The organism is Haladaptatus sp. AB643 (assembly GCF_024136975.1).
GTDB lineage: Archaea > Halobacteriota > Halobacteria > Halobacteriales > Haladaptataceae > Haladaptatus.
On record NZ_JAMYJW010000003.1, the window covers coordinates 56,231 to 166,372 of the forward strand.

Consider the following 110,142-nt stretch of genomic DNA (forward strand, 5'->3'; position numbering starts at 1 on the left):
CTCGGGGCCGTTCACCCTTCGGTTCCCTCCTCCGGCGGCATTCGTTCGTACGAGAGGTGTTTTACCGCCGTTCGGATTTCCTCCTTCGTGAGGTCCAATTCGTTGTACACGAACGACCTGAGCGCGATGTACGCACCGATACCGGAAACGGCGACGCCGATGAGGAAGCCGAACAGGAGGGCGGGGAGTCCAGTAACCATATCCTCACTTTCGATAGCCCCACGAAATAGCCATCGAATGAACTGTTCCGAATTCCGGACGATCGCTCAGCTTCGCAGATAGTGGAACACGTACGTCTGTGCGTACCCGGCGTACTCGCCGAACTGTTCCCGAATCGCGCGTGACGTGGCTTTGTACGATCCCTGTTCGCAGTGTGGGTAATGATCCTCGATGGCGCTCTGAATCCACGTATCGAGCGGGACGGCCTCCAGGTAGTCGAGCGCGAACAGGAGCACGCAGTCGGCGACTTTGTCGCCGACGCCGACGAAGGCTTGCATGGCGTCGCGGGCGTCCTCGTAGGATTTCCCGCGAACGTCGTCCGGCGAGGCCTCGCCGGACGACAGCAACTCGGCGGACTTCTTGACGTACGGCGCACGGTAGCCCAGATTCAGGTCCCGAAGCTCCCCCTCCGACGCTTCGGCCAACGCGTCCGGCGTCGGGAACTCGTAGTACGTCTTTTCGTCGAACTCGATGGGGGTTCCGAATTCGCGGGCCAGCGCGGTCTGCATGCCGTAGATTCGGCTCACGCGCATCTGTGCCGAGCAGATGAAGGAGACGAGACACGGGAAAAAGGGATCGCGGACGATCCGCATGCCACGATACTCGTCGTAGGCCGATTCGACCAGCGAGTCCGCGGGTGTGGCGTCGATTATCGCGTCCAAGTCGTCGTCGAGGCGCAAAAGCGAGAACAGGTGAGGTTCGGCGTCGGTCGTCGCCTCCCACTCCAGCAGTCCGTCCCGTTGCCGGGCGCGGATGACGTTCCCGTCGAGGACGGTGTAGTACCACGCCGACCCGCCGTAGGCGTGGGTCGTCTCGTACATCCGTCCGTCCTCGCGCCGCCAGAGGTAACTCTGGCCGCTCTCGACGGTCGATTGGAGGTCGAACCCACCTGGTAACTCTTCGACGGGTATCGAACCGGTTTCCATCGCCCGGGAATGGGTATCGGGGACAAGCAACTCTTTCGATTCACCACGTCGCGGCCAGCACCCGCCGCCAGTTCCCGTGGGCGACCTTCGAAACGTCGTCCTCGCCGAACCCGCGTTCCCGGAGTTCCGCGAACACGGCGGGAAGACCGGTCACGTCGCCCACGTCGTCGGGTATCGGTGCGCCGTCGAAGTCGGATCCTAACACCACGTGGTCGATACCTGCGCGGTCGGCGACGTATTCGATATGGTCCACGAGGTCGGACAGGGTCGCATCGGCGTCCGGATTGGGGTCGTTGGCCAAAATCGGTTCGAGAAAGCCGATTCCGACGACGCCGTCGGAGTCGGCCACGGCGTCTATCTGCTCGTCCGTCAGGTTTCGGGAGTGCGGACAGAGGCTGTACGCGCCGGTGTGCGAGGCGACGAGCGGCGCGCCGCTCGTCTCGGCGACGTCCCAGAATCCCCGTTCGGTCAGGTGTGCACAGTCGATCACAATGCCGCGCCGTTCGCACGCTCGGACGAAGTCTCTCCCGGCGTCGGTCAGTCCGTCGCCGGTGTCCGGACTCCCGGGATAGCGCGAGACGACACCCTGACCGAAGGCGTTCGGACGGCTCCACACCGGTCCGATGGAGCGCACGCCCGCGGCGTACAGGAAGTCGAGGTTGGTGAGGTCGGGAGCGACCCCGGCAGCGCCTTCGATATGTGGGACCGCGCCGAGTTCACCCGATTCGAGGCAGGCGTCGAAGTCGTCGAGCGAGTCCACGACGCGGAAGCCGTCGACGTTGGCGGCGAGCCTGTGGAGCAGTTCGAGGTATCGGTACGTCGCGGACCGCGCATCGTCGTGGTCGAGTTCGTCGGGGAGAGGGAACTCGTAGCCCTCGTCGGTCCGTCGAACCTCGTGTTCGTCGTCGCTCAGGACGAAGGTGGCGAAGAATCCGACGCCGAGTCTCGCCTCGCGGGCACGCGGGAGGTCGATATGCGTGCCCTCGATTCCATCCGCGAACGCCGATACGGGGTCGTCGGTCGAACCCAACCGGAGAAGCGTATCGTTGTGGCCGTCCACGACCGGCATGTGAGTCATTGCCCATGATGTGTCGGAAACGGACATAAGTGCTGTCGTGACCTGTCACGATACCCCAAAAGGGCGAAAATTCATACTGCTGGCCCTGTAATTACCGTTGGGATTATGAACTGTAGAGTTGTCGTCGAAGCCGCAATCCCGGTCTACGACGTGCAGACGCCGGACGAGGCGGTGCGCATCGCCATCTCCAAGACCGGCGAGATGCTCAATCCCGACCTAAACTACGTCGAAATAAACATGGGTTCGCGGACATCGCCATCCGGGGAGGAACTCCCACCGGCGTTCATCGCCGCCGACGAGGCACTCGTCGCGCTGGAGTTGGAGATGACGGTGTTCAACGTCGAGCGAGAGGAACACGCATCGCGTATCGCCCGGAAAGAAATCGGCCAACGGTTGGAAAACATTCCGCTCACCGTCCTCGACGTCGAGGTCATCGAGGACGAGGAAAGCGATTCGGACGAGACGGACGAAACCGACACCAACGCCGACGATTCGGACGACGATGACGGGAGCGATACGGACGACGTGTTGCCCGAATTCGAGGATCTCATCGACTGATCGGTCACCGGGAACGGCTTCAACGCGGAGGGCTTGCCGCAGTAGGAGTGAGTTGTAGGTCATTTGAATAGCTTCTCGCGTCGTGATACGGTCTTTCGTCTCAAACTGCTCTGCCTCCGGACGGCGGTCACAAACCCTAACCGGAGGGACGACCAACGGAGGGATATGACGAAGTACACCACCGTTTCCATTCCGAAGGATCTCGCCGATCGCGTGGAGGAGACGATCGAGGGAACGAGTTTTTCGAACACGAGCGATCTCGTCCGGTTTCTGCTCCGGAGTATCGTCATTCAGCACCAACGGCAGGGAAAGCTCACGGAGTCGGAATTCAGCGAGATAACCGACCAACTGCGTGAGTTGGGATATCTAGAGTAGTTCCGCCGGCGGTTCGGCATCGAGGACAACCAGTTCCTGTTTTCGCCCGGAACGGTCGAACGCGGCGACCGTTTCCTGTGTCCACGGTGGGACGGCAACGACGACGACTTCCCGTAGGTCGTCCGTCTGTGTGACTTCGAGTGGGCCTTGCGGGTGTGAGATGAACTGGCCCTGTGTCTGTCGTGGCGGTATCGAGAGGTCCATCCCGAAGACCGCGGTCACGGATTTTCCCGTATCCGGCGGATAGAAGTGAGTGAATACGGGTGTTTCCGGTTCGAGTTCGTCCGCGCCGTCCAGGTCCTCCGCAGGGGTAACAGCTAGCGGAACGGTCAGTTTCTTCGGTTCGGCGTCCGCCGCCAGTTCGAGAAGCGCGTCGTTCAGTCCACGAGTGATGTAGACCACACGCACCTCTTCGTGTCGTATTTAGATAATACCGTCGCCCGGTACCCCTCTCAGGGATCCCACAACGAGTTGCTGTGCATCTCGTTCACGTACTCGGACGATAATATTCACCCAACATCCTCACAGATTGTTTTCAATAATTTATGGGAAAATTTAATATATCTCTGGAGAAAGGGTATTTTCATGGTAAAAGACGATCTTACCACGTATCTGGCGGAAAGACCACGAATGATCGGCGTCCTATTCGCGATGATGTTGCTACTCACGCAAGCAGGAAACACGGCAGCATCCACGTACGCTGTCGGTCCGATCGGTCCGTAAAACGACTCAAATCGATTCTACGTCGACCGAGTAACTCAACGTGAACTGTCCATTGACATGAACGGGGACGTTTTCGATGCGGAGGTTCTCCTCGAGTTCGCTCTTCGTAAGCGTACTGGAGGGTAGCGTACCCGATGCGAGATACATCCGATTTCGTTCCGAGAGACGCGGCGTAACTATACCACCGATACCACCGCGGTTGGTGATATACGTGACTGGGGTTAGCTCGAACGAGTCGCCGTTGGATTCGATTACGAGAACCACTGCAACGTTACTTTCCGTCTGAACGACGTTGATAGTTCCATCTCCGACGATGGTGTACTGGCCACCGATGATACTCTGATCTCGGGCGATATTCAGCGCCGCCGACAGCTGGAACCCCGAGTTCAACAACTGCGCCATTGCCTTTCCGATACGAACCGCCCCGCTGTTTATCACGTCGCTCATCGTGACGACACCACCGATGGCACCCGCTTCGATGAGCGCCATCCCTTGTTCGTACGACTGGCAGGCGTTGAGCAGAAACGCTTCCACACCGACGGAATCGAGTTCCATGGCGTCGAGCATCCCATCGATACATTTGAACCCGTTCTCGTCGATGTGACCGATGTAGTGGAGGAACTGTGCCTCGGATTCGAGGACGGTACGGAGTTCCTCCGTGGTCAACTCGTACCGAACGGTCACGTCGAACGGTAGGTCCCGTCCCGACCCGTACACCTCGTCCGCGAGGTCCCGCTCTTCGCTCATCTCGATATCGTTACAGACGACCGTGATATCGATATCCCCGTCCTTAGCCGAGCGTTCGAGCCGATTTTGAAACGCAGTCACCGTCGCCTTGCTCGCGCCGAGCGGTGCATCGTCGCCGACCCACACTTCTTCGAGCGAGTCCGACGGTTCGGGTTCGATGAACGAACGCGGGTTGGCAGCCGATTCGGACAGACTTCTCGTCTTCCCGCGAACGAACTGCTCGACTGCGGGTACCTGTATCGAGGATGCGGACACCTCCTTCGCATGTGGCGTCCGTATGACCGCGAGGTCGTTGACGAGGAACGGGAGCATCTCGACGTTATCCGATATCGGCGATACGTGGGTCGTCAACTGCCAGTCCGGAACGAACTCCGCTACTAAACTGTACGGAACCGAGAGATACGCCTCCAAACGCTTTGCCGACGGAGTATCGTACAGCGTTTCGAAGTCCAAATCGACCATCGATTCGACTTCTTGACGTTCGTATAAATCGATCGGATACAACCCCTCGGTACGGGTGATACAGTCGAAGAGGAACGTCTGTTTCAGTATCCGTTCTACCTCCTTTTCGAAGCCGAGGGGCGTGTCGAGCGGCCGTTCGAATTCGTCCGTGACGATTCGTGGCGTGTTTCCAGGTACGAGCTTCGCCCCGAGATAGTATGCAAGTGGCGCGACAGGGAAAATCGAACCGTACTCGGGCGGAACCTCGATGGTGATGCCCGTCTCCGGCGGTTTCAACCCGTCCGGAACGTGGAGTTCCTCGCCGAGTTCGACCACCGGAGGATGGCCCCGGAGGGTTGGAAACGACCGTTCGGGACTGGTCGTCTTCAGCGCCGCCCCGAACGTCGAAATCGCTGCCATCATGTCTTCCGGGTCCGTCGTTGTCGTCACCGTTCCCGCCGGACGTCGGTGAAGCGACCGCCCACCGATGATCACGTCCACTACCGAGTCGAAATCGATAGTCACGTCCTCGAACGAAGCGCTGATACTGACCGTCCCTTCGACGTGCAAGTATAGTTTGATCGGCGGGCAGAGTTCGATGGTGTACGTCCCGCTCGGGAGTTCCTCGTGTTGAATCCCTTCGATACTCGTCAACATCTCACCGGACGCATCGCGAACGTAGACCGCTGTCGGGATTGGAAGGCGGAGTCCGGAAGTCCGAACGCGAACTGCGCAGTCGACCGGAAAACAAAACGAGTCGGTGTCGACCGCAACGGGGTGAACCGCATCGAACGTATGGAGGGAAAACGTGCGCCGCTCGATTGGGTCCTGTATTACGATTCCGTCTGCGTGGGAATCGAACGAGATCGTCACCGGATTACCTCCGTCTCTGGAGGGGTTTGATTCCGGCTCTCGAGGCACATACGTCGTAGATATCAATCGAATGTTAAAAAACTATCGGCAGTTTGTAATTCTTACGGTATCACATCGATACGAACCCACGAACGGTCTCCACCAGCAAGGAGGGATACCGACGACGGGACCCGTCCAGCGCATCGGCGAGCGTTACCGGCGCGTCGTCGAAGACGCCGGGACCGTGTCCAACGAGGATACGTTTCGGTGTCAACCCTCGTAGTTCGTCCGGCGGGAAGAGTCGGATCATCGGGTGGACTCCCAACTGCTCGTGGCCGGTTCGGAAGTAGTCCGCAGTGCCGACGGATTCGGGGACGACGAGTGTCCCACCCGTTTCGTCGTACAGTGCGGCCTCCTGCCACGCCGGATTGTCGAACAGCTTCAGCACCCGTAGTCCCGTATCGGCGAGCGTCGTTCCGAACCGACGGACAGGAACTCCGCTGACGCTCCGGCGAACCCACGTGGGTAAGTACAGCGGCACGTCGTGTCTCCGGGCGACAGCCTCGGCATCACGCATGTGGCGGTCGAGGAGGACGACCACACCGGCGACCGTGCCGAACTCCGCGAACAACTCGTCTATCGACGGGGCATCGACCGGGTCGATAACCCACACATCACCGTCGATGGACAGCGCGTGACTCGCCCGCTCCATCGTTTCGTCCGGATGTGCCAGCCAACCGACGCCACCGTCCCATCGGTCGATCTCTCGATACGTGTTCGACGGATCTGTCTCTTTCAAAGGCATACCCCGAATACCGTCGGAGAACGCATAAATCGACGGGGGAACAGTTCGTGTGCGGACGGTCCGTCGGCGGCGGACGTGATCGGGAATTGACTGGTTGGTACTCGAAGTGGAATCTCGACTGGTAGGGACGGACGATTCGGGCGAAAATGGGGGACCGGGTGTGTCACGTCGAACCCGTCGATACAGGTGTTCGAATTCGGGATCCTGACGGCCACTACGTGACAGTGTCGTCGAGCGACTCGATGTAGTCGGCGACCGGTTCGGCGTCGTTCCAGACGTGCTCGAACAGCCTCGTTCCTCGCCGATGTGCCCGTTCGGAGTCGACGATGAGTTCCGCCCCCGCGTCGTAGGACCCATCGAGCAGCGGAAGTGAGAGCAACAGGCTGTCGTCAGTCACCGTCAAGGCGAACGAGACGTTCGCCACTCGGACCTCCAACTCGTCGTTCATCGGGATCGACGGTTCTTCGAGGAGGGAGTTGAGGACGTTCGTCCCCAGAATCAGTCGCGATTTTCCGTTGTGGTCGAGGCCATCGAGGAGGGCGTCCGAAAATCGTTCGTTGAAGATGGGTGCGATGACCAACGCGGATGTCGTGGTTTCGAGTCGGCGTTCGATCTCCCGCACTGCTCGTGACGGGTGGGTGTCGGTCGCTCGGACGACGGTAGCGTCGACGAGGTCGGCGATACGAAACACGTCGGTGGAGGGGAGCGCGGCGGTGTCGTGTCGCTGCCAGTAGTCGGCGTCGATCGCGAGTGCTTGTTCAGTTTCCCGTTGTTCACGGACGAGGTCACAGACGACCGACCCGGTTCCCGTCGGTGCCCAGCGCTTCGCCCGGGTGGAGTAGATCAATCCACGATTTTCCAACTCCGTGAGCGCGTTGTACACGGCGGATTCGCTCGCGAGATTCCGATTCAGCAGTGCCTGTGTCGTCTCGTCGCCATCGACGATGGCCTGTAACACTGCTGTCCGTGCCCCGGAGCGAAGCACGTACTTGATGAGGGACTGGTGTTGTTCCATGGCGGCAGGTGTCAGTACATCGGAGCGATTCTTTTCACTATCGCTCTCAACTGGGTAGATATCAGATTCCAGATGAATAGGCATTTTCTACGAGTAGCTCAAATTTGTGGTCTCTAGAATGGAATTTTTATATACTGTCACTGTATTTTTACCGCTTGGGCCACCCTGTGGTCCTCGTTGACGCAATCCGGGCAGTGGTTTTCTACTGTCTACCTCCATCGGCGCGGGCGTTTCTCAGAGTTCGCTCGTATCGATTTCGATGTCGGGCGGTGAGATGATGAGAAACTTCCGGAAATGCACCAAATTCCCGCCGCCTTTTTTCACGGCCGGTGCGAGATCGGCCGCCAACTCGGTCAAGTCGCCGTCGATGGCGAGGACGAGCGTGTGTCCCCGCTCTATCGCCTCGACTCGTTCCCCGACGGAGGTCGTTCCGTCGAGGACGCCGAGGATGACACGGGCATCCTCGTCGAAGTCGATATCCTGTTCGGCCGCCTGAAGGTCCAAATCGAACCCGGAATCGTTCATGGCGGTATCTCTCATCGCCCCGAGAAAAATCCTTGCCTTGGTGTGTCAATCAGTTTTCGTACTCTCGCTTGAACCCGCGGAACTCCGTCCGATGGGCCTCCTCGTCGGCGAGGATGGTGACTCCGAGGTCCTCGGTAACGGGGTCGTCCGCGTCCGTCGCTGCCGATATGACCGACCGATAGGTCTCGATGGCGTCCTCTTCGGCTTCGAGAACTCCTTCGATGACCGAGAGCACGTCGGTGCTGTCCTCCGGCGGTTGCAGTCCTTCCTGTCGCGCCTCGAAGTCGTAGGATGCGGGCGGCCGCTCGTCCAACTGCTTGAGTCGCTGTCCGATCCGCTCTGCGTGACCCAACTCCTCCTGAATGTCTTCTTCGAGGCTCTCACGCACCTCTTCGGCGCTCACTCCTTCGAGGACGATGGAGTTCGTGAGGTAGTTCATCACGGTTTCGATTTCGTCGCTGTACGCCTTTTTGAGTAGGTCCGTTACTTCCTCGCTCGTCATCGCCCGATGATACGACATGAACCCTCCTTACGATTGTGGCGGTTCGTCCGGACTCGTTCGGAACCGTCCGCTACCGTCCGGCAATCGTTGCCTCGCGCACAACGGTTATATGTCTGTGTCACACATACACATGCTAACGATGGAACAGCAAGTCAATGTCTCGCACACCGTTGCGAGCGACGCTGTTGTCGGCCCGATTCTCATCGTAGGGGTCTGATTCCCCTGCCTACTCACACCAGAAAACGACCGAATCGACACGAAACTGAGCCGACAGTGCATCGTGGCAAGCTAAACCACCGCATAGAGACGACGTGACCAACGCACACAAACAATGACAGACGACAACCAACACCGAGAACCGACGACGGATGGCGGACGATCGAATCGAGAGAAACGAACGATGGCGGAAATCAGCCACACACCGCCGTACGAAGCACCAGATGCAAGCCGCGTGTTCGAGCGCGGTGGCGAACTGCTGACCGAACCGACGGCCGACGCGGACTGACGGGATTTCACCCGTCGATCGTTTCTCCGTATCCTCTCACCATCGAGCGACTGCTCCGAGCGATAACTCCGAGCGACGCTGACGCTTGCCATTTCCGTCTCATCCGAAAAAGAACTGCAAACGGTTTTTCCTCCCTCGCTTCCGGAAACCGACCCCACTTTCGACCGTACCCCCCAGTACGGTTCCGAGACGAACTGTCGGTTCGACTCAGCGGATCGGCTCTCGACCGCCGACGAGTTTCGAGGTGTCCACGAACTCAGCGCGCGCGCCGCCCTTCTTCACTTCAGTCGCCGTCATACATTCGAGACAGCCGAAGACCTCGTTCTCGTTGTTGCCAAACACGCGTGCGAAATCGCGTGTCACGAAGGAACCGCAGCTTCGGCATCGGTTTTCGGCGACTGTGTCACTGCCACTTGCAATCTGGCTGTTTGTCGTTGTCATGCTAAGCCTCGTCGGTACGACTAACATCAGTGTGGGTACTTTGTTATCCGGTGGCTGTCGGGGAGAAACCAACCACTATCGAATGGAAAGACAACTCTACGATTCCGGTAACGACCCCTTACTCGACGGATAAGACGGTTTCCAGTCGGAATTGGGAGAATGACACCGTCCCCAAAATCTCTCCCGGCCTATGCTTTAATGAACGTCGGGGCGGTATGGGACACTGATGCCCAAGATAACACTCGATGAGGAGACCGTCTCACGGCTCGACAGCCTGCGTGTCGAAGACGAATCCTACGACGAAATCATCACCGAACTCGTCAACATCTACGAGGCAGAGGAACTGACGCTCTTCCACGGCGGCGACTATTCGAGCGACTAGTCGCTCCGCACCTCGGAACGAGTCAACACCGTCTCTCCAGCGCGCACGCGTTGTCCCTTTCTTACTTCGATGTCCGTCACGTCGACCGATGGTGGCAGGAGTACGTCGGCCCGACTGCCGAACGCGATGTGACCCAACCGTTCCCCGCGTTCCAGTTCGTCGCCCGATTCGACGTACGGATGAATCCGCCGCGCGAACGCGCCCGCGATGAGCGTCACGTCGTAGGACGGAAACCCGATGTGGACCTTTTCGTTGTTGTCCGAATCCTTGCTGAACGCCGGACGGTGTTTCCCGGGTTCGTGTTCAACCGACTCGACGCGCCCGCCGACCGGTGCGCGGTTGACGTGAACGTCCGTGACGTTCATGAACACGCCGACGCGAACGCGGTCTCCCTCCTCCCGAATCACGGAGACGTGCCCGTCCGCGGGCGAGAGGATTCCCTCCACTGGTGGGTTCCGCTCCGGGTCGCGGAAGAAGTGCAGGATTGCACCTCCCGTCGCCAGCGCGAGCAGCGTCCCAACGGGTGAGAGGAATCCCAGTGGTCCGGCCAACAACAGCGGCGGCGCGGCGTATCGCCACGCGTCCGGAACGATCTTCATCGGTTCGACTCCCCGAGCCGTAAACCGTCCATCAGTCCTGAACCGCGGTCCTGACGCGCGCCCACTTACCCTTCGATTCGAGGCGGTCCTGGAGTTCGTCGGCGTACTGCTGTGCCAACGCCTCGGCCGCCGCGAGTCGGTCCTGGTCGACGCCGGAGTCGTCGCCGCTCAACCCGAGCGCGCTTTTGACGGAGCTAAACACGCCTTTTCCCTCCTTTTTCGAGGACTTGCCCGACATCGAGTTCATCTGCGACTGGATGTTGTCCATCTCGGGCATCACCTGCTCGACCTTGCTCGTGTCCGCCACGAGTTTCGCCCGCTCGTCGTCCTCGGGATGTTCGATCTCGAACTCCACGGCCGTCATCACCAGTCCCCACTCCTGCCGTGAAAACTGGGAGTTCGTCACTTCCTCCATGAACTCCCTATCGACAGCCATCCTGTCCCCCACGATCATGTCCGTCCACCGTTGTCCGCTCATACCCCACATTGATGTGGCACGAGACTTGGTGTTTTCGTCTACACTTGCGGAAAACAAGCGGTGAAGCTGCAACCGTGGTGTCGAAAATCCCGCAGTAGGTGGTTCCTACGGCGGGCGAAAGAGGGTGTAATCACTCCTTTCCGTGGAGAATATCGCCGGAATCAAAAACCGCGGGAAGGGGATGATAGCGGTCAGTCGTACGGGTAGCGCGTCTGGTTGCCACAGTCGCAGGTAACCACGACGTGGCCGCCCTGTAGTCTGACGCGCGCGTTCTTTCCGGGGCGGAGGTAGGCGTCGCAGGCATCGCAGGTGAATCGCTTGAACTGTCGGGGGAGGGACAACCGCTGGCGTTCGGCGATTCGTCTGGCGAGGCGGACGTATTCGCGCGCTCGGTCGTCGTTACACTCTGCGGTGGCGTCCCGTGCGAGTACTGTGAGACGCTCTATTCGCTCTTGAGCTACTGTCATTCGGAATGGGGGGGTGGGGGGTTTCCGGGGCGAGACAGGACAAGGATAGAAATCGTTCCTGTATTGCCCCATGCGAGTCATGCTCGTACGGGAACAAATACTTTGCGGTCGGTCAATGACTCCTTTCCGAAAGGAGTAATGGGTCACTGTGCCATCTCCTCCGCAGTGCGCGTACTCAACTACCTCGAACTCGAATCCGAGTTAGCCCGTAGCGGCATCGGAACCTCCACAAAGCAGCAACGCAAGGCGCTCGCGGGGACGAGCGTGGATGTCGTCACGTCGCCGTGGAACGGAAAAACGCCCCTCCATGCACTCCCATCGGGGGCGGTAGGGAGTGGTTTCTTCACCGATTTCGACCTCGCTCACTGCAACGTCATCGGCCCGGGGTCGATCGCCGTCGCGCGCCACGCCAAGCGCAACGACATCCCGCTCGTCCTTCACGCGCACGTCACGAGCGAGGACTTCGCCGAGAGCTTTCGCGGATCGAGCATCGCCGCGCGCCCCCTCGGTCGCTATCTGAAGTGGTTCTATTCGCAGGCCGACCTCGTGCTCTGTCCGAGCGAATACACGAAATCAGTCCTCGAACGCTATCCCGTCGATGCGCCGATTCAGCCGATTTCGAACGGTGTTGACGCCGAATCGCTGGAGGGATTCCAGTCGTTCCGCGACGAGTACCGCGCGCGCTACGATCTGGACGGGATGGTGGTCTTCGCGCTCGGCAACGTCTTCGAGCGCAAGGGTCTCACGACATTCTGCCGAGTGGCACAGCAGACGGCGTTCGACTTCGTGTGGTTCGGAACCGTGGACGACGGCCCGCACGCCAGTTCGACGGTCAAGCGCTGGACCGAAAACCCGCCGGACAACGTCACGTTCTCGGGGTGGGTGGAGGACAAACGCGGGGCGTTCGCGGCGGGCGACGTGTTCTGCTTCCCGGCGAAGGTCGAAAATCAGGGAATCGTCGTCCTCGAAGCGATGGCCTGTGGCAAGGCCGTCGTCCTTCGGGACATCCCCGTCTTCGACGAGTTCTTCACGCACGGTGTGGATTGCCTGAAATGCGAGACGGAGACGGAGTTCCGCCGCGCGCTCGAACTGCTCCACCGCGACCCGGAACTACGGGACCGTCTCGGGGAGAACGCCCGTGAAACCGCGGCCGAGCACAGTTTGGAGCGGGTCGGCGAGGAACTTGTCGAGACGTATTCAAAACTGGTCTGAAGTCACAAGTCCTTAACACCCCGTCCTCCAATTCTCGACTAATGAGCCGATGGGTCGCCGCCTTCACGGACACATATCTACCGACCATCAACGGCGTCACCTACACGATACGGACGTGGCGCGACTTCTGGGAGAAGAACGGCGGTCGAATGGACGTCGTGTATCCCCAATCCGACGGCTACACGCCGGAGCAAGGCGAACACCCCATCGGAAGCCTGCCGTTCCCGTTTTACGAAGGGTATCGACTCGGAACACCCCGCATCCCGAAGGCCGTCCTCGACGCCGAAATCGTTCACGCGCACACGCCCTTCGCCATCGGCGTCGGCGGCCTTCGGCTCGCCCGAAAACACGACCGACCATTCGTGACTTCGTATCACACACCGACCGGCGAGTACGCGGATTACCTCGTCCCGAACGACTCCGTCGCGGATTACGTCGAACGGGCCGCAGGGGCGTACGAACGGTGGTTCTTCGGGCGCTCCGATGCGGTACTCACACCGAGCGAGGCGACCAAGCGACACGTCGTCGAGACGGTCGGCGTCGATGCGCCGGTTCACGTCGTCCCGAACGGCGTGGACATCGAGCGGTTTCACCCGGTCGAAACCGGTGCGTTCGTCCGGAAGTACGATCTCGACGTCGACACGCCGATCATCGGCTACACCGGCCGCCACGGCTACGAAAAGCGCCTCTCGGAAGTCATCGCGGCGGCCGACGGGATGGACATCACCCTCGTCTTCGGTGGCGACGGTCCCGCCCGAAAGTCGCTCGAAAAGCAGGCGGCCGACTGTGACGCGGACGTTCGGTTCCTCGGCTTTCTCGAACGCGACGAAATGGCGGCGTTTTACACCGCCCTCGACGTGTTCGCGTTTCCGAGTCCGGTCGAAACGCAGGGGTTGGTCGCGCTCGAAGCGAACGCCTGTGGAACACCTGTCGTCGGTGCGGATGCGGGCGCGCTGTCGAACACCGTCGTCGCGGGAGAAACAGGGTATCACTTCGAGAGCGGCGACATCGAGGGAATCCGTACCGCGATTCGTCGCGCGCTGGCGGAACACGACGAACTTCGGGAAACGTGTCTCGCCCGGAGAAATCAAGTCAGCGTCGAACGGGCGGTCGAGCAGTTGGCGGCCGTGTACGAGAACGTCCGTTAGAGTTCGACGCGCTCGACGATGTGGTCGCTTCCTTCGCGGACGTTCAAGGCGACGATACGGATGTCGTCTTCGAGTCCGGAGCCGTGAAGCTTCGCCTTGAGTAGGTTATCGACCTGATACACACCCGCGGCGTTCAGCATCTCGATTTCCACGAGGACGGGGACGGTGTCCCCCTGCCGGAGCGTGACCTTCTTGATGGCTTGACTGGAGACGGTGTTGATACCGCGTCCACCTTTCTCGTACGGGATGCGCGAGCGACCGTGTTCCATATCGAGCGCGTCCGAAACGCGGATGACGCCCGCTTCGGTCGTGAGCGGGTCTTCTTCCGTGTGGTGACAGAGGATTGCGTGGAGGATTTCGCCCTTCATCCGCACCGTGTTTTCGACGTCGTAGAAGTTCGGCAGAACCCGGTCGAGGAGGTCGGCCGCGAGCGGAATCGAGTAGTAGGAGTGATCGTCGCGGTGGACGATGTGACCGATGTCGTGGAGCGTCGACGCGAAGGCGATGATGACGCTCTCGTCGGACTCGTCCAATCCCTCGTCGGCCGCGCCGTTGAACTCGACGTTGCCGCGTTTCAGGAGGTCATAGAGGAGGAGCGCACGATTGCGAACGATCTCGATGTGTTTTCGGCCGTGGTCGTTGTATCCCTTGCGCGTAACCGCGTTGACGTTTTGGGCGTCGAGATACGCTTGAATCTCCTCGTCGTTCGCGATGAATTCGAGCACCTCGTTCAACTTCTCGTCGGGGAAGGCGTGTTCGGCATCCGGGTCGTAGGCATGCCGCCCGTCGTCGATTTCACTTTCGGCTGGTTCCGTATCCATGCCGACCCTATTCTCGTTCTGGAGGGAAAAGCTCTCGGGGAGCGTTTCGGATTATTTTTCACACGCCCACAATACCACCCCGTCAGCGTTCCGTCAGCGATTTTCGTCCATCCACGTGGAGCATCCGACCCTCTCGGCTACGTCTGCGGTCCGACTGCCAATGGCTAAGTACACCGTCAGGGCGGATTACTGGCAGGCATCCGATGTCATCGTTCTGTGAAATGACGACGGGAGAGAAACGACGAGCGGGATGTATTCGAGCAACGAAGGCGATTCGTGGCGTCGTGGTCTCGACCCTGAGAAGAGCAAAAAGCCTATAGTTGGCAATGGGTAAGAAACTGGTAGAGGATGTTCGAAATGATACCACTATTCGGGCCGATTCCCGGCGGAGCAGAACTCGTCGTGATTCTGCTCATCGCGGTTCTCCTGTTCGGTGCAAACAAGATTCCGGAACTCGCACGCTCCACGGGAGAGGCGATGGGTGAGTTCAAGAAAGGTCGTGAAGAAGTCGAGCAGGAACTCCAAGACATGCAGAACACCGGCACGTCCAGTCCTGCACAGGAAGTCGAGAGCGAACCCGTTTCCCCCACGGAAACCGAGACGGAGATGGAGACGGAGACGGAAACCAGCACCAACACGAAAACCGAAACCGACTCGTAGACGTTTTTCTTCGAAATTATATGAGGGCGTGTGGCCTAGCGGATAGGGCGAGAGGTTCCTAACCTCTCGACCGCGGGTTCGAATCCCGCCACGCCCGTTGACTACGCTTCGCTCCGTCAACGGGCGTGGCTTACTCCCCCTCGCTCGATCCTCGTTCGCGGGAGCCCCGCCACGCCCGTTCTCCGGCGAGCGCTAGCGAGCCGTGAAAACGGGCGAGGGATTCGAATCCTACGAGCCACGGCCCGGAACGGCGCGACTACGAGGCGCGAAGCGCCTCGATGCGAACGGCAACGCCGTGAGCAAAGCGCCGCACGCCCGGAATGTCTCGTTTCACTCGCTCCCGCCACGCCCGGACTGCCTTTTCGACGCACGCTCCCGCGGCGTCCGTATCGCGAACGAAGTGAGCAAATCGGCACCGAACCATACGGATCGTGTGTAATCTTCGTAAAATCTCGAAGTCATGATGAAAGATTTATTGCTCGGCAACGGTGAGCGAGAAATGCGGCGTCTTCCGATGCCGCTCAAACAGCCAAGTCAGGCAAGACCGAGCCGTCATGGACCGGTTCTCTTCTTACCGTTCGTGACGGTCTCGGTTCTCTCTCCCTTCCGAAGGACGGTCAGAACGATGAAATCGAGGACGTACTCCGGGTTGTGATCCCCGACCGACGGGTCTCGCGGACGACCGAACGTTATGTGGTTTCGTGGTGAAGGTTCCTCGATGGGTCTCCTCGACGCGGTCAGACGACTCTTCACGATAGCGGGCGACGAGTATCGGTGTGGCTACTGCGGTCGCACGTTCCGGTATTCGACGGCGCTGGCGGACCTTCCCGATCTGAACTGCCCGTACTGCGGTTCGACCGATATCGAGCGAGTGGGGGAGTCGAACGGCGGTTGACCCGGAGGATGATCGGTCGTCTAGTCGTTCGATTTCGATGCGAATCGCACCAAACCTTGATAGCTTCGGTGGCCGAACTTCCTCTACCGTGTTCGAGTCAGACGAAGCGTTCGTCGCCGCCCTCCAATCGAAACTCGGGTCGGCACTGTTGGTGGTCGCCGATGCGCGACCCGACGGGTACGAACTCCTGTTCACCCGTGCCGACATCGATGGGCGATTTCGACCCGACGATTTCGAGCGACTTCACGACGAGTCGCTACTCCGAACCGAAGCGCGCGAGGACGCCGAAAACGTGTTCCGCACCGGCGCGCTGGATTTCGCCCTCTACACGTTCGACGAAGCGGTCGTCGTCCACTTCCCGGACGAGGACGGGGCGCTGTTCGTCGCGCTCAGCGACAGCGACGTCCCGTTGCTCCCGACGATCGAACTGTGTGCGGAGTGGGTCGGGACGAGCGCGTAGCGGATTCTCCGGAATTCGCCGCCCGACGAATGTGTCAGATGGAACTATTTTACGCAGAAGATTGATCAGTCGAGACACGAATTCACGGTCATGGTCCTCGAAACCAGTTGGACGGTGTACGACAAATTCGCCGGACTCCTCGCGCTGACGCTGATGTCCGGATACTATCTGGCACCGGTGCAAGGATCGATCGCGATGGCGGTGAACCTCGTTCTCAGCCCGCTTGCGACGCTCTTGCCCGTCTCGGTCCTCCTGTTCGGGGTGGCCGGGACGACCGGTCTGTACTCGACGACGCTCCGACTCCTCTTGGGAGACTCCGAGAGGATGGAGCGACTACAGGAACGCATCGAGACCCTCCAGAAACGAACCTCGTCCTCGACCGAGGAGGATGGAGATGGAACCGATTCGATTGCCGACGAGCAGACGGAACTGCTGCGGAGTTGGCTTGCGATGCTGAAACTCCAGTTCCGCCCGCTGGCGTGGAGCATGCTCCTCACGGTGCCGGTGTTCCTCTGGATTCGGTGGGCGATGGCGAACCCGGCGTCGGCGACGGTTCCGCTCGCGCTCTCGCTCCCGGTCGTTGGCCATATCGCGCTGACCGCGACGCTCATCGGGCCGGTCAAGGTGTGGCTCGTGTGGTACATCGGCGGATCGATCTCGACCAGTTTCGTCTCGCGCCGCGTGTTGTCGCGCGTTCTCGCCTAGAATCGGTCGAACGCTCACCGAACCGTCACGGCGGCGTGATGACCGCTCGGCCCTCTATTTCTCCGTGTTCGAGTTTTTCCGCGACGGTGTTGATGTCGTCGAGATCGTAGCGGGAGGTCCGGAGGGTGACGTCGCCGCGTTCGACTAGCGTGACGAGTTCTTGGAGTTCGGTGTAGCGGCCGACGAGCGTGCCGCGGTAGGAGAACTCGCCGTTCACGAGCGATTGGGAGGGCTCGTGGATGTGGCCGCCGTAGCCGACGATGTGATGATCGCCGCCGGGGGCGACGATATCCGGGGCATACGCGGTCGTTTCGTCCCGCCCGACGAAGTCGATGACCTGCTCGGCACCCGCGCCGTCGGTGATGTCCTCGATGACCGTCGCCACGTCCTCGGTCGTCGGATCGACCGTGTGGTGTGCGCCGAGGCTGTCGGCCAGATCTCGGGCTTCCGATTTCACGTCGAGCGCCGTGATTTCGGCGGCACTCATCGCGTCGAGACACTGGAGGCCGATGTGTCCGAGTCCGCCGACCCCGATGACGACGGCGTGGTCGCCGGGGTTCAACACTCGGGTCGCTTTCTTGACCGCGTGGTAGGCCGTGATTCCGGCGTCGGCGTGGGGAGCGATTTCCACGGGGTCGACGCCGTCGGGGAGCGGGATGACCGAGCGCTCGCTGGTGAGCAAATATTCGGCGAACCCGCCGTCCGTCGTTAGTCCGGGGAACTGGACGTTTTCACAGTACATGTCCTCGCCGAGACGGCACTGGCGGCACTGTCCGCAGGTCATCACGGGGTGGCAGATGACCGTATCACCGACGCTCACCGTTTTCACCTCGTCGCCGACTTCGACGATTTCTCCAGCATTCTCGTGGCCGAGGGTCATCGGAAGGGTCTGTTCGACGTAGTCCGTCCACAACCCCTCGATGATGTGGTTGTCCGTCTGGCACCATCCGGCCCCCTGTACTTCGACGACGACGTGGTCCGACTGTTCGGGTTCCGGCCTGTCGATTTCATCGATGCTGAGGCCGTTTTCCATGTCGTCGGTGTACGCGTGCAGGCGTGCGGCTTCCATGACGTCTAAACCACTCCTGCTTCAGTCATAAATATTCGTGAACGAGTCACCGGGCATATGATTTGGGACACACATATTGCATGATTGTAAGTGAAGATTATGTGGGTTCGGCCCATTACTTAGATGGACATGTACAGAGGAACTGGGGACGGTCGATGGGAGAACGAGGAGGACGTATTCGTCATCGACTCGCACATCCACTTTTGGGATGCGAGCGAGGAGAACATCATCCACGAAGGAGGCGAGCAGTTCATCCGGTGTTTTTACGATTATCACACGGGATTCACGCCCGCCGAGCGCGAGTGGACGCTGGAGGAGTACCGAAAGTATCCGCAGGAGCGAATGCTCGAAGACCTGTTCGGTAACGGTGCCGTGGACATGGGAATCTTCCAACCCACGCATCTGGAGGAGTTCTACGAGGAGGGGTTCAACACGGTGGACACCAACGCGGATTTCGCCGCCGAGAACCCGGAGCGCTTCATCGTCAACGGGCGGTTCGACCCCCGGGAGGGAGAGGAAGGGCTACGCGAACTCGAACGCCAGAAGGAGGAGTACGACATCCAGGGCGTCAAACTCTACACCGCCGAGTGGCTGGACGATTCGAAGGGATGGCGTCTCGACAGCGAGGAAGCCTTCGAGTACCTCGAAAAGTGTGCCGAGTTGGGAATCGAGAACATCCATCCACACAAGGGGCCGACCATTCGGCCGCTGAACAAGGACGCCTTCGACGTGAAGGACGTGGACGACGCCGCGACTTCGTTCACCGAACTCAACTTCGTCGTGGAGCACGTCGGGCTTCCCCGACTGGACGACTTCTGCTGGTTGGCCGCCCAAGAGCCGAACGTGTACGGCGGACTCGCGGTGGCCGCCCCGATGGCGCAGAACCGCCCGCGTAAGTTCGGGGAAATCATGGGCGAACTGCTCTACTGGCTCGGCGAGGACCGCCTGCTGTTCGGGAGCGACTACGCGCTATGGAACCCCGATTGGCTGGTCGAGACCGTGATGAACGCCGAACTCACCGACGACCAGAAGGACGAGTACGGCATCGAACTCACGCCGGAGGTCATGCGGAAGATAATGGGCGAGAACGCCGCTCGACTGTACGACATCGACATCGAGGAGAAGAAAAAACGGTTCCGCGACGACGGCATCACCGACGAGTTCGGCTTGCAAACGCATTACGAGGAGGGCGGAGCAACCGCCGACGACTGATCATGTCGGGGGACAGCTTGGACATCGGAAACGACGAAACAACCGTATCGGAGAACCCCGGCGACGTGCCGACGTGCGCGGCGATTCTGTCGGCGCTCGACGGCGTGACCGACCCCGAACTCGACCGTTCGATCGTCGAACTCGAATACATCGACGACATCGAAATCGACGCCGAGGAGGACGGTGCACACGTCGACGTGTCGTTCACCCTCCCGACGGCGTGGTGTTCGCCGGCGTTCGCGTGGATGATGGCGCTCGACGGTCGGGAAGCGGTCGAGGGGCTTTCGGGCGTCGCTCGCTGTTCGATGCGACTCCGTGAGCACATGCACGCCCGGGAGGTCACCGTGGGCGTCAACAACGGCCACTCCTTCGATGCGACGTTTCCCGACGCCGACGGTGGCATCGCGGAGGTACGCTCGACGCTCGATGCTAAAGCGCGACTCGCGCGTCAGTACGACGCAGTCGAAACGCTGTTGGCGGCGGGCGTGACCCACGAACAAATCGCGCTGCTGACCCGCGACGACTGCCGGTTCTTCGACGAGTACGTGGCCGTCGGGGTTCGTGACGGTGCGGTCGAAGTCGTCGTGGACGTTGAACCGCTCCGGCGGTATCTCGACAAAGCGATTCAAACCGGACGTGTCGCCGAAGATGATCGGCTCTTTCGAACGCCGGAGGGGGACGATATTGACCCGGACGAGGCCGAACTCGTCCATCGGCGGGCACGTCTCGCGCACGTCAACATGAGCGGACAGGGTGGCGTCTGCGATGCGCTCCACGAGTCCCGTCGGGCCGAACTCGCTCGACAGTAGGGGACGAACGAGGTGGATGCCGTCGTCCTTCGAAACCGTGTTTACTACTGTTGTCATCGGCATTTGGATCACCCCGGATATGGATAGCGAAGAATACTGTTTTAATTTCTAAAACCACCACAAAGCATTTATATTATTGTGCTAAGGAGTACCATGTGGCGAGGTAGTCCCGAATCCCCCTGACGGACGGTCCTGGTCTGGCGCCATCACTCCAGCCCATATCCCCGCCCCGCCACCCTCTCCTATCGTGACGCTCGTATCGTAGCGAATCGTATCCGTATCGCTCCGTACCGGTCGTTTATGAAAAGATTACTGCTGTGTTTCGTGCGTCTCGTGCGTCGCTAGTCGGGTTTGCCGTGGGTGGCCACTCCGCTCGGCTTCGAGGTCCAGCAGGCGTCGTTTCGTCGTGACTCCGTCGGCCGCCGAGTAGCCTTTCAACGCGCCGTCGCTCCCGACGACGCGATGGCAGGGGACGACCAGCGGGACTGGGTTCCGAGCACACGCCTGTCCGATGGCGATGGGCGTCGTATCGAGCGCCGCGGCGAGGTCGCCGTACGTTCGCGTCTCGCCGTACGGGATGGCGTCCATCGCGGCCATCACCGCTCCGGCCATTCCCTCCGGAACCGTGACCTGAAGGTCGAAGGTCGTGCGGTCACCGGACTCATATTCGGCGACTTGTTTTCGAATCTCGTCGCTCGATTCGGCGATTCGGCCGTCATCGATTTCGATGGTCGTTTCGAAGATATCTACGTTCATGAATCGGGTCATAGCCGTTCGAAACCGGCTTTTTCTCCGTGCGCTACGAACGCCTTCCGACGGTATAACCGATCACCACGGACTGAAACTGATCGTCGGGACGAACCTGTTAACGATTCTTCTTGTAGTGACCAAAACAATCCGCCCATGAATAATTACAATAGCTAGAATAAATAATTAAATATTGTTGGATGGTGGTAATTGGTGTCATCGGTGGACTACCGGAACCTCCCACTCGCGGTGGTTGGAGGAGGTAGCGACCGATGCCGTGAGAACTATGGATTCCGATAACGCATCCGATTTGACGGACGGTAAACCGACGGACGACAAACCAACTGGCGACCGCTTTCACCGTCGAAAGTTCCTGAGCGCGGCGGCGGTCACGCTCGGTGGCGGCGCGTTCGCCACTTCGACCGCGAGCGCGGGGCCGGGAATGATTCACACCGAATCGTTCGACAACAACGACTGGACGCTCAGTTGGCGCGACGAGTTCGATTCCATCGATACCAGTATCTGGAACTTCGAGACCGGCAACAACAACGGCTGGGGTAACAACGAACTCGAATACTATCGGGCCAACAACGCGTGGACCGAGAACGGCCACCTCGTCATCGAGGCCCGCGAGGAGCAGTACGGTGGCTGTGACTACACCTCGGCCAGGATGACCACCCAAGGGAAGTACAACAAGCAGTACGGCCGCGTGGACGTACGCGCCAAACTCCCCTACGGTCAAGGCATCTGGCCCGCCATCTGGATGCTCGGCTCCGACATCGGCTCGGTCGGCTGGCCGGACTGCGGCGAAATCGACATCATGGAACTCATCGGCTCCGACCCCGACACCGTCCACGGAACCGTCCACGGTCCCGACTCCGGCGGTGCTGGCGTCGGCGGTTCCTACAGCCAGAGCAACTGGTTCTCGGACGCCTACCACACGTTCACGTTGACGTGGTACCCCGACGCGATCAAGTTCTTCGTGGACGGCCAGCAATTCTTCGTGACCACGCTGTACGACGCACAGAACGCCGGTCGCGAGTGGGTGTTCGACGACGGCCCGTTCTTCTTCCTGCTCAACGTCGCCGTCGGTGGCAACTGGCCCGGTGCACCCGACGCCAGCACGCAGTTCCCTCAGCGCATGGAAGTGGACTACATCCGCGTCTACGATTGGGTCTGAACGGCGGAACCGAACGGCTCACCGACTCGAATTTTTTGGCGACTTTCACCGTCCCGAACCGAATGATAATTCGATAAAATCGCAAGACAGAGGCGAGGTTTGCGGCGGGAAAACCGCAACTAACTACTACCCGCTTCGATCAGTGGTACCCATGGACAAGTTGGTCCGTGACGCCGGTTTTTTCGCGTTGGTCGTGACGCCGTTTGCACTGCTTGCGAGCGCGTTTCTCTCCCCCGCCGATATTCCCGTGGATGTCACCACCCTCGAAGGCGGCATCGTACTCGTGGGCGGGGTTACCACCGTCGTCAGACGTGATCGTGGATTCGGGAACGCCAATCTCCCCCTGTTCTCCCGGTCGGACGTCGCCGACTGGGCCGCCGTCCTCGTGGCGAGCGTCGCCACCTACCTCCTCAGCGTTCAGGTCGGATTCGGACCGGTCGTCGCGTCCGCCCTCGTCGGACTGTTCGTCGGCGTCGGGAAACCGGAAGTCGCTGTCCCGGCCTACTGCGGGTCGTTCGTCGGGATGGCGTCGCCAGCGCTGTTCCCGTCCGTCAACTACCTCCTCGTCGCCGGAGCGGTTGCGGGCCTCGCGTACGTCGCGACGACGGAGGTGTTCCACGGTTTCGGCGGGAAACTCGGCACGCTCGCCCTGTTCGGCTGTGCCACCACGGCCACGTTCACGGACGCCAGCTACGCCGCCGCGACGCTTCCACAGTGGTCGAACGCCGTGGTCGTCGTCCCGGTGGCGATACTGGCCGCCATCGCCACGGTGGTGCTGAGCGTCCGCCTCGAACTCGGCGCGGTAGTAGGCTCCGCACTGGTCGGCCTCGTCGCGGGCGTGGCGTTCCCCCTCGCTTTTCCGGCCATGGGTTCGACGCTCGCCACCGTCGCGTTCTGTGCATCCTTCGTCGGCATGTCCACCACGGACCGACTGGGACACGAGGGGCACGTCGCGCTGGCTGGCACGCTCTGCGGAATCGTCTTCGTCGCCGTCGCGCCCTCGTTCACCGGGGCTGGCGGCAAGTTGGGCACCGTCGCGTTCGTCTCCTGTCTGGCCGTGTTCGGTGCTGTCGAACTGGTCGATTCGATGGGCGGGTCCGTGGTGGCGTGGTCGCGGTAGTTGGAGGTAGGAGTTGAATTGGGGTTGGTGGATTATCTTACGGTAGTGCAGCAGTTTTCGCCGGGCTTGAAACCCTGATGAACTCCTTTCTGAGAGGGAGTAATCTCTAACCTAATAGTGGTGAACTCGCACGTATCAGAGACCATACCTTGCGGTCTGGAACTCTGAATATGACGGGAAATTGGCAGTGACTCGCCGGGAGTCCCGCGAGCCGGGCGGGACCGAAGGTCCCGCTGGAAGCCGGCGCGAAGCGCCGGCGACAATGCGAGGGGAACTACGGCGAGTCCATTGACTGAGCGAGTGAAACGAGCGGAAGGAAATGGACTCGCCGGGATTTGAACCCGGGGCCTCTCCCATGCCAAGGGAGTGATCTACCACTGATCTACGAGCCCGCGTCTGCATTCACTACTTCCGTACGACCATTGATAAACCTCTCGAAATCAATGCCACCCCGCGGCGGTGTGACACACCACTCGCTACGACGAGACGCGTTTGATACCTTTGTGATTACAGTTGCTAGGAAGCGGACCGCCTCGAAAGCCTCCCGCCCGCTCCGCACAGGAACGTTTGATTCCATGGTGATTTCAGTAACCGAGCCGCATGAATACCGCACCCGCTCCGCCACCGCACCGCAGGCCACACCCTCACCAGCCGATTCCTCCGGGAGAGCTTCGCTCGCCGTGCTCTCGTTCACTTTGTCGCCGGCGCTTTGCGCCCGCTTCCAGCGGGACCGAAGGTCCCGCCCGGTTCACGAGAACTCCGGTCGCTCGCGCTCCCTCCGTCATCCCTCGCACGATTCTGCTACAGCCCTTCGGCCGAACCGCTGGTTCACGGTTTCACCGGACTCCGTCCGGTTGACCGCCAAGCAACGCTTGGCAATTTCGCCGGACTTCGTCCGGCTGACTGCCGAGCGTTGCTCGGCAATTACACCGTTCACCCCGAGGTTTCTCCGAAACCTCGCTGGCCTCAGGGCTGTGACAGCGCGCGCCACCCGGAAGGACAGGCTGGGCAATACGAACCAACCGCACGGCGCGCGATTGGCGCACGGTAGTGCGCCCGCGCGAGGGACGAGCGACCAACGGGAGCGAGGAGGCTGGGGAGGGTTGTGGCGTGGTGTATGGGTGGATTGAAAGGGGCCGCCCGCTCGCGCACCGCGTGGTCGTCTCCATGAGCAACTATTCTGGCCGAATGGTGTCCCCGTGAGCGACGAAGGAGCGAACGGGGACTTGGAAGAGTTCGCTCTTCCAGCGCGGAGAGGCCAGAATATCTCGTGGAGCGACCGCGAGCGGGCGGGGGCTTTCGAGGTGATCTTCTCAGTAGCTGCTCTCTCGATGAAGTCAGAAACAACTCGTAGCGAGCGGGCGAGGGCGTTCTGGGCCTTCGTCTCAGTAGCTGCTCTCGCAGCACCCCCAAATTCACACTTCACTCGTCACACCAAACACAGTACTCGAATAGAAACCCTTTAACCCATAAAAACGAAAACGACCCGTAGGGAACGGCACAGCCGCAAATCCGACGCGTCGTGAGATTTCACGGCTTGGGATTGCGGACGTGCAACGTGCTTTCGCCGACTACGGCGGAAGTCACGACTGGCGGTACCCATCGCCAGCACTCTCGCGGCTCGTGCAGTTCCTATCCTCAACTATGGCACGAATGCACACGCGACGCCGTGGGTCGTCCGGTTCGGACCGACCTGTGGCAGACGAACCACCGGAGTGGAGCGACGTAGATGCCGACGACGTGGAAGACCGCGTCGTCGAACTCGCGGAAGACGGTTTCAGCCCGAGTCAGATCGGGGGGAAACTCCGCGACGAGGGTGTGACCGGCACGCCCGTCCCGAACGTGAAGCTCGTCACGGGCAAGAAAGTGACCGAGATTCTCGAAGAGAACGACGCAGGTAGCGACCTGCCGGAAGACCTCGAAAACCTGATGGAGCGCGCCGTGCGACTGCGCGAGCACGTCGACGAGAACCCACAGGACAAACAGAACAAGCGCGCACTGCAGAACACCGAGTCGAAGGTTCGCCGCCTCGTCAACTACTACCGCGGCGACAAGCTCGACGAGGACTTCACGTACACCTACGACTACGCAGTGGAACTCCTCGAATAGATGTCCACGTCCGGCCGAACCGCAGGCGAGGACGCCCTCTCCGCGAGCGACATCGCCGCGACACTCCGCGACGCCGACTTCGTTCGGATCGTCGCGCACGCGGACGGTGACGCGCTCGCGGCAGGCGGTCTCCTCGCACGTGCCTGCGCGACTGCCGGTATCCCGTTCCAGGTGAGTGCAACCTCGTTCCCCTCCCATCGCGCCGACGCCGGTGACGACGAACTCGTCGTGACGGTCGGCGCACCGGGCGGGGACGTCACACTCCCCGAACACACACGACCGACGAGCGTCGTCGCGTTCGACGTCGCGACCGAACTCGGCGGGTCGCCCGACCCGGTGCTGGCACTCGCCGGTGCCGTGGCCGCTGGCGCCTCGCCCGGCGCGGGAGACACCGCACGGTTGCTCGAAACGGCGGACCTCACGCGACGGCCCGGCGTTTCGACGCCGACCGAAGACATCGCGGACGGGGTGGCCCATTCGACGCTCCTGCACGCCGGATTTTCCGGCGACGCCGGGGCGGTGCAAGCCGAACTCGCCGAACTCGACCTCCCAGTCGAACTGGACGACGACGCCAATCGAAAAATCGCCTCGCTCGTCGCGCTCTCGGTCGCCGGACCGGAGGGCGCGACGCCGCGAGTGGGCGAGACCGTCCAGCGGGCGCTTCGCCCGTACGAACTCGGCGACGACCACCCGTTCGCGACGCTCGGCGGCTACGCCGACGTTCTCGACGCGGTTGCCCAGGAGCAGCCCGGAACCGGCATCGCGCTGGCATTGGGCCACGACGCCCGTGCGCCCGCGCTCGACGCGTGGCGCACGCACTCGAAGGCGGCCCACGCGGTGGTCCGGAACGCGACGACGGGTCGGTACGACGGCCTGTTCGTCGCCCGAACGGACGACGCACCGGTCGTGACGGCGGCGCGACTGCTCGGCGATTTCAGATCGCCGGAACCGATCGCGCTGGTCGTCACTGACGATGAAGCCGCCGCGGTTGCAGTCGGTGACCGCGGTATCGACGATTCGGATTCGGGTCCCCAATCGAATTCGGCTGGGGGTTCGGATTCGAATCCGGACCTCGTCGACCTCGGGAACGCCATGCGAACGGTTGGCTCCCGGCTCGACGGCGACGGAACGGGAAGCAGACGGCGCGGCTATGCGCGGTTCGACGCGGACGCGAAGGAGTTCCTTTCGGCGTTCCGGGAGGTAGTATGAGACGAGCGACGATCCACACGGAACTGGAGGACGCCGAGCACATCGCGGCGGCGGTCGTCCCCGACAACACGCCCGAAATCGAAACGAGCGTGGAGGACGGAACGATTACGACGACCATCGAACGCGAGACGACCGGCGGTCTCCAGACGACCATCGACGATTACGTCGTGAACCTCTCGGTGGCAGCACAGGTAGTACAAACGGCAAACCAACACACTAACACCAACTATGAGTGAACGATCAGTCTCGAAGAAATCACAGGAAAAGCGGTGGTACACCGTTCTCGCTCCCGAGCAGTTCGACCGAGAGGAGCTTGGAACGACCCCCGCAGACGAACCGGACAAGGTGCTCGGCCGCACCATCGAAACGACGCTTGGCGAACTGACGAACAACGCCAGCGAAAACAACACGAAGTTGACCTTCAAGATCAACGACGTGGGTAGCGACTCCGCGTACACGGAGTTCGTCCGACACGAACTCACCCGCGACTACCTGCGTAGCCTCGTGCGACGCGGTGCCTCGAAGGTCGAGGCATACATCACGGTGCTGACCTCGGACGACTACCGCGTCCAGATCCAGCCAGTCGCGTTCACGACGAAGAAGGCGGACCACAGCCAGGAGAAGGCCATCCGCCGCACGATGATCGACATCGTGCAGGAGACCGCACAGGAGCACACCTTCCAGGACCTCCTCGACGGCGTCGTCGAAGGTCGTCTGTCCAGCGCGATTTACGGCGAGGCGAAGACGATTTACCCGCTCCGCCGCGTCGAAATCCAGAAGGCGACGCTGGAAGCCCACCCCGAGGAGGTTGCCGAGGAAGAGGAAACCTCCGTGGACGTGGACGAAGAAGAAGCCGAAGTCTAAGGACGACGGTTCGATTTTCGTTTTTTGAGAATACGGCGAGACGGGACGGAGTTACTTCTCTTTCACGACGATAGTGCCGACCATCCCCCTCGACTCGTGGGGGATACAGAGGTAGGGATACTTTCCGGGAACCTCGAACGTGTGTTCGTACGTCCGTCCTTGAAGAATTCCGCCTTTGCCGTTGTTCCACCCGTCGCGGGCGGCCTGCTCGGAATCGAACCCGCCGGAGGCGAAGTACTCGGCATCGTCCGGAATGAGGTTTTCGTAGGCGGTGACGGTGTGCTGGCGCATCCCCGTGTTCTTCCAGACGACGGTGTCCCCGACCGTCGCCGTGAACTTCTCCGGATGGAAGTCCATCGAACTCGTTCCGATGTCGAAGTCACCGCCCATCGACCGCGATTCGGAACCCATGTTCAGGACGCTCGAACACCCTGCCAAGGTGACTGATGTCGCGCCGACGACCCCGGCTAAAAACGCTCGGCGGTTCATACAGTGGGTTCGGATTGCCCGGCGTATATGTCTCTCGAAACGTCGCTCATCGTCGTCATACTATCAATCGAGGAACATTCCGCCCGAATCAGCCTTTCAGCAGCGTTCTTCGCAAATCCGGTCGATGATTCGTCCGGTGGAGAGCAGTTCATCGTCGTCGTCGCCGGGTTCGAGCGGCGACGCACGCCGAACCACGCAGTCGATTCCTCGCCGATCGAGTTCCGCCTCGATGGCCGCATCGTCGTGATGCTGGTCGTATCCCAACACGATGATGTCGGGGTCGAGTTCCTCGATGGGGGCGAAGATGTCCTCGGGGTGACCGACGAGCGCATCGTCCACGACGCCGAGCGCGTCGATCATGTCCCGCCGCTGTCGGTTGGACAGGATCGGTCGTTGTTTGTGTGTTACGTTCTCCCGGCGTGCGATGATGACCGATAGTCTGTCGCCCATCCCTGCGGCGTCGCGGAGGTAGTGAACGTGGCCGGGGTGTAGAATGTCGAAGGTTCCTTGTGCGAGTACGTGTGTCACTGGTCTCTCAACTCCTCGTCGATGTCCGCCTGCGTAAAGTCGAAGAACGATTCCGCCTCCGGAAGTTCGACGTCGAGCACGTCGAGTTTCTGGGGGTTCCCCTCCCGGTCGAACGCTTGCCAGTCGTTTCGCTCGTACGGTGCGCCGATGATGATGTGAACGGTACCTTTCTGAAACGTCCCCAGATCGGTATCGCTCGGGCGGAGCACGCCGTTCGGGTGTGAGTGTACCGATCCGACCGCCCTGATGTCGTTCGGGATGGTGCTCGTCTTCACCGTCGCGCTGACGCTGTTCGATTCGGTGCCGGGCATGACGAGTACGTCAGTGATGACCAGTCCGTCGCGATCGAGACCGAGGTTTCTCGCCTCCTCGCCACGGAGATAGCCCATGTACTCGTTCGGATAGGCATCGCGGGACGCTTCGAGTGCGAACGTCAGCGCGCCCTCCGCGATACCGAGAATTTCGTTCGACCGGAACAGCCGCATACGCTACACTCCGAGCGCCCGCGTTCTAAGCGTTACGAAGGACCGGAGGCCGGACGGTCACGGGCGATCTTCCGAAGGGAAGCCAGTTGCAAAGCGTTAAAAATAGTGCGGCCGAAGAGACGCACAAGATGAATCCCGCTGATACTGACCCCGGTGATGGACCGGGTAATCCCGTCGTTTACGAACTCGCGGCGGATTGCACCCTCTCTGATATTTCCGAGGGCGAACGATACCACGCCGTCGTCAACGGCGTCGTCGATTATGGTGTGTTCGTCGACCTTTCGGACTCTGTCTCGGGTCTCGTTCACGAATCGAACCTCTCTACCGACTACGATGTCGATGACAGTCTCGTCGTCGAACTCCTCGAAGTACGTGAGAACGGCGACTTGAGTTTCACGCCGGTCGACGTCGACATCGACGACGCCGAAACCGTCGCCGTCGCTCACGAATACGAAGTCGCCGAAACGGGGACCCTCGCCGACCAAGTCGGCGATACCGTTCACCTCGAAGGCGAAGTCGTCCAGATCAAACAGACCGGCGGTCCGACCATCTTCCACGTCAGCGACCCCACGGGCGTCGTCCCGTGTGCCGCCTTCGAGGAAGCGGGCGTCCGCGCACATCCCGAAATCGAAATCGAGGACATCGTTCACCTCGTCGGCGTCGTCGAAGAACGCGAAGGCTCCCTCCAAGTCGAAGTCACGTCGCTCACCGCATTGGAAGGCGACGAAGAGGCCGTCGTCAGCGACCGGATCGAGACGGCCCTGGACGAGCGCGCGGAACCCCACGAGACCGAACCCCTCATCGAGTGGCCCGCCCTCGAACAGTTGTTCCCCGACCTCCGGGAGATCGCAAAACAGCTCCGCCGCACGGTGCTCGAAAGCCGCCCGATTCGAGTCCGTCACCACGCCGACGGCGACGGCATGTGTGCCAGCCTCCCGGTCGAACTCGCGCTGAAGCGGTTCATCGAGGAGACCCACCAAGCGCCCGAGGCCAAGCGCCACCTCTTCAAGCGCCTGCCGAGCAAGGCACCGTTCTACGAGATGGAGGACGTGACCCGTGACCTGAACTTCGCGCTCGAAGACCAAGCACGACACGGCCAGAAACTCCCCCTCTTGCTCATGCTCGACAACGGGAGTACCGAGGAGGACGTTCCAGCCTACGCGAACCTCGCCCACTACGACATCCCGATTCTCGTGGTCGACCACCACCACCCCGACCCGGAAGCGGTGGACCCCTACATCGACGGCCACGTCAACCCGTACCTCTACGACGAGGATTACCGCATCACGACGGGAATGATGTGCGTCGAACTCGCGCGGATGATTTCGCCGGACATTACGGACGAACTCCGTCACGTTCCCGCCGTCGCCGGAATCTCGGACCGCTCCAAGGCGGACGCGATGACGGACTACGTCGAACTGGCCGAATCGGAGGGCTACTCCGAGGAGTTCCTTACCGACATGGGCGAGGCGCTCGATTACGGCGCGTTCTGGCTGAAGTACGACCCCGGACGCAACCTCATCAACGACGTTCTGAACGTCGATTGTGACGACGAGGAGCGCCACCGCGAACTCGTCACGTTCCTCTCCGAGCGCGCCGAGGCCGACACCGAAAAACAACTCGACGCCGCGATGCCCCACGTCAAACACGAACGGTTGGCGAGCGAGGCACACCTGTACCGCGTGGACGTCGAAAACCACGCGTACCGATTCACCTACCCGCCACCGGGGAAGACGACCGGCGAAATCCACGACCGCAAGGTGAAGGAGACGGGCGAACCCGTCATCACCATCGGCTACGGACCGGATTTCGCCGTCCTCCGCAGTGACGGCGTCCGACTCGACATCCCCGAGATGGTGACGGAACTTAACGAGGAAGTCGTCGGCGGTGGCGTCAGCGGTGGCGGCCACCTCGTCGTCGGGAGCATCAAGTTCGTCAAGGGAATGCGAGAGCAGGTGCTCGACGCGCTCGTCGAGAAGATGGCCGACGCGGAACTCGACGAGGAACTCCAGAGCACGACGGTCGGACACCAGCAGGACGACTGAAACCGAACTGAGACCACCTCGGTTCTACGACTCGAACCGAATCTCCCGTTTTGCGATCCAAACCGCGCCAGCGATGGCTATCGCCACGAACGCGGCGAGACCGACCGGGAATCGATTTTTCTTTGCTCCCCAATCGGCTTCGAAGGCGCGGCTGTAATATCTCCCAGCGGCACTTCCGTGAAGCACAACCGCGACTTCCCGGTTTTCACGTGCCGAGTGATTGTTCCAGTTGAGACTCCCGACGACGACGTGTCGCCGGTCGACGATGACGCCCTTCGCGTGAATCTTCTCGTAGCCGTGTGGCGACGCGAGTTCGGCTTCGAGCGGCAGTCCTTCGGCGTCGGCCCGCTCGTTCAACCAGCGTACGACCCGCTGGTTGTCGTCGTGGACGTACCACGCGTTGCTGAGGAGCACTCGGACCGTCACACCCCGTCGCGCCGCGGCGAGCGTTGCCCGGATGAACGGCTGATGGATACTCCCGATGGTCATCTGTTGGACATCGATGGAATCGTTCGCGGAGCGAAGCAACGAGAGAACACCGCTTTCCGCGTCGTCCGGCGCGGTGAGCACGCTCACGGCGTCGATGGGGACACGCTTCGCCGGAAATTTCGTCGGGTAGCTCTCGTTCGCCGCCGTCGTCGGATTGAACGACCGCCCCTCCCTGAACGACTGCCACGGTGTCGTGTCGTACCACGACGTATCGGCGTCGAATATCGCTTCGAGATTTTCGACGGCCTCCCCACCGACGATCGCTCCCCACCCACGGCTGGAGTGCCCGCCGACACCGGCGGGTTTCCAGTTCTCGGTCATCACGATTGCCTCGTCGTCGGCGATGGCGTACTTCGCGTGGTGGAAGTCATAGCGCCCCCGTTCTCCGCCGATGACATCGACGGTGACGCCGTGGTTGGTGAGTCTATCGAGCACCGCCGCTTCCCGAGTGGAAATGCCGCCCACGGGGGCATCGTCCACGAGAACGTGAACATTCACGCCTCGATTCGCTGCCGCAATGAGGAGGTCCGTGATTCGTGGTGAAGTGAACGAGTAACCCGCGAGGAGGAGCCGTCGTTTGGCCGAACGGAGCGTTTCGACGGGAACGTTCGGGTCGTCCGGAAGCACGAACACGCGAGCGGTCGTGGCGTCGGAGCGGGTAACCGTGAAGTTCGTCGCGCCCAACGGTCGCCACGACTGCGTGGTCGGCCGCCAGCACTCCGACTCCGGCGCATCGACGTAGGTGACCGAATCGACGTCCGTTTCCGAACCGCCGCCGGTCGTTCGCCCGAGCGTCACCGTCTCGCCCGAATTCGCGAGGGAGAGGTTTTCGAGCGGGAGGATGCGAAAAGACGTGAGATTCTCGGTGCGATTCGGCGCGGTGGAGAACGCGACCGTTCCCGAAACGGTTCGGTTCGATAAGGTGGACGTCGATTGCTCGTCCGACAGCGTCCACGTCGAGAGGGTCGTCTTTCGTGGGAAGGTAACGACGACGAACTCCCCGGCGTCGTCCATCGCCACCGGGTTTGGGTACACGGCGACGATGTGCGGCGAGGCTGATGAGTGGGTCGTCGTTCCGGATGGGGTCGAAGCTCCGGAGGAGGTTCTTGTTCCGGATGGAGTCGTCGTACCGGTTGCCGTTGCGCTCGTGCCGGTTGCCGTTGCGCTCGTGCCGGTTGCCGTTGCGCTCGTGCCGGTTGCCGTGGTGGTCGTCGCGACACCCGTTGCTGAAGCTGGCAGGAGAGCAAGCACCAGGAGGACGGCGAGCGCGACTCTGGCGAACACGGGGAGGAGTGGTTTCGTCCTCTGATATAAACGCTCGGAACGGTGGATTTTTGTCCACCACCTTCGCCTTGTCTATATGATGGACGTTCCGATTATACTCGAATTGGCGGGCTATGCTCTCGGTGCTCTAGGTGCCGTTCTCGTCTTCTTCGAGTTCTTCCAGATTCCGGACTACATAGAGTACGACCCGGATTACAACGATTACACCATCGACATGTCGCCGATGGAAGTGAGACAGTACACGTGGGTCGGCCGCGTCGGCGCGTTCTGTATCGCACTCGCGTTCGCGCTCGAATTCTTTGCGACGTTCCTCGCTCAGTGAACTGGGTGAACGATTTCGCGGCAGTCTGGGCATTCGGCGAAGCGCTCCGAGCCCTCTTCGGTGTCGTATTCGATGAGAAGATAACCTCTAGTGATGTCGCTTCCGCAGTTCGGACACATCCCGAGTGGCGCGGATTCGGTCGCCATTTTGACCTCTCGGGAAGAGAAGGGACATCGATGGTCTTTGTTATTGACCGATTACTCGGGAGTAAGCAGTGCTTACCGGCAGACTACAGCGCCTTCTCGGCTTCGCTCTGGACGATGTACGCCCGATCGTCTGAGTACTCCCGGACCGCGTCGAGCGCCGTTTCCGTGCCGATTTGGTTCAGCGCCCACGCGGCACTGGCACGAACCGAATCGGACTCGTCGTCCGCCAGCGTCTCCGAGAGCGGTTTGATCGCACGTGTATCGCCGATGAGACCAAGTGAACGAGCGGCGTAGCTTCGAACTTCCTCGTCCTCGACCACGAGTTGGTCCGCGACCTCCTGCGTGACTTCGTCGCTGCCGATTTCGCCGAGCGCCTTGATGACGGTCTTCGCCATTCCGGGGTCGGCATCGACGTAGTCGATGATCGAATCGATGGCTTCCTCGCTGCCGATCTTCCCGAGAATACGGATGGCGTCCTTGTCACGACGACCGGCACGCTGGAGCATGGGATCGACGGCTTCCTCGTTGCCCATCCGTTCGAGCGCTTCGAGGCAGTGTCGTTCCATGTAGTTCGACTGCAAGGAATCGAGCGCGAGGAGCACCATGTCGACGCGGTCGCGTTTCTCCCAGATTTTGAGCGCGTGCCACTCCGGCGGGTAGTCCTTGCGGTAGTTGAGAACGTCGTAGTAGCCTTCACGCCTGAGTTGTTCACGGGTGCTCAGGTCGCTCCATTCCTCGGCGTCGTCGATGCCCGACTGCAGTTCGTCGGTCGCATCGAGAAGCGTATCGATGGTTTCCGCGTCCTCGTCCGGATCGAGTTCCACCTCCTCGACGGCGCTCGCCGTGTCTCCGAGCACTTCCGCGAGGTCGTCCGAATTACGGGTGAGGGTGACGCTGAAATCCGTTCCGATCGCCTCCTGTACCGTATCGACGAACGACTCGACGACCTCCACGAGTTCCGCGCTCCCGTCGACCGTCCAGCGGGTGTCCTCGACGGTCGAGATAGCGTCCTCGACGTCGCTGATGACGTCCTCGGCGTACGGACCGCGTTGGTCTTCGAGTTCGTCACGAAGGTCCGAGAGGAACATCTCCAGTTCCTCGCGCGGGTCCTCCACGTCCTCGTCTTCGTCTTCGTCTTCCTCTTCGTCCGGTTCGGGGAGGTCCGCCGCTTCGAGTTCCTCCTCGATGTCGTCCAGTTCGTCTTCGACAACGTCGAGGTCGGCTTCCGTCTCGGCGTCCTCCAGATCCGCTTCCGCACTTTCGAGCCGGTTTTCGATGGATTCCGCCGTCTCCTCTGGCGTTTCCTCGGCTTCGGATTCCTCTTCGGCCTCGTCTTCCTCTTCGGCTTCAGATTCCTCTACGGTCTCCTCGTCTTCCTCTTCGGCTTCAGATTCCTCTACGGTCTCCTCGGATTCTTCTTCAGCCTCGGATTCCTCTTCGGCCTCGTCTTCCTCTACGGTCTCCTCGGATTCCTCTTCGGCCTCGTCTTCCTCTACGGTCTCCTCGGATTCTTCTTCAGCCTCAGATTCCTCTACGGCTTCGGACTCCCGTTGCTCCTCGGCTTGAATTTCGTCCTCGGATTCCGCATCCTGCGTTTCCTCGGCACCATCGTCGCTCATGCGTCCACCCCCGGCTGTGCCGTTTTACTCATATGCGAAAAATTCGGCCCGTAGCCATCAAGAGCGTTTCCCTTCTGTCGTCTTCGCAGGCGTCGGTTTTCCTTCCGTCTCCCGCCAGTAGAACCCCGGTGAGAGAATGAGATACGCCAGTGCAAGCGACAGCAGCGCATACGGGAAGGTCCGGCCTTTGAAGTTGGGAATGAGGACCGCGAGCGAGTGGACGACGCCCATGATGAGCGCATCACGCGCCAGTAGGTCGGGATACGTGATCGTCGAGACCATCAACCCGGAGAGGACGAAGGTGAGCGCGACGAGGATTGTGGGGTCGGTGAACCCTGCGAGGACGCCAGCCACGAGGATGACGGACGCGAGCGTCGTCGGAATCCCCTCCGTCACGTCGTCGTCGGTGTCGTAGGCCGTGTACAACCCGAGTCTGACGATCGCCATGGCGACGAACAGCGCCCCGGCGAGCATCGCGACTCCCACGCGAAACGTGTCGAATCCCCACGTCTCGCGCACGACGGCGACGACCAACACTGCAGGGGCGACCGAGAACGACGCGACGTCGGCCAACGAATCCAGATACGGCCCGGCCGCCGAACTCCCATAGCGGCGGGCGAGCACGCCGTCCAACCCGTCCGCCACCGCCCCCAGTAGGACGAGGCGCGCCGCCAGTCGCGGGTTCGTGGCCGCGAGCGAAATCGCCAGAAAGCCGAGCGCGGCGTTCGAAACCGTCACCGCGTCGGCGAGCGAAAGACGACCCACGAACCGAGGCTTCATACTCGGCGGGTAGTGCGAGCGTGAGTGATACCTCTTTTGAAATCACCCCGGACTGTCGAACGATAGAACGGTCGAAAATAAATGACGAACCGCGCTTACCACTCGACCAATTCCCGAATTCGGTCGAACGCGGCACGCTCGCGCTCGCCGCCACAGGTCCGCGTGACCTCCTCGAAATACTCCAACCGACCCCGGAGTTCCGCTGTATCGTAGCCGTCCACGTCCAACCGGGAGGCCGCCACGGTCGCCTCCACGACGGCCGCGAAACCCCGATTCGTCACCGGAACCCGCCGTTCCCGAATTTCAGATTCGACGGGCATCAGTTCCCACTCCTCCCAGTGGGTTCCGTCGGTCTCCCCGGAATCGACCTGTTCCACCTCGATTTCGACCCGCGCATCCGCGGAGTCGAGCACCGGTTCCGCTTCCTCCCGGATCGACAGCGCGGCCTCCACGAAGTCCACGGGGTCGCGGGTGAACTGGATGACGCCGCCGCCCTGTCGGTGGAAGTTCCGCCGGGTTCTGGTGTTACCCCACGTGCGAGCGGTTACAGGGTTGGTGGAATGAAGGCCGAGAACCGCCACGTTCCACAGGTCGTTCGGCCCGAGCGTCGTGACGACGGACTCGGTCACGCCGCGAAGTTCGACCGGCCAACTCGTCCTCGTCCCGGTCACGGCGAAACGCCCCGCTCCAGCGCGACGAACAGGCCGCCAGCGACGATATCCGCGGTCGTTCCGGGGTTGATCCCGTCGTCCACCAGTGATTCGGCGAACGCCGTCACGAGTTCCGGGTTGCCCTCGCGCGCTTCTTGTAGGGCCTCCTGTGCCCGAACGAGCACGCTTTCGGCCGTTTTCTTGCCGTGTCGTTTCGCCACGAAGGTGTCCGGTTCGTGGGCCAGTTGTTCGAGATACACCTGCGCCGCGCGGGCCGAAATCCCGCCGTCGAGTTCCTCGATGCGTTCGGCCACGGTGAAGGTTCGCTCGAAGCCGTGTGTCCACTCGTGGGCGATTCCGTCCTCGTCCGCGCCGAGTTCCATCACGTCGTACAGCGTGAGTCCGGCTTCTTCCAGTGCGGGAATCGCGTCGCTTCCCCGTCGAACGTCGAACTCGTCGGTCCCTTCCGGCGGGTCCGAAACCGCCACATCGACGTGTTCGAACGCGCGGTAGAACCCCGCCGCATCCTCAACGGTCGTCGCTTCGACGACCTCCGTGACGCCCTCCGGCGAGCGTTCGTCGGCCTTCACCAACGGAACCAGCAACAACAGCGCACCGAACTGGGTGTTGCCACCCTCCTGCTGGCTCATCCCGGCGACGGCTTCTTCGAAGGCTTCACCGACCGGTGCATCCGCCTCGGCCGCTCGGAGTCCCGCGCCGGAACCGACCGCTCCGGCGAGGAAATGCTCGAACCGTAGATCGGGGAAATCGCGCTCCCTGTCCACGTTGCCGGGTTTCGGCGTTCCGGCGACTTCCAGCAACAGCGCGAGTTGCGCGTGTTCCGCTGGCGTCATGCCAGCACCTCCGTGAACCACGCATCCGTCGCACGGCGAACGCGGGAGAGCACTTCGGGGCGGTCACTCGGCCGTCCGACGCTGACCGCGTCGGCGCCGTACTCCAGATACTCCTCGACCGTCGCCTCGTCGCGGACGCCGTTGTTCGCCACGAGGAAACAGTCCGTGGCCTCGGCCACCACCTGCACCATCCGCTCGGAGTCCATCGCGTCCAGGTGGACGATGTCCGCGCCCGCGTCCACCGCTTTGCGAGCGACCTCGGGAAGGTTCACGCCGGGCACCTCGGCTCTGACTTTGACGCTCACCGCGGCACCCGTTTCGGCCGCGACGCGAACCTGCTCGGCGAGGCGGTCCGGGTCCCGAAGGAGCGATTGTCCGGCACCGGCCGCACACATCTCCTCCTGTCGGCAGTGTGCGTTGAGCTCCAGTATCGCGCCGTGGCGGTGGCAGACGTCACCCATCGCTCGAATCGGAGGGAGCGTCGCGGAACGGACGTTGATTCCGGGGCGAATCGGGGAATCGGAAAGCGCGGCGAGTTGCCCGTCCACGAACGCGACGGGGTCGTCCGGCAGGAATTCGGTTCGTTCGCGCGCGACCAATTTCCGGGCGGCCGCTCGCGTTTCCTCGTCCAGCGCGATTCCACCCAAAAATGCCGCCCCTGCGTGATCGGCGGCGTTTCGCGCCCATTCGGCGTCTGCTTCCCCGCTGAGGCTGGCGAGCGCGACCCGCGGTTCGAACGGTTCGACCATCACGCCACCTCCAACGCGTCCTGCACGGCACGAACGACGCGGTGCGCGTCCGATTCGTCGTCCATCTTCGTGTCGGTTCGGATCGTCGGACGGCCGAGTTCCGTTCGGTCCTCGTCGTCCAGCACGAACGCGTCGGCGAAGGGATACGCCTCCGCCACGCCCGCCGTGCTCGGTTGATAGCCGACCGCGTCCATCAGTTTCCCCGCTGGCCCGGAGAAAACCCGGTCCTCCACGAACGGCGACACCGCGACCACGGTGGTCGATTCGAGCGCCTCGCGGAACGCGTCCATCGCGAGCATCGGTCCGATGCTCGTCACGGGGTTCGACGGGCCGATGACGACCGGTCCGTCGGTCATCGCGGAGAGGGCGGCGGGCGATGGCTCCGCGTCTTCCGCACCCCTGAACTCGACATCCGTGACGTCGGGTTCGCCGCCATGTGCGACCCAGAACTCCTGAAAGTGCATCTCGCCCTCGGGCGTGTGAATGATGCTCGCGACCGGGTCGTCGCTCATCGGGACGACGTCGAGCGGGGAGTCGAACGCGTCCGCCAAAGTTCGCGTCGTCTCGGTGAGCGTGTTGCCTTCGTCCAGCAGTCCCGTCCGAGTGACGTGCACTGCCCTATCGTGATCGCCGAGGAGCATGAACTCTGCGACGCCGGAAAAGCGCCGCCAGCGGGCGATTTTCCGCCCGTCTGTCTGGCGTTCGTTGGGGAGGTACCGCGGGCCGGTGGAGAGGTCGGCCGATTCGGCGAGACGATGGAGTTCGTCGTGTGTCTCGGTCGTGTCGTCGGCGATTCCCCACCACGTCTCGCGGTTCAGCACGCCCCCTTGCTGGAACAACACCGTGTCGATGTCGGGACAGACGAGGAGGCCACCGAGTTCGACGTCGTCACCGGTGTTACCGATAACCGTCGTCTCGGCGGGCGAAAAGACCCCTTCCGCGCCCTCCAACAGTTTGGGGGTGCCCGTCCCCCCTGAGAGAAACGTGACCATGGTTCGTTTCCTGCGAGAGAGGACATAAAGCCTCGTCCTTCAGTTTTTATACCGTGACGGGACAACGTTCCGACAATGAAGACCATCAAGGACAGCGTCCACGACCATATCCAAGTCGTCGGCGTTGCGAACGAGTTGCTCGACACGCATGCTGTCCAGCGACTTCGACACATCACGCAACTCGGAACCGCCCGTCTCGTCTACCCCTCCGCGAATCACACCCGATTCGAACACAGCCTCGGCGTCTATCATCTGGCCTGCGAAGCGCTCGAAAACCTCGGCATCGAGGGGAGACAAGCGGAGCGCGTTCGCGCGGCCGCGCTCCTCCACGACGTTGGGCACTCCCCCTTCAGCCACACCATCGAGGAGCTAATCCACCGTCGCACGGGGAAATATCACGACGACGTTCTCGACCTGCTCACGGACTCGACGGTCGGCGACATCCTCCGCGACCACGACTTGGATCCGACCACCATCGCGGGACTCATCGCGGGCGAAGGGGAACTAGGGCAACTCGTCTCCGGCGAACTCGACGTGGACCGGATGGACTACCTCGTCCGGGACGCCCATCACACCGGCGTCCCCTACGGCACCATCGACCACGAGCGACTGACACACGAGTTGACGTTCGCGGACGGGAGGCTCGTGCTCGCCGAGGGGAACGTCCAAACGGCGGAGAGCCTGCTCGTCGCCCGTGCGCTGATGAACCCGACGGTGTACAACCACCACGTCACACGAATCAGCAAGTCGATGCTCCAGCGGGCGAGCGAGCGCCTGCTCGATTCGCCGGACATCGACGCCGAGCAACTACGACGCATGGACGACCATGATCTGATCGTCGCGCTTCGAATGAACCCGGAAACCGTCGAACTCGCTCGACGTCTCACTGACCGTGACCTCTACAAACGTGCCGTCTGGGCGGAGATGGGGGACGTTCCCGACGAAATCATCGATGCCGACCACGAGACGATTCGTCGGTACGAGAACGAAATCGCCGAGAGTGCGGGCGTCGATTCCGAGCACGTTACCCTCGACGTGCCGAGTCGACCGGCGATGACCGAATCGTCGTCGCGCGTCGTCGTCAACAACGAAGTCCGGCCGCTCGCTCGGCAATCCACGCTGGTTCGGGCGCTGCAGCAGGTCCAGCGCGACCAGTGGCGCCTCGGCGTGTACACGCCGGCGGACGAGACGGAGGCTGCCGGACACGCGGCGGAGCGAATCCTCGGCTTGGAAACCGACGGTGCGCTCGTCAGCGACGTTAGAACCGGCGTTCGGACGACGCTGACGGACTTCGAGGAGAAATAGGTAGCGGTGGAATAGGGAAAGTAGGAAGGTGAGGAAGGGTAGATGGAGTAAGGGAAATAATTCCGACGACGGGGCGTTTAAGGTCGGCTACTGACAACCGCCACGTATGCTCGTGGAGGGAACCATCCTTTCCGGTCCGAACTTCGACCCCATCGAGGGTCGCGTGGTCGTCGAGGATGGGACGATTACCGCTATCGAAGAGGAGTCCGTCTCGTCGTCGAAAGTCGTCTGTCCGGCGTTCGTCAACGCACACACCCACATCGGCGATTCCATCGCCAAGGAGGCCGGGGCCGGACTCTCGTTGGAAGAACTCGTCGCGCCGCCGGACGGGCTCAAACACCGGCTCCTTCGGGAAACGTCCCGCGCCGAAAAGGTCGATGCGATGCGGCGGTCGCTCCAGTTCATGCAATCGACGGGGACCGCGTCGTTCCTCGAATTCCGCGAGGGCGGCGTCGAGGGCGTGTTCGCCCTCCGCGAAGCGGCCGAGGGCCTCGACATCGACCCGTTCATTCTCGGCCGGGAGACGGTCGATGCGATGGAAGCCGCGGACGGGTTCGGAGCGAGCGGCGCGAACGACGCCGATTTCGGCCGTGAGCGCACCGCGACCGACCGGGCGGGGAAGACCTTCGGCATTCACGCGGGCGAGGCCGATTCGAGCGACCTCAATCCAGCGCTCGACCTCTCGCCGGACTTCCTCGTTCACGTCGTCCACCCCGAACCGATCCATCTCGACCGAATCGAACACAGCGAGGTTCCAATCGCCGTCTGCCCGCGTTCGAACCTCGTCACGGGCGTCGGCTTGCCGCCGATGAAGGAACTGCTCGACCGGACGACGGTCGCACTCGGGACGGACAACGTGATGTTGAATAGCCCGTCGATGTTCCGCGAGATGGAGTTCACGGTGAAACTGACGGACATCTCTCCCCGTGAAGTGCTCCGGATGGCCACCCAAAACGGGGCACGAATCGCGGGCCTGAACTGTGGTCTCCTCGAACCGGGGAGGGATGCGAAGCTACTGGTTCTCGACGGCGACTCAGACAACCTCTGTGGAAACAAGGACGTAGTTCGATCGGTCGTCCGACGGGCGGGGGCGAGCGACGTGATCGACGTTCTGTTGTGATTCCCCGGAATCCCTTTCGATTCGAAGGTGATCGCCACCAAATGAGTTAAGACAACACGGGCCGTGACACTCGGTAACACATCCATGTACGACCGAATTCTCGTGCCGACCGATGGTTCGGAGGAAATGCGATGCGTCCTCGCGCACGCCGCTGAACTAGCCGAGGCGCATGGTGCGGAACTCCACGCGGTGTACGTCGTCAACTCCTCGACGTACGCCAGCCTGCCGATGGAAACGTCCTGGGAAGGCGTCTCGGGAATGCTGGAGGAAGAGGGCGAGTCGGCACTCGAAGACGCCCGCCGTATCGTGGGGGAGTACGACGTCTCGCTCACGACACATCTGCTCGAAGGGCCACCGAACAAGGAAATCGTCCGCTACGCCGAACTGGACGATTTCGATCTCATCGTGATGGGAACCCACGGTCGTGGTGGCATCGACCGCCTCCTCCTCGGAAGCGTCGCCGAGCGAGTCGTCCGTGCTTCGACCGTGCCCGTGCTCACGGTTCGCGTCGGACAGGAGGTCGACTCACCGGACGTGAGTGCGACAGGGAAAGTCCACACCAGCGGCTGAGTTCTCGACTCGGCGGAATAGCGCGACGAAAACGGGTTTTACTCGGTCTGTCGGTAGAACGTCTTACCAGATATCAGCATCAGCTCACACGTTTCGTCCCCATCGGACGATGGCGACACCCACGAACAGGGCGATGACGCCGACGACCGTCCACTGCACTGATCCGCCGGTGATCGGCTCACAGTCTGCCACGCACAGAATGGGATCGATTTGGACGATTCCGAGGCCTTGAACGATCCACAACAACCCGAGAAGCGCCACGATGCCGCCGAGGACAATCAATACGGTCGATTTCGCGTTCATGGTTTGGTACTACTCCCGTCCGGACCGTGCGTTTCGGCTGTTTCAACAGTCATGCTCGGCATACGCTGGTGGTATGGAGGTTCCACCGGTGCATGCGAATAGCGCCACACATCTGAGGCACGTTTAAATACGCATGCGGCATACTCCGACGCGCCATCGTCCGTGACCGACATAGCCGGCCCCGTCTCTGTACTGTGCGGCCGAGACCGGTCGTTCCGGACACTACGAACACGACGGCCGGTTGACAGATGAAATATATTACGTTCGTCATTCCTCGAATCGACGATGAACGCTGTTCGAGCGGCGAGTACGCCGACCTAACGGTGAACGGTGACGCGATTCACTACATCAACCTCTTGGATGACGGAACCGGCGTCGGACTGTACCAACTCGGTGGGGACCTCGAACGGGGAACCGAGATACTAGAGGCCGACTCGGACGTGCTATCGGTCGAGCGGTCCGCGGCGTCGGAGGGGCACGTCTACCTCCATTTTCGAGCGAATACCCTCATGACCGACCTCCTCGGTATATTCCGCCGACACGAGATCGTCGTGGACTGGCCGATGGAGTACAACGAGCAAGGCGGGCTTCGAATAACCATGCTCGGGACGGACGAGAAGATCCGAGAGGCGGTCGCGGAAATCCCCGACGGGATTTCGATCTCGCTCGAAGGGATCGGCGAGTATCGACCTGATATGCGCCGACTCGCGTCGCTGCTGACGGACCGCCAGCGAGAACTGTTGAAGCTAGCTATCGACGCGGGGTATTACGAAATACCGCGGCGTGCGACCCTCGACGACCTTGCGGAACGAGCGGGTATCTCGGCGGGGACGGTCGGTGAACACCTCCGGAAAATCGAATCGAAGGTCATCACGGAACTCGATTGATATCGACACCGTTCGACGACCGACTGATCTCCTCAGTTCACCGGCCGAAGGTGTTCACAGTCGCCCGCGTGAATCCGCACCGTTCCCTCCTCGGTCTCGACCACCAGCGCCCCCGGCATGACGATATCGACCGCAGTACCGACCACGTCGCCGTCAGGCGTTTCGACCCGTACTCGCTGTCCGAGCGTCGCCGACAGTTCGCGCCACGCCGGAAGGATGGAGTCGGTGTCGCTCCGAAGCGCGTCGAACTCCTCCAGCAGTCGCTGGACGAACAACCGTCGATTCACCGCGCCGACCTCCGCTTGGACGCTCGTCGCACCGTCCGGTAGGTCGTCCGCCGCGACGTTGACGTTGATGCCGATACCGGCGATGACCCACGAGACGCGGTTCGCCTCGCCCTCCATCTCGGTGAGGATACCCGAGAGTTTGTTGTACTCGTTCGCACGGCAAGAGCTTCGCTCTTGCTTGCTCCCGTTCGCTACGCTCACGGGAACTCCTTCGTCACTCACGAGGACATCGTCAGAACTTCGTTCTGACTGGCGCTCGTTCACTCGTTCCTCGCTCACGAGCACGTCGTTCGGCCACTTGATTTCCGCCGGGACGCCCGCCTCCCGTGCCGCCCGCGTCACGGCCACGGCAGCCGCGAGCGTCAACAGCGGGGCGTGCGCTGGCGGCATCGTGGGACGGAGGACGAGACTCATCCAGACGCCGCCCGAGGGGCCGACCCATGTCCGTTTCAAGCGGCCGCGGCCGCCCACCTGCTCGTCGGCCAGCACGACCACGTCCTCCGCCCCGTCCCCGGCCAGTTCCCGTGCCCGGTCGTTCGTGCTCCCGATGGAGTCGTGATATTCGACGGAAAACGGTGCCTCCAGTCCGTACTCGACCGCCGGTCCGAATTCAGGGACCTCCCCGAGCAGATAGCCATCCGCAGTGCTCTCGACCTCGAATCCGTCGGTACGAAGCGCCTCGACGTGTTTCCACACCGCGTTCCGCGAGATGTCGAGGGCGTCGGCGAGTTCCGGCCCGGAGACCGGGCCGTCAGCGAGCGCGTCCAAGACGACCCGACGTGTCTCGTTCATGGTTTCGAGTACGGGAAGTCCCGACAAGAGTCGTTTCGTTTGGCCGCGGCAAAAGGGAAAATCGTTCGTGGTTCGAATACGAACAGCACGATCATGCACCGGACGTTCATCGAGTTGTTGGAACAGAACGCGGAACACGCCGAAGAGTTCGACTCCCGTTTCGACGACGTACAGGATTCACAGCATCCCGACGTCGTCACCGTCTGCTGTTCGGATTCTCGCGTCCTACAGGACCACATCTGGGGCAACGACGAACCGGGACGGATCTTCACCTGCGGCAACATCGGCAACCGCGTCATTCAGCGAACGGACTCGGGCGAAGTCGTCTCGGGCGACGTGCTCTACCCCGTCGAACACACGGGAACCGACACCGTCGTCGTCATGGGGCACACCGGTTGTGGGGCCGTCACGGCGACGTACGACGCGCTGACGGGCGAGGTGTCCGAGCCCGCTGGCATCGAACACTGTCTCTCGTTGCTGAAACCGAAGTTGGAGGCGGGCGTCGAGTCGCTCCCGGACGACGTGAGTCGAGCGGGGGCGATCAACCGACTCGTGGAGTACAACGTCGACCGGCAGGTCGAATCCCTCATCGAGAGCGACGACATCGACGAGGATGTCGATATCATCGGCGTCGTGTACGACTTCCAGGACGTGTACTCGGAGCGGCGCGGCCAAGTCCACGTCATCAACGTGAACGGTGAGACGAGCGTCGAGACGCTGAAAGACGATCACCCTGACATTGACGCACGGATCGAACGGCTCTGGGAGTACTGAGTAGCCGAGCGAGTTCAACGCGGTCGGTTTCGCGCCGCTTACTCTGTCCCGTTCGCCTCATCGGCGAGCCACGCGGATTTGCAGATCTCATCGCAGAAGATGTAGAGATGGACACCATCTTCTGTCGGCACTGTGTGCGTCGGGTAGCGCACGTTGGCTCGAATCGGGGTTCCACAGTACGCACATTCGGATAGCGATACCGACTCGTCCATCCTTCACGTGGTCAGTCGAACGATGATTTCCCCGCTACTGGAGACGGTTATCGGATACCCTTCGTAGGTAAACGAGACCTCGATATCGTTCCCTCGTGCGGTCGTCAGTACCGTGAGCAGCGATTCCGCGTCGATAACGTCGTAGAGCGGAGTTATCGAGTACGGTTCCTGCCCACTCACCGCAGCGACTATCCCCACGATACTGAGGAGTATCGATTCCTCATCGTCAGTAGCGTAGCGAACGCGGAGCGTTCCGGTGATTGGGTCGTACCCGTCGTACTCTTTTATGTCGCCATGCTCGAATGCTTGCCGACCTAATTCCTCGGTTGTCGTATCGAAGGTGTCCATCCATGTAAACTGAGAGCGATTCGGTGATAAGACTCGGCTCTTACTAGTTCGACTCCCCTATGCCGTCGTCGTGAGCCTCGAACAGGTGATACAATACCGTGTCCTGTGCGTGGCGGAGGTGGTAGTTGAAGGTCTGGCGGGTGATGTCCATCCGTTCCGCGATCTCATCTCCTTCGCTCTGCCGAGGGACCTTGAAATACCCCGCGTAGTACGCGATTTGGAGGGCCGTCCATTGGCGTTCGGTGAGGTCATCCTTCACGAGCGTCTTGAACAGCCGAGGCGTGTACACCAGCTTTTGTGACGCCAATTCGAAATCCCGAGCGGCGACATCACGAATCGCGTCCAGGACGGCCGCCACATCGACCGTCGCCGGGAACTGTACCAAGTTCCTGATTTTACCGTCTTCGAGCGCGGTCGTTACCGACTCACCATCGAACTCGTCGTAGGTCGAAACCAGCGACGATGCGGCACCACGAACCTCGACGCGATAGCTATCGCCCTCCTTCTTGAGGAGGCGAACGTCCTCGTTCGTGGGAAAGAGTTCCGGGAGAGTCATCACCGTCTCGCCGGAGATTCCAGTGACCGTCCAGTACTGGACGTGCGAGCCGTCGGGAAGCCGTACGAACCCGTCGATTCGGAGGTCCATGTCCTCGTGGCCGAGTTCGAGAAACGGGCGAGCCAACTGCTCGGAAACGAATTCGAGTTCGAGAACTTCGTCGGCGGTCAACTCGGGAGGGAATTCATCCTCCGAATCGTCCACGGAGCGATCCGTCTCCGGTGGTGGCACATCGCTGGCCGTCGGTCGTATGGCGGGTCGCCACCACGCACGGGCTTGTGCGCCGATCGTCTTCGTCTCGAGTTCCCCCTCGTCGGCGAGACGGCGAAGTTTATCGTACGCCGTGCGCCGGGCACAGCCCACCGCCTCGGCAACCTCGCTCGTCGCAAGCGGTTCGGACGGATCGTCTAGTCTCTCGAAAACCCCGAGGATTTCGTCCCCACCGATGTCGTTCGCGGTCCCCATTAACTGAGATACGGGTTCGATGTAAAGGGAGCTTTCGGCGCTATCCACTTTCCGAGTCGTCGATGTCGAATGGCGTCGTCGCGTCGAACGTGAGGCCGTCACGGGGAAGTCCCGATGCCGGACCTCCTACGACGTGTAGTTTTCCCGAATCCGGATAGACGACGATGTCCGGTTCGTCCATCGTCGAGAAGAAGAGGCATTTGAGGGGTTCGCTCGACGTGTTCTCGACGGCGTGGCATCCGAACTCCCCGACCGGAAAGGAAACGTAGTCCCCCGATTCGATCCCGGTCTCCCCGGCAGGCGTTCGGAGCGTTCCGGTCCCATCCATCACGAACAGCGCCTCCTCGTTCGCCGTGTGGTAGTGATACTGGGCCGGTTGGCCACCGGGCGGAATCTCCTCGTACGTACAGCCAAGCCGCGTTCCACCCGCTTCCTCGGCGATGCGTTTCCAGCCACCGCCGTCCCCGTCGGTCCCCGTCCAATCGAGTCCGTTCACGTTGACGATTCGGTGACCGTCGTTATCTGTAACCATACCACGCTGACGCCGGGAAACGACAAAAGAACAGCTATGACCGTTTCTGCTCGCTTTATTTCGATGTTCGCCGTGTCCCGACCCGTGCCACCATTACATTCAGAAGCCGTCGGGAGGCTGGTCGAATGGGCGGGACCGCCGGAAGACGACGTACTACATTTCTTCGCACGTCGGGTGACCTCCGCGACGTTTCGGTTCGACCGGTCGTCACACGATGGAATCCGTACTGACTTCGCTCTCCACGCGAAACACCCCTCAAACCGATCCAAACCATGTCCACAACCCTGTTTCCGACCCTCATCGAGAGCGAACGGTTGCGATACGAACCGTTACACGAGTCGACCGAACCCCTCGACATCTACGAGTATCACCGTTCCGGCGAGATGGACGCCGTGATGCGCCCCCTCGGCGAGCGACCGCACGCGACGCCCAAGGAGACGATGGACGAAGTAACCGAAGCGGCGGAAGCGTGGGAGTCCGGCGAGCGAGCGACCTACGCCATCACGACGAAATCCGACGACGAATTCGTCGGCGTCGCCGAACTGTGGCTCGAATGGGAGAAGCGTTCGACCTCGTTCGGGATGTGGGTTCGTGAGCCGTTTTGGGGACGTGGCTACTCGGGCGAGCGGGCCGGTGCGATGTCGTACGTCGCGTTCGACCGACTCGACCTCGAACTCGTGAGTGTCGGCCACGACCCCGAAAACGAGCAGTCGAAACGCGCCATCGAGAAGTACGTCGATTCCTACGGCGGGCAGTACGATGCGGTCCTTCGGAACTGGTACCCTCCAGACGACTCCGGCGAACCAGTGGACCTCCAGACCTACAGCATCTCACAGGAACAGTGGCGCGAGAACGTCACGGAAGCGGAGCTATCGACGATTCGAATCGTTCGGTGATATTCACGCGTGACGCTTTTTGAGCCGTGGTAACGGTCGAAATCGCCTACGAAGAAACGCGCCGGGCGAGCGCCAGTTTGGCCCCGAAACCGACGAGCACGCTCCCGCTCGCCGTGCGAAGTATTCGTCGGAGGAGGTCGCGCTCGGTAACGACCCGGCGCGCTCGCGCGGAGAACACCGCAAGCAGTGCCTGATAGCAGAAGCCGAGCGTGGCGAACAGCACCCCGAAGAGGAAAATCTGGGGAGCGGCGGAACTCCCCGTCCGAACGAACTGCGGGAGGAACGCGAGGAAGAACAGCGCCACTTTCGGGTTCGAGACGTTGATGAACAGCGCGTTTCGGAAGGATTCGCCCGGCGTGTATCCCGTTCCCTCCGGCGTGATTTCGAACTCCTCTTCGCCGCGGAACGTCTGCACGCCGAGGTAGACGAGGTACACCGCGCCGACGAGTTTGACGGCGGTGAACGCCACCGCGGACGTTCGCAGGATTGCCGACAGACCGAGGACGGCCGCCGTCGTGTGGACGATGCTTCCAGTCGAAGAGCCGAGTGCGGCGGTGACACCGGTCGTCCGTCCGTCGCTGACGCTCCGGGTCAGCGTGTAGAGGCTGTCCGGGCCGGGGGCGACGATGAGAACGAGCGCGGCGGGGATGAAGGCGAGGATAGTCTGTACTGCGACCATGAACCAATCGTCGTGGGCGGTTACGATAAAATTACGAGACGGTATCCTCGCTTCACGTTTTCCCGTTCGATCCCGCGGCCCATCGGGATCGATCTCAAACTGCCCTTATCCCGACCGTGATCGGCTCTGCCGGTTGTAACGTCAGGGCCGCGGCGAGCCACGTTCATCGTGAAAACGCGCGTTCGTCACAGGACGCTCCAGAGAGCGAGCACGCCGAACCCGACGATGATGACCCCTGCCAATCGGTTCACCCGACGCATGATCGAGCGGGTGAATCGTGCGCGGAATACGCTCACGCCGGTACTGAGGACGAACCACCAGAGTGCCGACCCGAGGAAGACGCCGCCGACCAATACTGCGGCGTGGGTGTAGTTTCCGGACATTCCGACACCCAATCCCGTGAAGATGCCGACGAAGGCGATGATCGTCACAGGATTGGTGATCGTCAACAGGAACGTCGAACCGTAATCCCCGGCGAGGCCATGCACATCCGTGGTTGATACCGCCGTCTCCGCTGGCTCGGCCCGAAACGACTGGACGCCGAGATACAGGAGGAGGATACCGCCGCCGATGCGGATACCCACCCGGTAGTCGAGCAGGAGCGACGACACGGCCGTAATCCCGAACCCCGCAATCGCCCCGTACACGGCGTCCGCCGACGCCGCTCCGAGGCCGCTCACGAAGCCCGAACGTCGGCCCTTAGAAAGCGTTCGCTGGATGCACAACACTCCGATCGGGCCGACGGGGGCCGCGATCGAAAACCCGAGAACGATACCGCGAACCAGCACCTCGATTGTGGCTGTCGTTAATAGAGATCACCTCTCGTCAGTTCAAACGTAGCAGTCGTAGATGTACCTTGTGAGTCTGTGACTCATGATAACTATCGACATACTCGCCCACGTTCAGGTTTCGGATTGGTGTTACGGGTATCGTTTACAGTGCCACACTTTTGAGACGGGACGAACTACGGAGCTCCAACGAACCGATGTCGACGGGCCAAATAGAGGCTCGCAATCGGCACGTTCAGCAGCGGAACCAAGACGAACAAGTAGAGGAGGGTTGGCGTCCACTCCGACTGCTCGCTCACGTACGCTCGGTCGTAATAGAGTGCGAACGGGGCGAACAGGGAGAGCGCGTAACTCACGACGAGTAACACAGATGCCGTCTCACCGAGATACCCTGAAACCTGTAGTCCGACGTGCTGTGCGAAGGCAGTGTTCAGGAGCGTTACCGAGAGCCAAAGGAGGAACGAGATGGGTATTGCCAATATTGGAACCCACCAACTCCCGGGGAACAGCACTCTGCGGCTTTGTTTTGTGGCCATGTACTTTCGTCCATGGCAGGGATGCACGCAATCAGTAATAGCTCTTCGTAGCGAGTTCCGAACTGTCCGCTGTGTTAGCTACTACCGATTCTCCCGCTGTTCGACCTTGTTCAGTTCGATGAGTAACCGGAAAATCGCCTTCACCAGATTCGAATCCACTTCGAACTTCTCGGCGTTCTCGCCCGCTCGGTCCATCACGCGCTGTTCCTGTGCCTCGTCGGTCGTCGGGATGTCCTCGACGGACTTCACCTCCGCGACCGTATCGGCGACGTAGGTTCGTCGGGCGATGAGTTCCACCAGTTCGCGGTCGATGGATTCGATCTCTTCGCGCAGTTCGTCCAGGCTCATATCGTTCGGGTTCCGCCCGTCTGTGTTGTCGTTAGCCATGTCGTTCCCTCCAATGAATTCCACCTTTCCCGCACGTCCTCTAAAACCTCCCGCCCGCCGACGGCGACGAAACTCGGTCCCGTCCCCGAAAGCGAGACGCCGTCCACGTCCGGCATGGCGTCCACCATGGGGTCCGCGGAGAAACCGAGTGCGCCACAGAAGGCGAAGCCGTTCACCGTCATCGCCCGGCCGTACTCGCCGTCGAGGGCGAGGTCGGCGACGAGGTCGGCCATCGGCGCGACCTGCCGACAGCGGGAGACGTCGGCATCGGCGGAAAAGGACTGCTCCGGCGGCGTCCACACCAACACGTCCCAGTCCACCTCGTCGCGGGCGAGCAGTTCGTCTTCGGTGTTGTCCGTGACGGTGACGCCGCCGAGCATGCTCGCGCTGGCGTCGTCGAACGCGCCGGTCACGGTGACGCCGACGTCACGGGCCGCTTGCACGCCGATTCGGCAGGCGTCCTCCCGTCGCATCTCGACGTCGAGTGCGGACAGGGTCGCCAACACCGTCGCGTTCGCCGCGGCGCTCGAACTCTTCAGGCCGGAGGCCATCGGGACGTCGCTCTCGGTTCGCACCGTCGCGCCGAATTCCGAATCTTCCGTTTCGAGGACGAGTTCGACACAGCGTTCGATGAGTCGAGCGTCCGCGTCCGGATCCTCCGCTATCTCCCCGCGAATCTCGCCGGAGTCGTCCAGTTCGACGGTGGCGGTGGTTTCGGTGTCGATGGCGAACGCCGACCCGACTCCGGTGGCGAGGGCGTTGAGTATCGTCCCGGCGGCGGGTGCTTTCGCGCGGCCGTGCATGGTCGGCTTTCGCAGGTGGCCGTCTTCAGGGTGGCGGTGGGGGCAACGTTTTGATTGATCCGGAACGCGGGTCTTTTCCCCCTCTCCGACCAACCGTTGGACATGAGTGTCCGCAACGACGTTTCCCCCGACACGCTCGGTATCGAACTCACCGAGGACGGTATCGTCGTCGAATACAAGGACGGGCGTGAGACCTTCTACCACGGCGTTCCGAGGAAGGTGGACGGAACGCTCCGAACCCAACCGGGTAAGCTGGTGCAGGTGCTCGTCACCGATCCGACGGAGACGGAGGGCGTCATGACCTACGTCAACGATCGGGATACGCACGATGACATCCTCGAAGAGACCGGCGTCGGCCGAGTCATCCTGGAACCCGGAGAGGAGGCGGAACTGTTCCCCGGGGTGGCGGTCCACTCGGACGGCTACGCCGTCGAAGTCGAGGCCAGCCCGGAGATCGCGCGAGGCCGCGTGTTCCTCTTCGAGGAAGATGCGATGGGCGAACGGTCGTTCGAGTTCGTGGAAGAGGACGACTGATGCCGCTCGCGAAGCGCTGGCAAGCACTCGACAGGGGAACGGTCGCGGGCACGCCGGAACGCTGGGCGATGTACGAACTGGGGAACGACGGTGAAATCGTGGAGATCGGCGTCGGCGTCCTGCGCGACGAACTGAAGACGGCGTTGACCTACAGCGACGCGACACAGGTTCGTTGGGAGACGTGCCAGTCGCGGGCGCAAGCCGAGGAGTTGGCCGCCGAACATCGGGAACGAGCGGAATTAGACTGATTCGGCGGTTTGCCGAAGCGGAGCGGTTTTTCCGGTCAGTTGATGGGTGAAGAGCTGTGTTGTTCCTCGGCGTCCTTCCACTCGCCCAGTCCCTCCGGGTCCAAGTGGATGTGAACGTCGCCGACGTCGTCGCGCGAGACGAGGTCGTTTCTGAGTTCGGTTTCGATGTCGTGGGCTTCGATGAACGTGTGGTCGGCCGCGACTTCGGCGTGGAATTCGACCTCGTAGACGGTTCCGGCGTGGTACGCGGTGAAATCGTGAAGACCGTGAACGTCGTCGTGGGAGAGGATTTCGTCCCGGATGTCGTCGCGAACCGGCTTCGGTGCGGCGGTGTCCACGAGGTAATTGACGTTCTCCCGCGAGATTTCGACGCCTTGGTGGATGACGAGCAGGCTCACCAGTCCCCCGGCCAGCGGGTCGAGGACGGGAAACCCACCAGCCATTCCCGCCACGCCGATGACTGCCGCACCCGTGGTGTAGAGGTCGTTCTTGCTGTCGGCGGCGAGCGCGGCGAGACCGGCGGACTCGACGTTGCGATTGACCCGTTTCGTGTACCAGTAACAGAACGCGCGGTCACAAAAGGCGAAGGCGAGACCGGCAACGAGGGCGATGCTGTAGGTAGATTCAGGTGCCGAAAGGATGGTTTGACCGGCGTCGTAGAGCAGTTTCAATCCGAGGAGGACGAGCGTGCCGCCGACGAACAGGGCGGTCAGCGGTTCGACCCGGTCGTGGCCATGGGGATGGTTCGTGTCCGGACCCTCGAACGAGAGGCGACCCCAAACGAGCACCACCGCGCTGGCCAGCAAATCGGCCACCGAGTGGGCGGCGTCGGCGACGAGCGCGAGACTCCCGAAGGTGAGTCCGACGCCACCTTCCACCACGATTTTGAGGACGTTCGTCAGGACGTTGGCCCACGACGCTTTGAGAAACTCCTTCCGGTGGTCACCCATTCGTTCTTCCGTGGGGGTCGCGAGGTTAAGAATATATGGATTAGGGCTGACAAATAACTGTTTTAGATTGAGTCTAAATCACATGCCCACACGAGACATGGACGTCGAACCCCCACTACAGTCGACGTGCCATCACCACGATACCGAGGACGATGAGGGCGATTCCCCAGTAGAGCGAGTCGAAGGGGAGGACCTTCAACAGGAGCGTGACGACGCCGGAGGTGAACAGCGACCAACCGATGGTAGTGTTGTATCCCATAGAAGCTACACGGTCACGAATCGTTTCAAGCTATCGGCAGTGAGAAAATCAGGCCGGACGAACCCCTCTTCCTTTCACTGGATATAAGTGGGGTCTTCCGCATCGCAGTTCTCCTCGTGTTGTTCGGCGTCGCTCTGGTCGTCGAACATCAGTCCGCACTGCTCGCACTGGTACCATGTCGTGTCGTCTCGCTCGGTTCGAGCAACCATAATTGTACACTCGGTAGCATCGGACAAAGGGGTTTCTGCGGGAAACCCTGAAGACGGTCCGGTGACGAGTAGGGAATATGACGAAAAAACCGACGGTTGCGCTCACCGTCAGGGGCGCGGAAAAGCGCGACGGCGGACGGGGTATCGCCCGAATCGCCGACGCGGCGCGACAGAAACTCGGCGTGCTGAGCGGCGATACGGTCACGGTCGAAGGCGACGGGGCGACCGTGGTGAAGGTCTGGCCCGCTTCGAGTACGGTGCCGGAGAACACCATCCAGATCGACGCCGAGACGCGGACGAACGCGGGGGTCAGAATCGGTGACGAAGTGTCGGTGTCTCCGATTTCGGTCTCGGACGCGGATTCCATCACCGTCGTTCCGAAGGCCAACTTCTCGATGGACGACGTGGACACGCTGGAGCGAGCGGTGAAACAGGAACTGCTCGACCGCCCCGTTCAGTCCGGTGAGCAGGCGCGAATCGAACGACTCGGCGACGCCGGACTGTTCGTCGTATCGCGGACGAACCCCGGCGGAACCGTCCGCGTGACGAACGACACGGACGTGAAGGTCTCACTCTCGAAACTGACCGAATCCGTCTCGACTCCCCCGTCTAATTCCAACGATTCGACGGACGTGACCGGTGCGGCTTACGAGGACATCGGCGGACTGGACGAGGAACTCCGTCGCGTCCGCGAGATGGTCGAACTGCCGTTGTCGAACCCGGAACTGTTCCGCCGGTTGGGCATCGACCCGCCGAAAGGCGTCTTACTCTACGGGCCGCCGGGAACCGGAAAGACGCTCATCGCCAAGGCCGTCGCCAACGAGGTCAACGCCCACTTCGTCTCCATCTCCGGGCCGGAAGTGATGAGCAAGTACAAGGGTGAGAGCGAGGAGCGACTCCGCGAGATATTCACCGAAGCCAGCGAGAACGCACCCTCGATAATCTTCTTCGACGAGGTGGACAGCCTCGGCGGGAAACGCGACGAGGAGAGCGATATGGAAAATCGGTTGGTCGCCCAGATGCTCTCGCTGATGGACGGGTTGGAATCCCGCGGCGAAGTCGTCGTCATCGGCGCGACGAACCGCGTGGACGCCATCGACCCCGCGCTCCGCCGTGGCGGCCGCTTCGACCGCGAGATCGAGATCGGCGCGCCGGACGAAGGCGGCCGACGGGAAATCCTTGAAGTCCACACCCGCGGCATGCCGTTGGCCGACGACGTGGCCGTCGAACGACTCGCCGCGACGACACACGGGTTCGTCGGTGCCGACCTCCACACGCTCGTTACGGAAGCGGCCATGGCGGCGCTTCGCCGGGCACGTGACGACGGTGCGGACGACGACGCACTGCTCTCGGTCGAGGTGACCCGCGGCGACTTCAACACCGCGCTCGCGAGCGTCGAACCGTCGGCGATGCGCGAGTTCGTCGCCGAAGCACCCGAAATCTCGTTCGAGGACGTTGGCGGACTGAACGAGGCCAAGCGGACGCTCATCGAGGCCGTCGAGTGGCCGCTCTCGTACTCCAACCTGTTCGAGGCGACGAGGACGGAACCGCCGAGCGGCGTCCTGCTCTACGGGCCGCCGGGAACCGGGAAGACGCTTCTCGCCCGTGCACTCGCGGGCGAGAGCGACGTGAACTTCGTCTCCGTCGCCGGGCCGGAACTGCTCGACAGGTACGTCGGCGAGAGCGAGAAATCGGTTCGCGAGGTGTTCGACAGGGCGAGACAGGCATCCCCGGCGATCGTGTTCTTCGACGAGATCGACGCGCTCGCGAGCCAGCGCGACGACTCACACGAGGTCACCGAACGCGTCGTCTCCCAACTCCTGACCGAACTGGACGGGTTGACCGAAAACCCGAACCTCGTCGTCCTCGCGGCGACGAACCGCCGCGAGGCCATCGACCCCGCGCTGTTGCGTCCCGGGCGACTCGAATCCCACATCGAGATTCCGGGGCCGGACGAGGAGGCCCGGCGCAAAATCCTATCGGTGCACGCGGGGGACAAACCGCTCGCGGACGACATCGACCTCGATGCACTCGCGACGGAGTTGGACGGGTTCACCGGTGCGGACATCGAAGCGCTCGTCCGGGGTGCCTCGATGCGGGCCATCCGCGAGGCTGCGGACGAGTGGACGCCCGAAGAGGCGAACGAACGGGCGGACGAAATCGTCATCGAACGGAAACACTTCGACATGGCCCGCGAGTTCGTTCAACCGACGCTCAAGTAGCAGTTCTGACGGGGGTTTTCGGGTGGACCGATCGTTCGCCAGGGATTTGTGAACGACCGAAAACTACAACCGCCACAGTTACGGCTGTAACGAGGAATTTTCGGGGTTCCCTCTCCAGTGCCGTTGTAAATTCGCCCCGTATCCGCCGTCCGAAACGCTGCCCGTTCGGACGGTCGATGCTGGATGTGTCCCTGCCTGTGTAGCCATCACCCTTACCCGACACCGTGACGGAGGACCGTGTGCCATGCGCGCACTCATCATCACCGGAAACGGCGTCGAGGACAGCGAGTTCAGCTATCCGTACTACCGATTGCAGGAGGAGGGGATGAACGTGGACGTGGCGACCCCGGACGGTGGGTCCTTCGAGAGCAAGCACGGGCAGGAGTTCGAAGCCGCGGACATCTCCATCAACGATGTCCGGTCCGACCGCTACGACCTGCTCGTCCTCCCCGGCGGGCGCGCACCCGAGAACATCCGACTCGAAGCGTCGGGGGTGGGAGACATCATCCGCGGGTTCGACGACGAGAGCAAACCCATCGCGTCAATCTGCCACGGTGCACAACTGCTCATCACCGCCGACGTCCTCGGCGGCCGCGAAGCGACCGGCTACTGGTCGATCCGTGACGACATCGAAAACGCGGGCGCGGCGTTCGTGGACGAGGAAGTCGTCGTGGACGGCAATCTCGTCTGCTCGCGAAACCCCGGCGACCTCCCGGCGTTCATGCGGGAGACGCTCGCGAACATCGACAAACTGACCGACGCGCCCGCGTGAAGTCGAACCACGAGCACGTCACACCAGCATGAGCACATCACGCGTCACACGACCGATTCGTCAACTTGACCCGCTCGGTCGGTTCCGGGCCGTCGAGGTTGGTCGGTTGGCGGACGTAGTACACCGAGACGTTGACGAGGTTATCCTTGTGGTTTCGGTTCCAGCGCTGGCAGACGTAATCGGCGAATGCGGGACGGAGCGATTCGTAGCCGGGCAGTTGGAGGTCGAGGAGATACACCAGCCATCGATGGCTGGGAAAACCCATACTCCTGCCCGAGGGGCGACTCCAGCGGACGGCTGACCGGTGGAACGCATCGACGTGGGTTCCGGATTCGAGCGTTCCGGGAACCACGTACCAACCGTCCGTTTGCCGCGGTTCGGGAGCGAACATACTCCATCGGTGTTCGGCCGGATTCACGACGTCGTTCACTTGGTCCGGCGTCTGGACGTAGCCGAGCGTCGCGGCGTTCCAGACGAGCACGAACAGCAGGAGACCGGCCACGACGAGCGGGACGATTCGGCGTCCCGATTTCGAAATCGCGGACGGGACTCGAACGAGCGAAAATTCGGGGAACAACTGCCGACACCGATTTTCGAGGCGAGCCATTCGGCGTGAGTTTACCATCGGTTCGGTGAACTCCGCGGCCGTATCCCAGACGACGCTCGGAAGGAAAAGGAGCAGGGCCGTGATAGAAATCAACGGGAACAGGCCGAGACGCATCGTCAGAAACATCCCGAAGTGCATCACGATGAACATCGATGCGAACACCGCGCGTGACCAACCGGTGAGGAGAATCAACAGCACCGACGCCACGACGATTACGAGCCACAGTCTGTCGAAGGCGTCGAGGGCCGTCGGATAGCTCGAGAGAAACTCCCCGAACCGCGTCAGGACGTTGTGGAGGCTGAACACGTACCGGACCGCAACGCCGCGCATCCATAGGTCGCCACGGAGCTTGAACAGCGCGTTGACGGTGTAGACGGTCACGACTTGGAGCAGTATCCCCGCGGACGCGAGACTGACGACGCGTCGTCGGTGCCCCTCACCGTGAAGCGAATCGACCGAGAAGCGCTCCCCGAGCGGTAGGAAGATGCTCCACAACAGGAGCCGTCGAAGGATGGAATCCCCTGCGTTCAGCAGGACGGGGTTCCGGGCGTGCAGCGAGACGAGCAACACGAACGAAATCGCCGTCGCCAGTCTCGTCCGGTAGCCGAGGAGCAGGGCGACGGCGAAGATTCCAGCGACGACGAACAACGTTCCTTGGAACCACGTCGCTCCCGAAAGGGCGTGAATCGAGAGCCGGGAAAGGCCGGAAAATCGCGCTCTGAGCAGCGAACCCGGTAACACGCCGGAATCGGTATAGAACGCGACGAGATTCTGCGATCGGAGGAGTAAATCCGCGAGCAACAGTACACCCAAGGAAATCCGAAAGAGAGCGAGCGCCCGTGTGTCGATTCCGATTCGACGGGCGAGCGCAGCACGCCCACGAGTACGAACCCCCTCGACCGCAGATATATCCATGGCCGGGAATTTTATCGAATACGTATAAGTCTTCTATATTTCATTTAATGGGTCGGTTGCCGTCCATTCGTGTGAGAACGGAGTCTCAGTATGTCGTCAAAAGCGTTCGACCCACTCACCTCGAAAGCGTCACGTCGAAAACTCGCCGAATGGCATCGACCTGGATCGACAGCGGCAAACTCGGTTGTACCGACGCGCCGCTGGTTCCGTCCCCGTCCCGTGCGTGCGTGGCCGCCTGCTCCGGCGTGCAGGGCAAGTGGACGAATCCCATCGGAACGTCCCGACCCTCCCGCTCCAGATACGCCCGCGTCGAGTACAGCGCGTTGTTACAGAGGTGCGTTCCAGCCGTGTTCGAGACGGCCGCCGGAATCCCAGCGTCGAGCAGGGATTCGACGGCGGGAACGACGGGGAGCGTGGCGAAGTAGGCCGCGCGGTCGTCGCCGTCGATCCGTTCGTTTCGTGGCTCCACGCCCGCGTTGTCCGGCGTGCTCCCGCTGTCGTTGACGTTGATTCCCACGCGTTCGACGGTGATTCCCGGCCGTCCTGCCGCGAGGCCGGTGGCGACGATTGCGTCCGGGTCGTGGTCCTTGATGTGTGCCTGCATTTCCTCGGCGGCGGATCCGAACTCGACCGGGAGGACTTTCCCGACGACTTCGTGGCCCGCGATTTCCTCGCCGTCGAGTTCGTTCGCGACCATCTCGCTCGGGTTCTCGTCGTCGCCGCCGAACGGTTCGTAGCCCGTCAGGAGGAGTGTCATGAGTGGTTGGTTTTCGCGGGAGCGGCTTAGTTGGTCACTTCGCGGAAACGGAGGCATCCCGTCCGTTTGCCGCTCCGACCGTCCGGCACACAGCGTTTATACGACGCTGGGTCGACACTCATCCCGTCAGATGCCGTTCGGTGAGATGACCGGGTATGCGGTCGTCGGTTTCATCGCTATCGTTTCCCTGATACTTTCGGCGCAGGTCGTCGTTCGAAAGCTGGTACGGGTGGCGAAGTACTACCAGATATCGGAGGTCGTCATCGGAATGACGGTCGTGTCGATCGGGACGAGCCTTCCGGAAATCGCGTCACACCTCGTTGCGTCGTATCGGATCGTCTCCGGGGTCGGGCAACCGAAACCGGTCTCCGCGGCAGTCCTCGGCGGTAACATCGGGTCGGACGTCGTCCAACAGACGTTGGTGCTGGGACTGGTCGTCCTAACGGTCGGCGGACTTCGATTTTCGCGTACGTTCCTGCTTCGGGATTACGTCCCGATGATCGGGACGACGCTGATCACGTTGGCGCTCGCGTGGGACGGCATGTTCACGCGAGTGGACGGCGCGCTGTTGGTCGGGTTGTTCGTCCTCTACATGTACTTCCTGTACACGACGCGGAACGAGATCATACAAGAGCAGGGTACCGGTCCGCCGTCCGAAAATCCGTACCGGGACCTGTTCGTCGCCTTCGTCGGGCTGTTGGCCCTCGTCACCTCGGCACACTTCCTGTTCCGAAGCGTCGAGTTTTTCGTCAGCCGAACCGCGCTCGCGGGGTCGCTCATCGGCGTGCTCGTGCTCGGTATCGGTGCGGCGTCCCCCGAGATGACGACTGCCATAACGGGGTTGCGAGAAGGCGCGGAGGGAATCTCGCTGGGAACGCTGATCGGAAGCAACATCACGAATCCGTTGTTGGGCATCGGTCTCGGCGCGCTCATCTCGACGTATCACGTTCCGAAACCACTGATATACTGGGACCTCCCCATGGAGACCTTGACGGCGGGTATCCTGCTCACGTATCTACTGCTGAAGGACGACCTCGGGAAACGGTTGGGAGCCGTCGCCAGAAAACTCGGCATGGACCGAGCGGCGATTCCGTTCGAATCGGTCGAGGAGCGCCATCTGGGACGCGTCGGTGCCCTGCTGTTGATCTTCCTCTATTTCGTCTACCTCTACGTCAGAATCGTCCATTTCCCCCGCGATTTCTGACCCCGGAAGGGGTGCCGTCATCCAAGGAGGATGAGCAACAACGGAACGAGGAGGAGGGAGACGAGAAAGCCGATGAAGTAGGCGACCGTCCCGATGAGTTCGTCCTGCATCGTGTCGATGAACGAGGTGTAAATCGGGTACGTCACGAGCGAGAGGAGCGTTACGACGAGCCCGATGCTCAACAGCAGAACGACGGTCATCACACCGGTTGAGGTTTGGAGGGCGAACGCGACGATGAGGGTATCGAGCAGGGTACCGATGTTCGCCCCGAGGATGTACGGGATGATCTCGTCGCGTTTGATGTGTCCACGGTTGTAAAGCGGGACGATCACGCCCAGTGAGAATGCGATGCTCGTCGTCAATCCGGTGATGATGAGTCCGATTCCGAACGAGACCCACTTGTTCCCCAAACGGGAGAGGTATCGTCTCCGGAGTCGCTGCTTGTCGAAATCCTTCAGTATCCGGTCGAACAGCCGCAGGCTCAGGAGGATACAGGCGATCGCCACGAGGAAGGCGATTCCCGCCCCCAGAACCTCGATGAGTCCCTCGGTTACGATCGAGAAAAAGGAGGGGTTCGATAGCTGCGTCGCGGAAACGTCCCTGCTTACCGGAGCCGTGGTGCTAACGAGCGGCATCGAGAGATAGCCGAGAACCATCACCGGGAGGTAGATGGTGTACGTGAGCAGGAAGGTGAGCAACCCCATCCGCACGGATTCCCGGAGCGAGTCGCTTTCCGTATTGAGGTAATCGAAGGCCCCGATGAAGATGACGATGGCGGCCGCACCGAGTCTTGACCCGATTATCATCAGGTACAGCTGCGAGGAAACGATGACGTGCGAATTGAACAGGGTAAGGGCGAGCGCGGCGACGATCGAACCGTTCGCGAGGACGTACGAGGCGAACCAACTGGCTCCGAGAGCCGGAACGTCTCCGACGACGACTCGACCCAGATTCTGCCGTAAAAACGGTGCCAACGCGTCGGTTGTCGCACCCAACAATCGAACGGCGAACAGGAACAGTGCGACCGCTGCGAGCACTTTCAACGACAGTACGACTCTGGACTGTCCGGCAAGCCGGTCAGAAATGGCATCCCTGCTAATGGTCCCCACCGCTAGAGTCTACTTCCCGTATCGTCTAAACGATTTTCTCACGTTTCTGGTGGGAAAGATGACAAAATAACTCCCTCCCCTGAGGAGAGATTTACCACCGCGGGGAGACGATTCACGAACGAGCGTTCGGTGTCGGGGGTTTCCGGCGTGACCTGCAGAAAAGCCCGGTCAGTCCCAAAACGCCTGCGTCCGGGCGTACTGCCGTTCCCGGGCCAGAATATCGCGGTAGAAGTCGTCCTCGTCCTCACGCAGTTTGGCGATGATGCGCGCCGCGTTCTGTGGGCCGACGCCGCGGGCGGCCAGCGCGATGACGGCCTGCTTGCCGTGACTCTGAACCAGATTCGCCGCGTTGTACGCCCGCCGCGTCATCTTCTCCTGTTCGTCGTCCTTCTCTTCGGCTCGAACCGCCGTGACCACCTCGTCGGCCCACGGGTTGAGCGCGGCGACGCGGGTCGAACCGCACTGCACGCATTTGGGCTGGTCGTTGATTTTCTCGACGGTCGTCTTGCGTTGCCAGTCCTGACAGTGCAGGCAGAACAGGAGGACGCGGTCGTTTCGAATCCGCTCCTTGACGGTCTTGATGACGCTCGCGTCGGCATTTTCGGGCGCGAGCAGTTCCCTACCCGAGGAGCGCCCGCCGCTTCCGACCGGGGTTCGCCCGCCGGTCGTGACGACGTCGATGTCACCCGCGTGAATTCCGCGCAGGATTTCCTCGGTCGCATCGACGGCGAGGTCGTCGTGGAACACCTCCCGCACCGCTTCGTCGTACATCGGCGTGTCCTCCAGCGCGCCGAGGAGACGGCCCATCGACACCGGTCCGCGCCCCTCCCAGCGGTTCAGCGACCCGAACTTCGCCGCGACCTGCGCGAGCGTGAACTTCAGCGTATCCGAGTGTTTCAACGAGAGTTCGATGAGCGGGCCGACGTGCTCGGGGTCGGTCTCCCGGAGGACTTCCACGACTTCGTGACCGTCGACCTTTCCAGGTACGTCCAACTCGATCCGATACGGGTCGATCTCCATTCCGACCGAGGACCCGGTTCGCTGGCCGACCAGCGACGAGAGCATCCGTCCGAGCGTCTCGTTCACCTTGTGGCCGTAACAGGCGTTGACGACTATCTTCCCGGCGGCGAACTCCACGACGATTCGGTCGGCCGTCGGAATCGGGGATTCCGTCTCGGCCTGCCGATCGAGTTGCGACAGCGCGGATTCGGCGGTATGCTGGTCGGTCGAATAGCGGTTCGTGAACTCGCGGGCGACCCCCTCCATCGGTGCGCCGCGTTCGAACTGCGGACCGGCAACGGCGCGCATCTCGCCGACCTCTTGGGCCACCTCGAACGGCACGGGAATCTCTTCGCCGACCCACGACGGAACCTCGCCGCCGGGGTCCTCGATGGGCGAGACGTTCACCCTGCTCTCGTCGTCGTCGATTTCGGCGATGCGCCACATCTCGCCGCGTTGGATGAACACCTCGCCGGGTTCCGCGAAGTTGACGACGAACCGTTCATCGAGGGTTCCGATTTGCGACCCGCTGGCGATGTCGTGAACGGTGTACGTCTCTTCGTCGGGAATCATCGACAGGTTGGCGTAGAAGTACTGCCACGTCTTGCCCGACTTCTCGATTTGGTCGTCCTCCTCGTTCAGCCAGACCAACCGGTTGCTCTGGACCTCCCGCACGACGCCCTTGAACGTCTCCTCGTCCAGATCTCTGAAGGGGTAGGCCCGCGTGACGATATCGTACGCTCTCCGGGCGTCGATTTCCCCGAAGTCCATGACGAGGCCGACGATTTGGTTGGCCACCGTATCCAGACTCGCGTGGTGGATGTGGGCCGGTTCCACGTCGCCGTCGGTCGCCCGCCGTGCGATGGCCATCGCCTCCAGCGCGTCGTCCTCGTTCGAGGTGACGATGGTGCCGTTCGACACCTCGTCCATGCGGTGGCCCGCGCGACCCACCCGCTGAAGCAAGCGAGCGACTTCACGCGGGCTTTGATACTGGACGACGTGGTCGATCCGACCAACGTCGATGCCCAGTTCCATCGAGGAGGTACAGAGCAGGGCGTCGAGTTTTCCGTCCTTGAAGCGGTCCTCCACGTCGATTCTGGCCTCCTTCGAGAGGCTACCGTGGTGGACGCCGATATTCGTCCCGAGTTCCTTGAACCGCGACCCGAGCGCCTCGGCGGTCTGGCGCGTGTTGACGAAGACGAGCGTCGAGTCGTGGGTCTCGACGATGTCACGAATCGCTCGGACGTGACTGGCGATGTCCGGGTTCGTCATCAACTCGCCCGCCAGTCGCTCGTCTTCCTCGCTGATCTCGGGTTCGTGCACCCGGAAATCCACCTTGCTCCCGGCGTCCACCTCGATGATTTCACAGCCCCGATTTCCGGTGAGGAACCTGCCGACCTCTTCCGGGTCGCCGACAGTCGCCGAGAGGCCGATTCGCTGAAAGTCGCCCGACAGTTCGTGCAGACGCTCCAGTCCGATGGTCAACTGTGCGCCGCGCTTCGCGCTGGCGAGTTCGTGCACCTCGTCCACGACGACGTGATGGACGTCCTCCAGTGCCGTCCGCAACTTCGACCCCGTCAGCATCGCCTGCAGGGTTTCGGGTGTCGTCACCAGTACGTCCGGCGGGTCGTTCGCCTGCTTCTGGCGCTGGTAATCGGTCGTGTCGCCATGGCGCACGTCGATGTCGATGTCGAGCGTGTCACCCCACCACTCCAGTCGCTCGCGCATGTCGCGGTTCAGCGCCCGAAGCGGCGTGATGTACAGTACCGAAATCCCAAAGCGTGGCTCCGCCTCCACTACCGCATCGAACACCGGCAACATCGCTGTCTCGGTCTTCCCGGTCCCGGTCGGCGCGATGACGAGTCCGTGCTTCCCCTCGGCGAGGGGCGGAATCGCGCGCTTCTGGGGTTCGGTCGGCGTGGAGAAACCTCTTACCGAGAGCGCCGCCCGCACCTCGTCGCCGAGTCGCGCGAAGGCCGCAGAACCCACGGCCCGCCTGTCCTGCATCGTATTTCGGTTAGGGAGCGAAGCGAATTAAGCGCGTTGCCCGCCCCGTTCTATTCCCGGATTTTCGTCGATTTCTATACTTCGACGACCAATTTTCCGAGGAAGCTCTTTTCGAGCACGTCGCACTGTGCCTCGTCCACCTCGGAGAGCGAGTACGTTCCGGCGATTTCGGGGACGACCTCGCCGTCCGCGACGAGGCGGGCCAGTCGTTCGAGCACCGCCGAGATGTCCGGCGTGTTGAACATGCTCATCAGCGTTATCGTCAACTCCTTCGAGCGCGCGGCGGAGACGTTCTCGAATCCGGCCTCGGCGTCGGTGTTGCCGATGCCGACGATGCGCGCGCCCAGCGCCGCCACGTCCGCGTCGAACTGGAGGTAGTCGTCCAGTCGATGGTCGAGAATCACGTCAGGGTTGCCCGCCTCCTCGACTGCTTCCGCGAGGTGGTCCCGGTGGTAATCGAGGACCGTATCCGCGCCGACGGCTTCGAGGCGTTCGTGGTACTCCTCGCTCGCGGTGGTGACGACGCGCGCCCCGGTGGCGGCCGCGAGTTGCACGGCAACGTGTCCGACGCCGCCGCTGCCACCGTGGACGAGGCAGGTTTCGGCAGGTTCGAGGTTTCCGTGGTCGATGAGCGCCCGCCACGCCGTGACGCCGACGAGGGCGACCGCCGCCCCTTCGTCGAACCCGACGCCATCGGGGAGACGGGCGACCGTGTCGGTCGGCGTCGTGACGTACTCGGCACAGGTTCCCTGTCGGCTATTTCCGAGACCGGTTCCGAAGACGCGGTCGCCGACGTCGAACGCCTCGACTTCGTCGCCGACGGCCTCGACCTCGCCCGCGAAATCCGACCCCGGAATCCACGGCAGGTCGCCGGGTCGATACGATCCCTCGCGGAAGTACGTGTCGACGGGGTTGACCGTCGCGGCGCGAACCGCAACGAGGAGTTCGTCATCCTCGGGTTCCGGTCGGTCGATCTCTTCCACCTGTAGCACGTCCGGGCCGCCGTGTTCGTGATAGCGTACTGCTCGCATGTGAAGGGCAACGAAGGGAAGGAAAATAAGTCCGCAGGGGTGAGTTGTGGGTATGTCTACATCGGATTCACCCCAGCACATCGCCCATCGTGGTTTCGCCGACGACTACCCGGAGAACACGCCCCTCGCGTTCGAGAACGCGGCAGCGCACGCGGACGTGATCGAGATGGACGTTCAGCGTTGTGGATCGGGCGAACTCGTGGTTTTTCACGACGCGAAACTCGGGCGGCTGACGGACAGCCATGGGACGGTGCAGGACACCCCGTGGTCCGAGCTTCGGGAACTGACGATACTCGATTCCGACGAGACCGTTCCGCGACTCGAAACAGCGCTCGACGCGGTTCCGGACGGGACGGGGATCAATCTGGAGCTGAAACACGGCGGGATGGCGGAGCGAGTGTTGGACGCCGTTGCGAGCGTGGACAACGACGTTCTCCTGTCGTCGTTCGATTCGCAGGTGCTTCGGAATCTCCGAACCTTCGACCCCGAGGTTCAGTTGGCCTACATCAACCAGCGCGGCCCGAACTGCATCGACACGGCCGTCGATCTGGACTGTGCTTGCGTCCATCCCAAACTGGACATCTGTGATTCGGAATTCGTGGACCGAGCACACGACGCCGGACTGGCGGTGAACTCGTGGACGGTGCGGGAGGAATCGGAGGCGACCGCGCTCGCCGAGGCAGATGTGGACGGTATCGTTTCCGACACGCGGAGCGTCTTCCGATAGCTATCACGGGAAACGGCCCCCTCGAATGTGACAATGTCACATGGTGTACGTCACATAGAATTGTCTGCAGTTCTGAATGCGATTAAAAATGTGGTTTCGGACGTAACCTTGGGTGTGAACCGTCGGGATTTAAGCGGCGTGGCAACTCCCTTTCGAGTGCATGAGGCTACACGAGTACCAGGCGAAGGAGGTGTTCTCCGACGCGGGAATCCCGACGCCGGATTCAGCGCTTGCGGAGAGCGTTGACGAAGTCGTCGAAGCGGCGGAGGACATCGGCTACCCTGTCGCGGTAAAGGCGCAAGTACACGTCGGCGGTCGCGGAAAGGCCGGCGGCATCAAACTCGCCGAGGACCGCGAGGAGGCCGAAGAGGCCGCAGAGGACATTCTCGGAATGGACCTCAAAGGGTACACAGTTGAACAGGTGTTGGTCGAAGGGGCCGTCGATTTCGTCAACGAACTCTACGTCGGCGTGACGATGGACCGCGGCGAGGGCAAACCGGTCGCCATGGTCTCCACCAAAGGTGGCGTGGACATCGAGTCCGTCGCCGAGGAGACGCCGGAGGCCATCGCACGGGAGCACATCGACCCGGCGTTCGGGATGCACCCGTACCAGGCCCGCAAGGCAGTGTTCGACGCAGGCGTCGACAAGGAAATCGCGATGGACGTCGCCAGCGTCCTCACGACGCTGTACGACCTCTGGTCGGACAAGGACGCGAGTGACGCGGAAATCAACCCGCTGATGGTCACCTCGGACGACGAGGTCATCGCGGCCGACGCCGTGATGAACATCGACAACGACGCGCTGTTCCGTCACCCCGACCTCTCCGAGATGGAGGAGGACGCCTACGAGGACGACCTCGAACGCAAGGCGGGCGAGTACGGCTTCGACTACGTCCGACTCGACGGCAACGTCGGTATCATCGGCAACGGTGCCGGACTGGTCATGACCACGCTCGACCTCGTGGACTACTACGGCGGCACGCCCGCCAACTTCCTCGACATCGGTGGCGGCGCGAAGGCCGAGCGCGTGACCAACGCGCTGGACATGGTGTTCTCGGACGAGAACGTCGATTCGGTCGTCTTCAACATCTTCGGCGGCATCACCCGCGGTGACGAGGTTGCCAAAGGTATCAACGAGGCGCTCGAATCGCTCGACGAGATTCCGAAACCCGTCGTCGTTCGACTCGCCGGGACCAACGCGGAGGAAGGAATGGAAATTCTGAACACCGACCTCGTTCAGGTCGAAGCGACGCTCGAAGACGCGGTTCAGCGTGCTGTCGAAAACGCGGAGGACAAACAATGAGCATTCTCGTAGACGACGACACCCGAGTGGTCGTCCAAGGTATCACTGGCGGCGAGGGTAGTTTCCACGCCGAACAGATGATGGAGTACGGAACGAACGTCGTTGCCGGTGCGGTCCCCGGCAAAGGCGGGCAGGAAGCACACGGCGTGCCCGTTTACGACACTGTGCACGAAGCGGTCGAGGAAGAGGACGCCGACGCGTCCGTCATCTTTGTCCCACCGGCGTTCGCGGCCGACGCCATCTTCGAGGCGCTCGACACGGACCTCGACCTCGCGGTCGCCATCACGGAAGGCGTCCCCACACAGGACATGTCGAAGGTGTACAAGCGCCTCTCGGAGACCGACACGCGACTGCTCGGTCCGAACTGCCCCGGCATCATCACGCCGGGCGAATCGAAACTCGGTATCCTCCCCGGCAACATCTTCGAGTCGGGTAACGTCGGTCTCGTCTCCCGCTCGGGGACGCTGACCTACCAAGTCGTGGACAGCCTCACCCAGCGCGGCATCGGGCAGACCACCGCCATCGGCATCGGCGGCGACCCGATCATCGGCACGGACTTCATCGACGCCCTCTCGCTGTTCGAGGACGACGACGACACGGACGCCGTCGTCATGTGCGGTGAAATCGGTGGCGAGGACGAGGAAGAGGCCGCCGCGTTCATCGCGGAGAACATGGACACGCCGGTCGCTGGCTTCATCGCAGGCCGCACGGCCCCGCCAGGAAAGCGCATGGGCCACGCGGGCGCAATCGTCTCCGGCAGCGGAACCGGTACCGCGGAATCCAAGATCAACGCGCTCAACGACGCGGGCGTCCCCGTCGGCGACACGCCGGAAGAAGTCGCTGACAACATCGAAGACTTCCTGTAAACAGGGAGTTTTCTAGGTTGCGGATTTTTGTTTCCAATTTTTCCGTCTCGGGTTACTCCGATAACGAGGATATGTTCTTGTCCGTAGAATAGCGAATTAGAGCCAGCAGCGATCGTGAGATCCCGGTCGTTTTCTCCATAAAATAGAGGTCGTGGTCGAACGTCGATCGAAAACTCTCGCTCATCGAGAAAGTCCGAACGGAAACGACTCGCCGCGGGCGCGAGGGGTAATTCTCAAATCTTAAGAGACAGGGACGACAACCGGCGGGTATGATTCCACTCGAAGCGGTTCCCGCAAACTCGGCAGGCATCGTCGTTCTCGTCGTCGGACTGGCAATCACGATTGCGTGGATCGCCTACTTCTACCGTTAGGCGTCCGTCTCGTCCGGCGCTTGGACTCGCTCGCGTAACCACTCGACTGCGTTTTGGACGGTCGCTTCGTCCGTCCCCTCGATCTTGACGCGCACGTAGTCGCCCGGATAGCTCCCGACTTTCACGTCGAATCGCTCGCGGAGTTCCTCGAATCGGTCGATGAGCGCGCTCTCGGGTTCGCCCGCCGCGACGGTGCCAGTGAAATAGGGGTCTCCGTCGAACTCGTCGGCGATTCGCTCGAACATGGCGTGCATCTCGTCCGGCACGCCGGGCAGGACGTAGATGTCCTCTATCTCCGCGCCGGGAGCGACGCCGACCTCGTTCGGGAGCATGCGTGCCCCCTTTGGAAGGTGGGCCGTTCCGGTCGTCAGATCGGCGTGTGAGTAATCCGAGTGCTCTTCGATCCACTGGACGGCTTCCTCGTGTTCCTCGACGGGGACGCCGACGGCCGCCGCGATGCCCTCCATCGTCAGGTCGTCGTGGGTCGGCCCCAGACCGCCGGTGACGATCACGGCGTCGTACTCGGCGCGGGCCTCGTTCACGACGCGGGCGATGTCGGCCACGCGGTCGGGGATGACGAACACCCGTTCGACGGTCACGCCGCGCTCGGTCAGTTGCTCACCGATCCAGGCGGCGTTCGTGTTGACAGTGTCTCCGGAGAGGATTTCATCTCCGACGGTTACCAACGCAACTCGCATACCCGAATCGTAGGCGGGGGTGAAGAAAAGTGCTCTTACATTCCGGGCGGCGGCCCGTCGCCCATATCGTCGTCGGAGATGTCCATGTTGAGACCCATCTCCTCGCGCTGTCGTTCGAGTTGCCGAATCTGGTAGCGGTAGTAGGCCAGACCGCCGAACCCGACGAGCAACGCCAGCGCGACGATTCCGGCGAATATCCACTTGTCCCGGACCAGGTAGTACCGCACCGAGATGCTGTCGGATTTCACGGGTTGGGACCAGACGATATGCTCGCGTCCGTCCTGCATGCTCGTCTCGTAGCTACCGGGGCGCACGTCGCTCAGCAGGAACGTATCGACGCGCATGCCGCGAGGGATGGTCACTTCGTACGTTCGGTCTTCGAGGTAGGTCGGGACGTAGAACGTCTTCCCCTGTCTCGATACCGTGTACGCGAGTTTTCCGGGTCCCTTGGGCGGTCGGATGATGGTCGAGGATTTCGTCTTGTGCACCGAAATCTGATCGGCACCGACGACGGTCCCGTTCGGATACTGGAACTGCACGCCCGAAATTTCGACGGGGGCCTCCTCGCCGAAGGATTCCTCCTGGTGAATTTCGAGCGTGTCCTTCTTGTCGAGGTTGTAGACCGCTTGATACTGCCCGCTCGTGACGTTGTAGGTCACGTCCTCGGATGTTTTCCAGTCGTACGTCGCGTTCTTGTTGAGTTGCTGCTGGCTGATGTCCCCCGGGCCGAACACGGAGGAACACCCGGCACTGGCCGCGAGGAGGGCGAGCAGGGCGAACGCGAGGACGAACCGTTTTCTCATGGAATTACACAGCGGATTTCGGCCGGGATGTAGCCGCCGATGCTGGCGAGCAGTCCCGGCGGGTCGGTGTTTTCCGTACAGATAATGCTCTGTTCCAACACGCCGAGTCGTTCGACGGTGACGATGTCGTGGGCATGGCCCGCACGGTTGACCGTCGCTCGAACTTCGCCGCGTGTCGCGCTGTTGACGTTCACCCGTCCGGTGCCACGCGACCAGTCGAACAGGCGGTCACGCTCGGCGTCTGAGAGGCGCGATGTGCCGTCCTCCGCGTAGACGAATCCCATCGGCATGTGCTGAACGAGGCCGAACCGTTCGATCACCTGCTCGGGTTTGCCCGGGCCGAGTCCGAGTTCGGACGCCGGGATCCGAACGTCCTGTCCGGCGTCGAGGACGAAGCCGTCGTCGTCCCACGATTCGAGCGTGCCGACGTACGTTTCGCCGTCGCGCAGGTTGGGCGTGATTTCGCCCCACTCCTCGCCGAGGATGTTCCGGGCGACGACTTCGTCCTCGCCCTCCACGGTAACCGAGACGAAATCGTCGTGCCTGACGCCGATGTCGAACTCCACGTCGAGGTCTCCGAGTGCGTTTCCGACCAGCGATTCGAGACCGTCCAGCGCGCGGTGCTTTGCGTCGCCGGTAACGTACACTTTTGTTGCGAGAACGACCATTATGCACCGAGTGTTTCGACGTTGAGTACGTCTTCTAGGTTGTGGATTCGCTCCTCCATCGAGTCGACGAGCATCGAGTTCTCCATGGATTCGAGCGGTGACCCGCATTCGGGACATTCGAAACCGAAGTCCATCGCCTCGCCGAATTCGAAGCGGAGCGAGCAGATCTCACAGAGATAGAACTCGTGGTTGCGCTCGTACTCTTGGCGCTGTTTCAGCGCGTCGAGCAGGCGGTACATCTCCTCTTCGAGATTCTCCGGAATCTTGTCGTACTCGAACGTCCAGAGATAGGTGAGCCATCCCGAATCCTCGTCGCGGAGGCGTCGGTAGGTCGCCAAGTCGTTCTCGTAGAGGATGAACAGCGCGCGTCGAACGTCGTTGAGTTCGAGGTCGAGTTCCTCCGCGAGTTCCTCGTCGGTCACCTCACCGTCCGGCGGCGCGGCCGCGACGGGCATTCCTTTCGGTCCGACCAGTTCGTGAAGATATTTCTGAATCACCGGGTCGCTCAGTAAGTCCTCGAAAGCCATTGATACGTTATACCGGGTTGTTCATCTGTTTAAAACCATCGGGAGAGGGTTGCGGGGTTGCGTTGACATCATCATCTCGACGGCTGAAAGTGGAACCCGAATGTTCGGCCGTTCAAGCGTAATTCACAGATCAAAAGATATGTATACTCGTTGTTGCGATGAATTGAAAACCACGTATGGTATCGATTTTACACCGCTAGAGAACGTTCAACATCGACCAAAACCACAAGAAACTTAACCTATCAGTGTTCTGAGTGGGACGATGCAAGTCGGGATAGACCCTCAACAACTCGGACTCCAACTGGGAAGTGGTGCCGTCATCGGTGGCGTCATCGGATTCGCCGCGAAGAAAGTCGCAAAGCTCATCGCGGTCATCATCGGCCTCGAACTCGCCCTGTTCAAATTCCTCGAATCGCGCGGTATACTCTCTGTCGACTGGAACAAACTCTCCGCAGGAGTAGTGAAAACCGGTCAGGCCGCCGGAAGTAGTCAGCCTCCCTCGTGGGTAACGACCCTCCTCTCGACGCTCTCGGTTAGCGCCGGGTTCGTCGGCGGGTTCATGGTCGGGTTCCGCAAAGGGTAATCCCTACCACTCCTGACTGTCGCCGCGCCTGTATCGCTCCCGCAATCGATAGCCGGTTACGTCTCCCGACTCCGACAGCGCGATAGCGTACTGTCCGAGGATGTCCTGGGTATCCGGAACCGCGCTCCGTTCTACCATTTCGACGACGACTTGCCAGCCGTCTTCGTCCTCGGTTATCTCGATGATGCCGTCGAGCGGATGCCCGACCAAATCGTTGGCGACGTCCTCGACCGTCTCGCGGACGGCCATCACGTCGAACTCGCCGTCCCCGCTTTCGTCCGATTCGTCGCTCTCCGAGCTATCCTCCGCTTCCTCCTCGTCCGGGGAATTATCGCTCACGTCTTCTTCCTCGTCTCCGTTTTCGGACCCGGCTTCTTCCTCGTTTTGGCCGTCTATCGTCTCGTCGTCCGAATCGTGCTGATAACAAAAACCGTCGTCCTGTGCCGGACGGGTGCACCGCTCGCCGTCGTCGGTGAGCGCCCGACACTGATCTGCTTCGGACATCGTTCGTCACACTGTGCTTACGACGAACTGGCCTCGGGGGACGCGACTTCGACCTGTTCGAAGTCCACCTCGTCCTCCGAGGATGCTCGTTCTAACTTCGCCATCTCCTTTGCGTAGTGGAGGAACGTGTCGACCGATGCGACGACGACACGCGCCTCGACGGTCAGTACTTCGATACCGACCACGGAGATACGCGCCCACACGTCGATAACGACGCCTTTGTCGAGAATGCGGTCGAGAACGTCCGCGAGACTCGAAGAGTTCGGGTTTGCTTCTACCATAGTTGATCACGGGAACCGAATCCCTACGTTGGGAAATCCAGGCGAACGCTATTTCAGGATTCGGGCCGAGCCTGCAAGTTACTTTTAAGTGGATTCGTTTCGGCACCCGATTCCGGTTACGAAGTCGTATGCACTCGTTACGGGCGCATAAGTTATGCAACTCGATGACGACACGTTTGGGGAGGGAACGATGACCGAACAAACAAGCGACTCCGAAAGTGGCGAGTTCGACGATGTACTCGACCAACTGTCCGAGGCCGTCGAGGACCGGGACGGTTCGTCGGAGCGCACCGAAGCGAACGAGTCCGACATCGAGGAAATCGTCGAAAGCGACGACGAAATCGGCCTTTACGAAGCGCGGAACGTGGGTCGTGCCATCGCGAGCGACCTCATCGGGTCGCCGCTCGACGGTATCATCGAAGTGGGGGAACGGGACGAAGACGGCTGGCGAGTCGTCGCGGAGGTGGTCGAACGAAACTCGATTCCGGATACGCAAGACGTTCTCGGACGGTACGTCATCGGTCTCGGACCGAGCGGCACCGTCCAAGGGTACGGACGGGCGGGACGGTATCGTCGCGGCGATACCGGCACGCAGACGGAAATCTTCGAAGCCGAGGAACGCTAACGCCGACGCCGAATGAGGGACATCATGACTGAAGAAAACACGGTACGAAAGCTAGTCGAAGGGGATATGGGGAAGGAACTGAACGCGGAACGAGTCGTGAACGCGCTCACCGAGATGGAGGGCGAGAACGGCCAAGCTATCGGTCGGGACCTCGGACGGGTCGTCGGCTGTGGTCTGGGGATGCTCGTCGGGCGGAGAGTCGGGGCGTCGCTCGGCGACCGTCTCGAACATCGACTGGAGGCCCCGGAGGCGTCCGAGGAGGAATCGGAAGCGGAGCCCACACGGGAACAGCTCGTCCTCCAGCGAGTCCAGGAGGTCCTGGAGGTGAGCAAGGAGGATGCCCAGGATATACTCGCCACCGCGAGCAGCATCGGCATGGAGAGTGCGGACGGTGAAAGCGAGTCCTCGGAGGAAGACGAGCAACCGGCGGAGACGGCCGACGATGAGGCCGGAGCCGATAAATCCGAGGAAGACGGATCGAAGGAGAGCCAGTCGAAAGACGAATCGGGCGAGCAAGAGGTGACGGACGACTCCGGCGACGAAAGCGAAGCCGAAGACGACTCCGATGCAGAAGGTGAGCCGACGGTCGAACTCGACCAACTCTCGAACGACGACCTTCAGGTGTTGGCGAACGACCTGATGGAGGAACTCGACCGTCGGAAGGCCGCCCAGTGAGGCATCGACGTTCGTTACCTCCAGCGGTCGGCGAGCGGGTGAAAAATGGGTGAGACGCCACAATGCGGTGCGTGCTTGCACTCTCCGCCACACGACTTATTAAGGCACGTCTCGTCGCTTTCCAGTCGTAGGAGCACCGTCTCCATGAAACGATGAGTTCGAACCGATACGTCTACGGGGTCGTCGAGAAGAACGATTTCGAGTTCGACACTGACGCTGTCGCTGGTGGTGACCGAGTGTACACGGTAACGTACCGGACGCTCTCGGCCGTCGTCTCGGACATCGACACGACCGAACCCGAACGAACCGACGAGGATAGCAAACGCCACGACGAGGTACTCCGCGAGGTCCTCGAACGTGACGACGTGGACGCCGTCGTGCCGATGCAGTTCGGCATGGCGTTCAAGGATAACCGCACGCTGAAGTCCGTCCTCCGTGGTGCACGGAGAGCGTTCACGAAGGCGCTCAACGAGGTCGATGGGCACGTCGAACTCGGCGTCAAAATCGTGGTCGGGGAGGACGACGAGGTGGACCACGAGGCGATCCGGGAGGACGTCGGCGGACGACTGTCCGACATCGCCGAGAGCGAGACCGAGGACGACCTGTTCAGCGACAGGCTCGCCCTCAACCGCTCGTATCTCGTGGCGACGGACGACCGCGAGGCGTTCGCCGAGGAAGTCGGCGAGCTACGCGAGGAGTACGACGAGTTGACCGTCCAGTACACGGGGCCGTGGGCACCGTACAACTTCGTGGACATCCACATCGGAGCACAGGGATGATCGTCGTCGACGACCTGTTGTTCAGGCCGCTGGTGTCGATGGTGGACGTTCTCCACTCGCTGGCGGTCGACGAGATGTACGACATCGCGGGCATACAGGACGAACTCAAGGAGACGCACATGCTGTACGATCTGGGCGAGTTGTCCGACGAGGAGTACGCGCAACGAAAAGCCGACCTCGAAGCGCGACTCGACGCTGCGGAAACGGCCCACGAACGGCTGCGAAACGGGAAAGTCGAGGTGAAACGATAATGGGAATCATCGAACGGTTGGTCAGATTGGCGAACGAACTCTCGGACGACGAGAAACGAACGTACGCTGGCGAACACGGTAGCTCGGGGGGACGAATCAACTACGGGATTTCGCTTGACTCCGTCGCGTCGGGTCACCCCCGAAAGCAGCGGAGTCAGCCCCGGACACAACCGCGGCAACGATATCTAACGAACACGCGGGAGGAGGACGGCGAACTCGTCGTCACCATGGACGTCCCCGGCGTTCCGAAGGACGACCTCGGGGTCACGTTCGACGGCGAGACGAACGTGATCGAGATCCGGGACGACGAGCGGCCGATCAAGCGATTCGGCATCGAATGGGACGATGCGGCGATCAGGAACGCATCGTACAACAACTACATCCTCGAACTGCGAATCGGACGGGAGTTACCCGATGGCTAACGAAGAAATCGAACCGTTCCTCGACGAGGTACAGTCGGGACTCGACGGACTGGTGTCGGCGCTCGGGTCGTCGGACTCGTTCGACTCGGTTGCGACGGAAGCCGAGAACCTCTGGAACGTGTTGGACGAGGGCGAGGACGTGCTAGACGAACTCGACCTGACCGACCTTCCGGACGTACTCGAACTGTCCGAACTCCGGGACGTGGTCGAGTTGGAGGACACGGACGACGCCATCGACGAAGGTGACGCCGGGGAGGTCATCGACGTTCGGAGCCTCATCAGCGCCATCAAGTTCCGGGAGCTATGGTCGTCCACGGACGTTCGAAGCCTGTGGGAGGAGAGCGACGAGTTCACCGACGCCCTCGAAGAAATCGGCGTCGGAGACGACGAGTCGGACGACGACGACATGATCGAAATGGACGAGGACCTCGAAACCGAGATGCAGTCCGAACTGTACGAGTCGAAACTCCAGTCACAGCTCCAGGAAAGCGTGGAAGAGTTCCGGGACGGGCTCATCGACACACGGAACGACCTGAAGGAAGCCAGGGAGGAAAACGAGTCGATGGGGTCCACCGGACAGCCGTCGTCCGGTAACCCGTCAGCGTATTCCACGATGGCCGCATCCGGCTCCACCGAGGCCAGCGTCGCACGCTATTCGACGGTTCCGAAGAGTGGCTGGCACTCGTCCGGGTCGAAGAACAAGCGAATCTACGGTCGTCGATTCGAGGAGGAAGAGGATGGGTGAGACCGGACCCACCCGGAGCCAGTCCGACCTCGCCGAGATGCTGGAACTGCTGCTCGACAAGGGCGTCGTCATCAACGCCGATATCGTGGTGACGGTCGGCGAGACGGAACTGCTCGGCGTGAAACTCCGAGCCGCCATCGCGTCGTTCGAGACGGCGGCACAGTACGGCCTCGAATTTCCGGAAGGAACCGACATGAAGCGCGTCGAGGAAGCCGCAGGCGTCGAGGAACTGCCCGAATCCGAAACCGTGACTGTCGGCGTCTCCCCCGACGAGGAAGGGGACGACGAAGCGGAGACCGATGACGAGGACGCCGACGCGGACGACAGTGACGAGGATGGAGAGGAGGAAGAAACGGAGGCGAAAGCCGAAGCGGAGGCGGAGCATGACGGCGATTGAAGTGGATGGTGACGACGCCGGAAAAGGACTCGTCGCGCTCGTCATCACGGTGGTCGAACTGCTCGTCGAGGCGATGGAGCGCGAGGCGGTTCGACGGATGGAGTACGACGACCTAACGCCCGAGGAGATCGAGCGACTCGGGACGCAGTTGGCGGCCATCGAGGACGAATTGGAGCGACTGAAAGAGTCCGAGGGGATCGAGGAAGGCGTGGATACCCTCCGTGGCGATCTGGACGACCTGATTTCGGACGCACTGATCGACCTCGCGGACCGCGAACCCGGCATGGAGGAGTACGGTGGCTGATTCCGAGTTCGAGGAGGGGCGATACCTCTACTGTGTCGTGGATGCAGGAGCGGACGAAGACACGACCGATTTTTCGGAGGCAGGTATCGACGGCGGTTCCGTCTCGGTGCTCGTTCACGATGGGCTGGGTGCGGTCGTCCAGTCCTGTGATTCGCCGTTCGATTCGGACGACCTCGGGCGGGTTCGGGAGTGGTTGCTCACCCATCAGTCCGTGGTGGACGCCGCCGGGGAACGGTTCGGAACCCCGCTTCCGTTCCGCTTCGATACGATTCTCAAGGGCGACGACGACGCGGTGATGGAGTGGCTGGCTGACCAGTCCGAGACCCTCGAAACCCATCTCGACGACTTCGCGGGACACTGGGAGTACCGCGTCGGCGTCGCGTGGGACGAGGACCGCGTGCAGGACGAACTCGAAGCCGACGACGAAAAGCTGGCCGAACTGCGTGGGAAGGTCGACGAGGCGAACGAGGGGACCGCGTTTTTGCTCGAAAAGCAGTACGACAATCGACTCCGTGACCTCCGACGGGCGCGGCAGAAGGATCTGACCGCGCGACTCCGCGACGGACTCGACCCCCTCGTGCGCGAGTTCGAGGTATTGGATTCGAGCAGCGGGGTTCTCGGGTCGGATTCCTCGGACGAAGTCGTGCAGGTTGCGTTCTTGGCTCACGAGGACCACGAGGAGGAAATCGGCGAGTTATTGGACGACGTGGCGGCGGACCCGGGTATCGAGATCAGGTTTACCGGGCCGTGGCCGCCGTACTCGTTCGCACCGGAGTTGGACGCATGAAACCGACGAAGGACGACCACGCCGTCGTGGACTTGCTCGACGTGATCCTGCGGGACGGCGTCATTCTACAAGCAGACGTGGTCATCACAGTGGCGGACATCCCGCTCGTCGGCCTGAGTCTTCGGGCGGCCCTCGCGGGCATGTCAACGATGACCGACTACGGCTATTTCGAGGAGTGGGATGCCGTCCAGCGGGAACTCGCACGTGCACCGGACGACCATCCGTTGCTTCCCGACGACGGGTGACGCCCCCGAAATCGTGGATGCGGATAAGGCCCTTGAACTCGCAACCAGCGACGGTTCCCGGCGAACGGACGAGTTACGAACGCGATGACAACGCAAATCACTGACGACGACGAGGGGAAGAAAGTCGTGGACAACTCCGGCGACCAAGTCGGTATCGTCTCCGACGTACAGCACGGTACCGCCCACGTGGACCCCGACCCCGGCATCACCGACAAGGTGAAGTCGAAACTCGGGTGGGGCGACCGGGACGAGGACACCTATCCGCTCCAGGATGAGATGGTTTCGTCGGTCACCGACGACGAAATCCGACTCCAGGCGTAGACGAATTCCGTTCGGACATCCTCGTTCATTTTCGTTCGTCTTTTTTCTCCGACCGCGCTTCGTCCGGGGGATTCGACCCGATGGAGAGCGACGAGGTTGGCGTCACGCGTCGACCGTGGACCAGGTCACCGAAAACGATGTCGGCGAACTGCACGACGAGTACCAGCACCAGCGGCCCCAGAAAGATGCCGTACCAGCCGAACAGGACTCCGCCCAGAATGTAGGCGAACATCACGAGCCCCGTGTGCGTCGTCCGCCCGGAGATGTACGGCCGGATGACCGTCTGTGGGAGAAGGTCGAGCAGTACCAGCGAGACGAGGAAGAACACGAGCGGAAACCAGAGCAGTTTGGAATCGACTTCGAACGCCTCCCATCCGAAGTACAGCGTGAGCGGGACGTACACCAGTTTCCCGACGACGATGGGAACGAACGTGGCGAGGCCGGTCAACAGGGCGAAGACGGTCGGCAGGGGAAATGCGACCCCGTCGGGGGCAACCGCGGCGAACCAGTTGTAGAGGAGCGTCGCCGCGACGCCGACGAGGAGGACGGTGAGGACGTTCCCGAAGTACACGATTGCGAGGTCGCTATCGACCGCCGAGACGTATGCCACGACGGCGCTGTCCTCGCCCATCTCGCCGCGGAACCAATCCGCCAGTCGGTTCCCGTCCCGGAGCGCGAAGAAGGCGAAGGAGATGGAGAGAAACAGCGTGAGCAGCCCACGAGAAACGATGCCGAGCGATTCGGTGGCGGTCGTGAAATCGCCCCACAGACTCCGGAAATCGGACGTGAGCAGTCGTTGTGGATGGGCGAGGAGGTCGGGGACTGACGTCGCTCCGGGAAACAGGTGGGAGTAATACGTCCCGATGGCGGCCCCTGTGTACGCGCTGAGTTCGCGCACGCCGACGGCGACGGTGTAGCCGACGAGTGCCAGCGCCGGAAGCGAGAGCAAAAAGAGGGTCCCCGCGGCCGCGAGCGTCTTCGATTCGACGTATCTCGTCACCCGGCGATAGATCGGGCGTGATCCGTAGTAGATGAACAACCCGAGGACGAGCGTGCCGACGAACGCGTAGGCCACGAAGGCGAGCGCGGCCGCCAGTACGATGGCGAGCGCCCACCACCCGATGCGCGAACGCTCTTCGGAGAACTCCATCGTCACCCACACACGACGGCCGCACGGAAGGGTCTGTCTGCCGAATTACCGTGTCAGAACGAGTCGTTCGAACGATTATCGCGTCTGGAGGTCGTCCTCGTCCTTGATGATTCGCGTCTCGGCCTCGCCGCTCGTGTTCTCGTTCACGAGGTCGTAAAACTCGTTCTGCATCCCCGCGGGGAAGGTCATCACGCCGACCCACGACCCGTCGTTCTGCCACTCCTCACGCTCCAGTTCGCCGAACTGTCGAATTCGGGCCTGTGCGCTCCCTGCGTAGTTGGCGGGTACCTGCACCGCGATGGTCACCTCGTCGAACCTGATCGGGATGACGGGGCGCAGCGCGTCGAGCGCGTCGTCGACCTGCTGGTCAGCGGGCTCCATCGGGTCCACCGAGAATCCGGCCTGCTCCAGCGCGCTCTCGATGCGGTCCGGCGGGTGCGGCGCGTTGTCCATCTGCGGGTTGACCGCGTTGCGCGCGATCTGGGTGACCAATTGCTTGTGCTTCTGTTCCTGCATCTCCTTTCGCTGTTCGGCCGTGATCTGGATCTCCCCGCGCTCGATGACTTGGGGGATGATTTCGAGCGGGTCCGTCGTCTCGAAGACCGTCTCCAAATCCTCTTCGGCCGGTCGGTCCCCTCGACTCGCGTTTTCGAACACGTCCTCGGCGGCGATGATGTCCTCGATGTCCCCATCGAACTCGCCGCGTTTCATCGCCAGCGCCGCGTCCGGATCCACGAGGACTTCGAAGCGCGCACCGTGCGATTCGAGACGCGCCGTCACCGCCTCTTCGAGTGATATCATACCCGAAGGTAAACGCGCCCACCTAAAAGATGTTTCCCGCAAAAAACGTCGAAATTACTCTTCCGGCTCTTCGTCGTCCTCGGTTTCGAGGAGGTCGAGTTCGTCGAGGTAGCCCTCGACTTCGTCGTCGTCGAGCATGCGGAAGCGCTCGGTCTCGACGTCGACGGTGGCGAGGCCGACACCCGTCGGCGAGAGTGCGTCGTCGTTGACGGTGCCGAGGCCGCTCAGGGCGAGGTCGATACCGCTGTCCAGATCCATTCCTTCGCTGTAGTTCGATTCGAGGTAGTCCTGAATCTCGCCGCGGTCGGAACCGACGGCGAGCGCCTTCCATTCGTACGGCGTTCCGGACGGGTCGGTCTCGTAGAGACGCGGTTCGCCGTTCTCGATGCCGCCGATGATGAGCGCGACACCGAACGGTCGTGCGCCGCCGACCTGCGTGTACTGCTGGATGTGGTCGGTGACTTCCTTCGTCAGCGTCTCGACGCCGATTGGCTCGCCGTAGCGCAGGCGGTTGACCTGCGACTGACGGCGGGCGAAGTCGATGAGTTGTCGGGCGTCGGCGACGTGGCCCGCGCTGGCGATGCCGATGTGGTCGTCCGACTTGTGGAGCTTTTCGACGCTCGTCTGCTCCATGAGCGGCGACCGGGTGTGTTTGTCTACCGCGAGGACGACGCCACCTTCGGTCCGGACACCGATGCTGGCGCTTCCTCGTTTAACGGCCTCTCGTGCATATTCGACTTGATAGAGACGGCCGTCCGGGGAGAAGATCGTAATCCCTCGGTCGTACGCCTGCTGTTGGGCTTGTCCCTGCATAGTATCACTCGAAATCGAGTTCGGTCGCGCCTACGAACGAGTCATCGACCTGAATGTCGAAGACGCCGTCCCGAACGACGGCGGGTCGTTGCTCGTCCGCAAACACGACGCTTCTCTCGCCCGAAAGTTCCCTGCGGCGACCTAAATACTTTTCTTCACAACCTCGGACCGTCCCGCTTATACCACGGACGAACACGCCGACGGAATCGCCCTGTATCTCCTCGATACAGGCCAACACCGCCCGCGCCTCGTCGGTGTGTCCGCGCCGAGCACGCACCAGCGCCTCACCCTCGCCGTCCTCGAACTCGAAGCCGTAGACGGTCAGGTCGGCGTCGGCGCTCCCGGCGTCCCCGAGGAAGTTCTGCGCGGCGAACCAGATGCTCCGCTGGAACGAACGACGGTCGATGTCCGCGTCGGGCCACCCTTCGAGGCCGACCGCGAGATAACGCCAGTGCGGCCTGATGTGCTTCGGGAGATGTTTCATTCGGGCTTCTGCTGTGGGTTGGGGATGGACGAATTTGAATGATTTGAATGGGGACGTTCTCCCGTCGAAAGTCGGTTCGTATCGCTCAGTTCTTTCAGTCTGATGGCGCAACAAGCGGCTCGGCTACTGTAGTCTCGGAAAATGGAACTTCCCTCGAAAAGTCGCTCACACGGACTGGAATTTACGATCACAATAAAAATCAACCTCGCTCGAAATTCGCAGCTATTCCGTCAGGCCGTAGCCGCGGCGGAACAGGAACACGTCGATCGCCACCACGATGATCGTGAGCCCCGTCAGCACGCCCAGCGAGAGGTTGGGGTCGAGTTCGGACGCGCCGAGGAAGCCGTAGCGGACGCCGTCCACCATGTACACCATCGGGTTGAGCATGGTGAGGGTCCGGAGGAGTTCCGAATTGAGGCTGTCCAGCGTGTAGAACACGCCACCGAAGAAGACGAGCGGGCGGACGATGAACTGGTTCATCATCGTCAGGTTGTCCCAGTCGTCGGCCCAGAGGCCGCCGACCACGCCGAAGCTCGAAAACAGCAGCGTGATGACGACCGCGAAGGCGAGCAGATAGAACGGTCTGGCGACTCCGACTGACGTGAAGAACGCGCCGAGGACGGCGATGAGCGCGCCGACGAGCAACCCGCGCGTCGCCCCGGAGACGATGTAGGAGGCGACCATCCGCGAGTAGGACATCGGCGAGGTGAGCGTTTCCTCGATGTAGCGGTTCCATCTCCCGTGGAAGATGGAGAAACAGGAGTTCTCGAAGGCGTTCGAGATGGCTCCCAGCACGACCAGTCCGGGCAGGATGAAGACGATATACGGGACCGCGTGGCCGTCGAACTGCATCTTCCCGACGCGACTGCCGAGGATGACCCCGAACACGGAGAAGTACAACACGTTCGTGACGAACGGCGGGACGAACGTGTTCCGCGGCCGCCGCAGGAACCGCAGGATTTCGCGGCGCGTCAGCGTGATGAACCCGGTCAATCCCTCGTTCGCGTTGCTCACGCGTCGTCACCTCCGACGATGGCCGCGAGTTCGGAATCGTCGCGGTCGAAGTCGTCCGTCTTCCCGTCTCCATCGCCCGCCCCCTCGTTTCCATCGCTCGTGCTCTCGTTCGCCCGCGTCATCTCCACGAACACCTCTTCGAGCGAGGTGCGCGAGATGTCGAAGTGGATGATCTCGAACCCTTTCCGGTCGAGTTCGCGCACGAGTTCCGGCGCGAGCAGCCCGGCCTCCGGAGCGGTAATGACGAGTTCGTCGCCCGACAGCTCCACCTCCTCGATTTTGTCCCGACCGGCGGAGAGCTGCGGCGCGGATTCGGGCGGGTTGCGGAGCGAGATGGTGATCTTGTCCGGGCCGCGACCCATTAGCTCCTCCGGGCTCGCCACCTCGACGATACGGCCCGAATCGAGGATGGCGACCTCGTCACAGAGGCGTTCGGCCTCCTCGATGTAGTGGGTCGTGAGCAGAATCGTGGTCCCCGACTCGTTGAGTTCGGTGATGAGGTCCCACAGGTCGTGGCGCAACTGCACGTCCACCCCGGCCGTCGGTTCGTCGAGAATGAGCAGATCGGGTTTCGTGATGAGCGCCCGCGCGAGGACGAACCGGCGTTTCATCCCGCCCGAGAGCCAGTCGAAGCGCGTGTCGCGCTTGTCGTAAATTCCCACGCGCCGAAGTACCTCGTCGGCGCGCTCGCCCGCCTCCGACCGCGGGATGCCGTGGTAGCCCGCCTTGTGCTCCAGCACCTCTCGAATCGGGAAGAAGCGGTCCACGTTGAACTCCTGTGGCGCGAGCCCGATTCGGTCGCGCGCCTCGCGGTAGTCGTCCTCCACGTCCGCGCCGAACACCTCCGCCGTGCCGCCCGAGTTCTTCACCAGTCCGACGAGGATGTTGATGAACGTCGTCTTTCCCGCCCCGTTCGGCCCGAGCAGGCCGAAAAACGAGCCCTTCGGAACGTCGAGGTCGATTCCCTTGAGCGCTCGTACCTCCCCGTATTCTTTCTCCAAATCACGTATGCGTATCGCAGAATCCATCGGACGACCCGTAACAGTCGGGCACGGTTAAGGGTGCTGAACCCGGTCAAAGGTTCCCAAACACGTCGTCCGCGGCGTCGAGATATGCGGCGAGGTTCTCCTCGTCGTGGGCGAACGAGAGGTGATGGCGCTTGTACGGGTTCGGCGTGAAGAAGTGGCCCCGGTTCCGCATGCCCGCGGCGAACTCGTGGAACCGCTCCTCGTCCAGTCCGAGGATGTCCTCGTAGTTCTCGGGTTCGCCCGTCACGCCGAACTGGACGCTGAAGATGCTCCGGTGACCGATGACCCTGCCGTCGATTCCGTGATCCGCCAACAGATCACGGAGTCCGGCCCTGTACTCGTCGCCGAGGTCCGAGACGTGGCCCTGGACGTCCTCCGCCACGATGGTGTCAATGGTCTCGCGCGCCGCGGCGAGTCCGGGGAGGTTGCCCGAGTACGTCCCGCTGATGACGACGCCGGATTTGTTGTCGCCGCCCGCCTGTGAGAGCAGATCCTCGCGGCCGCCGACCGCCGCGACCGGATAACCGTTCCCGAGCGCTTTGGCCACGCACGTCAGGTCGGGCGTGACGCCGAACTCGCCCTGTGCACCGTGGGGCGAGTGACGGAACCCGGTGATGACCTCGTCGAAGATGAGCGGCACGTCCGCGTCCGCGGTGACGTCTCGGACCGTTTCGAGGAACTCCTGCCGGGGGAGGAGACACCCGACCGAGTGCGGCACGGGTTCGAGGATGACGGCCGCGAGGTCGTCGCCGTGTTCGCGGAATATCTCCTCGACGGCCTCGCCGTCGTTGAATGGGGCGACGAGCGTGTTCTCCACGGCGGCCGGGAGCATCCCCTCGGATTCGGGATGCCCCTCGCCGAGTCCGTCCTCCGGCGGGTAGACGCTCACGTCCACGTAGTCGTGCCACCCGTGATAGCAGCCCTCGAATTTCAGGATCTTGTCGTTCCCCGTGTACGCCCTGGCGAGACGAATCGCGTGGTAGGTCGCCTCGCTTCCGCTGTTACAGAAGTTCACCTGCTCGATGCTCGGCAGGAGGTCGACCAGTCGCTCGGCCACTTCGACTTCGAGCGGGGCCGTTCCGGTTCCGTAGAGCACGCCGTCGTCGATGGCGTTCCGCGCCGCCTCGTCCACCGCTTCGTAGCCGTGTCCGAGAATGATGGGACCGAATCCGAGGTGATAATCGGTGTACTCGTCGCCGTCGACCGTGGTGAGCGTCGCGCCCTTCGAACGTTCGAAGGCCACTTCCCCGGTGTCGTACGCTTGCGCCCGAAGTCCGGTCTGTGCGCCGCCCGGAATCACCTCGCGGGCACGCTCGACGATTCGTTCGCTTTCAGTCGTCTCGTTCGTCGTTTCGGAGTTCATAAAATGTGGATCGTGTCTGTCGTGTCGCTCGCGTTAGTAGTGTCAGTCGTCGGTTTTCGCCGCCGTTGGGACGTCTCCCATTCCGGCGTCACCGTCGGTCCAGACACCGGTGCTGAAGTCGATAGCGTCGTTCCACTTGGCGACGAGCGTCGTCACCGCGAGGTCGCCGGTGACGTTGTTCATCGTCCGCAGACGGTCGAGGAGCGGATCGACCCCCGCGACCATCGCGATGGGTGCCAGCGGCAGACCGACCTGTTGGAACACGACGGTCATCATGATGAGGCTCGCACCCGGAACGCCAGCGGTACCGATGCTGGCGAGCAGCGCCGTGAGGAGGACGCTCAGTTGTTCCGTGAAGGTCAGCGATTTGCCGACCACGTTGGCCGCGAAGATGGCGGCGATGCCGAGATACATGGCCGTTCCGTCCATGTTGATGGTCGCGCCGAGCGGCAGCGAGAAGCTGTACACGTCGTCCTCGATGCCGAGGTTCTCGTCCGCGTTCGACATCGTAACCGGGAGCGTCCCGCTCGAAGAACGAATGCTGAGCGCCGTCATCATGGCGTCCCGACTCCCCTCCACGAAGTCGAACGGGGACTTCCGAACGAGTCCCATGAGGATGATGAGGAAGTACACCACCGACATCTGGATGGCGATGGCGATGGCGAGCGCGGCACAGAGCTTGAACAGCGAGGCGATGGCGTCGATACCGATCTCGCCGAAGAGGGCGGCCATCAGCGCGAACACGCCGATGACACCGTACTCCATCACGCCCCAGACGACCTTGAACATCACCTCGGTACACACCTCGACGGAGTCGAAGATGTCCTCGACGCCGCTTTCCAAGGTCGAACCCGGTTCGGCCTCGTCACGAACGACGGTCAATCCGACGCCGAAGACGAGGGCGAAGAAGATGATGCCGAGCATCTTCCCCTCGGCCATCGCGTTGATCGGGTTTTCCGGGACGATGTTGAGGAGAACGTCCATGAGCGGCGGTGCCTGTCCGGGATCGACGTGTGCGTTTTGCGGGAGATGGATTCCGACGCCGGGGTTGATGAGGTTGGCCACGCCGAGGCCGACGGCGATGGCGATCATCGTCGTCAGGAGATACAGTGCGACCACCTCGCCCCCGATCTTCCCGAGGTTTTTCGGCGAGAGGTGCCGCGCCGCCATCACGAGGGTGAAGACGACGATGGGGACGATGACCATCTTCAACAGTCGGACGAAGAGGTCGCCGAGCGGTTGAAGGTTCGTCGCCGGTTCCCCGAACACGAGACCGACGATGGACCCGAGGACGAACGCTGCAGCAATACGATAGATGAGGGGGACAGATCGATAGCGGCCCCATGCCTGTTGGACATTGTTTGCCATACGTATTCAATAGTGCTCAAAAACAATGCAAAAATACTTCGATTTGGGGCAAATTATGGAATTGAATTCTAATAATAACGATTATATTGAGATCATGTATTTTTCATGGAGATGAGAATAGACGGTTATCGATGTCCGCTATTGTCCATCATTGCCCTACTCATCCCCTCGTTTCTCTCGCTTTCTTCCGCGAGTGTACCGTGTTCATTCTCTGGGAAAGTCAGCACTGGATGATCTTTTGTGGCTACAAAATTTTGTGAAATATATCTGCCTTACTCCCGTTTCACGCCGGGGTTCGTCACGGCACCGTTCGCCGCCGAACCGAATGCGGAGCCGTATTTCGCCAGCACCCCGGTGGTGTACTGCGGTTCTTTGGGTTCCCAATCGTCCAATCGCGCGTCGAATTCGTCGTCCGAAAGGTTCACGGAGAGTTCGCGGTTGGGGATGTCGACGGTGATTTCGTCGCCGTCCTCCACGATCGCGATTGGACCGCCAGCGCGCGCCTCCGGAGCGACGTGACCGACCATCGGGCCGCGGGTCGCACCCGAAAAGCGGCCGTCCGTCAGGAGCGCCACGTCGTCCTCGTGCCCCTGTCCGACGACGGCCGCCGTCACGCCGAGCATTTCGCGCATGCCGGGACCGCCGCGCGGCCCTTCGTTCCTGATGACGATCACGTCGCCGGATTCGATGCCACCTTCCTGCACGTACTCCATCGCGTCCTCCTCGTTCTCGAAGACGCGGGCCGGGCCGGTGTGGTGGAACTTGTCCTCCCCCGTCACCTTCAGCACAGACCCGTCAGGCGAGAGATTCCCTTTGAGGATTTTGATGGCTCCCTCCTCGTGGAACGGGTCGTCCACCGGACGGAGGAAGTCGACGTCCGCCTCCCCGGAGACTCCCAGATGGTCGAGTTCCTCCTCGATGGTGCGGCCCGTCACGGTCATCGTGTCCCCGTGAATCAGGTCGGCGTCGAGCAGACGGCGAAGGATGACGGGGATGCCGCCGATGTCGTGGAGGTCCTTCATCACCCGCGTGCCGCCGGGTTGGAGGTTGGCGATTTTGGGCGTCCGGCGCGAAATCTCGTCGAAGTCGTCGATGTCGAGTTCGATACCGGCCTCCGCCGCGAGTGCGAGCAGGTGGAGGACGGCGTTGGTCGACCCACCCATCGCCACCTGCACCGCGATGGCGTTCTCGAAGGACTCCCGGGTGAGGATGTCGGAGGGCTTGCGGTCGTTCTTCACCGCGTCCAGCGCGATTTCCCCGGCCTGTTCGGCGACCGTGTACCGCTCCGGTGATTCGGCCGGTGGGCTGGCGGAACCGAGCGGGGCGAAGCCGAGGACCTCGCTCATGGTCGCCATCGTGTTCGCGGTGAACATCCCGCCGCAGGACCCCGCGCCGGGGCAGGCGTCGTGTTCGAGTTCGATCAGCTCTTCTTCGCTCATATCGCCGTGGGAGACCGCGCCGACGCCCTCGAAGACGTTCTGGACGGTGACTTCCCGCCCCTCGTGTTCGCCGGGCATGATGGAACCGCCGTACAGAAACACGCTCGGAAGGTCGGTGCGGATGGCCGCCAGCATCATGCCGGGGAGGTTCTTGTCACAACCCGCGACCGTGACGAGGGCGTCCATCCGCTCGCCGAAGGCGACGAGTTCCACGCTGTCGGCGATGACCTCGCGCGAGATGAGGCTTGCCTTCATCCCCTCGGTCCCCATCGAAATCGCGTCCGAGACGGTGATGGTTCCGAACTCGATCGGCATGCCGCCCGCCGCGTTCACGCCGTCGATGGCCGACCCCGCGACGTCGTTCAGGTGGACGTTACAGGGCGTCACGTCGGCCGCCGGGTTCGCAACGCCAACCATCGGCGAGGAGAGGTCCTCGTCGTCGAACCCCATCGCACGAAACATCGCCCGGTGCGGGGCGCGTTCCGGCCCTTCGGTGACTTCTCGGCTTCGTAACGACTCGTCTTTCTCCATGCTGTTTTCCATGGCTGTGAGTATGGGTAACGAGGTGTGTTAAAGCCTCCCGAATCGACAGACCTTGCTGTCGAATCCGCGAGGGGGATTCGACGGGGTTCACGCCCGACGCTGAGTGCGGGAGACCGACGATCCGGTCGGTTTGAGCACGCGCCACGCGATTGGTGGACGGAACAGCGACGTCGGCAGTTGCTCCATCATCATCACGCGAAGGAACCGATGACCGTCGATACTGATGACGGATCGTTTACCGCACTTCCGATAGGACCTCATCCACCACCTCCCGCGCCCGTTCGACGTGTTCGTCCGCTTCCTCGCACCCGGTTTCATCGACGTGTGAGAGCAGTAAAGCGGCTTGTGAGACGCGCTTTTCCACGACCGGTTCGGGTGCACCTCTGGCGTCTCCGACGACCGCTTGTGCTTCGCCGAGGTACTGACTCGGGCGCGTGGCGACCGGCAGAGATGCCGTCGCTTCCAGATGATGGTACAGGTCCGCGACGAGGTCGTGAAGCTCGGTGATGGTCTGCCTTCGTCACCGCCGCAAAAAGAAGCTATTCCTCGCCGGTCTCGATGGGCGCGCGAACCAAGTTCCCCCACTCGGTCCACGACCCGTCGTAGTTGCGTACGTCGTCGAAGCCGAGCAAGTCGTGGAGCGCGAACCACTCGATGGCGGATCGTTCCCCGACTCGGCAGTACGCGATGACCGACTCCTCGCCGTCCACGTCGTGGTCGGCGTACAACTCGCGCAGTTCGTCGGCGGGCTTGAACCGACCATCGTCCTCGAACACTTCGGCGACCGGGATGTTACTCGCACCGGGGACGTGGCCGCCCCGTTGTGCGGTTTCTTTTTGCCCTTCCGGTGCGAGAATTTCACCGGTGAACTCTTCGGGGGAACGGACGTCCACCAGCGGAAGACCGGATTCCATCGCCTTCTCCACGTCGTCCCGGTAGGCCCGAATGCTCTCGAACGGTCCTTTGGCGGTGTAGTTTACCGATGGATGGTTCGGCGAATCCGTGGTCATCGGATAGTCGTTTTCGACCCAGTAGTCCTTCCCGCCGTTCAGCACGCGGGCGTCCTCGTGACCGTAATATTTGAACTCCCAGTAGGCGTACGTGGCGAACCAGTTCGGAATCCAACCGTCGCCGTAGAACACGACGGTCGAGTCCTCGCTGATTCCGTACTCGCCGACCACCTCCTCGAAGTCCTCCTTTTTGAGGATATCCCGCTCGGTTTCGTCCGAGAGGTCCTCGTCCCAATGCATGCCGATTGCCCCGGGGATGTGCCCGTCGTCGTACCGCGACGGGAAGTCGGTATCGGGAATCTCAGGGCTGTTCACCTCCACGAGTCGGTACTCGGGATCGTCGCTTTCGAACGCCTCGATGTTGTCCTCCACCCAATCCGCCGAGACGAGAACGTCGGTTGCGTACTCTGACATCGAACTCTGGACGACGCCCGTCGGCAAAACTGTCCCGGCCAAGGTCGCACCGAAGGGATTGCAGGCCAACAGCCAGCAGTACTACTTTCGTCGACGGCGTTGGGGGAGGTATGTCACTGGAGTCGATACGCGAGACGGTCTCGACGCTTCGCGAATCGCGCGAGGCGATTCACGACGGTCGAATCGCCATCGAGGAGGCCAGAGTCGACCTTCACGCCCGCTACGACCGAGCCAAACGCCGCATCGAGCGAGTCGACCGCGCTATCGACGTGCTCCGGCGAGACGGACCGGACGCCGACCTCCGGGAACTGCTCGACACGCTCGACGGTGGTGTCGGGATGACCGAAATTCCGATCGGTTCCCGATGATCCGGAACGGGATCTCCTGACTACCGGTGCGAACGTGCACTCCGTCCACGTTCGTTGGCCGGTACGCTCATACTCCGTCTATACGTTCAATGATGTATCACGTGGTGTCTACCACGATCCCGGACTGGAAAGCGTAGAACGAGGGGGAGGAAGCGGATTCCCTCGGACACAGGGGATACATGAATAGAAAATTATATGTCATATAGGGGCCTGGAATTTGCAATAGAGAAAAATTATTTTCATAGAAGTGAATTTGAGACGGTGGTAGTGGAAGTGAAGAAAGAGAATAGACAACATAAGCGGCAAATTTATAAACAATACCTCTCATATCCCACGTACAGGAGAGCCAGTTAATGTCCGAGGATACAGCCAAATACGGCAACGGAAAACCTGATTACGAGACGAACGGCGTCGAGAAGCCGACGCTGACCACGAACGGGGGAATCCCCCGATGACGCGTCAGACCGACCGCGATTGGTGGCCGAACCAATTGAACGTGGAACTCCTCGATCAGAACGCTCGGGACGTCAGCCCGATGGACGAGGAGTTCGACTACGGCGAGGCGTTCGAGTCGCTCGACTTCGAGGAAGTGAAGTCGGATATCGAGGACGTGATGACGTCGTCTCAAGACTGGTGGCCAGCGGACTACAGCCACTATGGACCGCTGTTCATCCGGATGGCGTGGCACAGCGCAGGGACGTACCGTACCAAGGACGGCCGCGGCGGTGCGTCCGGCGGACGCCAGCGTCTCCCGCCGATCAACAGCTGGCCTGACAACGTGAACCTCGACAAAGCACGTCGGCTGCTCTGGCCGGTCAAGCAGAAGTACGGCCGCGCGCTCTCGTGGGGTGACCTGATCGTCCTGACCGGGAACGTCGCGCTGGAGTCGATGGGATTCGAGACGTTCGGCTTCGCGGGCGGACGGGAGGATTCGTTCGAGCCGGACGAGGCCGTCGACTGGGGACCGGAGAACGAGTGGGAGACGACGTCCCCCGACCGGTTCGACGAGGGAGGCGACTTGGAGAATCCGCTCGGTAACACCGTGATGGGTCTTATCTACGTGAACCCGGAAGGCCCGTACGGCGAGCCGGACACCGAGGGATCGGCGCACAACATCCGAGAGACGTTCGACCACATGGCGATGAACGACGAGGAGACCGTCGCACTCATCGCCGGCGGGCACACGTTCGGGAAGGTCCACGGCGCGGCCGATCCCGAGGAATACATCGGCCCCGAGCCCGAAGCGGCCCCCATCGACGAACAGGGCCTCGGATGGGAGAACGGCTACGGCGAAGGCGTAGGGACCGACGCGATTACCAGCGGCATCGAAGGGCCGTGGACCAGCGCACCGGTCCAGTGGGACATGGGCTACATCAACAACCTGCTCGACTACGAGTGGGAAGCCCACAAGGGTCCCGGCGGCGCGTGGCAGTGGCGACCGGTCGATGACGAGGCGAAGGAAACCGTCCCGGACGCTCACAACTCCGACGATTCGGTCGACCCGATGATGCTCACGACCGACATCGCGCTCAAAAAGGACCCGGACTACCGCGAGGTCTTGGAGCGCTTCCAAGACGACCCATCCCTGTTCCAGGAATCCTTCGCGAAGGCGTGGTACAAGCTCATCCACCGCGACATGGGCCCGCCGACCCGTTTCCTCGGTCCCGAGGTCCCGGACGAGACGATGCTCTGGCAGGACCCCATCCCCGACGCCGACTACGACCTGATCGGCGAGGACGATATCACCGCTCTCAAACAGGAAACCCTCGACTCGAACCTATCCGTCTCCGAACTAGTCAAAACTGCTTGGGCGTCCGCATCGACGTTCCGCCACAGCGACAAGCGCGGCGGCGCGAACGGAGCGCGTATCCGCCTCGAACCGCAGAAGAGCTGGGAGGTCAATGAACCGGAACAGTTGGAGAACGTGCTGGACACCCTCGAAGGCATCCAAGAGGAGTTCAACGGCTCGCAGCCCGACGGAACGAAGGTGTCGCTCGCCGACCTGATCGTTCTCGGCGGCACGGCGGCCGTCGAACAGGCGGCGGCCGACGCCGGATACGACGTGGATATCCCGTTCGAACCGGGACGGACGGACGCTACGCAGGAGCAGACCGACGTCGAATCCTTCGAAGTCCTCGAACCGGACGCCGACGGGTTCCGCAACTACCTCGGCAGCGAGAACGAGCGCAAACTCGAAGAAATCCTGATCGACGAGGCCGAACTGCTGAGCCTGACCGCTCCCGAGATGACGGTTCTTGTCGGCGGCATGCGAACGCTCGGCGCGAACTACGAAGACAGCGACCTCGGCGTCTTCACCGACGAGCAGGAAACACTGACCAACGACTTCTTCGTGAACCTGCTCGGCATGGACCACGAGTGGGAACCGGTCTCGGACGACGAACAGGTCTTCGAGCTCCGCAACCGCGAGACGGGTGACGTCGAGTGGGAGGCGACCCGCTTCGACCTCATCTTCGGATCGAACTCCCGACTCCGCGCAGTCTCGGAAGTCTACGGTGCCGACGACGGCGAGGAGAAGTTCGTGCGTGACTTCGCCGACACGTGGAGCAAAGTGATGAAGCTCGACCGCTTCGACCTCGAGTAATCGCGGCGCTATCGAGAAGTTACGCATCGACGGACGGTTTTCTTTTTCGTGGAATCGGACATTACTTCGAGTACCCACGATACTTTCCAAAATTGTAATATTAAAAACAGAAACGGAGTTCGGGAAACATTGATGCCCCGACACGACACAGTCTACTTCGATGACAGGAAATTTCTCGCTCGAAGCCCTCGCACGCCTTCCCGAGTTCAACAGTCCAGTGGCCTCACCCGACGGCGAACACGTTGCCGTCTACTACGACGGCACCGGCAGAAACGAACTCCACCTCGTCGACGTTTCGACGGGTGAAACCCGGCAGGTGAGCGACAGCGAGGTTCCCCGAAACGCCCGGCATCCGCTCGAATGGGGACCTGACAGCGACCGGATTTACTTCCACTTGGACGACGCGGGCGACGAACAGAACGACATCTGGGAGATGGACCTCGACGGCAACGCCGCACCCGTCGTCGAGGACTCCGGGCAGTGTCGACTCACCGATGTTCACGACGGAACACTGCTCTACACGAGCAGTGCTGGCGGGCAGATGAACCTCTATCGGTACGACCGCGAGACGGGAACGAGCGAACGACTCACGGAGTACGACTTCGGGGCGTACTCCGGGTTGTCCGCCCCCGATGGCGACCGAATCGTCTATATGACGAACGAATCGGACGATATGGCCAACATAGACGTGTACATCGCCGACGCGGACGGATCGAATCCCCGTACTCTCGAAATCGGCGTCGACGGCAGCGAGAGTTATGCGGTGGACTGGTCCCCCGATGGGACGAAACTCCTCGTCGCCGACAATGCACTGGACAAGACGCACTGTGGCGTCTACGACCTCGAAACGAAATCGGTCGAATGGTTCGGCGACGGCGAGTACGTCGAAGACGCCATCGCGTTCCTCCCGGACGAAAACGGCTTCCTCGCGCTTCGAAGACGACGTGCCGCCGTCGTTCCACTGGTGTACGACTTCGACGGAACCGCGACGGAACTCGACATGCCGACGGGTGTCGCCTCGTTCACCAGTTACGGGGACGCCGCTCTCGTCGGCGACAGTCGTGTGTTGGTCCAAGAAACGACGCCGACGCAGCGACCCGCGCTGCTCGTCCACGACCTCGAATCGGGAGAGACGGAGACGCTCATCGAACCCGTCTACGGCGACATCGACCCCGAGACGTTCACCGACGCCGAATACGTGACGTTCGAGTCGCACGACGGAACCGAAATCGGCGGACTGCTGTACGATTCCGGCGAGCGCCCGTCCAAGGCGGTCGTGAAGGTTCACGGCGGTCCGGCGTCACAGGACCTACGGAGCTTCAAACGGCGAACGCAGTTCTTCCTCGATCGGGGCTACACGGTACTGGAGGTCAACTATCGTGGTTCCACCGGACGCGGCCGCGAGTTCAAAAACAGCCTCATCGGCGACTGGGGCGGTGCCGAACAGGACGACGTCGCCGAAGGGGCACGATGGCTCCGTAACAAGGATTGGATCGACGAGGACGAAGTCATCGTGTACGGAGGGTCCTACGGCGGGTACAGCGCGTACTGGCAGATGGTTCGGTATCCCGAACTGTACGCGGCGGGCATCGCGTGGGTCGGCGTCACCGACCTCCACGACATGCACGAGAACACGATGCCCCACTTCCAGACCGGCCTGATGGAGAAGTACATGGGCGACCCGGATGAGAACCACGACCTCTATCGGGAACGAAGTCCGGTCGAGTACACGGAAAACCTCAGTTCCCCGTTACTCATGGTCCACGGCGTGAACGACCGCCGCGTCCCGGTCTCGCAGGCGAGACTGTTCCGGGACGCGCTGGAGGAGGATGGCTTCGTGAAAGGCGAGGACGAAGACTTCGAGTACGTCGAACTGGGTGAGGAGGGACACGGAAGCACCGACATCGAACAGAAGATCCGCTCGATGGAACTCGTGGCCGACTTCCTCGACCGGCGAGTTGCGGCGAACTAAGTATCGCCATCACCGTTCGCCCACGAGCGCCAACCCGCGTGCCGTCATCCGTTCGAATTCGGTCGGCCACTCCACGACGATTCCTTGCCACGTCGTTCCCGCGTTCTCCGTTTTGAAGAGGCCGCGGTTGTTGACGGCGAACACTTCGCCGCCGGACGTCCCCCGCGCGAACACGGTTCGTGTAACTCCCTCACCCGTCGGGAGGCCATCCAGTCGCTCCCACCGCTCGTCGTCCCGCTTGCGATAGACGGCCGAATCCGCGGAGTCGACGTTATGTGCACTGCGCGGGCCGGTCGCACTGGAGAGCAGGACGATGCTCGGGTCGTCGGGCGCGAGTGCGACGCTCCAGCAGTAACGATGGTCGAGACCTTCCTGCGGGTACTCCCACGTATCACCGCCGTTTTCGGATTCGGCGTAGCCGTCCCCGGCGGCCGACCAAACTCGTCCCGGAGCCTCCGGATGTGTCGTGAGCGAGTGGTTGTCCACGCGGGCGGTCGGTACTTTGTCCTCCCACGTCTCGCCCGCGTCGTACGTCTGAACGAGCGCTCCGGCCTCGATTCCGACGTAGAGGTGGTCTGGGTCGTACGGATCCGGTTCGATCCAGCGGACGTGGTGTGTGTGGGGACGCGGCGGGAACGACCAGTTCGGTTCGGACGGGAGGTCGGTCAATCCCTCCCGCTTCTCCCACGAATCACCGCCGTCCGTGCTTCGGTAGACGGCGCTCGGTTCCGTGCCTACCCACACGGTGTCCGGGTCCGTCGGATCGATGGCGAGCGACATCACCGACTCACGGATCGTCCCGTCGCCGACCGAGTGGAACGACTCGCCGCCGTCCTCGCTCCGGAAGAGACCGGCGTCGAACGTGCCACAGAAGACCCGCTCTCCGGTCGCGACGACGCACTCCAGGTCGTGGTCAGTCAACCGCACCGCCGACGTTTCGGTCCCGTCCGTGACGAACAGTCCGTTTCGCATCGCGGCATATAGTCGCATACTTGAACGACGGGTCCGAACCGCCTGAATCTACCCCTAAATAGTATGTGATCCTACTTGATTCTGCTTCAGGAAACCCTTTATCCACACCCTTTCGTACTCGAATTCGGACACGATGTTGCGCGGGTCGCGGCCGTCGGCGTCGTCCTCGTCGGACTCACGTCGATCTATCTCTAGGAGTCACCCGTCGAGAGCGATGCCGAAACGCCCAGTTCGTCGTAGTTCACTCGACGGTGCGCGGTGGCTTCCCCTCCCGCCTCGTGATGTACCCCGCGATCTTGTTTCGAACGCTCTTCGAGTCCACGTTCGTCAGCGCCGTCACGCTCTCCTTGTTCCGGTCGAAGTCGTCCGTGAACGCCTCGGGGTATCGTTCCAGGAGAACGGTCGCTACTTTTTTGACGTAATCGGGTTGGACTGGCATTGGAAGGTCGTCAACCTACGCCGGGAAAACCGTTGGGGAGGCGGGGCGATTCGTACCGAACCCGTCGTCTTTTGGTGGTCGGCCGAAAAGGAGACCCCATGAACGCAGACGATGTCGCGGAACTCATCGAAGCAGGACTGGAAGATGCGGACGTCACGGTCACCCATCCACGCGGTGTGCACGACGAGGATCACCTCGCTGCGACGGTTATCTCGCCGGCATTCGACGGGAAAACGCTGGTCGAACAGCACCAGATGGTGTACGACACGCTCGGGGAGCACATGACGACGGACATCCACGCGCTCGAACTGAAGACGTACACGCCCGAAGAGTACGACGAGTGAATCGGTACCCTCGACCGGTCGCGGCGTTCGAACGACGCAACTAACGGATCGGACGAGTAGCGACCGTCCTCGCCGCTGTTCGAACGCGAAACGATGAAAGCGGTTTCCCGGGGAGTCGTTCTCGATTCTCGACGCTCGAAGGGAAAGAATCGACTGAAACAACAGAAACGAAAAACGGTGTTAGCGGTTCGGGAGCGTCGCTTCTTGATCGAGGCGGCGGTTACGAAGCGCCGTACCGGTTTCGGTGTCGAACAGGTGTATCGCGTCCTCCGGGATTCGGGCCACGACTTCCTGACCCTCCTCGATGCTTCGCATGCCGCTTAGCGTGGCGACGAACGTCTGGCGTTCCTCCATCGTTTTCGATTCGTCGGCATCGGCAAATCGGAGGTAGACGTTGTTCTCGTTCCCCATCGGTTCCACGACGTCCACGACCGTTTCGAAATCGTGTTCGTCGCTGCCGTTGGAGACGAGTTCCACGTCTTCCGGTCGAACGCCGAGCGTCACGTTCGTCGAATCGCCGAGTTCGTTCGCCGTCTCGGCCGACAGCGCGTAATCGAACTGCTCGCCGACGAGTTTCGACCCGTTCCGCTCCATCTCGAAGAAATTCATCGACGGCTCGCCGATGAATCCCGCGACGAAGAGGTTCGCCGGTTGGTGGTACGCCTCGATGGGCGTGGCGACCTGTTGGAGTTTCCCGTCGTTCAGGATGGCGATCCGGTCGCCCATCGTCATCGCTTCCGTCTGATCGTGGGTGACGTACACCGTCGTCACGCCGAGGTCCTCCTGAAGCCGCTGGAGTTCGGTCCGCATCTGCGAGCGGAGTTTGGCGTCCAGATTCGACAACGGCTCGTCCATCAGGAACACTTCCGGGTCACGGACGATGGCGCGGCCGAGTGCGACGCGCTGTTGTTGCCCGCCGGAGAGTTCGCCCGGTTTCCGGTCGAGCAACTCCGGCATGCCGAGCATTTCGGCCGTCTCCTCGACGAGCGAGTTCATCTCGGCTTTCCCCATGTCGGTGGACTCTTCGAGTCCGAACCGCATGTTCTCCCGCACAGTCATGTGCGGGTACAGCGCGTAGGACTGGAACACCATCGCGATGTCCCGTTCGCCCGGCTTCTTCTCGTTCATTCGCTCGCCACCGAGGCGCATCTCGCCGCTGGTTATCGTCTCCAGGCCCGCAACCATGCGGAGCGTGGTCGATTTCCCACAGCCGGATGGGCCGACGAGTACGAGAAACTCGCCGTCGTCGATATCCACCGTGAAATCGGAGACCGCGACGATTTCGCCGCCACCGCCCTCACGGAACACCTTCGTCACACCGTCCATTTCGAGATTCGTCATTGTGTAATCACCCTGTTGTGCGAACTGCTATCTGTTACTCGAACGTTCAGTACTCGCTTCACAAGTACGTTCATGTTGCGACCCCCTCCGCGAACTGGTCGCCGAACATGATGTACACCAGCAACGTCGGGAAGGCGGCGATGAACGCGCCAGCCATTCGGATACCGAACCCGACGTTCGTGAGGCTCGCGCCGAGCTGTGCCAGCGGAATCGTCACCGGGGATGCCGGTCCCGGACCCATTATCACCAGCGCGAACAGGAGGTCGTTCCAGACCTGCGTGAACTGGTAGATGAGCGTCACCGCGAACATCGGGCCGGACAGCGGCAGGATGATTCGACGATAGATGCCGAACGCGCTCGCACCGTCGAGTTCCGCCGCCTCCAACATTTCCGTCGGGATGTCCTTGTAGTACGTCCGGAACAGGAGCAGTGTGATGGGTATCCCGTAGGCGACGTGTGAGATTATCAGTTCGATCAGTTGACCGTACGTCCCGAACAGGTTGTGAATCGGGAAGTAGATCGCCCAGAACTGCGAGAGCGGAATCAACACCGCCTGATACGGGATGAAAATCCCGGCGATGAACAGCGTCAGAAACGCCGCTTTGTACCGCCACGTGAGGTTCGTCAACCCGTATGCCGTGATGCTTCCGATGAACGCCGATAGCACCGTCGCGGGAATCGCGAGGATGAAGCTGTTGATGAGTCCGGAGGCGAGTTGGGAGAACGCGTCGCTCCAGTGAACGAACGTGAATCCCGACGGTCCCGGCGGGAAGTACGGGAGCGAACCGAGAGCGTCGGATTTGAGCGACGTCATGAGGCCCGTCTCTATCGGGAGGAGATACAGTAACACCAGCGCGACCACTGTCGCGTAGAGGAGGATACGGGAGTATCCCATCCTCGATAGATTGCTTACATCGAATACGGACGTGTCGCTCGAATCAGTTGCCATGGTTATAGCTCACCTCGTTTGTACTGGTACGTGAGATACGGCGCGATGACGACGAGTGCGAGCAGGAACAGCATGATGCCGATAGCCGCCGCGTACGCCGTGTTGTTCGGCGAACCGAACGCTTGTCGCACCATCATCGTCGCCAGAATGTCCGACCCCTTCGGCGGGTAGTACGACCCGGTCAGCGAGTAGAGGAAGTCGAACGCCTTCAGCCCGAACACCATCAGAACGACCGAGGCGCTGATCGTTGCGCCTTTCAGTTGTGGGATCACGACCCGTCGATACAGCCGATACGTCGACGCGCCGTCGACCCGTGCGGCCTCGAAGTGGTCGTTCGGAATCGCGCGCAGTCCGGCGAGGTAGACGACCATCGCGTAGCCGCTGAACTGCCAGACGAGCGCCAAAACCACCGAACCGAGGACGATGCTCGGATCGCTGATCCAGTGCGGTGGGTTCTGGATTCCGATCCCGCGTATGATGACGTTGATCGGTCCGTCGCTGTAGTTGTACATCCAGAGCCAGAACTGTGCGGTGACGACGAACGAGAGGCTCATCGGGAGCAGATAGATGGTTCGGAACGTGTTCTCGAACCGTATCTTCTGGTCGATGAGTATCGCCAGCCCGAGCCCGACGAGCAGGCAGAAGACGGTGAACACGACGAGTAACACGAACGTGTTCTTCGTGGCTGCGAGGAACGTTGGGTCGCTGAACGCACGCGTGTACATCTCGAAGTCGAGATGCGAGTAGGTCGGCGGGACGAAACTGTTGTAGTCGGTCAACGAGACGAGGAAATTCCAGGCGATCGCTCCGTAAACGAAAAAGCCCATCACCAGAAACGGCGGTAGCCAAAACGGGAGCGACCTGAGGAAATCCGGACCCATGTCGAACCGACTGGACGTGCGCTCCGTCGCGGTTCCGCCGTCCGTCCGGAGGTCGTCGGTATTCCCGGTCCGTTTTCGGTATGTGTCTCTCAATTGTTCTATCATAATAACAACGTAAGATGTGGAAAGCTGTCGTTCAGTTCGACGAGGACGAAATCGCGTCCTTCCACTGCTGCGCGACTTTGTCCGCCGACGAAGCCTTGTACGACGAGAAGTTCTGCGAGACGGCGCTTTCGAGCTTCGCCTGAACGGTCGGGATGACCGCGAGGCCGTGTGCGACCGACGGCGGCTGTGCCTTCGATTTCTTGAAGGCCGCGTATTGGTCGGACTGGAACTCGGGGAACTTCTTCATCGACACGTCGGTTCGTGGCGGAATCGAGCCTTTCTTCGAGTTGAACCGGACCTGTGCGTCCTTGGTTCCGGCGTATCGGAGCCACTTCTTGGCGGCATCAGGTGCGGGCGTGTTCTTCGGGTACACCCACGAGTCCATGTTCATCGCGTAGTAGCCCTCGGTACCGGGGAATGCGACGTAGTCCCAGTCCTTCTTGTACTCGAAACTGTCGTCGGCGGCGTACATGCCAGCCACCCAGTCACCCTGCTGGATGAACGCCGCGTTTCCGTTCATCACTTTCTTGTTGCCTTCTTTGAAGCCGATGGTGCCCGCGTCGTCCGAGAAGTACTTGCTGTAGTCAGCGAGCGTCTTGAACGCGTTGGCGATGGGTTCCTTGCCGATGGAGCCGTCCATGAACTTCTGGTAGCCGTCCCAGCCCTGCTGGCCGAGGAACACCGCGCCCCAGAGTTGAAGCGTCGTCCACGGGCTCTTGGTCGATTGAGCCATCCCGACGGCGTCCGTGTTCTTGTCGACCTTCTTCATCGCGTCGGTCAGATCTTTCGGACTCTTGAGGTCTCCCGGACTGACACCCGCCTGCTTGAGGACCTTCTTGTTGTAGAAGACGTTGTTCATCCGGTGAATGTTCGTCGGAACACAGATGTACGTCCCATCCGGCTTTCCGGCGTTACGCGGCCCTTTCGCGTAGGCCTTCTTCATGTTGTTCTTGCTCCAGACGGAGTCACCGATGTCTCCGAGGATGTTACCGTCCTTCGACTGGAACTGGAGCAGGTTCTTCCCCGGCCAGTCGGCCCAGCTTCCCGGCGGGTTCTGTTTCTTCAGTCGGTTGTTGATGACGGTGTTCAGGGTCGTGTTTCCGCCGCCGCTGATGCCCTTGAGTTTCGAATCGACATCGGGGTACTCCTTCTCGAACCCCTGGTACATGTTCTTGATAGCACTGAGTCCGTCCCCGGGACTCCAGCCGTGCATGAGAAGCAGCTGCTTGTTGCCGCCACCACCCATGAAGCTCGAACAGCCGGAGAGACCAGCCAGACCGGCAGTTCCGGCTAATCCGGTTGCTTTCATATAGCTACGCCGCGATAGGTTGTTGGATTTTTTACCTGTCATATCTGCGCATCATCCACGTCTACCTTTACCATTTGTCACGGGGTACTTAATCATTTTTGGATTACTTCGTCACCGAGTGAATTTTTCTGTGACAATTCTCGTGGAATCAATTCCACCTTATCCTTCCGAAACCAAATCAGTCCCGTTTCGGTGGGTTTTACGCCCGCCCACATCGACCCTCCAAACGCATGAGCGACGAGGATTATCGAATCGAAGAGGACAGCCTCGGGGAGATGCAGGTACCGGCCGACGCCTACTGGGGTGCACAGACCCAGCGTGCGGTCGAGAACTTCCCTATTTCGGGGATCACGTTCGGGCGACGGTTCATCCGCGCGCTTGGCATCGTCAAGAAGGCGGCCGCGCAGGCGAACCGCGACCTCGGGATGATCGAGGACGACGAAGCGGAAGCCATTATCGAGGCCGCGGACGAGGTCATCGCGGGCGAACTCGACGACCAGTTCCCGGTGGACGTGTTCCAGACCGGGTCCGGCACGTCCTCGAACATGAACGCGAACGAGGTCATCGCCAACCGCGCCGCCGAGATCTACGGGGCGGAAATCGGGGACCGCGTGATCCACCCGAACGACCACGTCAACTTCGGCCAGTCGAGCAACGATGTGATTCCGACAGCGATGCACGTTTCGGCGCTCGAAGCCGTCGAGAAGGACGTTCTTCCGGCACTCGACACCCTCCGCGAAGCCCTCGCCGAGAAGGAAGAGGAGTACGACGGAGTGGTGAAGACCGGCCGCACGCACCTGCAGGACGCGACGCCCGTGCGCGTCGGACAGGAATTCGGCGGCTACCGCTCGCAGATCGAAAAGGGACTCTCGCGCGTTGACTACGTCCGGGACCATCTCAGCGAACTCGCGCTCGGCGGAACGGCGGTCGGGACCGGGTTGAACACCCACCCCGAGTTCCCCGGCCTCGCCGCCGAGTACATCAGCGAGGAGACCGGCATCGAGTTCCGCGAGGCGGACAATCACTTCGAAGCCCAGGCCGCCCACGACGCGATGGCCGAAGCACACGGCGCACTCCGCACCGTCGCTGGCTCGCTCAACAAGATCGCAAACGACCTTCGACTGCTGGCGTCCGGCCCGCGCAACGGGCTCGGGGAGATCGATCAGCCGGAGAACCAGCCCGGCAGTTCCATCATGCCCGGCAAGATCAACCCCGTCGTCGCCGAGGCGGTCAATCAGGTTCACAAGCAGGTCGTCGGCAACGACACCACGGTCGAGTACGGCGCGGCGGAGGGACAGATCGACCTCAACCTCTACAAACCCGTCCTCGCCCACAACTTCCTCGAATCGGCCGAACTCGTCTCCAACGCCAGCCAAACGTTCGCGGACAAGTTCGTCGACAAGCTGGAGGTCGACGCCGAGCACTGCGAGGAGAAAGTCGAACAAAGCATGGCCCTCGCCACCGCGCTCAACCCGCACATCGGCTACGACAAAGCCTCGAAAGCGGCGAAGGAAGCGCTCAAGGAAGGAAAGACCGTCCGGCAGGTCGTCGTCGAGAAGGGCTACCTGAGCGAGGAGGAGGCGGACGAAATCATCGACCCCGAAGCGATGACTCACACCGGTATCCTCGGACGGGAAGAATAAGTCGGATCTTCTTTTCGAGTAGCCAGTCGAAAGCGTGGTATCGGCTCGAAACGCGGCCTAGAACAGGCTGGTGAAGAACGACACCACCGATTCTATCAACGAGGCGAATCCGCTCCAGAGTTTCCCGAAGAACCCTTTGCTTCCGCTGGACGGTGGAGTGGTCGTCGTCGAGGACGTGGTCGAGCCACCGGTGGTGGTCTTCTCCGTGGTTTTCTGGGTCGTCGTCTGGGTCGTCGTTTCGGCCTTACACGACTGCGAGCTGATGGTTACCGGCTTGTTCATGTTCAGCTTCGTGCGGGTGGGGTTGTTCACGTCTCCCGACAACACCTCCCACTTCTTGATTTTCCCTTGGTACACGCCGTTCTGTTCCGACTCTCCCGCGAGAACGGCTTTCTCGTTGAACTGTGGGTTGATGGTGATGTTGAAATCGTTTCCGATGCCGCGATAGGCCATCCCGTCCGCGCGACCTTCCTGCCAGGTCCAACTGACGTTCGCGCTCGCGGTTTCCTTACCGTTCCAGTCGCGATGTTTCGAGTAGTCGAACGTGTCGAGGTTCGTCTGGGCGTCGTAGGAGTCGTCCTCGACCACGAACTTCCCGTTCACGGGAAGGTTCGTGATGCGGAACGTCACCGCACCCCCTTTCCCGGCATCTATCTTGTCGTGGATTGCGACGAGGCTGAGTCCTTGTGGACCCTTGTAGAGGAAGAGGATGCTGGTGTCTTCTCGTTGGAGGTTCTGGGTCCCGAAGGAGGCGTACTTGTACGACGACGGGTCCGTATCGGGCGTGCGGTAGTCGTAAAATTCCTTGATCGGCAGCCCCTGCATCGAGAGGGGTGTGATAGGGATACACTTACCGTCCTGTTCGAGGGAGTACTGCGGGGTATTCCCGGACTGTTGCGCATCTGCCGACGAGATGCCACCGAGTATGGCGGTCGAGGCGACTGTCGCCTGAACGAATCGGCGGCGGTTGATAGTGGGCGAGTTCTCGGTCATGCTGTCCACGAAGGGTACGATTTCCCGGCATCTTTGTTCCACGCCGACTGACTGAAATCAGTGCCAACCGAACGAAACGGTAGGAGGACCATTCTTTACCGGTAGGGGTGCTATGCCGGGACGATAGGGAAGACATTCTCTATCAGGATAGAAGGTCGGTTCTTGGAAGCGGTTTTCGGCGAATCCGGCGCGTACGCCACACCTACTTATATACAGTCTCCGTTCGGTCATGTGCGTATGGAGACACTCAACCCCCGTGTTCGTCTCGGTTGGCTTGCGGGCGTCCTCGTCGCTGCAGCACTCGTTGGGGGACTCCTCGTCGGGGTGCGGCGGTTCGTCGTCGCGTTCTCGCTCTCCCTCGTCGTCGCCGGGATTCTCGTCGTCGCCGTTCTCGGAATCGTCTACGTCGTACTCAACTATCGGGCGTGGCGCTTCGAGATCCGCGATGATGACCTCTATCTCGAACACGGCGTTTTCACCCGTGTCACCACCGTCGTCCCCTTCGTCAGGGTCCAACACGTCGATACCCAGCGAGGTCCCGTCGAACGCCTGCTCGGCCTCGGAAGCGTCGTCATCTACACCGCCGGGTCGCGCGGGGCCGACGTGACGATTCCCGGCCTCACCCCGGAGCGGGCGAGCGAACTACAGGGACGTCTTCGGAACCTCGCGGTCGAGAGCGAGTACGAGGATGCGGTATGAAACTCCACCCGCTCTCGCTCCCCTATCGAATCGTCACGCGCGGTGTGCAGATTCTCTCGACCGTACTGTTCGCCGGACTCGCCGCCGTCGGCGCAGTGAAGGCGCTGACACTCGGACTGTTCGCGCTCATCGTCGTCGTCGTTTTGCTCGGCATACTCGGGTGGGAGTTCGCCTATCACCGGCGGTTCGAATACGAACTCACGAACGACTCGCTCGACATCGATTCGGGGGTCATCTCGCGCCGTCGCCGGGAGATTCCCCTCCGCAGGATCCAGAACGTGGACATCCACCGAAACGTGATTCAACGGGTCGCCGGAATCGCGTCGGTCGGATTGGAGACTGCGGGTGGCGGTGATACCGAGGCGAGCCTCGAATACATCGCCTACGAGGAAGCGAGACGGCTCCAGCGGGAGATTCAACGCCGGAAGAACGGCGATACGGAGGCGGCGTCTCCGAACGAGTCGGAGACGCGGCACCCGGAGGACGTCCTGTACGAGATCAGCGCCGAGGAACTGCTGTTGCTTTCGGCCGTCTCGATCGAACCGCGGGCCATCGGTCTCGTCTTCCTCGTCATTCCGTTCGTGATGGACACGATGGATTCGTTCGGGAGCGTGGTGTTCCTGTTCGGCTTCGTACAGATCGTGTTCTCCGCGCTCGTCCTGTGGGTGAGTAGCGGGGCGATCACCTTCGCGCGTTACTACGACTTTCGGCTGACACGCGTCGGCGACGAACTCCGGTACGAACGCGGCCTGCTCCAGCGCTACGACGGAAGCATTCCGCTCGACAAGATCCAGACGCTCACGCTGCAGGAAAACCCGATCATGCGCCGATTGGGATACGCCACGCTGTCGGTCGAAACGGCTGGATACAGTCCCGGAAACGGGTCGTCCGGCGGTTCCGAGGCGGCGATCCCACTCGCCGTCCGTGAGCGCGTTCTCGTCCTCGCACACTCGCTCGAATCGTTCGAGGACCCGACGTTCGAGCGGCCACCGCGTCGAGTCCGGCGGCGATACGTCCTTCGCTATGCCATCATGGTCGTCGTGCTCACCGGCGTCACGTACGGCTTCGACCGTGTCACGGGACTCCTCGGGTTCTGGTACGTGCCGCTCGTGCTTCTCGTGGTGACACCCCTCGCCGGTCACTATCGATGGAAACATCGCGGGTATCACGCCGGGGACGCCCACGTCGTGACGCGCGACGGGTTCTGGCGGCGGACGACGCACGTCGTTCCCTACTACCGGGTACAGACGGTCGTTCAACGGGAGACGATATTCCAGCGTCGATGGGCGGTTGCCACAGTGATCATCGACACCGCCGGTTCCATCGGTTTTCGAACGAGGGATCCACACGCGGCGGACATCGAGACGTCCGATGCGAACGAACTACGCGAACTCGTCGCCCGTCGTCTCGGGCGGCAGGTAAAACGAAATCGACGGGAACGACGCCGGAAGCGAAAACGGGCGGAATCGATGTCGGCAAACGACCCGTGAGAAATCATTCCCCGTCGGATTCGGTCGTATCCTCGATGATGGAGACCATACGTTCGACGTCCCCTTCCTCGGAGTACACCGGTGCCCCGTTGACCGAGAATTGACGCCACTCCCCGTCGGGACGTCGATACCGAATCGTAGCACCCCGAACGGTCGTTTCGTCCTCGAAGACGCTTCTCATCGGATGGTCCTCCTCCGAAAGCGGGGTGCCGTTCTCGTCCGTGACCTCCCACTCGCGGGAGTTGTAGTTGCGATCCGTGATCGCTTCCTCCGACAAACCCAGCATCTCGACCGACCGTTCGTTGACCCGCTGAATCTCCCCGTCCGTTCCGAGGATCATGATACCGACGGGACTCGTCTCGAACACCCGTTCGAGCAGTTCGCGCTCCCGGCGGTGTTCCTTTCGAATCCGCGTCTCGTCGGTGATGTCACGGAAGTAAACCGACAACCCCTCCGTCGAAGGGTAGGCGTGCACCTCGAACAACGTTTTCAACGGGTCGAAGTAGGCTTCGAACGTCGTCGGCTCCTGTGTTTCCATCGCTGCTCGATACTCGTCTTCGAACATCGAATCGAGCGATTCGGGGAACTCGTCCCAGACGGAGTTACCGAGCAGTGCCGATTCCGGCCGGTTCAGCAACTCCTCGCCGCGCTCGTTGACGAACGTGAACCGCCAGTCCGTGTTCAGCGCGAAGAACGCGTCCGTCACCCGGTCGTAGACGGCGGCCATCCGTCGCTGGTATGCTTGTGCTTCCCGCTGTGCGCGATATCGATCGACCACGTTTTCGATACGGTTTGCCAACACGGCGTATCTGTCCGGACCGCCTTTCTGGAGGTATTCGGTGACCCCCGCGGAGATGGCCTCGCTTGCGATTTCCTCGCTCCCTTTGCCGGTAAAGAGGATGAAGGGTCGTTCCGGCAAGTGGACCCGGACGGCCTCCAGAAACTCCAATCCGTCCATCGATCCCATGTCGAAATCGCTGACGATACAATCGACCGTGAACTCGTCGAGTCGCTCGATAGCGTTCGACGGTTTCGTCTCCGTACGAACGACGATGTTCGGTATGTACTCCGACAGGAGGGCTTGAGAAAGGCGCAATCGCGCAGGGTCATCGTCGACGTGGAGGACTCGTATCGGATCCGTTGGATTCCTCGACGCGAGGAACTCGGTCATACACGAATCACTCTGGACTTCGGATTTATAGGTATTGAATCACCAGCGAACAAACAATTATATATTCGTAAAATCCCCGTACAACATCATCCATATCGGAACATTTCTTCGTGCTTTTATTCATTCGTTCTTTTGTTCGGAAAAGGCCGGTTCTGCGTCTCTTGCAACCTCACGGAACCAAGCACTATCGATCCGGTTTCCCTGCACCGAGACACCGTTCCGACCGACGACCACGAACGGTCGCGCTCCGTGGCGGAACTCGCCCGAACTGGTCGGTTTTTTACCCCTCCATCTCTCATGTCCGATCAATGAGTAAGTACGACTACGAGGACCTCGGTCTCGTGGCGGGGCTGGAGATTCACCAGCAACTCGACACCGAGGAGAAGTTGTTCTGTGGCTGTCCGACCGAACTCCGCGACCCCGAGGAGTCGTCCCGAACGTTCACCCGGTATCTCCATCCGACCCGGAGCGAACTCGGGGAAATCGACGAAGCCGCGCTCGAAGAGAGCCAAATCGACCGCGAGTTCGAGTATCTGGGCTACGACACGACCTGTCTCGTGGAAGCCGACGACGAACCGCCACACCGCTTGGACGCGGAAGCACAACAGGTCGTCCTCGAAATCGCGCAACTGCTCGACATGACCGTCATCGACCAGGCCAACGTCATGCGGAAAATCGTCGTGGACGGGTCGAACACCTCGGGATTCCAGCGCTCGACGCTCGTCGCCACCGGCGGGCAAATCGAGACGAGCGACGGGCCGGTCGGCGTCGAAGACCTGATGTTGGAAGAGGAAAGCGCCCAGCGCGTCGAGGAGCGCGAGGACGGCGTCACCTTCAGCCTCGACCGACTCGGCATTCCGCTGGTCGAAATCGGCACCAGCCCGGACATCAGTTCGCCCCAGCAGGCCCGCGAGGCGGCCGAACGGATCGGAATGCTCCTCCGTTCGACCGGCCACGTCAAACGCGGTCTCGGCACCATCCGGCAGGACGTGAACGTTTCCATCGCGGACGGCGCACGCGTGGAGATGAAAGGCGTCCAGAGTCTGGACGACATCGACGACCTCGTCCGGTTCGAAGTCGGTCGGCAGGTCGAACTCCTCGCCATCCGCGACGAACTTCAGTCGCGCGACGCGGCGGTCGGCGAAGTTCAGGACGTGACCGACGTGTTCGAGGGGACCGAAAGCGGCGTCATCGAGGGCGCACTCGACAGCGGTGGCAAGGTCACCGCCGTTCCCCTGTTCGGGTTCGACGGCCTCGTCGGCCGGGAAATCCAGCCGGACCGTCGCCTCGGCACCGAGTTCTCCGACCACGCGAAGCGCCACGGCGCGGGCGGCATCTTCCACACCGACGAACTGCCCGCGTACGGCGTTACCGAGGACGAAGTCGAAGCGCTTCGGGACGCCGTCGATGCGGGTGACGAGGACGCGGTCGCCATCGTCGCCGCCAGTCCGGAGGTGGCCGACGGCGCGATCGAAGCCGCCGCAAAGCGTGCGGAAGTCGCCATCGAGGAAGTCCCGGAGGAGACCCGTGGCGCGAACGAGGACGGTACCTCGCAGTATCTCCGCCCGCTCCCCGGCGCGGCGCGGATGTACCCCGAAACCGACGTGCCGCCGGTCGATCTCGACCCCGAGGAGGTCGAGACGCCCGAACTGCTGACGGAAAAGGTCGAGCGCTACCAGTCGGAGTTCTCGCTCGGCGCGGGACTCGCCGAACAGGTCGCCTACGGCCGCCGAATGCCGCTGTTCGAGCGGGCGGTCGAAACCGGAGCGGACCCGACGTTCGTCGCCGGATTGGTCGAGAGCACCGTGACGGAACTTCGGCGTGACGACGTTCCCGTCGAGAACCTCACCGACGACCACTTCCTCGCCGTAATCTCGCTCGTCACCGACGGCGAGTTGGCGAAGGAGGGTGTCAACGACGTGATGACGCTCCTCGCGGAGAACCCCGAACTGACGGCGGAGGAAGCGGTCGAGGAAGCCGGTCTCTCCGGCGTGGGCGACGAGGAAGTCCGCGAAGCGGTCGTCGAAGTGGTCGAACGGAACGACGAGCAGGTCGAGGAAGAGGGAATGGGCGCGTTCTCCGGCCTGATGGGCGAGTGCATGGGAAGCCTCCGCGGAAAGGCGGACGGTGACCTCGTCAGCCAACTCCTGCGCGAGGAAATCCAGAAGCGGGCCTGAACTACGTTCGCCCACTCGACCACGTTCGCCCGCTCGGTTACGATTTCGCGTCGCCCCCGGCGATGTGAACTGCTCCCCAAACGACTGTGGCTGTTGCTCGCTTTTCAACGGTCTGCCAGCTTTTCACTGACTTCGGGTAGTTACCGTTCGACGTTCGAATACGGAGACGTTTCGACCGCAGCGCGTCCGGTCTTATCGTCCGGTCGTTCGCCGGACCGCCGCGAGGGCCTCCCGTGAGACGACCGACCAACGCGGCTCACTGAACTGGCGCGAGAGAGTGTAGGCGCAGGCGACGAGGACGAGCGCGAAGGCCGCGTCGGTCAGCCAGTGGACGCCGAGATAGAGCGTCGAGATGACGATTGCCGCCGCGAGGAGCGCGATGGTGTAGGCGTACGTGGTATCCGCCTTCCGGGCGTAGAGCGCGGCGAGTACCGACAAACCGGTGTGGAGGCTGGGGAAGGACTTCACCAGCGTGTCGGTGGAGAAGATGCCGTACTGAATCGCCGGACTGAGTTGGTACATCAGCGGTTGGACGGAGGTCAGATACAGCGACGACACCTTCACCGGGAAGAAGACGAAGAACGGAACGGAGAGGACGACGAGGATGACGTACGCCAGCGCATAGCGGTGTGCCTCTTCCTCGTCGTGTGCCTTCAGTTTGAAGTACGTGAACAGCACGGCGAACGGGAGGCCGACGAGATACACGCCGGTAAACGCCAGCGTGAGGGGCTTGGACGCGACAATCTGGAACGTCGCGACGGACGCCCCTTCGATGGCGTAAACGAATCCCGTGAACGTCCGCCCGGCGTGGAAGTGCAACGCGACCGAGTTCACAACTTGGGTAACGATCCACGCGACACCGAGGTATTTCCAGTCCGTTTTGAGGAAATCGACGAAGAGGGTTCTGATCCGCTCGTCGGGCAAGAACAACTGCTTACCCACGAGCATGACTAATACACTCGGGACAGAGACGAGAAGCGTAAACTGAGTCCCCAGTGGGAGAGAATGAAATTGGAGGGGGGGAA

125 protein-coding genes and 2 tRNA genes are annotated in these 110,142 nt (G+C 61.7%); 56 read left to right on the forward strand and 71 right to left on the reverse strand.

Going from position 1 to position 110,142, the window contains the following annotated elements:
* Positions 1-11 precede the first annotated feature (11 nt).
* The 3 genes from NKF25_RS07295 to NKF25_RS07305 all read right to left on the reverse strand — a co-directional run bounded on the left by NKF25_RS07295 (position 12) and on the right by NKF25_RS07305 (position 2,223).
* The gene (locus tag NKF25_RS07295; RefSeq protein WP_253226043.1) at positions 12-200 is read right to left on the reverse strand and encodes a hypothetical protein; all 189 of its coding nucleotides are present in this window, start codon (positions 198-200) and stop codon (positions 12-14) included.
* 66 nt (positions 201-266) lie between these two features.
* Positions 267-1,145: a DNA glycosylase gene (locus NKF25_RS07300; protein ID WP_253226044.1), complete on the reverse strand. Its 879-nt coding sequence runs from the start codon at positions 1,143-1,145 to the stop codon at positions 267-269.
* A gap of 40 nt (positions 1,146-1,185) precedes the next feature.
* Positions 1,186-2,223, reverse strand: a complete 1,038-nt coding sequence (locus NKF25_RS07305) for a dipeptidase (RefSeq protein WP_253226045.1) — start codon at positions 2,221-2,223, stop codon at positions 1,186-1,188.
* 105 nt (positions 2,224-2,328) lie between these two features.
* On the opposite strand from NKF25_RS07305, the gene NKF25_RS07310 reads away from it, so the two are divergent.
* The gene (locus NKF25_RS07310) at positions 2,329-2,781 is read left to right on the forward strand and encodes a DUF555 domain-containing protein (protein ID WP_253226046.1); all 453 of its coding nucleotides are present in this window, start codon (positions 2,329-2,331) and stop codon (positions 2,779-2,781) included.
* Positions 2,782-2,946: 165 nt separating this feature from the next.
* A complete protein-coding gene (locus NKF25_RS07315) occupies positions 2,947-3,156 on the forward strand; it encodes a ribbon-helix-helix domain-containing protein (RefSeq protein ID WP_066145871.1) in 210 nt (69 codons plus the stop codon).
* On the opposite strand, the gene NKF25_RS07320 is transcribed toward NKF25_RS07315, so the two are convergent.
* The 6 genes from NKF25_RS07320 to NKF25_RS07345 all read right to left on the reverse strand — a co-directional run bounded on the left by NKF25_RS07320 (position 3,148) and on the right by NKF25_RS07345 (position 8,766).
* Positions 3,148-3,558, reverse strand: a complete 411-nt coding sequence (locus NKF25_RS07320) for a hypothetical protein (protein WP_253226047.1) — start codon at positions 3,556-3,558, stop codon at positions 3,148-3,150. The genes NKF25_RS07315 and NKF25_RS07320 overlap by 9 nt on opposite strands.
* Positions 3,559-3,885: 327 nt before the next feature.
* Positions 3,886-5,940, reverse strand: coding sequence for a CHAT domain-containing protein (locus NKF25_RS07325; RefSeq protein ID WP_253226048.1), 2,055 nt, complete (start codon positions 5,938-5,940; stop codon positions 3,886-3,888).
* Positions 5,941-6,049: 109 nt separating this feature from the next.
* Positions 6,050-6,724: a hypothetical protein gene (locus NKF25_RS07330; RefSeq protein ID WP_253226049.1), complete on the reverse strand. Its 675-nt coding sequence runs from the start codon at positions 6,722-6,724 to the stop codon at positions 6,050-6,052.
* A gap of 214 nt (positions 6,725-6,938) precedes the next feature.
* Positions 6,939-7,739 (reverse strand): transcriptional regulator FilR1 domain-containing protein, encoded by an 801-nt coding sequence (locus NKF25_RS07335; RefSeq protein ID WP_253226050.1) that lies wholly within the window; start codon positions 7,737-7,739, stop codon positions 6,939-6,941.
* Between the two features lie 234 nt (positions 7,740-7,973).
* Positions 7,974-8,264, reverse strand: coding sequence for a DUF5779 family protein (locus NKF25_RS07340; RefSeq protein WP_253226051.1), 291 nt, complete (start codon positions 8,262-8,264; stop codon positions 7,974-7,976).
* Between the two features lie 49 nt (positions 8,265-8,313).
* Positions 8,314-8,766: a ferritin-like domain-containing protein gene (locus NKF25_RS07345; RefSeq protein WP_253226395.1), complete on the reverse strand. Its 453-nt coding sequence runs from the start codon at positions 8,764-8,766 to the stop codon at positions 8,314-8,316.
* 331 nt (positions 8,767-9,097) lie between these two features.
* On the opposite strand from NKF25_RS07345, the gene NKF25_RS07350 reads away from it, so the two are divergent.
* Positions 9,098-9,271 (forward strand): hypothetical protein, encoded by a 174-nt coding sequence (locus tag NKF25_RS07350; RefSeq protein WP_190303784.1) that lies wholly within the window; start codon positions 9,098-9,100, stop codon positions 9,269-9,271.
* 207 nt (positions 9,272-9,478) lie between these two features.
* On the opposite strand, the gene NKF25_RS07355 is transcribed toward NKF25_RS07350, so the two are convergent.
* Complete coding sequence (locus tag NKF25_RS07355) at positions 9,479-9,712, reverse strand: hypothetical protein (protein ID WP_049805629.1); 234 nt, start codon at positions 9,710-9,712, stop codon at positions 9,479-9,481.
* A gap of 226 nt (positions 9,713-9,938) precedes the next feature.
* On the opposite strand from NKF25_RS07355, the gene NKF25_RS07360 reads away from it, so the two are divergent.
* Positions 9,939-10,094 (forward strand): hypothetical protein, encoded by a 156-nt coding sequence (locus NKF25_RS07360; protein WP_190303785.1) that lies wholly within the window; start codon positions 9,939-9,941, stop codon positions 10,092-10,094.
* Here the strand turns inward: NKF25_RS07360 and NKF25_RS07365 are convergent.
* The 3 genes from NKF25_RS07365 to NKF25_RS07375 all read right to left on the reverse strand — a co-directional run bounded on the left by NKF25_RS07365 (position 10,091) and on the right by NKF25_RS07375 (position 11,638).
* A complete protein-coding gene (locus tag NKF25_RS07365; protein ID WP_253226052.1) occupies positions 10,091-10,693 on the reverse strand; it encodes a protein sorting system archaetidylserine decarboxylase in 603 nt (200 codons plus the stop codon). The genes NKF25_RS07360 and NKF25_RS07365 overlap by 4 nt on opposite strands.
* Positions 10,694-10,724: 31 nt before the next feature.
* Complete coding sequence (locus tag NKF25_RS07370) at positions 10,725-11,171, reverse strand: DUF5799 family protein (protein ID WP_253226053.1); 447 nt, start codon at positions 11,169-11,171, stop codon at positions 10,725-10,727.
* A 191-nt stretch (positions 11,172-11,362) separates the two neighbouring features.
* Positions 11,363-11,638, reverse strand: coding sequence for a ribonuclease P protein component 4 (locus tag NKF25_RS07375; protein WP_253226054.1), 276 nt, complete (start codon positions 11,636-11,638; stop codon positions 11,363-11,365).
* A gap of 165 nt (positions 11,639-11,803) precedes the next feature.
* On the opposite strand from NKF25_RS07375, the gene NKF25_RS07380 reads away from it, so the two are divergent.
* Together NKF25_RS07380 and NKF25_RS07385 are read left to right on the forward strand one after the other, a co-directional pair.
* Positions 11,804-12,850 carry a glycosyltransferase gene (locus tag NKF25_RS07380; RefSeq protein WP_253226396.1) on the forward strand — a complete coding sequence of 349 codons (1,047 nt, stop codon included), beginning with the start codon at positions 11,804-11,806 and terminating at the stop codon, positions 12,848-12,850.
* 41 nt (positions 12,851-12,891) lie between these two features.
* Positions 12,892-13,998 (forward strand): glycosyltransferase, encoded by a 1,107-nt coding sequence (locus NKF25_RS07385; protein WP_253226055.1) that lies wholly within the window; start codon positions 12,892-12,894, stop codon positions 13,996-13,998.
* Here the strand turns inward: NKF25_RS07385 and NKF25_RS07390 are convergent.
* A complete protein-coding gene (locus tag NKF25_RS07390; protein WP_066145896.1) occupies positions 13,995-14,819 on the reverse strand; it encodes an HD domain-containing protein in 825 nt (274 codons plus the stop codon). The genes NKF25_RS07385 and NKF25_RS07390 overlap by 4 nt on opposite strands.
* A gap of 378 nt (positions 14,820-15,197) precedes the next feature.
* Between NKF25_RS07390 and NKF25_RS07395 the strand changes: the two genes are divergently transcribed.
* The 6 genes from NKF25_RS07395 (at position 15,198) to NKF25_RS07420 (ending at position 17,539) form a co-directional block, all read left to right on the forward strand.
* Positions 15,198-15,479, forward strand: coding sequence for a twin-arginine translocase TatA/TatE family subunit (locus NKF25_RS07395; RefSeq protein ID WP_342766320.1), 282 nt, complete (start codon positions 15,198-15,200; stop codon positions 15,477-15,479).
* Between the two features lie 24 nt (positions 15,480-15,503).
* Positions 15,504-15,576: transfer RNA gene (locus tag NKF25_RS07400), tRNA-Arg, on the forward strand.
* Positions 15,577-15,681: 105 nt separating this feature from the next.
* Positions 15,682-15,918 (forward strand): hypothetical protein, encoded by a 237-nt coding sequence (locus tag NKF25_RS07405; RefSeq protein ID WP_253226057.1) that lies wholly within the window; start codon positions 15,682-15,684, stop codon positions 15,916-15,918.
* Between the two features lie 279 nt (positions 15,919-16,197).
* The gene (locus NKF25_RS07410) at positions 16,198-16,374 is read left to right on the forward strand and encodes a hypothetical protein (RefSeq protein ID WP_253226058.1); all 177 of its coding nucleotides are present in this window, start codon (positions 16,198-16,200) and stop codon (positions 16,372-16,374) included.
* 88 nt (positions 16,375-16,462) lie between these two features.
* On the forward strand, positions 16,463-16,834 hold the full coding sequence (locus tag NKF25_RS07415; RefSeq protein WP_253226059.1) for a hypothetical protein: 372 nt from the start codon (positions 16,463-16,465) through the stop codon (positions 16,832-16,834).
* Positions 16,835-16,924: 90 nt separating this feature from the next.
* The gene (locus tag NKF25_RS07420; RefSeq protein WP_253226060.1) at positions 16,925-17,539 is read left to right on the forward strand and encodes an EMC3/TMCO1 family protein; all 615 of its coding nucleotides are present in this window, start codon (positions 16,925-16,927) and stop codon (positions 17,537-17,539) included.
* 25 nt (positions 17,540-17,564) lie between these two features.
* On the opposite strand, the gene NKF25_RS07425 is transcribed toward NKF25_RS07420, so the two are convergent.
* Positions 17,565-18,608 (reverse strand): NAD(P)-dependent alcohol dehydrogenase, encoded by a 1,044-nt coding sequence (locus tag NKF25_RS07425; RefSeq protein ID WP_253226061.1) that lies wholly within the window; start codon positions 18,606-18,608, stop codon positions 17,565-17,567.
* 129 nt (positions 18,609-18,737) lie between these two features.
* Here NKF25_RS07425 and NKF25_RS07430 point away from each other — a divergent pair, with 129 nt between their 5' ends.
* Positions 18,738-19,820, forward strand: a complete 1,083-nt coding sequence (locus NKF25_RS07430; protein WP_253226062.1) for an amidohydrolase family protein — start codon at positions 18,738-18,740, stop codon at positions 19,818-19,820.
* Positions 19,821-19,822: 2 nt separating this feature from the next.
* The gene (locus NKF25_RS07435) at positions 19,823-20,629 is read left to right on the forward strand and encodes an iron-sulfur cluster assembly protein (RefSeq protein ID WP_253226063.1); all 807 of its coding nucleotides are present in this window, start codon (positions 19,823-19,825) and stop codon (positions 20,627-20,629) included.
* A gap of 309 nt (positions 20,630-20,938) precedes the next feature.
* Here the strand turns inward: NKF25_RS07435 and NKF25_RS07440 are convergent, their stop codons facing one another.
* Complete coding sequence (locus NKF25_RS07440) at positions 20,939-21,385, reverse strand: methylated-DNA--[protein]-cysteine S-methyltransferase (protein ID WP_253226064.1); 447 nt, start codon at positions 21,383-21,385, stop codon at positions 20,939-20,941.
* Positions 21,386-21,662: 277 nt separating this feature from the next.
* On the opposite strand from NKF25_RS07440, the gene NKF25_RS07445 reads away from it, so the two are divergent.
* Entirely contained in the window at positions 21,663-22,556 is an 894-nt protein-coding gene (locus tag NKF25_RS07445) for a glycoside hydrolase family 16 protein (RefSeq protein ID WP_253226065.1), read from the forward strand.
* A 151-nt stretch (positions 22,557-22,707) separates the two neighbouring features.
* Entirely contained in the window at positions 22,708-23,676 is a 969-nt protein-coding gene (locus NKF25_RS07450) for a hypothetical protein (RefSeq protein WP_253226066.1), read from the forward strand.
* 320 nt (positions 23,677-23,996) lie between these two features.
* Here NKF25_RS07450 and NKF25_RS07455 read toward each other — a convergent pair.
* A tRNA-Ala gene (locus NKF25_RS07455) sits at positions 23,997-24,068 on the reverse strand.
* A gap of 1,252 nt (positions 24,069-25,320) precedes the next feature.
* Here NKF25_RS07455 and NKF25_RS07460 point away from each other — a divergent pair.
* Genes NKF25_RS07460 through NKF25_RS07475 form a run of 4 tightly spaced genes read left to right on the forward strand, consistent with a single transcriptional unit; the run spans position 25,321 to position 27,858 of the window.
* Complete coding sequence (locus tag NKF25_RS07460) at positions 25,321-25,785, forward strand: 30S ribosomal protein S15 (protein ID WP_253226067.1); 465 nt, start codon at positions 25,321-25,323, stop codon at positions 25,783-25,785.
* The gene (locus tag NKF25_RS07465) at positions 25,786-26,994 is read left to right on the forward strand and encodes an exonuclease RecJ (RefSeq protein ID WP_253226068.1); all 1,209 of its coding nucleotides are present in this window, start codon (positions 25,786-25,788) and stop codon (positions 26,992-26,994) included.
* On the forward strand, positions 26,991-27,230 hold the full coding sequence (locus tag NKF25_RS07470) for a KEOPS complex subunit Pcc1 (protein WP_253226069.1): 240 nt from the start codon (positions 26,991-26,993) through the stop codon (positions 27,228-27,230). The genes NKF25_RS07465 and NKF25_RS07470 overlap by 4 nt, the downstream gene beginning before the upstream one ends.
* On the forward strand, positions 27,223-27,858 hold the full coding sequence (locus tag NKF25_RS07475; RefSeq protein ID WP_253226070.1) for a 30S ribosomal protein S3ae: 636 nt from the start codon (positions 27,223-27,225) through the stop codon (positions 27,856-27,858). The genes NKF25_RS07470 and NKF25_RS07475 overlap by 8 nt, the downstream gene beginning before the upstream one ends.
* Positions 27,859-27,909: 51 nt before the next feature.
* Here the strand turns inward: NKF25_RS07475 and NKF25_RS07480 are convergent, their stop codons facing one another.
* The 3 genes from NKF25_RS07480 to NKF25_RS07490 all read right to left on the reverse strand — a co-directional run bounded on the left by NKF25_RS07480 (position 27,910) and on the right by NKF25_RS07490 (position 29,360).
* On the reverse strand, positions 27,910-28,347 hold the full coding sequence (locus tag NKF25_RS07480; protein WP_253226071.1) for a plastocyanin/azurin family copper-binding protein: 438 nt from the start codon (positions 28,345-28,347) through the stop codon (positions 27,910-27,912).
* Between the two features lie 96 nt (positions 28,348-28,443).
* Positions 28,444-28,875, reverse strand: a complete 432-nt coding sequence (locus tag NKF25_RS07485) for an FAD synthase (RefSeq protein ID WP_253226072.1) — start codon at positions 28,873-28,875, stop codon at positions 28,444-28,446.
* The gene (locus NKF25_RS07490; RefSeq protein WP_066145980.1) at positions 28,872-29,360 is read right to left on the reverse strand and encodes a Mov34/MPN/PAD-1 family protein; all 489 of its coding nucleotides are present in this window, start codon (positions 29,358-29,360) and stop codon (positions 28,872-28,874) included. The genes NKF25_RS07485 and NKF25_RS07490 overlap by 4 nt, the downstream gene beginning before the upstream one ends.
* A gap of 128 nt (positions 29,361-29,488) precedes the next feature.
* Between NKF25_RS07490 and NKF25_RS07495 the strand changes: the two genes are divergently transcribed.
* Positions 29,489-31,405, forward strand: coding sequence for an OB-fold nucleic acid binding domain-containing protein (locus tag NKF25_RS07495; protein ID WP_253226073.1), 1,917 nt, complete (start codon positions 29,489-29,491; stop codon positions 31,403-31,405).
* Positions 31,406-31,429: 24 nt separating this feature from the next.
* Here the strand turns inward: NKF25_RS07495 and NKF25_RS07500 are convergent, their stop codons facing one another.
* The gene (locus NKF25_RS07500; protein ID WP_253226074.1) at positions 31,430-33,178 is read right to left on the reverse strand and encodes a phospholipase D-like domain-containing protein; all 1,749 of its coding nucleotides are present in this window, start codon (positions 33,176-33,178) and stop codon (positions 31,430-31,432) included.
* 79 nt (positions 33,179-33,257) lie between these two features.
* Between NKF25_RS07500 and NKF25_RS07505 the strand changes: the two genes are divergently transcribed.
* Entirely contained in the window at positions 33,258-33,500 is a 243-nt protein-coding gene (locus NKF25_RS07505) for a hypothetical protein (RefSeq protein WP_253226075.1), read from the forward strand.
* A 229-nt stretch (positions 33,501-33,729) separates the two neighbouring features.
* Here the strand turns inward: NKF25_RS07505 and NKF25_RS07510 are convergent, their stop codons facing one another.
* From NKF25_RS07510 to cofD, 6 genes are all read right to left on the reverse strand, one after another.
* A complete protein-coding gene (locus NKF25_RS07510) occupies positions 33,730-35,265 on the reverse strand; it encodes a HEAT repeat domain-containing protein (protein ID WP_253226076.1) in 1,536 nt (511 codons plus the stop codon).
* A 57-nt stretch (positions 35,266-35,322) separates the two neighbouring features.
* Positions 35,323-36,045 (reverse strand): protein sorting system archaetidylserine synthase, encoded by a 723-nt coding sequence (locus NKF25_RS07515; RefSeq protein ID WP_253226077.1) that lies wholly within the window; start codon positions 36,043-36,045, stop codon positions 35,323-35,325.
* 95 nt (positions 36,046-36,140) lie between these two features.
* On the reverse strand, positions 36,141-36,716 hold the full coding sequence (locus tag NKF25_RS07520; protein WP_253226078.1) for a DUF447 domain-containing protein: 576 nt from the start codon (positions 36,714-36,716) through the stop codon (positions 36,141-36,143).
* Positions 36,713-37,549: a triphosphoribosyl-dephospho-CoA synthase gene (locus NKF25_RS07525; protein WP_253226079.1), complete on the reverse strand. Its 837-nt coding sequence runs from the start codon at positions 37,547-37,549 to the stop codon at positions 36,713-36,715. The genes NKF25_RS07520 and NKF25_RS07525 overlap by 4 nt, the downstream gene beginning before the upstream one ends.
* Entirely contained in the window at positions 37,546-38,298 is a 753-nt protein-coding gene (locus NKF25_RS07530) for a tRNA-dihydrouridine synthase (RefSeq protein ID WP_253226080.1), read from the reverse strand. Before NKF25_RS07530 ends, NKF25_RS07525 begins: the two co-directional genes overlap by 4 nt.
* Entirely contained in the window at positions 38,298-39,290 is a 993-nt protein-coding gene (cofD, locus tag NKF25_RS07535) for a 2-phospho-L-lactate transferase (RefSeq protein ID WP_253226081.1), read from the reverse strand. The genes NKF25_RS07530 and cofD overlap by 1 nt, the downstream gene beginning before the upstream one ends.
* A gap of 75 nt (positions 39,291-39,365) precedes the next feature.
* Between cofD and NKF25_RS07540 the strand changes: the two genes are divergently transcribed.
* The 3 genes from NKF25_RS07540 (at position 39,366) to NKF25_RS07550 (ending at position 42,285) form a co-directional block, all read left to right on the forward strand.
* A complete protein-coding gene (locus tag NKF25_RS07540; protein ID WP_253226082.1) occupies positions 39,366-40,595 on the forward strand; it encodes an HD domain-containing protein in 1,230 nt (409 codons plus the stop codon).
* A 106-nt stretch (positions 40,596-40,701) separates the two neighbouring features.
* On the forward strand, positions 40,702-41,715 hold the full coding sequence (locus NKF25_RS07545) for an amidohydrolase family protein (RefSeq protein WP_253226083.1): 1,014 nt from the start codon (positions 40,702-40,704) through the stop codon (positions 41,713-41,715).
* 84 nt (positions 41,716-41,799) lie between these two features.
* Complete coding sequence (locus NKF25_RS07550; RefSeq protein WP_253226084.1) at positions 41,800-42,285, forward strand: universal stress protein; 486 nt, start codon at positions 41,800-41,802, stop codon at positions 42,283-42,285.
* A gap of 84 nt (positions 42,286-42,369) precedes the next feature.
* On the opposite strand, the gene NKF25_RS07555 is transcribed toward NKF25_RS07550, so the two are convergent.
* Positions 42,370-42,588 (reverse strand): hypothetical protein, encoded by a 219-nt coding sequence (locus NKF25_RS07555; protein ID WP_253226085.1) that lies wholly within the window; start codon positions 42,586-42,588, stop codon positions 42,370-42,372.
* 248 nt (positions 42,589-42,836) lie between these two features.
* Between NKF25_RS07555 and NKF25_RS07560 the strand changes: the two genes are divergently transcribed.
* Positions 42,837-43,475: a helix-turn-helix domain-containing protein gene (locus NKF25_RS07560; protein WP_253226086.1), complete on the forward strand. Its 639-nt coding sequence runs from the start codon at positions 42,837-42,839 to the stop codon at positions 43,473-43,475.
* A gap of 32 nt (positions 43,476-43,507) precedes the next feature.
* Here the strand turns inward: NKF25_RS07560 and NKF25_RS07565 are convergent, their stop codons facing one another.
* The gene (locus NKF25_RS07565; RefSeq protein ID WP_253226087.1) at positions 43,508-44,554 is read right to left on the reverse strand and encodes a biotin--[acetyl-CoA-carboxylase] ligase; all 1,047 of its coding nucleotides are present in this window, start codon (positions 44,552-44,554) and stop codon (positions 43,508-43,510) included.
* 93 nt (positions 44,555-44,647) lie between these two features.
* Between NKF25_RS07565 and NKF25_RS07570 the strand changes: the two genes are divergently transcribed.
* Entirely contained in the window at positions 44,648-45,328 is a 681-nt protein-coding gene (locus tag NKF25_RS07570) for a carbonic anhydrase (protein ID WP_253226088.1), read from the forward strand.
* Positions 45,329-45,543: 215 nt separating this feature from the next.
* Here the strand turns inward: NKF25_RS07570 and NKF25_RS07575 are convergent, their stop codons facing one another.
* The 3 genes from NKF25_RS07575 to NKF25_RS07585 are packed head-to-tail and all read right to left on the reverse strand — an operon-like array spanning position 45,544 to position 47,441.
* Positions 45,544-45,888 carry a HalOD1 output domain-containing protein gene (locus tag NKF25_RS07575; RefSeq protein WP_253226089.1) on the reverse strand — a complete coding sequence of 115 codons (345 nt, stop codon included), beginning with the start codon at positions 45,886-45,888 and terminating at the stop codon, positions 45,544-45,546.
* A 43-nt stretch (positions 45,889-45,931) separates the two neighbouring features.
* The gene (locus NKF25_RS07580; RefSeq protein ID WP_253226090.1) at positions 45,932-46,909 is read right to left on the reverse strand and encodes a bacterio-opsin activator domain-containing protein; all 978 of its coding nucleotides are present in this window, start codon (positions 46,907-46,909) and stop codon (positions 45,932-45,934) included.
* A 40-nt stretch (positions 46,910-46,949) separates the two neighbouring features.
* A complete protein-coding gene (locus tag NKF25_RS07585; RefSeq protein ID WP_253226091.1) occupies positions 46,950-47,441 on the reverse strand; it encodes a cupin domain-containing protein in 492 nt (163 codons plus the stop codon).
* Positions 47,442-47,713: 272 nt separating this feature from the next.
* On the opposite strand from NKF25_RS07585, the gene NKF25_RS07590 reads away from it, so the two are divergent.
* Positions 47,714-48,337, forward strand: a complete 624-nt coding sequence (locus tag NKF25_RS07590; RefSeq protein ID WP_253226092.1) for a GNAT family protein — start codon at positions 47,714-47,716, stop codon at positions 48,335-48,337.
* A 46-nt stretch (positions 48,338-48,383) separates the two neighbouring features.
* Here the strand turns inward: NKF25_RS07590 and NKF25_RS07595 are convergent, their stop codons facing one another.
* The 5 genes from NKF25_RS07595 to NKF25_RS07615 all read right to left on the reverse strand — a co-directional run bounded on the left by NKF25_RS07595 (position 48,384) and on the right by NKF25_RS07615 (position 51,530).
* Positions 48,384-49,016 carry a LysE family translocator gene (locus NKF25_RS07595; RefSeq protein WP_253226093.1) on the reverse strand — a complete coding sequence of 211 codons (633 nt, stop codon included), beginning with the start codon at positions 49,014-49,016 and terminating at the stop codon, positions 48,384-48,386.
* A gap of 185 nt (positions 49,017-49,201) precedes the next feature.
* A complete protein-coding gene (locus tag NKF25_RS07600; protein WP_342766317.1) occupies positions 49,202-49,804 on the reverse strand; it encodes a LysE family transporter in 603 nt (200 codons plus the stop codon).
* Between the two features lie 176 nt (positions 49,805-49,980).
* Positions 49,981-50,283 (reverse strand): hypothetical protein, encoded by a 303-nt coding sequence (locus tag NKF25_RS07605; RefSeq protein WP_253226094.1) that lies wholly within the window; start codon positions 50,281-50,283, stop codon positions 49,981-49,983.
* A gap of 138 nt (positions 50,284-50,421) precedes the next feature.
* A complete protein-coding gene (locus tag NKF25_RS07610; protein WP_066146042.1) occupies positions 50,422-50,688 on the reverse strand; it encodes a chorismate mutase in 267 nt (88 codons plus the stop codon).
* Positions 50,685-51,530, reverse strand: coding sequence for a shikimate kinase (locus tag NKF25_RS07615; RefSeq protein ID WP_253226095.1), 846 nt, complete (start codon positions 51,528-51,530; stop codon positions 50,685-50,687). Before NKF25_RS07615 ends, NKF25_RS07610 begins: the two co-directional genes overlap by 4 nt.
* Before the next feature lie 102 nt (positions 51,531-51,632).
* Between NKF25_RS07615 and NKF25_RS07620 the strand changes: the two genes are divergently transcribed.
* Positions 51,633-52,064 (forward strand): DUF5796 family protein, encoded by a 432-nt coding sequence (locus NKF25_RS07620; RefSeq protein ID WP_253226096.1) that lies wholly within the window; start codon positions 51,633-51,635, stop codon positions 52,062-52,064.
* Positions 52,064-52,312, forward strand: coding sequence for a hypothetical protein (locus NKF25_RS07625; protein ID WP_253226097.1), 249 nt, complete (start codon positions 52,064-52,066; stop codon positions 52,310-52,312). Before NKF25_RS07620 ends, NKF25_RS07625 begins: the two co-directional genes overlap by 1 nt.
* Before the next feature lie 35 nt (positions 52,313-52,347).
* Here the strand turns inward: NKF25_RS07625 and NKF25_RS07630 are convergent, their stop codons facing one another.
* The 3 genes from NKF25_RS07630 to NKF25_RS24185 all read right to left on the reverse strand — a co-directional run bounded on the left by NKF25_RS07630 (position 52,348) and on the right by NKF25_RS24185 (position 53,730).
* The gene (locus NKF25_RS07630; RefSeq protein ID WP_253226098.1) at positions 52,348-53,262 is read right to left on the reverse strand and encodes a cation diffusion facilitator family transporter; all 915 of its coding nucleotides are present in this window, start codon (positions 53,260-53,262) and stop codon (positions 52,348-52,350) included.
* Between the two features lie 115 nt (positions 53,263-53,377).
* A complete protein-coding gene (locus NKF25_RS07635) occupies positions 53,378-53,521 on the reverse strand; it encodes a hypothetical protein (protein WP_190303790.1) in 144 nt (47 codons plus the stop codon).
* Positions 53,522-53,595: 74 nt separating this feature from the next.
* Positions 53,596-53,730 (reverse strand): hypothetical protein, encoded by a 135-nt coding sequence (locus NKF25_RS24185; RefSeq protein WP_256487797.1) that lies wholly within the window; start codon positions 53,728-53,730, stop codon positions 53,596-53,598.
* Between the two features lie 77 nt (positions 53,731-53,807).
* On the opposite strand from NKF25_RS24185, the gene NKF25_RS07640 reads away from it, so the two are divergent.
* On the forward strand, positions 53,808-55,952 hold the full coding sequence (locus NKF25_RS07640; protein ID WP_253226099.1) for a CDC48 family AAA ATPase: 2,145 nt from the start codon (positions 53,808-53,810) through the stop codon (positions 55,950-55,952).
* Between the two features lie 244 nt (positions 55,953-56,196).
* Positions 56,197-56,724 (forward strand): type 1 glutamine amidotransferase domain-containing protein, encoded by a 528-nt coding sequence (locus NKF25_RS07645; protein ID WP_253226100.1) that lies wholly within the window; start codon positions 56,197-56,199, stop codon positions 56,722-56,724.
* A 37-nt stretch (positions 56,725-56,761) separates the two neighbouring features.
* Here the strand turns inward: NKF25_RS07645 and NKF25_RS07650 are convergent, their stop codons facing one another.
* Together NKF25_RS07650 and NKF25_RS07655 are read right to left on the reverse strand one after the other, a co-directional pair.
* Positions 56,762-58,246, reverse strand: coding sequence for an HTTM domain-containing protein (locus NKF25_RS07650; protein WP_253226101.1), 1,485 nt, complete (start codon positions 58,244-58,246; stop codon positions 56,762-56,764).
* A gap of 115 nt (positions 58,247-58,361) precedes the next feature.
* Positions 58,362-59,003, reverse strand: a complete 642-nt coding sequence (locus NKF25_RS07655; protein ID WP_253226102.1) for a peptidase — start codon at positions 59,001-59,003, stop codon at positions 58,362-58,364.
* 130 nt (positions 59,004-59,133) lie between these two features.
* Between NKF25_RS07655 and NKF25_RS07660 the strand changes: the two genes are divergently transcribed.
* On the forward strand, positions 59,134-60,207 hold the full coding sequence (locus NKF25_RS07660) for a hypothetical protein (RefSeq protein ID WP_253226103.1): 1,074 nt from the start codon (positions 59,134-59,136) through the stop codon (positions 60,205-60,207).
* Between the two features lie 17 nt (positions 60,208-60,224).
* On the opposite strand, the gene NKF25_RS07665 is transcribed toward NKF25_RS07660, so the two are convergent.
* The 3 genes from NKF25_RS07665 to NKF25_RS07675 form a co-directional block, all read right to left on the reverse strand.
* The gene (locus tag NKF25_RS07665; protein WP_253226104.1) at positions 60,225-61,316 is read right to left on the reverse strand and encodes a sodium:phosphate symporter; all 1,092 of its coding nucleotides are present in this window, start codon (positions 61,314-61,316) and stop codon (positions 60,225-60,227) included.
* Between the two features lie 168 nt (positions 61,317-61,484).
* Entirely contained in the window at positions 61,485-64,322 is a 2,838-nt protein-coding gene (locus NKF25_RS07670; protein ID WP_253226105.1) for a DEAD/DEAH box helicase, read from the reverse strand.
* A gap of 74 nt (positions 64,323-64,396) precedes the next feature.
* Positions 64,397-65,353: an NADPH:quinone reductase gene (locus NKF25_RS07675; RefSeq protein ID WP_253226106.1), complete on the reverse strand. Its 957-nt coding sequence runs from the start codon at positions 65,351-65,353 to the stop codon at positions 64,397-64,399.
* A 52-nt stretch (positions 65,354-65,405) separates the two neighbouring features.
* On the opposite strand from NKF25_RS07675, the gene NKF25_RS07680 reads away from it, so the two are divergent.
* From NKF25_RS07680 to sucD, 3 genes are all read left to right on the forward strand, one after another.
* Entirely contained in the window at positions 65,406-66,080 is a 675-nt protein-coding gene (locus tag NKF25_RS07680) for a glycerophosphodiester phosphodiesterase (RefSeq protein WP_253226107.1), read from the forward strand.
* A 160-nt stretch (positions 66,081-66,240) separates the two neighbouring features.
* Positions 66,241-67,383 (forward strand): ADP-forming succinate--CoA ligase subunit beta, encoded by a 1,143-nt coding sequence (gene sucC, locus NKF25_RS07685; protein ID WP_253226108.1) that lies wholly within the window; start codon positions 66,241-66,243, stop codon positions 67,381-67,383.
* On the forward strand, positions 67,380-68,249 hold the full coding sequence (gene sucD, locus NKF25_RS07690) for a succinate--CoA ligase subunit alpha (RefSeq protein WP_066146076.1): 870 nt from the start codon (positions 67,380-67,382) through the stop codon (positions 68,247-68,249). The genes sucC and sucD overlap by 4 nt, the downstream gene beginning before the upstream one ends.
* A gap of 367 nt (positions 68,250-68,616) precedes the next feature.
* Here sucD and NKF25_RS07695 read toward each other — a convergent pair whose 3' ends face one another.
* The 4 genes from NKF25_RS07695 to tfe are packed head-to-tail and all read right to left on the reverse strand — an operon-like array spanning position 68,617 to position 71,316.
* Positions 68,617-69,318, reverse strand: a complete 702-nt coding sequence (locus NKF25_RS07695) for a molybdopterin-binding protein (protein WP_253226109.1) — start codon at positions 69,316-69,318, stop codon at positions 68,617-68,619.
* 35 nt (positions 69,319-69,353) lie between these two features.
* Complete coding sequence (locus NKF25_RS07700; protein ID WP_253226110.1) at positions 69,354-70,121, reverse strand: DUF5803 family protein; 768 nt, start codon at positions 70,119-70,121, stop codon at positions 69,354-69,356.
* A complete protein-coding gene (locus NKF25_RS07705) occupies positions 70,118-70,789 on the reverse strand; it encodes a DUF2110 family protein (RefSeq protein WP_066146089.1) in 672 nt (223 codons plus the stop codon). Before NKF25_RS07705 ends, NKF25_RS07700 begins: the two co-directional genes overlap by 4 nt.
* The gene (tfe, locus tag NKF25_RS07710) at positions 70,789-71,316 is read right to left on the reverse strand and encodes a transcription factor E (RefSeq protein ID WP_253226111.1); all 528 of its coding nucleotides are present in this window, start codon (positions 71,314-71,316) and stop codon (positions 70,789-70,791) included. The genes NKF25_RS07705 and tfe overlap by 1 nt, the downstream gene beginning before the upstream one ends.
* Positions 71,317-71,578: 262 nt before the next feature.
* Here tfe and NKF25_RS07715 point away from each other — a divergent pair, with 262 nt between their 5' ends.
* Positions 71,579-71,899 carry an FUN14 domain-containing protein gene (locus NKF25_RS07715; protein WP_253226112.1) on the forward strand — a complete coding sequence of 107 codons (321 nt, stop codon included), beginning with the start codon at positions 71,579-71,581 and terminating at the stop codon, positions 71,897-71,899.
* A 3-nt stretch (positions 71,900-71,902) separates the two neighbouring features.
* Here the strand turns inward: NKF25_RS07715 and gvpO (NKF25_RS07720) are convergent, their stop codons facing one another.
* The gene (gene gvpO / locus NKF25_RS07720) at positions 71,903-72,403 is read right to left on the reverse strand and encodes a gas vesicle protein GvpO, halophile-type (protein WP_253226113.1); all 501 of its coding nucleotides are present in this window, start codon (positions 72,401-72,403) and stop codon (positions 71,903-71,905) included.
* A gap of 17 nt (positions 72,404-72,420) precedes the next feature.
* Complete coding sequence (gene gvpA / locus NKF25_RS07725) at positions 72,421-72,684, reverse strand: gas vesicle structural protein GvpA (protein WP_066146101.1); 264 nt, start codon at positions 72,682-72,684, stop codon at positions 72,421-72,423.
* Between the two features lie 190 nt (positions 72,685-72,874).
* Between gvpA and gvpO (NKF25_RS07730) the strand changes: the two genes are divergently transcribed.
* From gvpO (NKF25_RS07730) to NKF25_RS07780, 11 genes are all read left to right on the forward strand, one after another.
* Positions 72,875-73,309 carry a gas vesicle protein GvpO gene (gvpO, locus tag NKF25_RS07730; protein WP_253226114.1) on the forward strand — a complete coding sequence of 145 codons (435 nt, stop codon included), beginning with the start codon at positions 72,875-72,877 and terminating at the stop codon, positions 73,307-73,309.
* Positions 73,310-73,333: 24 nt separating this feature from the next.
* Positions 73,334-73,984 carry a DNA polymerase V family protein gene (locus tag NKF25_RS07735; protein WP_253226115.1) on the forward strand — a complete coding sequence of 217 codons (651 nt, stop codon included), beginning with the start codon at positions 73,334-73,336 and terminating at the stop codon, positions 73,982-73,984.
* A gap of 152 nt (positions 73,985-74,136) precedes the next feature.
* Positions 74,137-74,763, forward strand: coding sequence for a GvpL/GvpF family gas vesicle protein (locus NKF25_RS07740; protein ID WP_253226116.1), 627 nt, complete (start codon positions 74,137-74,139; stop codon positions 74,761-74,763).
* Positions 74,760-75,014, forward strand: coding sequence for a gas vesicle protein GvpG (gene gvpG, locus NKF25_RS07745; protein WP_066146109.1), 255 nt, complete (start codon positions 74,760-74,762; stop codon positions 75,012-75,014). Before NKF25_RS07740 ends, gvpG begins: the two co-directional genes overlap by 4 nt.
* Positions 75,014-75,436: a gas vesicle protein GvpH gene (gene gvpH / locus NKF25_RS07750; RefSeq protein ID WP_253226117.1), complete on the forward strand. Its 423-nt coding sequence runs from the start codon at positions 75,014-75,016 to the stop codon at positions 75,434-75,436. The genes gvpG and gvpH overlap by 1 nt, the downstream gene beginning before the upstream one ends.
* On the forward strand, positions 75,429-76,181 hold the full coding sequence (locus NKF25_RS07755) for a hypothetical protein (protein ID WP_253226118.1): 753 nt from the start codon (positions 75,429-75,431) through the stop codon (positions 76,179-76,181). Before gvpH ends, NKF25_RS07755 begins: the two co-directional genes overlap by 8 nt.
* Positions 76,174-76,578, forward strand: coding sequence for a gas vesicle protein (locus NKF25_RS07760; RefSeq protein WP_253226119.1), 405 nt, complete (start codon positions 76,174-76,176; stop codon positions 76,576-76,578). The genes NKF25_RS07755 and NKF25_RS07760 overlap by 8 nt, the downstream gene beginning before the upstream one ends.
* Complete coding sequence (locus NKF25_RS07765; RefSeq protein WP_253226120.1) at positions 76,565-76,882, forward strand: gas vesicle protein K; 318 nt, start codon at positions 76,565-76,567, stop codon at positions 76,880-76,882. Before NKF25_RS07760 ends, NKF25_RS07765 begins: the two co-directional genes overlap by 14 nt.
* Entirely contained in the window at positions 76,875-77,669 is a 795-nt protein-coding gene (gvpL, locus tag NKF25_RS07770; protein WP_253226121.1) for a gas vesicle protein GvpL, read from the forward strand. The genes NKF25_RS07765 and gvpL overlap by 8 nt, the downstream gene beginning before the upstream one ends.
* Complete coding sequence (locus tag NKF25_RS07775; protein WP_066146128.1) at positions 77,666-77,914, forward strand: gas vesicle protein; 249 nt, start codon at positions 77,666-77,668, stop codon at positions 77,912-77,914. Before gvpL ends, NKF25_RS07775 begins: the two co-directional genes overlap by 4 nt.
* 84 nt (positions 77,915-77,998) lie before the next feature.
* A complete protein-coding gene (locus NKF25_RS07780; protein WP_253226122.1) occupies positions 77,999-78,235 on the forward strand; it encodes a PRC-barrel domain containing protein in 237 nt (78 codons plus the stop codon).
* Between the two features lie 25 nt (positions 78,236-78,260).
* Here the strand turns inward: NKF25_RS07780 and NKF25_RS07785 are convergent, their stop codons facing one another.
* The 11 genes from NKF25_RS07785 to NKF25_RS07835 all read right to left on the reverse strand — a co-directional run bounded on the left by NKF25_RS07785 (position 78,261) and on the right by NKF25_RS07835 (position 89,662).
* Positions 78,261-79,385, reverse strand: a complete 1,125-nt coding sequence (locus NKF25_RS07785) for an AI-2E family transporter (protein ID WP_253226123.1) — start codon at positions 79,383-79,385, stop codon at positions 78,261-78,263.
* Positions 79,386-79,460: 75 nt separating this feature from the next.
* Positions 79,461-80,186, reverse strand: a complete 726-nt coding sequence (locus tag NKF25_RS07790) for a ribosome assembly factor SBDS (protein ID WP_253226124.1) — start codon at positions 80,184-80,186, stop codon at positions 79,461-79,463.
* A gap of 54 nt (positions 80,187-80,240) precedes the next feature.
* On the reverse strand, positions 80,241-80,999 hold the full coding sequence (gene psmA, locus NKF25_RS07795) for an archaeal proteasome endopeptidase complex subunit alpha (RefSeq protein ID WP_253226125.1): 759 nt from the start codon (positions 80,997-80,999) through the stop codon (positions 80,241-80,243).
* Between the two features lie 4 nt (positions 81,000-81,003).
* Complete coding sequence (locus tag NKF25_RS07800) at positions 81,004-81,483, reverse strand: Rpp14/Pop5 family protein (RefSeq protein WP_253226126.1); 480 nt, start codon at positions 81,481-81,483, stop codon at positions 81,004-81,006.
* A 222-nt stretch (positions 81,484-81,705) separates the two neighbouring features.
* Positions 81,706-82,497, reverse strand: a complete 792-nt coding sequence (locus tag NKF25_RS07805; protein ID WP_253226127.1) for an ABC transporter permease — start codon at positions 82,495-82,497, stop codon at positions 81,706-81,708.
* The gene (locus NKF25_RS07810) at positions 82,494-83,525 is read right to left on the reverse strand and encodes an ABC transporter ATP-binding protein (protein WP_253226128.1); all 1,032 of its coding nucleotides are present in this window, start codon (positions 83,523-83,525) and stop codon (positions 82,494-82,496) included. Before NKF25_RS07810 ends, NKF25_RS07805 begins: the two co-directional genes overlap by 4 nt.
* A 46-nt stretch (positions 83,526-83,571) precedes the next feature.
* A complete protein-coding gene (locus NKF25_RS07815; protein WP_253226129.1) occupies positions 83,572-84,888 on the reverse strand; it encodes an aspartate aminotransferase family protein in 1,317 nt (438 codons plus the stop codon).
* Between the two features lie 42 nt (positions 84,889-84,930).
* Positions 84,931-86,256, reverse strand: coding sequence for a dicarboxylate/amino acid:cation symporter (locus tag NKF25_RS07820; RefSeq protein WP_253226130.1), 1,326 nt, complete (start codon positions 86,254-86,256; stop codon positions 84,931-84,933).
* Between the two features lie 272 nt (positions 86,257-86,528).
* Positions 86,529-88,238, reverse strand: coding sequence for a dihydroxy-acid dehydratase (ilvD, locus tag NKF25_RS07825; RefSeq protein ID WP_253226131.1), 1,710 nt, complete (start codon positions 88,236-88,238; stop codon positions 86,529-86,531).
* 87 nt (positions 88,239-88,325) lie between these two features.
* Positions 88,326-88,499 carry a hypothetical protein gene (locus tag NKF25_RS07830; protein ID WP_253226132.1) on the reverse strand — a complete coding sequence of 58 codons (174 nt, stop codon included), beginning with the start codon at positions 88,497-88,499 and terminating at the stop codon, positions 88,326-88,328.
* Between the two features lie 278 nt (positions 88,500-88,777).
* Entirely contained in the window at positions 88,778-89,662 is an 885-nt protein-coding gene (locus NKF25_RS07835; RefSeq protein ID WP_253226133.1) for a sulfurtransferase, read from the reverse strand.
* A gap of 110 nt (positions 89,663-89,772) precedes the next feature.
* Here NKF25_RS07835 and NKF25_RS07840 point away from each other — a divergent pair, with 110 nt between their 5' ends.
* From NKF25_RS07840 to NKF25_RS07850, 3 genes are all read left to right on the forward strand, one after another.
* Entirely contained in the window at positions 89,773-90,030 is a 258-nt protein-coding gene (locus NKF25_RS07840) for a hypothetical protein (protein WP_253226134.1), read from the forward strand.
* A gap of 451 nt (positions 90,031-90,481) precedes the next feature.
* A complete protein-coding gene (gene katG, locus NKF25_RS07845) occupies positions 90,482-92,632 on the forward strand; it encodes a catalase/peroxidase HPI (protein ID WP_253226135.1) in 2,151 nt (716 codons plus the stop codon).
* Between the two features lie 160 nt (positions 92,633-92,792).
* Positions 92,793-94,604, forward strand: a complete 1,812-nt coding sequence (locus NKF25_RS07850; RefSeq protein ID WP_253226136.1) for a prolyl oligopeptidase family serine peptidase — start codon at positions 92,793-92,795, stop codon at positions 94,602-94,604.
* Between the two features lie 9 nt (positions 94,605-94,613).
* On the opposite strand, the gene NKF25_RS07855 is transcribed toward NKF25_RS07850, so the two are convergent.
* Together NKF25_RS07855 and NKF25_RS07860 are read right to left on the reverse strand one after the other, a co-directional pair.
* A complete protein-coding gene (locus NKF25_RS07855) occupies positions 94,614-95,594 on the reverse strand; it encodes a hypothetical protein (RefSeq protein ID WP_253226137.1) in 981 nt (326 codons plus the stop codon).
* 223 nt (positions 95,595-95,817) lie between these two features.
* Complete coding sequence (locus NKF25_RS07860; RefSeq protein WP_253226138.1) at positions 95,818-96,015, reverse strand: 30S ribosomal protein S17e; 198 nt, start codon at positions 96,013-96,015, stop codon at positions 95,818-95,820.
* Positions 96,016-96,113: 98 nt separating this feature from the next.
* Between NKF25_RS07860 and NKF25_RS07865 the strand changes: the two genes are divergently transcribed.
* A complete protein-coding gene (locus tag NKF25_RS07865; RefSeq protein ID WP_066146712.1) occupies positions 96,114-96,359 on the forward strand; it encodes a BolA family protein in 246 nt (81 codons plus the stop codon).
* 180 nt (positions 96,360-96,539) lie between these two features.
* Here NKF25_RS07865 and ugpC read toward each other — a convergent pair whose 3' ends face one another.
* The 4 genes from ugpC to NKF25_RS07885 all read right to left on the reverse strand — a co-directional run bounded on the left by ugpC (position 96,540) and on the right by NKF25_RS07885 (position 100,944).
* Positions 96,540-97,700 carry a sn-glycerol-3-phosphate ABC transporter ATP-binding protein UgpC gene (ugpC, locus tag NKF25_RS07870; protein WP_253226139.1) on the reverse strand — a complete coding sequence of 387 codons (1,161 nt, stop codon included), beginning with the start codon at positions 97,698-97,700 and terminating at the stop codon, positions 96,540-96,542.
* A gap of 70 nt (positions 97,701-97,770) precedes the next feature.
* Positions 97,771-98,595 carry a carbohydrate ABC transporter permease gene (locus tag NKF25_RS07875; protein WP_223301964.1) on the reverse strand — a complete coding sequence of 275 codons (825 nt, stop codon included), beginning with the start codon at positions 98,593-98,595 and terminating at the stop codon, positions 97,771-97,773.
* 56 nt (positions 98,596-98,651) lie between these two features.
* The gene (locus NKF25_RS07880; protein ID WP_253226140.1) at positions 98,652-99,635 is read right to left on the reverse strand and encodes a sugar ABC transporter permease; all 984 of its coding nucleotides are present in this window, start codon (positions 99,633-99,635) and stop codon (positions 98,652-98,654) included.
* A gap of 31 nt (positions 99,636-99,666) precedes the next feature.
* Positions 99,667-100,944, reverse strand: coding sequence for an ABC transporter substrate-binding protein (locus tag NKF25_RS07885; protein WP_253226141.1), 1,278 nt, complete (start codon positions 100,942-100,944; stop codon positions 99,667-99,669).
* A 230-nt stretch (positions 100,945-101,174) separates the two neighbouring features.
* Here NKF25_RS07885 and NKF25_RS07890 point away from each other — a divergent pair, with 230 nt between their 5' ends.
* Entirely contained in the window at positions 101,175-102,587 is a 1,413-nt protein-coding gene (locus NKF25_RS07890; RefSeq protein WP_253226142.1) for a class II fumarate hydratase, read from the forward strand.
* 57 nt (positions 102,588-102,644) lie between these two features.
* Here NKF25_RS07890 and NKF25_RS07895 read toward each other — a convergent pair whose 3' ends face one another.
* Positions 102,645-103,580 carry a hypothetical protein gene (locus NKF25_RS07895; protein ID WP_253226143.1) on the reverse strand — a complete coding sequence of 312 codons (936 nt, stop codon included), beginning with the start codon at positions 103,578-103,580 and terminating at the stop codon, positions 102,645-102,647.
* 237 nt (positions 103,581-103,817) lie between these two features.
* On the opposite strand from NKF25_RS07895, the gene NKF25_RS07900 reads away from it, so the two are divergent.
* Together NKF25_RS07900 and NKF25_RS07905 are read left to right on the forward strand one after the other, a co-directional pair.
* On the forward strand, positions 103,818-104,279 hold the full coding sequence (locus NKF25_RS07900) for a PH domain-containing protein (protein ID WP_253226144.1): 462 nt from the start codon (positions 103,818-103,820) through the stop codon (positions 104,277-104,279).
* Complete coding sequence (locus NKF25_RS07905) at positions 104,276-105,769, forward strand: PH domain-containing protein (RefSeq protein ID WP_253226145.1); 1,494 nt, start codon at positions 104,276-104,278, stop codon at positions 105,767-105,769. The genes NKF25_RS07900 and NKF25_RS07905 overlap by 4 nt, the downstream gene beginning before the upstream one ends.
* Positions 105,770-105,773: 4 nt before the next feature.
* Here NKF25_RS07905 and NKF25_RS07910 read toward each other — a convergent pair whose 3' ends face one another.
* The gene (locus tag NKF25_RS07910) at positions 105,774-106,940 is read right to left on the reverse strand and encodes a PAS domain-containing protein (protein ID WP_253226146.1); all 1,167 of its coding nucleotides are present in this window, start codon (positions 106,938-106,940) and stop codon (positions 105,774-105,776) included.
* Positions 106,941-107,248: 308 nt separating this feature from the next.
* Between NKF25_RS07910 and gatE the strand changes: the two genes are divergently transcribed.
* Positions 107,249-109,117 (forward strand): Glu-tRNA(Gln) amidotransferase subunit GatE, encoded by a 1,869-nt coding sequence (gene gatE / locus NKF25_RS07915; RefSeq protein ID WP_253226147.1) that lies wholly within the window; start codon positions 107,249-107,251, stop codon positions 109,115-109,117.
* A gap of 192 nt (positions 109,118-109,309) precedes the next feature.
* Here the strand turns inward: gatE and NKF25_RS07920 are convergent, their stop codons facing one another.
* On the reverse strand, positions 109,310-110,065 hold the full coding sequence (locus tag NKF25_RS07920) for a phosphatase PAP2 family protein (RefSeq protein ID WP_253226148.1): 756 nt from the start codon (positions 110,063-110,065) through the stop codon (positions 109,310-109,312).
* Positions 110,066-110,142: the final 77 nt, after the last annotated feature.

Bases quoted from the DNA above. Each gene is read 5' to 3' on its own strand.
- NKF25_RS07295 (WP_253226043.1), bottom strand. From the start codon at position 200: ATGGTTACTGGACTCCCCGCCCTCCTGTTCGGCTTCCTCATCGGCGTC.
- NKF25_RS07300 (WP_253226044.1), bottom strand. From the start codon at position 1,145: ATGGAAACCGGTTCGATACCCGTCGAAGAGTTACCAGGTGGGTTCGAC.
- NKF25_RS07305 (WP_253226045.1), bottom strand. From the start codon at position 2,223: ATGACTCACATGCCGGTCGTGGACGGCCACAACGATACGCTTCTCCGG.
- NKF25_RS07310 (WP_253226046.1), top strand. From the start codon at position 2,329: ATGAACTGTAGAGTTGTCGTCGAAGCCGCAATCCCGGTCTACGACGTG.
- NKF25_RS07315 (WP_066145871.1), top strand. From the start codon at position 2,947: ATGACGAAGTACACCACCGTTTCCATTCCGAAGGATCTCGCCGATCGC.
- NKF25_RS07330 (WP_253226049.1), bottom strand. From the start codon at position 6,724: ATGCCTTTGAAAGAGACAGATCCGTCGAACACGTATCGAGAGATCGAC.
- NKF25_RS07335 (WP_253226050.1), bottom strand. From the start codon at position 7,739: ATGGAACAACACCAGTCCCTCATCAAGTACGTGCTTCGCTCCGGGGCA.
- NKF25_RS07340 (WP_253226051.1), bottom strand. From the start codon at position 8,264: ATGAACGATTCCGGGTTCGATTTGGACCTTCAGGCGGCCGAACAGGAT.
- NKF25_RS07345 (WP_253226395.1), bottom strand. From the start codon at position 8,766: ATGACGAGCGAGGAAGTAACGGACCTACTCAAAAAGGCGTACAGCGAC.
- NKF25_RS07350 (WP_190303784.1), top strand. From the start codon at position 9,098: ATGACAGACGACAACCAACACCGAGAACCGACGACGGATGGCGGACGA.
- NKF25_RS07355 (WP_049805629.1), bottom strand. From the start codon at position 9,712: ATGACAACGACAAACAGCCAGATTGCAAGTGGCAGTGACACAGTCGCC.
- NKF25_RS07360 (WP_190303785.1), top strand. From the start codon at position 9,939: ATGCCCAAGATAACACTCGATGAGGAGACCGTCTCACGGCTCGACAGC.
- NKF25_RS07365 (WP_253226052.1), bottom strand. From the start codon at position 10,693: ATGAAGATCGTTCCGGACGCGTGGCGATACGCCGCGCCGCCGCTGTTG.
- NKF25_RS07370 (WP_253226053.1), bottom strand. From the start codon at position 11,171: ATGAGCGGACAACGGTGGACGGACATGATCGTGGGGGACAGGATGGCT.
- NKF25_RS07375 (WP_253226054.1), bottom strand. From the start codon at position 11,638: ATGACAGTAGCTCAAGAGCGAATAGAGCGTCTCACAGTACTCGCACGG.
- NKF25_RS07385 (WP_253226055.1), top strand. From the start codon at position 12,892: ATGAGCCGATGGGTCGCCGCCTTCACGGACACATATCTACCGACCATC.
- NKF25_RS07390 (WP_066145896.1), bottom strand. From the start codon at position 14,819: ATGGATACGGAACCAGCCGAAAGTGAAATCGACGACGGGCGGCATGCC.
- NKF25_RS07410 (WP_253226058.1), top strand. From the start codon at position 16,198: ATGGGTCTCCTCGACGCGGTCAGACGACTCTTCACGATAGCGGGCGAC.
- NKF25_RS07420 (WP_253226060.1), top strand. From the start codon at position 16,925: ATGGTCCTCGAAACCAGTTGGACGGTGTACGACAAATTCGCCGGACTC.
- NKF25_RS07425 (WP_253226061.1), bottom strand. From the start codon at position 18,608: ATGGAAGCCGCACGCCTGCACGCGTACACCGACGACATGGAAAACGGC.
- NKF25_RS07430 (WP_253226062.1), top strand. From the start codon at position 18,738: ATGTACAGAGGAACTGGGGACGGTCGATGGGAGAACGAGGAGGACGTA.
- NKF25_RS07435 (WP_253226063.1), top strand. From the start codon at position 19,823: ATGTCGGGGGACAGCTTGGACATCGGAAACGACGAAACAACCGTATCG.
- NKF25_RS07440 (WP_253226064.1), bottom strand. From the start codon at position 21,385: ATGAACGTAGATATCTTCGAAACGACCATCGAAATCGATGACGGCCGA.
- NKF25_RS07445 (WP_253226065.1), top strand. From the start codon at position 21,663: ATGGATTCCGATAACGCATCCGATTTGACGGACGGTAAACCGACGGAC.
- NKF25_RS07450 (WP_253226066.1), top strand. From the start codon at position 22,708: ATGGACAAGTTGGTCCGTGACGCCGGTTTTTTCGCGTTGGTCGTGACG.
- NKF25_RS07460 (WP_253226067.1), top strand. From the start codon at position 25,321: ATGGCACGAATGCACACGCGACGCCGTGGGTCGTCCGGTTCGGACCGA.
- NKF25_RS07465 (WP_253226068.1), top strand. From the start codon at position 25,786: ATGTCCACGTCCGGCCGAACCGCAGGCGAGGACGCCCTCTCCGCGAGC.
- NKF25_RS07470 (WP_253226069.1), top strand. From the start codon at position 26,991: ATGAGACGAGCGACGATCCACACGGAACTGGAGGACGCCGAGCACATC.
- NKF25_RS07475 (WP_253226070.1), top strand. From the start codon at position 27,223: ATGAGTGAACGATCAGTCTCGAAGAAATCACAGGAAAAGCGGTGGTAC.
- NKF25_RS07480 (WP_253226071.1), bottom strand. From the start codon at position 28,347: ATGAACCGCCGAGCGTTTTTAGCCGGGGTCGTCGGCGCGACATCAGTC.
- NKF25_RS07490 (WP_066145980.1), bottom strand. From the start codon at position 29,360: ATGCGGCTGTTCCGGTCGAACGAAATTCTCGGTATCGCGGAGGGCGCG.
- NKF25_RS07495 (WP_253226073.1), top strand. From the start codon at position 29,489: ATGAATCCCGCTGATACTGACCCCGGTGATGGACCGGGTAATCCCGTC.
- NKF25_RS07505 (WP_253226075.1), top strand. From the start codon at position 33,258: ATGGACGTTCCGATTATACTCGAATTGGCGGGCTATGCTCTCGGTGCT.
- NKF25_RS07510 (WP_253226076.1), bottom strand. From the start codon at position 35,265: ATGAGCGACGATGGTGCCGAGGAAACGCAGGATGCGGAATCCGAGGAC.
- NKF25_RS07515 (WP_253226077.1), bottom strand. From the start codon at position 36,045: ATGAAGCCTCGGTTCGTGGGTCGTCTTTCGCTCGCCGACGCGGTGACG.
- NKF25_RS07525 (WP_253226079.1), bottom strand. From the start codon at position 37,549: ATGACGCCAGCGGAACACGCGCAACTCGCGCTGTTGCTGGAAGTCGCC.
- NKF25_RS07530 (WP_253226080.1), bottom strand. From the start codon at position 38,298: ATGGTCGAACCGTTCGAACCGCGGGTCGCGCTCGCCAGCCTCAGCGGG.
- cofD (WP_253226081.1), bottom strand. From the start codon at position 39,290: ATGGTCACGTTTCTCTCAGGGGGGACGGGCACCCCCAAACTGTTGGAG.
- NKF25_RS07540 (WP_253226082.1), top strand. From the start codon at position 39,366: ATGAAGACCATCAAGGACAGCGTCCACGACCATATCCAAGTCGTCGGC.
- NKF25_RS07545 (WP_253226083.1), top strand. From the start codon at position 40,702: ATGCTCGTGGAGGGAACCATCCTTTCCGGTCCGAACTTCGACCCCATC.
- NKF25_RS07550 (WP_253226084.1), top strand. From the start codon at position 41,800: ATGTACGACCGAATTCTCGTGCCGACCGATGGTTCGGAGGAAATGCGA.
- NKF25_RS07555 (WP_253226085.1), bottom strand. From the start codon at position 42,588: ATGAACGCGAAATCGACCGTATTGATTGTCCTCGGCGGCATCGTGGCG.
- NKF25_RS07560 (WP_253226086.1), top strand. From the start codon at position 42,837: ATGAAATATATTACGTTCGTCATTCCTCGAATCGACGATGAACGCTGT.
- NKF25_RS07565 (WP_253226087.1), bottom strand. From the start codon at position 44,554: ATGAACGAGACACGTCGGGTCGTCTTGGACGCGCTCGCTGACGGCCCG.
- NKF25_RS07570 (WP_253226088.1), top strand. From the start codon at position 44,648: ATGCACCGGACGTTCATCGAGTTGTTGGAACAGAACGCGGAACACGCC.
- NKF25_RS07575 (WP_253226089.1), bottom strand. From the start codon at position 45,888: ATGGACACCTTCGATACGACAACCGAGGAATTAGGTCGGCAAGCATTC.
- NKF25_RS07580 (WP_253226090.1), bottom strand. From the start codon at position 46,909: ATGGGGACCGCGAACGACATCGGTGGGGACGAAATCCTCGGGGTTTTC.
- NKF25_RS07585 (WP_253226091.1), bottom strand. From the start codon at position 47,441: ATGGTTACAGATAACGACGGTCACCGAATCGTCAACGTGAACGGACTC.
- NKF25_RS07590 (WP_253226092.1), top strand. From the start codon at position 47,714: ATGTCCACAACCCTGTTTCCGACCCTCATCGAGAGCGAACGGTTGCGA.
- NKF25_RS07595 (WP_253226093.1), bottom strand. From the start codon at position 49,016: ATGGTCGCAGTACAGACTATCCTCGCCTTCATCCCCGCCGCGCTCGTT.
- NKF25_RS07610 (WP_066146042.1), bottom strand. From the start codon at position 50,688: ATGAGCCTGGACGAACTGCGCGAAGAGATCGAATCCATCGACCGCGAA.
- NKF25_RS07615 (WP_253226095.1), bottom strand. From the start codon at position 51,530: ATGCACGGCCGCGCGAAAGCACCCGCCGCCGGGACGATACTCAACGCC.
- NKF25_RS07620 (WP_253226096.1), top strand. From the start codon at position 51,633: ATGAGTGTCCGCAACGACGTTTCCCCCGACACGCTCGGTATCGAACTC.
- NKF25_RS07625 (WP_253226097.1), top strand. From the start codon at position 52,064: ATGCCGCTCGCGAAGCGCTGGCAAGCACTCGACAGGGGAACGGTCGCG.
- NKF25_RS07630 (WP_253226098.1), bottom strand. From the start codon at position 53,262: ATGGGTGACCACCGGAAGGAGTTTCTCAAAGCGTCGTGGGCCAACGTC.
- NKF25_RS07635 (WP_190303790.1), bottom strand. From the start codon at position 53,521: ATGGGATACAACACTACCATCGGTTGGTCGCTGTTCACCTCCGGCGTC.
- NKF25_RS24185 (WP_256487797.1), bottom strand. From the start codon at position 53,730: ATGGTTGCTCGAACCGAGCGAGACGACACGACATGGTACCAGTGCGAG.
- NKF25_RS07640 (WP_253226099.1), top strand. From the start codon at position 53,808: ATGACGAAAAAACCGACGGTTGCGCTCACCGTCAGGGGCGCGGAAAAG.
- NKF25_RS07645 (WP_253226100.1), top strand. From the start codon at position 56,197: ATGCGCGCACTCATCATCACCGGAAACGGCGTCGAGGACAGCGAGTTC.
- NKF25_RS07650 (WP_253226101.1), bottom strand. From the start codon at position 58,246: ATGGATATATCTGCGGTCGAGGGGGTTCGTACTCGTGGGCGTGCTGCG.
- NKF25_RS07655 (WP_253226102.1), bottom strand. From the start codon at position 59,003: ATGACACTCCTCCTGACGGGCTACGAACCGTTCGGCGGCGACGACGAG.
- NKF25_RS07660 (WP_253226103.1), top strand. From the start codon at position 59,134: ATGCCGTTCGGTGAGATGACCGGGTATGCGGTCGTCGGTTTCATCGCT.
- NKF25_RS07670 (WP_253226105.1), bottom strand. From the start codon at position 64,322: ATGCAGGACAGGCGGGCCGTGGGTTCTGCGGCCTTCGCGCGACTCGGC.
- NKF25_RS07675 (WP_253226106.1), bottom strand. From the start codon at position 65,353: ATGCGAGCAGTACGCTATCACGAACACGGCGGCCCGGACGTGCTACAG.
- NKF25_RS07680 (WP_253226107.1), top strand. From the start codon at position 65,406: ATGTCTACATCGGATTCACCCCAGCACATCGCCCATCGTGGTTTCGCC.
- sucC (WP_253226108.1), top strand. From the start codon at position 66,241: ATGAGGCTACACGAGTACCAGGCGAAGGAGGTGTTCTCCGACGCGGGA.
- sucD (WP_066146076.1), top strand. From the start codon at position 67,380: ATGAGCATTCTCGTAGACGACGACACCCGAGTGGTCGTCCAAGGTATC.
- NKF25_RS07695 (WP_253226109.1), bottom strand. From the start codon at position 69,318: ATGCGAGTTGCGTTGGTAACCGTCGGAGATGAAATCCTCTCCGGAGAC.
- NKF25_RS07700 (WP_253226110.1), bottom strand. From the start codon at position 70,121: ATGAGAAAACGGTTCGTCCTCGCGTTCGCCCTGCTCGCCCTCCTCGCG.
- NKF25_RS07705 (WP_066146089.1), bottom strand. From the start codon at position 70,789: ATGGTCGTTCTCGCAACAAAAGTGTACGTTACCGGCGACGCAAAGCAC.
- tfe (WP_253226111.1), bottom strand. From the start codon at position 71,316: ATGGCTTTCGAGGACTTACTGAGCGACCCGGTGATTCAGAAATATCTT.
- NKF25_RS07715 (WP_253226112.1), top strand. From the start codon at position 71,579: ATGCAAGTCGGGATAGACCCTCAACAACTCGGACTCCAACTGGGAAGT.
- gvpO (WP_253226113.1), bottom strand. From the start codon at position 72,403: ATGTCCGAAGCAGATCAGTGTCGGGCGCTCACCGACGACGGCGAGCGG.
- gvpA (WP_066146101.1), bottom strand. From the start codon at position 72,684: ATGGTAGAAGCAAACCCGAACTCTTCGAGTCTCGCGGACGTTCTCGAC.
- gvpO (WP_253226114.1), top strand. From the start codon at position 72,875: ATGACCGAACAAACAAGCGACTCCGAAAGTGGCGAGTTCGACGATGTA.
- NKF25_RS07735 (WP_253226115.1), top strand. From the start codon at position 73,334: ATGACTGAAGAAAACACGGTACGAAAGCTAGTCGAAGGGGATATGGGG.
- NKF25_RS07740 (WP_253226116.1), top strand. From the start codon at position 74,137: ATGAGTTCGAACCGATACGTCTACGGGGTCGTCGAGAAGAACGATTTC.
- gvpG (WP_066146109.1), top strand. From the start codon at position 74,760: ATGATCGTCGTCGACGACCTGTTGTTCAGGCCGCTGGTGTCGATGGTG.
- gvpH (WP_253226117.1), top strand. From the start codon at position 75,014: ATGGGAATCATCGAACGGTTGGTCAGATTGGCGAACGAACTCTCGGAC.
- NKF25_RS07755 (WP_253226118.1), top strand. From the start codon at position 75,429: ATGGCTAACGAAGAAATCGAACCGTTCCTCGACGAGGTACAGTCGGGA.
- NKF25_RS07760 (WP_253226119.1), top strand. From the start codon at position 76,174: ATGGGTGAGACCGGACCCACCCGGAGCCAGTCCGACCTCGCCGAGATG.
- NKF25_RS07765 (WP_253226120.1), top strand. From the start codon at position 76,565: ATGACGGCGATTGAAGTGGATGGTGACGACGCCGGAAAAGGACTCGTC.
- NKF25_RS07775 (WP_066146128.1), top strand. From the start codon at position 77,666: ATGAAACCGACGAAGGACGACCACGCCGTCGTGGACTTGCTCGACGTG.
- NKF25_RS07780 (WP_253226122.1), top strand. From the start codon at position 77,999: ATGACAACGCAAATCACTGACGACGACGAGGGGAAGAAAGTCGTGGAC.
- NKF25_RS07785 (WP_253226123.1), bottom strand. From the start codon at position 79,385: ATGGAGTTCTCCGAAGAGCGTTCGCGCATCGGGTGGTGGGCGCTCGCC.
- NKF25_RS07790 (WP_253226124.1), bottom strand. From the start codon at position 80,186: ATGATATCACTCGAAGAGGCGGTGACGGCGCGTCTCGAATCGCACGGT.
- psmA (WP_253226125.1), bottom strand. From the start codon at position 80,999: ATGCAGGGACAAGCCCAACAGCAGGCGTACGACCGAGGGATTACGATC.
- NKF25_RS07800 (WP_253226126.1), bottom strand. From the start codon at position 81,483: ATGAAACATCTCCCGAAGCACATCAGGCCGCACTGGCGTTATCTCGCG.
- NKF25_RS07810 (WP_253226128.1), bottom strand. From the start codon at position 83,525: ATGGATTCTGCGATACGCATACGTGATTTGGAGAAAGAATACGGGGAG.
- NKF25_RS07815 (WP_253226129.1), bottom strand. From the start codon at position 84,888: ATGAACTCCGAAACGACGAACGAGACGACTGAAAGCGAACGAATCGTC.
- NKF25_RS07820 (WP_253226130.1), bottom strand. From the start codon at position 86,256: ATGGCAAACAATGTCCAACAGGCATGGGGCCGCTATCGATCTGTCCCC.
- ilvD (WP_253226131.1), bottom strand. From the start codon at position 88,238: ATGGAAAACAGCATGGAGAAAGACGAGTCGTTACGAAGCCGAGAAGTC.
- NKF25_RS07830 (WP_253226132.1), bottom strand. From the start codon at position 88,499: ATGAGGTCCTATCGGAAGTGCGGTAAACGATCCGTCATCAGTATCGAC.
- NKF25_RS07835 (WP_253226133.1), bottom strand. From the start codon at position 89,662: ATGTCAGAGTACGCAACCGACGTTCTCGTCTCGGCGGATTGGGTGGAG.
- NKF25_RS07840 (WP_253226134.1), top strand. From the start codon at position 89,773: ATGTCACTGGAGTCGATACGCGAGACGGTCTCGACGCTTCGCGAATCG.
- katG (WP_253226135.1), top strand. From the start codon at position 90,482: ATGACGCGTCAGACCGACCGCGATTGGTGGCCGAACCAATTGAACGTG.
- NKF25_RS07850 (WP_253226136.1), top strand. From the start codon at position 92,793: ATGACAGGAAATTTCTCGCTCGAAGCCCTCGCACGCCTTCCCGAGTTC.
- NKF25_RS07855 (WP_253226137.1), bottom strand. From the start codon at position 95,594: ATGCGACTATATGCCGCGATGCGAAACGGACTGTTCGTCACGGACGGG.
- NKF25_RS07860 (WP_253226138.1), bottom strand. From the start codon at position 96,015: ATGCCAGTCCAACCCGATTACGTCAAAAAAGTAGCGACCGTTCTCCTG.
- NKF25_RS07865 (WP_066146712.1), top strand. From the start codon at position 96,114: ATGAACGCAGACGATGTCGCGGAACTCATCGAAGCAGGACTGGAAGAT.
- ugpC (WP_253226139.1), bottom strand. From the start codon at position 97,700: ATGACGAATCTCGAAATGGACGGTGTGACGAAGGTGTTCCGTGAGGGC.
- NKF25_RS07875 (WP_223301964.1), bottom strand. From the start codon at position 98,595: ATGGGATACTCCCGTATCCTCCTCTACGCGACAGTGGTCGCGCTGGTG.
- NKF25_RS07880 (WP_253226140.1), bottom strand. From the start codon at position 99,635: ATGATAGAACAATTGAGAGACACATACCGAAAACGGACCGGGAATACC.
- NKF25_RS07885 (WP_253226141.1), bottom strand. From the start codon at position 100,944: ATGAAAGCAACCGGATTAGCCGGAACTGCCGGTCTGGCTGGTCTCTCC.
- NKF25_RS07890 (WP_253226142.1), top strand. From the start codon at position 101,175: ATGAGCGACGAGGATTATCGAATCGAAGAGGACAGCCTCGGGGAGATG.
- NKF25_RS07895 (WP_253226143.1), bottom strand. From the start codon at position 103,580: ATGACCGAGAACTCGCCCACTATCAACCGCCGCCGATTCGTTCAGGCG.
- NKF25_RS07900 (WP_253226144.1), top strand. From the start codon at position 103,818: ATGGAGACACTCAACCCCCGTGTTCGTCTCGGTTGGCTTGCGGGCGTC.
- NKF25_RS07905 (WP_253226145.1), top strand. From the start codon at position 104,276: ATGAAACTCCACCCGCTCTCGCTCCCCTATCGAATCGTCACGCGCGGT.
- NKF25_RS07910 (WP_253226146.1), bottom strand. From the start codon at position 106,940: ATGACCGAGTTCCTCGCGTCGAGGAATCCAACGGATCCGATACGAGTC.
- gatE (WP_253226147.1), top strand. From the start codon at position 107,249: ATGAGTAAGTACGACTACGAGGACCTCGGTCTCGTGGCGGGGCTGGAG.
- NKF25_RS07920 (WP_253226148.1), bottom strand. From the start codon at position 110,065: ATGCTCGTGGGTAAGCAGTTGTTCTTGCCCGACGAGCGGATCAGAACC.